Annotated in this window: 126 protein-coding genes and 2 tRNA genes (1 of these 128 running past the window's edge); 51 read left to right on the top strand and 77 right to left on the bottom strand. The window is 58.5% G+C overall.

Features of this window, described 5'->3' with window-relative positions:
- From ATO10_RS04500 to ATO10_RS04490, 3 genes are all read right to left on the bottom strand, one after another.
- A protein-coding gene (locus ATO10_RS04500) for a DUF2849 domain-containing protein (protein WP_035248673.1) crosses the window boundary here: on the bottom strand, positions 1–289 show its 5' portion. It extends 20 nt beyond the left edge of the window; 289 of the gene's 309 nt are visible here — the first part of the coding sequence; the start codon lies at positions 287–289; its stop codon lies beyond the left edge, outside the window.
- Positions 289–1,683, bottom strand: coding sequence for a siroheme synthase CysG (cysG, locus tag ATO10_RS04495; protein ID WP_035248671.1), 1,395 nt, complete (start codon positions 1,681–1,683; stop codon positions 289–291). The genes ATO10_RS04500 and cysG overlap by 1 nt, the downstream gene beginning before the upstream one ends.
- A gap of 207 nt (positions 1,684–1,890) precedes the next feature.
- The gene (locus ATO10_RS04490; protein WP_035248670.1) at positions 1,891–2,661 is read right to left on the bottom strand and encodes a metallophosphoesterase family protein; all 771 of its coding nucleotides are present in this window, start codon (positions 2,659–2,661) and stop codon (positions 1,891–1,893) included.
- Between ATO10_RS04490 and ATO10_RS16465 the strand changes: the two genes are divergently transcribed.
- The 5 genes from ATO10_RS16465 (at position 2,660) to ATO10_RS04470 (ending at position 6,422) form a co-directional block, all read left to right on the top strand.
- The gene (locus tag ATO10_RS16465) at positions 2,660–2,797 is read left to right on the top strand and encodes a hypothetical protein (protein ID WP_162174078.1); all 138 of its coding nucleotides are present in this window, start codon (positions 2,660–2,662) and stop codon (positions 2,795–2,797) included. The genes ATO10_RS04490 and ATO10_RS16465 overlap by 2 nt on opposite strands.
- Before the next feature lie 319 nt (positions 2,798–3,116).
- A complete protein-coding gene (locus ATO10_RS04485; protein ID WP_238323390.1) occupies positions 3,117–3,800 on the top strand; it encodes a sugar transferase in 684 nt (227 codons plus the stop codon).
- Positions 3,801–3,960: 160 nt separating this feature from the next.
- Positions 3,961–4,788, top strand: a complete 828-nt coding sequence (locus tag ATO10_RS04480) for an HAD-IIB family hydrolase (protein ID WP_051597970.1) — start codon at positions 3,961–3,963, stop codon at positions 4,786–4,788.
- Positions 4,781–6,001, top strand: a complete 1,221-nt coding sequence (locus ATO10_RS04475; RefSeq protein ID WP_035248665.1) for a glycosyltransferase family protein — start codon at positions 4,781–4,783, stop codon at positions 5,999–6,001. The genes ATO10_RS04480 and ATO10_RS04475 overlap by 8 nt, the downstream gene beginning before the upstream one ends.
- Before the next feature lie 100 nt (positions 6,002–6,101).
- Entirely contained in the window at positions 6,102–6,422 is a 321-nt protein-coding gene (locus tag ATO10_RS04470) for a MafI2 family immunity protein (RefSeq protein WP_051597947.1), read from the top strand.
- 41 nt (positions 6,423–6,463) lie between these two features.
- Here the strand turns inward: ATO10_RS04470 and ATO10_RS04465 are convergent, their stop codons facing one another.
- The 3 genes from ATO10_RS04465 to ATO10_RS04455 all read right to left on the bottom strand — a co-directional run bounded on the left by ATO10_RS04465 (position 6,464) and on the right by ATO10_RS04455 (position 10,075).
- Positions 6,464–8,209: a sugar phosphorylase gene (locus tag ATO10_RS04465; protein ID WP_035248662.1), complete on the bottom strand. Its 1,746-nt coding sequence runs from the start codon at positions 8,207–8,209 to the stop codon at positions 6,464–6,466.
- Between the two features lie 109 nt (positions 8,210–8,318).
- Positions 8,319–9,587: a glycerate kinase type-2 family protein gene (locus ATO10_RS04460; RefSeq protein WP_035248659.1), complete on the bottom strand. Its 1,269-nt coding sequence runs from the start codon at positions 9,585–9,587 to the stop codon at positions 8,319–8,321.
- Between the two features lie 53 nt (positions 9,588–9,640).
- Positions 9,641–10,075 carry an RrF2 family transcriptional regulator gene (locus tag ATO10_RS04455; protein WP_035248655.1) on the bottom strand — a complete coding sequence of 145 codons (435 nt, stop codon included), beginning with the start codon at positions 10,073–10,075 and terminating at the stop codon, positions 9,641–9,643.
- 120 nt (positions 10,076–10,195) lie between these two features.
- Here ATO10_RS04455 and cydD point away from each other — a divergent pair, with 120 nt between their 5' ends.
- The 7 genes from cydD to ATO10_RS04425 all read left to right on the top strand — a co-directional run bounded on the left by cydD (position 10,196) and on the right by ATO10_RS04425 (position 18,400).
- The gene (gene cydD / locus ATO10_RS04450; protein WP_238323388.1) at positions 10,196–11,905 is read left to right on the top strand and encodes a thiol reductant ABC exporter subunit CydD; all 1,710 of its coding nucleotides are present in this window, start codon (positions 10,196–10,198) and stop codon (positions 11,903–11,905) included.
- On the top strand, positions 11,902–13,557 hold the full coding sequence (cydC, locus tag ATO10_RS04445) for a thiol reductant ABC exporter subunit CydC (RefSeq protein WP_035248653.1): 1,656 nt from the start codon (positions 11,902–11,904) through the stop codon (positions 13,555–13,557). Before cydD ends, cydC begins: the two co-directional genes overlap by 4 nt.
- A 126-nt stretch (positions 13,558–13,683) precedes the next feature.
- Entirely contained in the window at positions 13,684–15,285 is a 1,602-nt protein-coding gene (locus ATO10_RS04440) for a cytochrome ubiquinol oxidase subunit I (RefSeq protein ID WP_035248650.1), read from the top strand.
- 5 nt (positions 15,286–15,290) lie between these two features.
- Positions 15,291–16,442, top strand: coding sequence for a cytochrome d ubiquinol oxidase subunit II (cydB, locus tag ATO10_RS04435; protein WP_035248645.1), 1,152 nt, complete (start codon positions 15,291–15,293; stop codon positions 16,440–16,442).
- Between the two features lie 15 nt (positions 16,443–16,457).
- Entirely contained in the window at positions 16,458–16,571 is a 114-nt protein-coding gene (cydX, locus tag ATO10_RS15895) for a cytochrome bd-I oxidase subunit CydX (protein ID WP_051597946.1), read from the top strand.
- A 143-nt stretch (positions 16,572–16,714) separates the two neighbouring features.
- The gene (locus ATO10_RS04430; protein ID WP_035248641.1) at positions 16,715–18,031 is read left to right on the top strand and encodes an NAD(P)/FAD-dependent oxidoreductase; all 1,317 of its coding nucleotides are present in this window, start codon (positions 16,715–16,717) and stop codon (positions 18,029–18,031) included.
- A gap of 15 nt (positions 18,032–18,046) precedes the next feature.
- Positions 18,047–18,400 (top strand): DUF5368 domain-containing protein, encoded by a 354-nt coding sequence (locus ATO10_RS04425; protein ID WP_035248638.1) that lies wholly within the window; start codon positions 18,047–18,049, stop codon positions 18,398–18,400.
- Between the two features lie 13 nt (positions 18,401–18,413).
- Here ATO10_RS04425 and ATO10_RS04420 read toward each other — a convergent pair whose 3' ends face one another.
- From ATO10_RS04420 to ATO10_RS04410, 3 genes are read right to left on the bottom strand one after another with little or no spacing between them, the layout of a single operon-like run.
- Positions 18,414–19,199 (bottom strand): metal ABC transporter permease, encoded by a 786-nt coding sequence (locus ATO10_RS04420; RefSeq protein WP_081806426.1) that lies wholly within the window; start codon positions 19,197–19,199, stop codon positions 18,414–18,416.
- On the bottom strand, positions 19,192–19,923 hold the full coding sequence (locus ATO10_RS04415; protein WP_035248632.1) for a metal ABC transporter ATP-binding protein: 732 nt from the start codon (positions 19,921–19,923) through the stop codon (positions 19,192–19,194). Before ATO10_RS04415 ends, ATO10_RS04420 begins: the two co-directional genes overlap by 8 nt.
- On the bottom strand, positions 19,920–20,405 hold the full coding sequence (locus tag ATO10_RS04410) for a Fur family transcriptional regulator (protein ID WP_035248629.1): 486 nt from the start codon (positions 20,403–20,405) through the stop codon (positions 19,920–19,922). The genes ATO10_RS04415 and ATO10_RS04410 overlap by 4 nt, the downstream gene beginning before the upstream one ends.
- Before the next feature lie 77 nt (positions 20,406–20,482).
- On the opposite strand from ATO10_RS04410, the gene ATO10_RS04405 reads away from it, so the two are divergent.
- Both ATO10_RS04405 and ATO10_RS04400 read left to right on the top strand, forming a co-directional pair.
- Positions 20,483–21,517, top strand: a complete 1,035-nt coding sequence (locus tag ATO10_RS04405; protein WP_035248626.1) for a zinc ABC transporter substrate-binding protein — start codon at positions 20,483–20,485, stop codon at positions 21,515–21,517.
- 36 nt (positions 21,518–21,553) lie between these two features.
- On the top strand, positions 21,554–22,300 hold the full coding sequence (locus ATO10_RS04400) for a 2-dehydro-3-deoxygalactonokinase (RefSeq protein WP_051597945.1): 747 nt from the start codon (positions 21,554–21,556) through the stop codon (positions 22,298–22,300).
- Here ATO10_RS04400 and uraH read toward each other — a convergent pair.
- The 3 genes from uraH to ATO10_RS04385 form a co-directional block, all read right to left on the bottom strand.
- A complete protein-coding gene (gene uraH, locus ATO10_RS04395) occupies positions 22,297–22,656 on the bottom strand; it encodes a hydroxyisourate hydrolase (RefSeq protein WP_035248623.1) in 360 nt (119 codons plus the stop codon). The two genes, ATO10_RS04400 and uraH, sit on opposite strands and share 4 nt — an antisense overlap.
- Before the next feature lie 57 nt (positions 22,657–22,713).
- On the bottom strand, positions 22,714–23,826 hold the full coding sequence (locus ATO10_RS04390) for an S-(hydroxymethyl)glutathione dehydrogenase/class III alcohol dehydrogenase (RefSeq protein WP_035248622.1): 1,113 nt from the start codon (positions 23,824–23,826) through the stop codon (positions 22,714–22,716).
- Between the two features lie 78 nt (positions 23,827–23,904).
- The gene (locus tag ATO10_RS04385) at positions 23,905–24,576 is read right to left on the bottom strand and encodes a GntR family transcriptional regulator (protein ID WP_051597944.1); all 672 of its coding nucleotides are present in this window, start codon (positions 24,574–24,576) and stop codon (positions 23,905–23,907) included.
- A 168-nt stretch (positions 24,577–24,744) separates the two neighbouring features.
- On the opposite strand from ATO10_RS04385, the gene ATO10_RS04380 reads away from it, so the two are divergent.
- From ATO10_RS04380 to ATO10_RS04355, 6 genes are all read left to right on the top strand, one after another.
- Positions 24,745–25,815 carry an ABC transporter substrate-binding protein gene (locus ATO10_RS04380; RefSeq protein WP_035248620.1) on the top strand — a complete coding sequence of 357 codons (1,071 nt, stop codon included), beginning with the start codon at positions 24,745–24,747 and terminating at the stop codon, positions 25,813–25,815.
- Positions 25,816–25,892: 77 nt separating this feature from the next.
- Positions 25,893–26,813: an ABC transporter permease gene (locus ATO10_RS04375; protein WP_035248619.1), complete on the top strand. Its 921-nt coding sequence runs from the start codon at positions 25,893–25,895 to the stop codon at positions 26,811–26,813.
- Positions 26,806–27,645, top strand: coding sequence for an ABC transporter permease (locus ATO10_RS04370; RefSeq protein ID WP_035248617.1), 840 nt, complete (start codon positions 26,806–26,808; stop codon positions 27,643–27,645). Before ATO10_RS04375 ends, ATO10_RS04370 begins: the two co-directional genes overlap by 8 nt.
- A complete protein-coding gene (locus ATO10_RS04365) occupies positions 27,642–28,715 on the top strand; it encodes an ABC transporter ATP-binding protein (protein ID WP_035248616.1) in 1,074 nt (357 codons plus the stop codon). Before ATO10_RS04370 ends, ATO10_RS04365 begins: the two co-directional genes overlap by 4 nt.
- A gap of 48 nt (positions 28,716–28,763) precedes the next feature.
- The gene (locus ATO10_RS04360; RefSeq protein ID WP_035248614.1) at positions 28,764–30,158 is read left to right on the top strand and encodes an aspartate aminotransferase family protein; all 1,395 of its coding nucleotides are present in this window, start codon (positions 28,764–28,766) and stop codon (positions 30,156–30,158) included.
- Between the two features lie 79 nt (positions 30,159–30,237).
- Positions 30,238–30,314 (top strand) — tRNA-Met (locus tag ATO10_RS04355).
- Between the two features lie 52 nt (positions 30,315–30,366).
- On the opposite strand, the gene ATO10_RS04350 is transcribed toward ATO10_RS04355, so the two are convergent.
- Positions 30,367–31,278: a LysR family transcriptional regulator gene (locus ATO10_RS04350; protein ID WP_051597943.1), complete on the bottom strand. Its 912-nt coding sequence runs from the start codon at positions 31,276–31,278 to the stop codon at positions 30,367–30,369.
- Between the two features lie 78 nt (positions 31,279–31,356).
- On the opposite strand from ATO10_RS04350, the gene tcuA reads away from it, so the two are divergent.
- The 3 genes from tcuA (at position 31,357) to ATO10_RS04335 (ending at position 34,951) form a co-directional block, all read left to right on the top strand.
- On the top strand, positions 31,357–32,742 hold the full coding sequence (gene tcuA, locus ATO10_RS04345) for an FAD-dependent tricarballylate dehydrogenase TcuA (RefSeq protein ID WP_035248613.1): 1,386 nt from the start codon (positions 31,357–31,359) through the stop codon (positions 32,740–32,742).
- Positions 32,732–33,826 (top strand): tricarballylate utilization 4Fe-4S protein TcuB, encoded by a 1,095-nt coding sequence (gene tcuB / locus ATO10_RS04340; RefSeq protein WP_051597942.1) that lies wholly within the window; start codon positions 32,732–32,734, stop codon positions 33,824–33,826. The genes tcuA and tcuB overlap by 11 nt, the downstream gene beginning before the upstream one ends.
- A 78-nt stretch (positions 33,827–33,904) precedes the next feature.
- Entirely contained in the window at positions 33,905–34,951 is a 1,047-nt protein-coding gene (locus ATO10_RS04335) for an AbrB family transcriptional regulator (protein WP_035248611.1), read from the top strand.
- Here the strand turns inward: ATO10_RS04335 and ATO10_RS04330 are convergent.
- From ATO10_RS04330 to ATO10_RS04305, 6 genes are all read right to left on the bottom strand, one after another.
- Positions 34,923–35,900: a D-2-hydroxyacid dehydrogenase family protein gene (locus ATO10_RS04330; RefSeq protein ID WP_035248609.1), complete on the bottom strand. Its 978-nt coding sequence runs from the start codon at positions 35,898–35,900 to the stop codon at positions 34,923–34,925. The two genes, ATO10_RS04335 and ATO10_RS04330, sit on opposite strands and share 29 nt — an antisense overlap.
- Before the next feature lie 14 nt (positions 35,901–35,914).
- The gene (locus ATO10_RS04325; protein WP_035248607.1) at positions 35,915–36,097 is read right to left on the bottom strand and encodes a hypothetical protein; all 183 of its coding nucleotides are present in this window, start codon (positions 36,095–36,097) and stop codon (positions 35,915–35,917) included.
- A gap of 12 nt (positions 36,098–36,109) precedes the next feature.
- Entirely contained in the window at positions 36,110–36,931 is an 822-nt protein-coding gene (locus ATO10_RS04320) for a universal stress protein (protein WP_035248605.1), read from the bottom strand.
- A 3-nt stretch (positions 36,932–36,934) separates the two neighbouring features.
- Positions 36,935–38,029 (bottom strand): 4-oxalomesaconate tautomerase, encoded by a 1,095-nt coding sequence (locus tag ATO10_RS04315; RefSeq protein ID WP_035248603.1) that lies wholly within the window; start codon positions 38,027–38,029, stop codon positions 36,935–36,937.
- Positions 38,026–40,056 carry a tripartite tricarboxylate transporter permease gene (locus ATO10_RS04310; protein ID WP_035248602.1) on the bottom strand — a complete coding sequence of 677 codons (2,031 nt, stop codon included), beginning with the start codon at positions 40,054–40,056 and terminating at the stop codon, positions 38,026–38,028. Before ATO10_RS04310 ends, ATO10_RS04315 begins: the two co-directional genes overlap by 4 nt.
- Before the next feature lie 82 nt (positions 40,057–40,138).
- Positions 40,139–41,230, bottom strand: a complete 1,092-nt coding sequence (locus tag ATO10_RS04305) for a type 2 periplasmic-binding domain-containing protein (protein ID WP_035248600.1) — start codon at positions 41,228–41,230, stop codon at positions 40,139–40,141.
- A 137-nt stretch (positions 41,231–41,367) separates the two neighbouring features.
- On the opposite strand from ATO10_RS04305, the gene ATO10_RS04300 reads away from it, so the two are divergent.
- The 4 genes from ATO10_RS04300 (at position 41,368) to acmB (ending at position 45,856) form a co-directional block, all read left to right on the top strand.
- Complete coding sequence (locus ATO10_RS04300) at positions 41,368–42,039, top strand: response regulator transcription factor (RefSeq protein ID WP_035248597.1); 672 nt, start codon at positions 41,368–41,370, stop codon at positions 42,037–42,039.
- A complete protein-coding gene (locus ATO10_RS04295) occupies positions 42,036–43,403 on the top strand; it encodes a sensor histidine kinase (protein WP_035248596.1) in 1,368 nt (455 codons plus the stop codon). The genes ATO10_RS04300 and ATO10_RS04295 overlap by 4 nt, the downstream gene beginning before the upstream one ends.
- Positions 43,404–43,530: 127 nt before the next feature.
- Positions 43,531–44,547 carry an AraC family transcriptional regulator gene (locus ATO10_RS04290; RefSeq protein ID WP_051597941.1) on the top strand — a complete coding sequence of 339 codons (1,017 nt, stop codon included), beginning with the start codon at positions 43,531–43,533 and terminating at the stop codon, positions 44,545–44,547.
- Between the two features lie 100 nt (positions 44,548–44,647).
- Entirely contained in the window at positions 44,648–45,856 is a 1,209-nt protein-coding gene (acmB, locus tag ATO10_RS04285) for a methyl acetate hydrolase AcmB (RefSeq protein WP_035248594.1), read from the top strand.
- Between the two features lie 74 nt (positions 45,857–45,930).
- Here the strand turns inward: acmB and ATO10_RS04280 are convergent, their stop codons facing one another.
- Complete coding sequence (locus tag ATO10_RS04280; protein ID WP_051597940.1) at positions 45,931–46,965, bottom strand: LacI family DNA-binding transcriptional regulator; 1,035 nt, start codon at positions 46,963–46,965, stop codon at positions 45,931–45,933.
- Between the two features lie 154 nt (positions 46,966–47,119).
- Between ATO10_RS04280 and iolG the strand changes: the two genes are divergently transcribed.
- The 9 genes from iolG (at position 47,120) to ATO10_RS04235 (ending at position 57,850) form a co-directional block, all read left to right on the top strand.
- Positions 47,120–48,118, top strand: coding sequence for an inositol 2-dehydrogenase (gene iolG / locus ATO10_RS04275; protein WP_035248592.1), 999 nt, complete (start codon positions 47,120–47,122; stop codon positions 48,116–48,118).
- A 164-nt stretch (positions 48,119–48,282) separates the two neighbouring features.
- Entirely contained in the window at positions 48,283–49,203 is a 921-nt protein-coding gene (locus ATO10_RS04270) for a sugar ABC transporter substrate-binding protein (protein ID WP_035248588.1), read from the top strand.
- A 72-nt stretch (positions 49,204–49,275) separates the two neighbouring features.
- Positions 49,276–50,382, top strand: coding sequence for an ABC transporter permease (locus ATO10_RS04265; protein ID WP_035248586.1), 1,107 nt, complete (start codon positions 49,276–49,278; stop codon positions 50,380–50,382).
- A 1-nt stretch (position 50,383) separates the two neighbouring features.
- Positions 50,384–51,205 (top strand): ATP-binding cassette domain-containing protein, encoded by an 822-nt coding sequence (locus ATO10_RS04260; RefSeq protein ID WP_051597939.1) that lies wholly within the window; start codon positions 50,384–50,386, stop codon positions 51,203–51,205.
- 281 nt (positions 51,206–51,486) lie between these two features.
- On the top strand, positions 51,487–53,430 hold the full coding sequence (locus tag ATO10_RS04255; RefSeq protein ID WP_035248584.1) for a bifunctional 5-dehydro-2-deoxygluconokinase/5-dehydro-2-deoxyphosphogluconate aldolase: 1,944 nt from the start codon (positions 51,487–51,489) through the stop codon (positions 53,428–53,430).
- 12 nt (positions 53,431–53,442) lie between these two features.
- The gene (iolD, locus tag ATO10_RS04250) at positions 53,443–55,290 is read left to right on the top strand and encodes a 3D-(3,5/4)-trihydroxycyclohexane-1,2-dione acylhydrolase (decyclizing) (RefSeq protein WP_035248581.1); all 1,848 of its coding nucleotides are present in this window, start codon (positions 53,443–53,445) and stop codon (positions 55,288–55,290) included.
- 34 nt (positions 55,291–55,324) lie between these two features.
- On the top strand, positions 55,325–56,221 hold the full coding sequence (gene iolE / locus ATO10_RS04245; RefSeq protein ID WP_035248579.1) for a myo-inosose-2 dehydratase: 897 nt from the start codon (positions 55,325–55,327) through the stop codon (positions 56,219–56,221).
- An 11-nt stretch (positions 56,222–56,232) separates the two neighbouring features.
- The gene (gene iolB / locus ATO10_RS04240; protein ID WP_035248577.1) at positions 56,233–57,027 is read left to right on the top strand and encodes a 5-deoxy-glucuronate isomerase; all 795 of its coding nucleotides are present in this window, start codon (positions 56,233–56,235) and stop codon (positions 57,025–57,027) included.
- 79 nt (positions 57,028–57,106) lie between these two features.
- On the top strand, positions 57,107–57,850 hold the full coding sequence (locus tag ATO10_RS04235) for a TIM barrel protein (protein ID WP_238323386.1): 744 nt from the start codon (positions 57,107–57,109) through the stop codon (positions 57,848–57,850).
- A 336-nt stretch (positions 57,851–58,186) separates the two neighbouring features.
- Here the strand turns inward: ATO10_RS04235 and ATO10_RS04230 are convergent.
- The 4 genes from ATO10_RS04230 to ATO10_RS04215 all read right to left on the bottom strand — a co-directional run bounded on the left by ATO10_RS04230 (position 58,187) and on the right by ATO10_RS04215 (position 61,883).
- Positions 58,187–58,263, bottom strand: a tRNA-Arg gene (locus ATO10_RS04230).
- Between the two features lie 56 nt (positions 58,264–58,319).
- Positions 58,320–59,723 carry an ATP-binding protein gene (locus tag ATO10_RS04225; RefSeq protein WP_035248573.1) on the bottom strand — a complete coding sequence of 468 codons (1,404 nt, stop codon included), beginning with the start codon at positions 59,721–59,723 and terminating at the stop codon, positions 58,320–58,322.
- 13 nt (positions 59,724–59,736) lie between these two features.
- The gene (locus ATO10_RS04220) at positions 59,737–61,152 is read right to left on the bottom strand and encodes a dihydrolipoyl dehydrogenase family protein (RefSeq protein ID WP_035248571.1); all 1,416 of its coding nucleotides are present in this window, start codon (positions 61,150–61,152) and stop codon (positions 59,737–59,739) included.
- A gap of 2 nt (positions 61,153–61,154) precedes the next feature.
- On the bottom strand, positions 61,155–61,883 hold the full coding sequence (locus ATO10_RS04215) for a TVP38/TMEM64 family protein (protein ID WP_035248569.1): 729 nt from the start codon (positions 61,881–61,883) through the stop codon (positions 61,155–61,157).
- Between the two features lie 290 nt (positions 61,884–62,173).
- Here ATO10_RS04215 and rpmH point away from each other — a divergent pair, with 290 nt between their 5' ends.
- From rpmH to yidD, 3 genes are read left to right on the top strand one after another with little or no spacing between them, the layout of a single operon-like run.
- On the top strand, positions 62,174–62,308 hold the full coding sequence (gene rpmH / locus ATO10_RS04210; protein ID WP_008331438.1) for a 50S ribosomal protein L34: 135 nt from the start codon (positions 62,174–62,176) through the stop codon (positions 62,306–62,308).
- Positions 62,309–62,333: 25 nt separating this feature from the next.
- Complete coding sequence (gene rnpA / locus ATO10_RS04205) at positions 62,334–62,735, top strand: ribonuclease P protein component (RefSeq protein ID WP_035248565.1); 402 nt, start codon at positions 62,334–62,336, stop codon at positions 62,733–62,735.
- On the top strand, positions 62,732–62,965 hold the full coding sequence (gene yidD / locus ATO10_RS04200; protein WP_035248562.1) for a membrane protein insertion efficiency factor YidD: 234 nt from the start codon (positions 62,732–62,734) through the stop codon (positions 62,963–62,965). The genes rnpA and yidD overlap by 4 nt, the downstream gene beginning before the upstream one ends.
- Here the strand turns inward: yidD and ATO10_RS04195 are convergent.
- The 6 genes from ATO10_RS04195 to pqqA form a co-directional block, all read right to left on the bottom strand.
- Complete coding sequence (locus ATO10_RS04195) at positions 62,962–64,065, bottom strand: hypothetical protein (protein WP_035248560.1); 1,104 nt, start codon at positions 64,063–64,065, stop codon at positions 62,962–62,964. The genes yidD and ATO10_RS04195 overlap by 4 nt on opposite strands.
- Positions 64,066–64,137: 72 nt before the next feature.
- Positions 64,138–65,217 (bottom strand): pyrroloquinoline quinone biosynthesis protein PqqE, encoded by a 1,080-nt coding sequence (pqqE, locus tag ATO10_RS04190; RefSeq protein WP_035248557.1) that lies wholly within the window; start codon positions 65,215–65,217, stop codon positions 64,138–64,140.
- Entirely contained in the window at positions 65,210–65,491 is a 282-nt protein-coding gene (gene pqqD, locus ATO10_RS04185; RefSeq protein ID WP_035248555.1) for a pyrroloquinoline quinone biosynthesis peptide chaperone PqqD, read from the bottom strand. Before pqqD ends, pqqE begins: the two co-directional genes overlap by 8 nt.
- The gene (gene pqqC, locus ATO10_RS04180) at positions 65,488–66,231 is read right to left on the bottom strand and encodes a pyrroloquinoline-quinone synthase PqqC (protein WP_035248553.1); all 744 of its coding nucleotides are present in this window, start codon (positions 66,229–66,231) and stop codon (positions 65,488–65,490) included. Before pqqC ends, pqqD begins: the two co-directional genes overlap by 4 nt.
- Positions 66,228–67,115: a pyrroloquinoline quinone biosynthesis protein PqqB gene (gene pqqB, locus ATO10_RS04175; RefSeq protein ID WP_035248551.1), complete on the bottom strand. Its 888-nt coding sequence runs from the start codon at positions 67,113–67,115 to the stop codon at positions 66,228–66,230. The genes pqqC and pqqB overlap by 4 nt, the downstream gene beginning before the upstream one ends.
- Before the next feature lie 12 nt (positions 67,116–67,127).
- Positions 67,128–67,235, bottom strand: a complete 108-nt coding sequence (gene pqqA / locus ATO10_RS04170; RefSeq protein ID WP_035248549.1) for a pyrroloquinoline quinone precursor peptide PqqA — start codon at positions 67,233–67,235, stop codon at positions 67,128–67,130.
- A 235-nt stretch (positions 67,236–67,470) separates the two neighbouring features.
- Between pqqA and ttcA the strand changes: the two genes are divergently transcribed.
- The 7 genes from ttcA (at position 67,471) to ATO10_RS04135 (ending at position 74,762) form a co-directional block, all read left to right on the top strand.
- Positions 67,471–68,343: a tRNA 2-thiocytidine(32) synthetase TtcA gene (gene ttcA / locus ATO10_RS04165; RefSeq protein WP_035248547.1), complete on the top strand. Its 873-nt coding sequence runs from the start codon at positions 67,471–67,473 to the stop codon at positions 68,341–68,343.
- A gap of 77 nt (positions 68,344–68,420) precedes the next feature.
- Positions 68,421–69,968 (top strand): putative bifunctional diguanylate cyclase/phosphodiesterase, encoded by a 1,548-nt coding sequence (locus ATO10_RS04160; protein WP_035248545.1) that lies wholly within the window; start codon positions 68,421–68,423, stop codon positions 69,966–69,968.
- A gap of 97 nt (positions 69,969–70,065) precedes the next feature.
- Positions 70,066–71,868: a membrane protein insertase YidC gene (gene yidC / locus ATO10_RS04155; protein WP_035248543.1), complete on the top strand. Its 1,803-nt coding sequence runs from the start codon at positions 70,066–70,068 to the stop codon at positions 71,866–71,868.
- Positions 71,868–72,602, top strand: coding sequence for an MOSC domain-containing protein (locus ATO10_RS04150; RefSeq protein ID WP_035248542.1), 735 nt, complete (start codon positions 71,868–71,870; stop codon positions 72,600–72,602). The genes yidC and ATO10_RS04150 overlap by 1 nt, the downstream gene beginning before the upstream one ends.
- The gene (yihA, locus tag ATO10_RS04145; protein ID WP_035248540.1) at positions 72,602–73,255 is read left to right on the top strand and encodes a ribosome biogenesis GTP-binding protein YihA/YsxC; all 654 of its coding nucleotides are present in this window, start codon (positions 72,602–72,604) and stop codon (positions 73,253–73,255) included. Before ATO10_RS04150 ends, yihA begins: the two co-directional genes overlap by 1 nt.
- A gap of 66 nt (positions 73,256–73,321) precedes the next feature.
- Positions 73,322–74,188 carry an acetylglutamate kinase gene (gene argB / locus ATO10_RS04140; RefSeq protein WP_081806424.1) on the top strand — a complete coding sequence of 289 codons (867 nt, stop codon included), beginning with the start codon at positions 73,322–73,324 and terminating at the stop codon, positions 74,186–74,188.
- Between the two features lie 70 nt (positions 74,189–74,258).
- Positions 74,259–74,762 (top strand): SixA phosphatase family protein, encoded by a 504-nt coding sequence (locus tag ATO10_RS04135; protein ID WP_035248537.1) that lies wholly within the window; start codon positions 74,259–74,261, stop codon positions 74,760–74,762.
- A 46-nt stretch (positions 74,763–74,808) separates the two neighbouring features.
- Here ATO10_RS04135 and ATO10_RS04130 read toward each other — a convergent pair whose 3' ends face one another.
- The 14 genes from ATO10_RS04130 to ATO10_RS04065 all read right to left on the bottom strand — a co-directional run bounded on the left by ATO10_RS04130 (position 74,809) and on the right by ATO10_RS04065 (position 87,657).
- Complete coding sequence (locus tag ATO10_RS04130) at positions 74,809–75,600, bottom strand: amino acid ABC transporter ATP-binding protein (RefSeq protein ID WP_035248535.1); 792 nt, start codon at positions 75,598–75,600, stop codon at positions 74,809–74,811.
- Positions 75,601–75,612: 12 nt separating this feature from the next.
- Positions 75,613–76,929, bottom strand: coding sequence for an amino acid ABC transporter permease (locus ATO10_RS04125; RefSeq protein ID WP_035248533.1), 1,317 nt, complete (start codon positions 76,927–76,929; stop codon positions 75,613–75,615).
- Between the two features lie 2 nt (positions 76,930–76,931).
- Positions 76,932–78,185: an amino acid ABC transporter permease gene (locus ATO10_RS04120; protein ID WP_035248532.1), complete on the bottom strand. Its 1,254-nt coding sequence runs from the start codon at positions 78,183–78,185 to the stop codon at positions 76,932–76,934.
- A 119-nt stretch (positions 78,186–78,304) separates the two neighbouring features.
- Positions 78,305–79,321: an amino acid ABC transporter substrate-binding protein gene (locus ATO10_RS04115; protein WP_035248531.1), complete on the bottom strand. Its 1,017-nt coding sequence runs from the start codon at positions 79,319–79,321 to the stop codon at positions 78,305–78,307.
- Between the two features lie 216 nt (positions 79,322–79,537).
- On the bottom strand, positions 79,538–80,263 hold the full coding sequence (locus tag ATO10_RS04110; protein WP_035248530.1) for an ATP12 family chaperone protein: 726 nt from the start codon (positions 80,261–80,263) through the stop codon (positions 79,538–79,540).
- On the bottom strand, positions 80,260–80,922 hold the full coding sequence (locus ATO10_RS04105; RefSeq protein ID WP_035248529.1) for an HAD-IA family hydrolase: 663 nt from the start codon (positions 80,920–80,922) through the stop codon (positions 80,260–80,262). Before ATO10_RS04105 ends, ATO10_RS04110 begins: the two co-directional genes overlap by 4 nt.
- Entirely contained in the window at positions 80,919–81,962 is a 1,044-nt protein-coding gene (locus ATO10_RS04100) for an RluA family pseudouridine synthase (protein WP_035248528.1), read from the bottom strand. The genes ATO10_RS04105 and ATO10_RS04100 overlap by 4 nt, the downstream gene beginning before the upstream one ends.
- Positions 81,959–82,336: a fluoride efflux transporter CrcB gene (gene crcB / locus ATO10_RS04095; protein WP_035248527.1), complete on the bottom strand. Its 378-nt coding sequence runs from the start codon at positions 82,334–82,336 to the stop codon at positions 81,959–81,961. Before crcB ends, ATO10_RS04100 begins: the two co-directional genes overlap by 4 nt.
- Before the next feature lie 50 nt (positions 82,337–82,386).
- Entirely contained in the window at positions 82,387–82,989 is a 603-nt protein-coding gene (locus tag ATO10_RS04090; protein ID WP_035248525.1) for a cytochrome b/b6 domain-containing protein, read from the bottom strand.
- A 6-nt stretch (positions 82,990–82,995) separates the two neighbouring features.
- Complete coding sequence (locus tag ATO10_RS04085) at positions 82,996–83,451, bottom strand: c-type cytochrome (protein WP_035248523.1); 456 nt, start codon at positions 83,449–83,451, stop codon at positions 82,996–82,998.
- Positions 83,452–83,570: 119 nt separating this feature from the next.
- Positions 83,571–84,872 (bottom strand): replication-associated recombination protein A, encoded by a 1,302-nt coding sequence (locus ATO10_RS04080; RefSeq protein WP_035248521.1) that lies wholly within the window; start codon positions 84,870–84,872, stop codon positions 83,571–83,573.
- A 45-nt stretch (positions 84,873–84,917) separates the two neighbouring features.
- The gene (locus tag ATO10_RS04075; protein ID WP_035248519.1) at positions 84,918–86,294 is read right to left on the bottom strand and encodes a trypsin-like peptidase domain-containing protein; all 1,377 of its coding nucleotides are present in this window, start codon (positions 86,292–86,294) and stop codon (positions 84,918–84,920) included.
- Positions 86,295–86,397: 103 nt separating this feature from the next.
- The gene (locus ATO10_RS04070) at positions 86,398–86,988 is read right to left on the bottom strand and encodes an acyl-homoserine-lactone synthase (RefSeq protein WP_035248516.1); all 591 of its coding nucleotides are present in this window, start codon (positions 86,986–86,988) and stop codon (positions 86,398–86,400) included.
- 57 nt (positions 86,989–87,045) lie between these two features.
- Positions 87,046–87,657 carry a helix-turn-helix transcriptional regulator gene (locus tag ATO10_RS04065; RefSeq protein WP_035248514.1) on the bottom strand — a complete coding sequence of 204 codons (612 nt, stop codon included), beginning with the start codon at positions 87,655–87,657 and terminating at the stop codon, positions 87,046–87,048.
- Between the two features lie 83 nt (positions 87,658–87,740).
- Here ATO10_RS04065 and ATO10_RS04060 point away from each other — a divergent pair, with 83 nt between their 5' ends.
- A complete protein-coding gene (locus ATO10_RS04060; RefSeq protein ID WP_035248512.1) occupies positions 87,741–87,923 on the top strand; it encodes a hypothetical protein in 183 nt (60 codons plus the stop codon).
- A gap of 75 nt (positions 87,924–87,998) precedes the next feature.
- Here the strand turns inward: ATO10_RS04060 and rplQ are convergent, their stop codons facing one another.
- From rplQ to ATO10_RS04010, 10 genes are all read right to left on the bottom strand, one after another.
- Complete coding sequence (gene rplQ / locus ATO10_RS04055) at positions 87,999–88,418, bottom strand: 50S ribosomal protein L17 (protein WP_035248511.1); 420 nt, start codon at positions 88,416–88,418, stop codon at positions 87,999–88,001.
- Between the two features lie 186 nt (positions 88,419–88,604).
- Entirely contained in the window at positions 88,605–89,321 is a 717-nt protein-coding gene (arsH, locus tag ATO10_RS04050) for an arsenical resistance protein ArsH (RefSeq protein WP_035248509.1), read from the bottom strand.
- A 210-nt stretch (positions 89,322–89,531) separates the two neighbouring features.
- Positions 89,532–90,548, bottom strand: coding sequence for a DNA-directed RNA polymerase subunit alpha (locus ATO10_RS04045; protein WP_035248506.1), 1,017 nt, complete (start codon positions 90,546–90,548; stop codon positions 89,532–89,534).
- 113 nt (positions 90,549–90,661) lie between these two features.
- Positions 90,662–91,051: a 30S ribosomal protein S11 gene (rpsK, locus tag ATO10_RS04040; protein WP_035248504.1), complete on the bottom strand. Its 390-nt coding sequence runs from the start codon at positions 91,049–91,051 to the stop codon at positions 90,662–90,664.
- Between the two features lie 15 nt (positions 91,052–91,066).
- The gene (gene rpsM / locus ATO10_RS04035) at positions 91,067–91,435 is read right to left on the bottom strand and encodes a 30S ribosomal protein S13 (RefSeq protein ID WP_035248501.1); all 369 of its coding nucleotides are present in this window, start codon (positions 91,433–91,435) and stop codon (positions 91,067–91,069) included.
- Between the two features lie 189 nt (positions 91,436–91,624).
- Positions 91,625–92,206, bottom strand: coding sequence for an adenylate kinase (locus tag ATO10_RS04030; RefSeq protein ID WP_035248496.1), 582 nt, complete (start codon positions 92,204–92,206; stop codon positions 91,625–91,627).
- Positions 92,203–93,558, bottom strand: coding sequence for a preprotein translocase subunit SecY (gene secY / locus ATO10_RS04025; protein WP_035249189.1), 1,356 nt, complete (start codon positions 93,556–93,558; stop codon positions 92,203–92,205). The genes ATO10_RS04030 and secY overlap by 4 nt, the downstream gene beginning before the upstream one ends.
- Before the next feature lie 106 nt (positions 93,559–93,664).
- Entirely contained in the window at positions 93,665–94,138 is a 474-nt protein-coding gene (gene rplO, locus ATO10_RS04020; protein WP_035248494.1) for a 50S ribosomal protein L15, read from the bottom strand.
- Positions 94,139–94,306: 168 nt separating this feature from the next.
- Entirely contained in the window at positions 94,307–95,047 is a 741-nt protein-coding gene (locus tag ATO10_RS16365) for a hypothetical protein (protein ID WP_162174077.1), read from the bottom strand.
- Between the two features lie 265 nt (positions 95,048–95,312).
- A complete protein-coding gene (locus ATO10_RS04010; protein WP_035248489.1) occupies positions 95,313–95,528 on the bottom strand; it encodes a DUF1127 domain-containing protein in 216 nt (71 codons plus the stop codon).
- A gap of 286 nt (positions 95,529–95,814) precedes the next feature.
- Between ATO10_RS04010 and ATO10_RS04005 the strand changes: the two genes are divergently transcribed.
- Positions 95,815–96,675: a hypothetical protein gene (locus ATO10_RS04005; RefSeq protein WP_035248487.1), complete on the top strand. Its 861-nt coding sequence runs from the start codon at positions 95,815–95,817 to the stop codon at positions 96,673–96,675.
- A 79-nt stretch (positions 96,676–96,754) separates the two neighbouring features.
- Here ATO10_RS04005 and rpmD read toward each other — a convergent pair whose 3' ends face one another.
- From rpmD to rpmC, 11 genes are all read right to left on the bottom strand, one after another.
- A complete protein-coding gene (gene rpmD, locus ATO10_RS04000) occupies positions 96,755–96,940 on the bottom strand; it encodes a 50S ribosomal protein L30 (RefSeq protein ID WP_035248484.1) in 186 nt (61 codons plus the stop codon).
- Between the two features lie 12 nt (positions 96,941–96,952).
- A complete protein-coding gene (rpsE, locus tag ATO10_RS03995) occupies positions 96,953–97,531 on the bottom strand; it encodes a 30S ribosomal protein S5 (protein ID WP_035248481.1) in 579 nt (192 codons plus the stop codon).
- A 107-nt stretch (positions 97,532–97,638) separates the two neighbouring features.
- Positions 97,639–97,998, bottom strand: a complete 360-nt coding sequence (gene rplR, locus ATO10_RS03990; protein WP_035248478.1) for a 50S ribosomal protein L18 — start codon at positions 97,996–97,998, stop codon at positions 97,639–97,641.
- Positions 97,999–98,009: 11 nt separating this feature from the next.
- A complete protein-coding gene (gene rplF, locus ATO10_RS03985; protein WP_035248476.1) occupies positions 98,010–98,543 on the bottom strand; it encodes a 50S ribosomal protein L6 in 534 nt (177 codons plus the stop codon).
- Between the two features lie 12 nt (positions 98,544–98,555).
- Positions 98,556–98,954, bottom strand: a complete 399-nt coding sequence (rpsH, locus tag ATO10_RS03980) for a 30S ribosomal protein S8 (protein ID WP_155886685.1) — start codon at positions 98,952–98,954, stop codon at positions 98,556–98,558.
- Between the two features lie 12 nt (positions 98,955–98,966).
- On the bottom strand, positions 98,967–99,272 hold the full coding sequence (gene rpsN, locus ATO10_RS03975; protein ID WP_035248474.1) for a 30S ribosomal protein S14: 306 nt from the start codon (positions 99,270–99,272) through the stop codon (positions 98,967–98,969).
- A 19-nt stretch (positions 99,273–99,291) separates the two neighbouring features.
- Positions 99,292–99,852 carry a 50S ribosomal protein L5 gene (gene rplE / locus ATO10_RS03970; protein WP_035248472.1) on the bottom strand — a complete coding sequence of 187 codons (561 nt, stop codon included), beginning with the start codon at positions 99,850–99,852 and terminating at the stop codon, positions 99,292–99,294.
- On the bottom strand, positions 99,852–100,157 hold the full coding sequence (gene rplX, locus ATO10_RS03965) for a 50S ribosomal protein L24 (protein ID WP_035248469.1): 306 nt from the start codon (positions 100,155–100,157) through the stop codon (positions 99,852–99,854). The genes rplE and rplX overlap by 1 nt, the downstream gene beginning before the upstream one ends.
- Position 100,158: 1 nt before the next feature.
- On the bottom strand, positions 100,159–100,527 hold the full coding sequence (rplN, locus tag ATO10_RS03960; protein ID WP_035248467.1) for a 50S ribosomal protein L14: 369 nt from the start codon (positions 100,525–100,527) through the stop codon (positions 100,159–100,161).
- Between the two features lie 74 nt (positions 100,528–100,601).
- On the bottom strand, positions 100,602–100,829 hold the full coding sequence (gene rpsQ, locus ATO10_RS03955; protein ID WP_035248465.1) for a 30S ribosomal protein S17: 228 nt from the start codon (positions 100,827–100,829) through the stop codon (positions 100,602–100,604).
- Between the two features lie 15 nt (positions 100,830–100,844).
- Positions 100,845–101,045 carry a 50S ribosomal protein L29 gene (rpmC, locus tag ATO10_RS03950; RefSeq protein WP_035248464.1) on the bottom strand — a complete coding sequence of 67 codons (201 nt, stop codon included), beginning with the start codon at positions 101,043–101,045 and terminating at the stop codon, positions 100,845–100,847.
- A gap of 232 nt (positions 101,046–101,277) precedes the next feature.
- On the opposite strand from rpmC, the gene ATO10_RS03945 reads away from it, so the two are divergent.
- On the top strand, positions 101,278–101,898 hold the full coding sequence (locus ATO10_RS03945) for a 2OG-Fe(II) oxygenase family protein (protein ID WP_035248462.1): 621 nt from the start codon (positions 101,278–101,280) through the stop codon (positions 101,896–101,898).
- 1 nt (position 101,899) lies between these two features.
- Positions 101,900–102,355 carry a YaiI/YqxD family protein gene (locus tag ATO10_RS03940; RefSeq protein ID WP_035248460.1) on the top strand — a complete coding sequence of 152 codons (456 nt, stop codon included), beginning with the start codon at positions 101,900–101,902 and terminating at the stop codon, positions 102,353–102,355.
- Between the two features lie 3 nt (positions 102,356–102,358).
- Here ATO10_RS03940 and ATO10_RS15890 read toward each other — a convergent pair whose 3' ends face one another.
- The 7 genes from ATO10_RS15890 to ATO10_RS03905 all read right to left on the bottom strand — a co-directional run bounded on the left by ATO10_RS15890 (position 102,359) and on the right by ATO10_RS03905 (position 106,652).
- Positions 102,359–102,856 (bottom strand): methyltransferase family protein, encoded by a 498-nt coding sequence (locus ATO10_RS15890; protein WP_051597937.1) that lies wholly within the window; start codon positions 102,854–102,856, stop codon positions 102,359–102,361.
- 538 nt (positions 102,857–103,394) lie between these two features.
- The gene (rplP, locus tag ATO10_RS03930; RefSeq protein WP_035248458.1) at positions 103,395–103,808 is read right to left on the bottom strand and encodes a 50S ribosomal protein L16; all 414 of its coding nucleotides are present in this window, start codon (positions 103,806–103,808) and stop codon (positions 103,395–103,397) included.
- A 12-nt stretch (positions 103,809–103,820) separates the two neighbouring features.
- Positions 103,821–104,528 (bottom strand): 30S ribosomal protein S3, encoded by a 708-nt coding sequence (gene rpsC, locus ATO10_RS03925; RefSeq protein WP_035248455.1) that lies wholly within the window; start codon positions 104,526–104,528, stop codon positions 103,821–103,823.
- Positions 104,528–104,908, bottom strand: a complete 381-nt coding sequence (rplV, locus tag ATO10_RS03920) for a 50S ribosomal protein L22 (protein WP_035248453.1) — start codon at positions 104,906–104,908, stop codon at positions 104,528–104,530. Before rplV ends, rpsC begins: the two co-directional genes overlap by 1 nt.
- Before the next feature lie 6 nt (positions 104,909–104,914).
- Entirely contained in the window at positions 104,915–105,193 is a 279-nt protein-coding gene (gene rpsS, locus ATO10_RS03915) for a 30S ribosomal protein S19 (protein WP_035248451.1), read from the bottom strand.
- A 3-nt stretch (positions 105,194–105,196) separates the two neighbouring features.
- The gene (rplB, locus tag ATO10_RS03910) at positions 105,197–106,039 is read right to left on the bottom strand and encodes a 50S ribosomal protein L2 (RefSeq protein WP_035248449.1); all 843 of its coding nucleotides are present in this window, start codon (positions 106,037–106,039) and stop codon (positions 105,197–105,199) included.
- A gap of 232 nt (positions 106,040–106,271) precedes the next feature.
- Positions 106,272–106,652 (bottom strand): hypothetical protein, encoded by a 381-nt coding sequence (locus tag ATO10_RS03905; RefSeq protein WP_035248446.1) that lies wholly within the window; start codon positions 106,650–106,652, stop codon positions 106,272–106,274.
- A gap of 95 nt (positions 106,653–106,747) precedes the next feature.
- Between ATO10_RS03905 and ATO10_RS03900 the strand changes: the two genes are divergently transcribed.
- Positions 106,748–107,344 (top strand): TetR/AcrR family transcriptional regulator, encoded by a 597-nt coding sequence (locus ATO10_RS03900; RefSeq protein ID WP_035248444.1) that lies wholly within the window; start codon positions 106,748–106,750, stop codon positions 107,342–107,344.
- 170 nt (positions 107,345–107,514) lie between these two features.
- Here ATO10_RS03900 and ATO10_RS16155 read toward each other — a convergent pair whose 3' ends face one another.
- From ATO10_RS16155 to rpsJ, 5 genes are all read right to left on the bottom strand, one after another.
- A complete protein-coding gene (locus tag ATO10_RS16155) occupies positions 107,515–108,006 on the bottom strand; it encodes an SMI1/KNR4 family protein (RefSeq protein ID WP_081806422.1) in 492 nt (163 codons plus the stop codon).
- A 139-nt stretch (positions 108,007–108,145) separates the two neighbouring features.
- Positions 108,146–108,442 carry a 50S ribosomal protein L23 gene (locus ATO10_RS03895; RefSeq protein WP_035248441.1) on the bottom strand — a complete coding sequence of 99 codons (297 nt, stop codon included), beginning with the start codon at positions 108,440–108,442 and terminating at the stop codon, positions 108,146–108,148.
- Complete coding sequence (gene rplD, locus ATO10_RS03890) at positions 108,439–109,056, bottom strand: 50S ribosomal protein L4 (protein ID WP_035248439.1); 618 nt, start codon at positions 109,054–109,056, stop codon at positions 108,439–108,441. Before rplD ends, ATO10_RS03895 begins: the two co-directional genes overlap by 4 nt.
- A complete protein-coding gene (rplC, locus tag ATO10_RS03885) occupies positions 109,053–109,781 on the bottom strand; it encodes a 50S ribosomal protein L3 (RefSeq protein ID WP_035248438.1) in 729 nt (242 codons plus the stop codon). Before rplC ends, rplD begins: the two co-directional genes overlap by 4 nt.
- 14 nt (positions 109,782–109,795) lie before the next feature.
- Positions 109,796–110,104: a 30S ribosomal protein S10 gene (gene rpsJ / locus ATO10_RS03880; RefSeq protein ID WP_035248435.1), complete on the bottom strand. Its 309-nt coding sequence runs from the start codon at positions 110,102–110,104 to the stop codon at positions 109,796–109,798.
- Positions 110,105–110,252: the final 148 nt, after the last annotated feature.

Genomic DNA, 110,252 nt, shown 5'->3' with positions numbered 1-110,252 from the left:
CTTGCTGTGCATTGGCATAGGTCGAAGGGCCGCTGACGCGGAACTCTTCGCGGAAATGGGTCGGCTCGGGGCCGTTGTCGCCCAACTTGGCATCGGCCAGATAGGCGCCCACAATCACGCTCTGCTGGCTTTCGGCCTGCGACAGGCGGGCGTTGGCGGTGTCTTCGTCGTCCAGATACTCGGCCTCGCTGATGTTGCGGGTCCAGCTGTTGTCGGCGGTCTGCCAGACAACATCGCCCAGCAAAAGATCATTCGCGGTCACGACTTTGGGGGTAAAACGGCGCGGCATTAGACCTGCTCCCTCAATTGCGGATTATATTCGATAAATTCGGCGGCGGCGCGGGGCGCAAGGCCCAGCAAGATTACGGCGGGGCCTTCGATGCCCTGCAAAACATCAGGCAAGTCGGCCAGAGTGGCAGAGCGCACGCATGTATCAGACCGCGAGACGTTTTCAACCACACTCACAGGCATCGCAGCATCAGCCCCGTGCATCAGCAAACGCCCCTGCACAAAACGCGCACTGCGCTTGCCCATATAGATTGCAGCGACCTGACCGGCCTGCGCCAAAGCGCGCCAATCATGATCGGCGAATCCCTTTACGTCATGCCCCGTCAGCAGGCGCGCCGAGGCATTTCGCCCGCGTTTGGTGAGCGACTGGCCTATCTGGGCGACAGCAGCAGAGGCAGCCGTGATCCCGGGCACAACCCGCCAGTCGATTCCGGCAGCGGTCAGTGCGTCCAGCTCCTCATCCAGACGACCGAAAATCCCGGGATCCCCGCCCTTCAGGCGCACCACATGGGCGCCAGCGCGCGCGTGTTCGATCATCAGATCGTGGATCTTTTCCTGCGGGGTCGAGGGGCCAAAACCGGTTTTACCAACATTGATGATATGGGCCTCACGCCGGGCCAGCTCCATGATCTGCGGGCTGACCAGACGGTCATGAATCACCACATCGGCTTCGTCCAGCAGACGTCGGGCCTTCATGGTCAGCAGATCAGGATCGCCCGGCCCTGCGCCCACGACGTCAACGCGACCCGCAGCTTCACCTTTGGCAAGGTGATCTTGCAAAAGCGTTTCCAAGGCTGGGGGGACAGCGGTATTTCCGCCCTTTTCCAAAGCTGCCGGACCGGACTGGAAATAGTAGTCAGCCCAGAAATCGCGACGCGCGCGGCCAAAGGGCAGTTTTTCGGCCAGCGGACGGAAGGCTTTGCCAAGACGGGCCAAAACCCCGGTCGATTGCGGAAGCTGCTCTTCCAGCCGCGCCTTGATTGCGCGGGCCAGAACCGGCGCCGCCCCTTCGGTGCCAATCGCCACCGTCACCGGATCACGGTCGACAATCGCAGGGGTGATAAAAGCACTGTCTTCCAGATTATCGACCACATTCACCAGATGACCACCCTCGGTCGCCAGCGCAACAATCTGGGCATCCCTGATCGGGTCTTCATCCGCTGCATAGATCAGTGCAGCGCCGTCCAGATCAAACCGTGTCAACGCGCGACGATACAACGTCAGCCGACTTTCTTGCGCCCATTCCTTAATCTCTGCGGCGGGATCAGCGGCGAACACAACAAGTTTCGCCTCGGTCTTCAGCAACAGACGCAATTTCGCAAGCGCAGCATCACCGCCGCCCGAGACGACGATCTTCCGGTCCTCAACGGCCAGATATATGGGAAAATGTTTCATCCAGTGCGCTCCTAGCTGCACGCTAGATAGACGAATTTCCCACAAAGTGGAGGGTTCAGGGATGACTATAGGAACGAATACAAAAGAAACCGCCCATGGTGGAAAAATTTCTCCCGTCTAGCTCTAAAACCGAAACTTTAGGCCTGCAAGGTCGGATCATGGTTGGGTCTGCAGGTGGCGTGGGCCAAAACAGATTCGCTGTTTGGTTCAAGCGTTTAGGAATTCAACCTTGCCCGCTTCGATCTTCGCGGCCGTCAACTGGCCCGTGGCATAGGCCCCAGTATCAATGGAAATCCGACCATTGCGGATCTGCGGTTCTGGCATGATTGTGTGGCCATGCACGACCCACATGCCGTCCGTCCGGTTTTGGCGCATAAAGTCCGGATGGCCCCATGTCAGCACTTCGTCGGCCTGATTCTCTATTGGCACTGCCGGGTCTGCCCCCGCGTGCACCACAGCAACATTGCCGCTGACCCATTTGCGCGGCAACGAACGCAGCCAGTGTTCCTGCTCAGCGCCCAATTGCTCGCGCAATGCATCCCGGGCATCGATTAATTGCGCCTCTTCCGCGCGCTGATGGACCCCGCGCACCCCAAAACTGGCAAGCGTTTGCAGCCCCCCGTGACGCAGCCAGCGCGCACCGTTCCGCGCCGGATCATCCAGAAAGTTCAGCATCATTTCCTCATGATTTCCCATAAGGAAGGTAAACCCATGCGTGTTTTCTTTGTTTGCGTTGTGAACCCCGTGAAGCAGCGATAGCACCTGCGCGCTTTGCTCGCCTCGGTCCACGTAGTCCCCCACACAGACAACCTGATATTCTGACAAAGCCGCAATCTGCGTGAACAGGCGCTCGGCCAACAGCAGTTGCCCATGGATATCGCCAATCGCAACAAACGCTTTTTCAGGCGCTATCGGCGGCGCACGAAAAGGCGCTGGTTCAGGGGTATTTTTGCGGCCGATCCGCCTTAGAAACTTCATGGGTCTTATTATCCACCGCAACGCAGAAAAATCCAGCACCGACGAGGGCCTGATCTCACGCGCCCTTTCTAAAAAAACCGGAGTTTTCCTACAGGGGAAAAAACCGAAACTTGCAGCCCTCGCTGGTGCAGCATGAAAATTTCGTTAATAAACAGCTTAGTTCACCCCGCCGATTCTGCATCTGCAAAAGCTTTGGCTGACAGATTAGCGCCCAATTTTTAATCTTTTTCGCTGTTTCGCGTTCTGAAACATTAACGTTTCGTGAAATTTTAGGTGCTGAGATTTGGGCCGCTCGGAGTCCACTCGACAAAGCTAAACGCGGCACGTAAGTAGTAGGCAATGTCAGAGCCGATGAGACGCCTTTCGCGTCTTTGAGGAGTGAACTTTGGCAACGTGTTCGTGAACTTGTTTCAGGGCATTCCCCCGGAACTCCTAATTGATAGGTGGGTATCGGTTTGAAAAACGCTGTATTTGATTTTTTTACTAATACGACAGAAATCCATGCGCCTCAGGTCGCCAAGACCAACCTATACACTCGGTTTGGGAAACGTGCCTTTGATCTTGCTTTCGCAATCGCAATTCTTCCTTTGGTTGCACCGCTCGTTCTGATTCTATGGGCTCTGGTACGACTTGATGGCGGCCCCGGTCTTTACTCGCAAAAACGCGTAGGGCTGGATCGCAAACAGTTTGACTGCTGGAAATTGCGCACAATGGTCGTCGACGCCGAAGCGGTGCTCACTGAACTTTGTGAAAAAGACCCGGAAATCGCGCGCGAGTGGCATCAAAACCAGAAGCTCGCAAAAGACCCACGCATCACCAAAGTCGGTCGCTTCCTTCGCGCAACCAGCTTGGACGAGTTGCCTCAAATCCTGAACATCCTGACCGGCGACATGAGCTTTGTCGGCCCCCGCCCCTTTATGTCTCAGCAAATGCAGATGTATGAGGCCGCGGGTGGGCGCAGCTACTTCGACATGCGCCCCGGGATCACCGGCTGCTGGCAGGTTGTCGGACGCGGGAAAACTCAGTTCTCGGATCGCGTACATTTCGACGACATGTACCACAGCAAACTCAGCTTTAAGTATGATCTGACTTTGATCCTTAAAACCGTCGGCGTGGTCGTTAAGGGTACAGGCACCTGAACCCTGCTTCCTGACGTTCTTAAAACTGAACACGACACAACATCCGCCCCTTAAACTTACGCATATTTTTTAGGCGCTGAGATTTGGGGCGGTGATACATTTTTGACATTCTCTCTTTGCTCTCTGGTTATCCCGGATCAATCAGTCGATGATCCCCCTGATGAATACTGCAGCGCCAAAGACGGTTCCGCCCCCTTCCATGATCGTGTTTACCGATCTGGACGGAACCCTGTTAGACCACGATAGCTATAGCCACGCGGCAGCCTTACCCGCACTAAACAAATTGCGCGCGTTGCAGGTTCCTGTGGTTCTGGCGAGTTCGAAAACAGCCGCTGAAATCGCAGTGCTGCGCCACGAACTGGATTTCGACCATGTTCCAGCGATCGTCGAGAACGGCGCAGGGGTTTTGCCCGCTGGGACGGAAGCACCGCAACAAAGCACAGACTATACGAAGTTGCGCACTGCATTGGCGCGCCTCCCGATCGATCTGCGGTCTGGATATCAAGGCTTTGGCGATTGGGGGGACGAGGGCGTGGCACACCACACCGGCTTACCGATGGAGCAGGCCAAGCTTGCAACCCAGCGCCAATTTTCAGAACCGGGGTTATGGACAGGCCCTGAGCACCTGAAACAAGAGTTCCTCGACGCTTTGGCACAATCGGGAATCGCGGCGCGCGAAGGCGGGCGTTTTTTGACACTGTCCTTTGGCGGCACGAAAGCTGCACAGATGGGCGCAATCCTAGCGCAATATGAAACTCCATTTAGTGTCGCCCTTGGCGATGCCCCGAACGACGTTGAAATGCTGGAAACTGCCGATCTGGGTGTGGTGATCGCCAACCCACATCGCGCGCCCCTGCCCCAACTGGCGCAAGAAACCCAAGGTAAGATACTGCGTACCGAACTTGCTGGCCCTTCGGGCTGGAATCAGGCGATGTTAGAGATCATCGCGCAAAGACATCTGGAAGAAAGAATACCCACCAATGGCTGATTTTCATCAAAACGGGAACCTGGCGACGCTGCACAATCTGCGCACCACCACGCCCGAGGCTCTCTCGCGCGAGCTGGAGAGCTTTGCTCAGAACCGCAAGATCAGCCTGATCCTGCCGTCGCTGTTTTCAGAACTCGAAGGCGAAGCATTGCCCAAAATCCTGGACGAGCTGGCGACGGTGCCCTACCTGCACCGGATCGTCATCGGGCTGGACCGTGCTGACGAGGATCAATACCGCCATGCGATGAAGTTCTTCAGCCGCCTGCCGCAAGAGCATGTGGTGATCTGGAATGACAGCCCGCGTATGAAAGCGATCCACCAGCGGCTGGGAGATCAAGGGCTGGACCCGGGCGAACCGGGCAAGGGCCGCAACGTATGGTTCTGCATCGGCTATACACTGGCCTGCAAAGACAGTTCCGTTATCGCGCTGCATGATTGTGACATCATTACCTATAAGGCCGAAATGCTGACCCGGCTGGTGTACCCGCTGGCCAATCCGAACTTTCCCTACCAACTGTCCAAAGGCTTTTATGCCCGCGTTGGCGATGGCAAGCTCAACGGCCGCGTCAGCCGCCTTCTGGTCAGCCCGCTTTTGATTGCGATGCAAAAAGTCATCGGCCCGCGCGATTACCTCGATTTCCTGCGCGCCTTCCGCTATCCGCTGTCGGGCGAGTTTGCCATGCGCGTGGCACCGGTGCCCGATCTGCGTATCCCGTCGGATTGGGGGCTTGAGGTCGGCGTGCTGTCCGAAGCCTGGCGCAACCTGGCGCCCAAGTCTGTCTGCCAGGTCGAGATTTCTGACAATTACGACCACAAGCACCAGCCGGTGTCCGAAGAGGACGCCACCACCGGCCTTTCGCGCATGTCGATCGACATCGCCAAGTCGATCTACCGCAAGCTGGCCGCCGACGGCACGGTGTTTTCCGAGGAAATCTTCCGCTCGCTCAAGGCGACTTACTATCGCTCGGCACTAGATCTGCTGGAATGCTACACCTCGGACGCCCGCATGAACGGGCTGCAGATCGACCGCCACAAAGAAGAGAAAATGATCGAGCTGTTCGCACAGAACTTGACCAAGGCCGGCCAGATCTTCCTCGACAATCCGGCCGAGCAACCCTTCATCCCGACATGGAGCCGTGTCCACGCCGCCGACCCCGCGCTAATGACCGACATGCTGCGCGCGGTGGCGGATGATTATGATGAGTATGGGTGAGAGCTAAGGTTGGCAACGATCTAGGTAGAGTTGCCGTTTAATTGCTGTGCGAAAGTGAGGGTGTTTACTTCCATCTCGGCATTCTCACAGAGGAGGAGCGATGACAATAGATTCAGACCTATTTGTTTGGGCAGTCAAGAGCCTCAACGGTGAGATAACACGAGAGATGAGATTGGTTGCGCTTCGCGCAGTTGGTCGAAAGTACACGTTTCGATATTACCTAGACCGTGAACCTACTGATTTTGTTAGGGAACAGGCCGAAATCGTTGCGGTCAACTTTGATGCAGGCCTTCTTAATATCGAAGAGCTGAACATAGAGTTTGTGAAAACCTCCGAGCCTTTAGGAAAACTTGACAATCTAGACGCGGCGCTTTTTCGAAGATGGGAGAACGACAAGGGTGGCGTAATCCCTAATCCCTGACATCTAAACCTGACCGCTTTGACCTCAAAGCTGCCAACCCATCAAACCCGGTTCGTAATCCACCGGCACTGATACGGCGCCAGTTCGATGTCTTCGCCGCCGTGGGCGATTTCCTCGCCGGTCAGCAGGTCGATCCAAGTCTCGCCACTGATCAGGTTGATCGACAAAGGCGAAACAGACAGCGTATCTTTTGACACGTTATGCAGCGCAAAGACCGATTGATCGCGCTCCAGGCTTTGGCGCCAGATGCCAAAGATACGTTCATCCAGATGCAGCGTGAACTGCGTGGCGTTCGGGTGGAAGGCGGGTTGTTGGCAGCGGATGTCGATGCGTTCTTTCAACCCGTTCAGCACCCGCGCGTGAACAGTGTTCAAATCATCCAATTTTTCACGCAATTGCGTGTAATCCCACCGGTGTCGGTTGATCGCGCGGTTGACGCCGGTCTTTTCAACGCCTTCCTGATCGTTCGGCGTGGCCAGCAGCGAATGGATGTAGAACGCAGGGATACCCTCCAGCGCCATGGCGATGGTCTGGCTGCACAAGAAGCGGTCCACCTGCCACTCGTCCTCCCCCTCAAACGTGCCTTTGAGCGCGTCGAAATAGGTGATGTTCAGCTCATAGGGGGCCTCGCCGCCATCCGGCAGCGCCCGCATTGATACGCGCCCGCCGAAGTCTCGGACGGCTTGGATGATCTGTTGGCGCTCTTCTTCGGGCAGAATGCCCTCGGACGGGCGCATACCGATCCCGTCATGCGACGCGGTGAAATTCAGATATGCACAACCCAGCTGCGCCGGCGGCATGGAAACCTGCCACGCTTTCAAATGCTTCGCCGTCCCGCTAAGCAACGCATGCAGCAGCAAAGGCGGCAGGGTGAAGTTATAGATCGCATGGGCTTCGTTGCGGTTGCCGAAATAGGATAGGTTTTCGACATTGGGCACATTGGTTTCGGTCAGCAAAACCAAAGGTTCGATCGCGAAGTCGCACAAGGTGCGCATCAGTTGCACGATGGCATGAGTCTGCGGCAGGTGAATACAGCTGGTGCCGATTTCCTTCCAGATGAAGGCGACAGCGTCCAGACGGATGATCTGAACCCCATTGTCGATATGCAGCCGCATGATCCGCAGGAATTCCAGCAGAACCTCGGGGTTGCGGAAATCTACATCGACCTGATCGTGGCTGAAGGTACACCAGACATGCTTGTCGCCATTCGCCGTTGCTACCTCGCGCAACAGCGGATTGGTGCGCGGACGAACGACCTTGCTCAGGTCATCCTCGGGCAAGGCTTCAAAGAAGAATTTGTCAAAGGGTTCGTGGCCCTGACGATATTCATTGAACCACGTGCCCTGACTGGAAACATGGTTCAGCACCAGATCAGACATCAACTTGAAATCATCCGAAATCCGCCGGATGTCGGCCCAATCTCCCAGATGCCGGTTCACCGCGCGGTAGTCCGTCACCGCGAAACCATCATCCGAAGTGAAAGGGAAGAACGGCAGGATGTGAACCGAGCCAATTGAACCCTTCAAATAACGGTTCAAAAAGTCATGCAACAAATCCAGCGGCTTATGCTGACCGTCAACGAAACTGTTGCCATAGGTGATGACCATCGCATCAGACGAGGACCAGAGCTTGTTGCCCGGCGCGCGCGCGCGTTTACGGCGCGGCGTCTCATCGGGCCAAAAGGCTTCGATCACTTTTGAGGCCATAATGTTGGGTTCAACATCGGGATAAATCCGGCCGATCAAGTCGGCCACCCGAACGGAGAGGGTCGGCGGTGTGCTGGTCATAGGCTCTGGCTTCGAGATCTTTCGATCAGATAGGACTGTTTCAGGTGCGAAGACAAGTGATTAACGGCACTTGCCCGAAAGCCGGGCATTGGCCCGCGATTTAAGCAACTTATGCAGGTGGCAGCACCAGAATTGCCCGGAAATCATTCACATTGGTCAAAGTTGGGCCGGGCACCACCTGATCCCCCATCTTGGCAAAGAATGTATGGCTGTCATTGCGGCGAAGCGCGTCCGTGGCATCCACCCCTTTGGCTGCGGCGCGCGCCAGAGTATCAGGACCGATGATCGCCCCGGCCACCTCGGCCGCGCCATCCACACCATCCGTGTCGCAGGCAATCGCGTGGATACCCGCCGCCCCATTCAAGGCCAGTGCTAAAGCCAGACTGAACTCGGCATTTGGCCCCCCCACACCATCCCCGTTCCGGGTCACGGTGAACTCTCCTCCTGACAACAGTACAACCGGCTGGTCGCCCGGTTTCAGGGCATCCCGGACCTGCATCGCCAAAGTCGCCTGTTCTGCCGCGGCGTCCCGGGCCTCGCCCTCTAACGCATCGCCAAGAATACGCACGCTACACCCTGCGGCCTCGGCCTGATCTCTTGCAGCGGCCAGCGATTGGGACGGGGCTGCGACAACCACATTTTCGACGCGGCTCAGCCTGACATCCCCTGGCGCTACAGGGTCGCCGCCGGCCTCCAGATAGGCGCGAATACGGTCCGAAGGCGTTACTTTCCAATGCTTCAGGCAATCCAGCGCGCGCTGCGCATCGCCCGCATGGGCCACCGTTGGGCCGCTGGCAATGTCTGACGGATCATCGCCCGGCACATCCGAAATCATCAGCGTCAGCATGCGCGCCGGATAGGCCGTCGCCGCCAGACGCCCGCCCTTTACGGCGGACAGTTCTTTGCGGATTCCGTTGATGTCACCAATCGGCGCCCCCGAGGCCAAAAGGTCCTGCGTCAGCGCTTGCTTTTCGTCCAGCGTAATGTCGGCTGCGGGTTGCACCAACAAAGCTGATCCCCCGCCTGAAATCAGAGCCAGAACAAAGTCATCCTCGCCCAATTCGGACACCAAACGCGAAAGGTGTTTTGTGGCCTTGGCGCCCGCAGCATCGGGCACGGGATGGGCGGCTTCGACGATTTCGATCTGCTGCGTCGGACGGGCGTAACCATATCGCGTGATCACGAAGCCGTCTTGCGGCCCCCAAGCGGCCTCAACCGCTTCGGCCATCCGGGCCGAGGCCTTCCCCGCACCGATCACCACAACACGCCCCGCGGGACGTTCGGGCAAAGCGTCTGGCACACAATTCATCGGGTCCGCGACGTCCACGGCAGTGTCAAATAGGCCGCGCAGGAATACGGAAGGGGCATCAAGTGTCATGGAAAAATCCGGAAAGCTGTTTGGTAAAGCTTAGCCCGGAGTTTCCGGCAGGCTCAACGCAAAAGCAGCGCGTCTTCCAAAGGAAGGTTATCTGCCACCAAATCTTTCAGGTTGATCTTATCAAGTGCCTTGTAAAACTCGGCCAGAGCACCTGACAAAGCACCGCGCAACTTGCAGCAGTCCGCGATCGGGCAGGTGTTCTCTTCGCGGGCAAAGCATTCGGCAAAGGGCACGCCGGATTCCAGGATCCGAAACACTGTGCCCACCGAAATGTCTTCTGGTTCACGTTCCAGGGTGACTCCGCCGTTGCGTCCACGCGTGGTGCGCATCAAGCCATGATGGCTTAGCGCGTTGATCACCTGCGCCATATGGTTTTCCGAGGTGTTGCAGGCCTCGGCGATGTCGGTCTTGCGAACCACACGGCCCGCATTTACGGCGCAATACATCAAAGCGCGCATGGCAATATTGGTGCGTGTGGTCAATCGCATGGGTGATACTTTCCGTCGCAGGCAGATTAAAGTTTCATTCCTGATATAGCATTGACCCGCGCCAGAACTTGATCAAGATCATACACCGCGCGCGGGAAAGTCGTATTTGCGGCTCCTATTTTGTCCAAATTGGCGGGAATCAGGTCCATTTCAGCTGAATCAGCAAAAGACTCTCGACTGACCCGGCTGATTGCTCCCGGACAGAAGCAGGTACGCTGGGCAGGCCGGATCGCAGCGACCAGCAGCCTGCTGTGGTTGGCCCAAGCCGCTTTGGTCGCGTTGGCGATAAACGGGTTGGTGCAGCCCGAAACAGCGACCCTTCCCATCTGGATTGCAGTTATCGGGTTTGTCGTGCTGGGCGGTGCGCGCGCATTTGGCGTCGCATGGTCGGGCCAGTTGGCCTTTGACGGGGCTCAATCGTGTCTGCACACCGAACGCACACGGTTGATCGCCCGGGAAAGCGGCCGCACCGCCGAAGACAGCGCCCGCCAGCCTGCAGCGGCCATCGCCACCTTAGCGGCCGAGAAACTGGCCCATCTTACGCCCTATTTAACCCGCTACGCCCCGGCGCGGGCGCGCGTCATGGTGGTGCCTTTGGTGATCCTTGTTGTCGCGCTGTCCATGTCCTGGGCCGTGGCTTTGGTTCTATTGATTGCCGGTCCATTGATCCCGGTTTTTATGGCGCTGATCGGCATCGCCGCCAAATCCGCAAGTGAGCGCCAAATGGCTGAGCTTTCGGATATGAACGTGCTGCTTCTGGAACGCCTAAGCGCCTTGGTCGACATTCGTTTGCTGGCCGCGCAGGACCGTACAATCGCACAGTTTGAACTGTCGGCCGAAACGTTGCGCCGCCGCACGATGGAAGTTCTGCGGATCGCCTTTTTATCGTCCACGGTCCTGGAACTGTTCGCCGCCATCGGCGTCGCGATGGTAGCGGTGTATGTTGGCTTGTCGCTGTTGGGCGAGGTCAGTTTCGGCAGCTATGGAACGCCGCTCAGCGTGTTTCAGGGCGTGTTCCTGTTGCTACTTGCGCCGGACTATTTTCAGCCGCTGCGTGATTTGGCGGCAGCATGGCACGACAAGGCCGATGCCGAGGCTGTCGCGAAGGAACTTGCCAAGCTTGAAGAAGCTGAACAAACGCATTTCATCGGCACAGGATTGCCCGCGCCCGCTCTGCAATCAGGGCAGTTGTCCACCCATACGCTCAGTCACCAGATCAGTTCCGCACGCAGCATTGTCTTCCCCGACTTCAAGGTCGCGCCGGGGCAGATACTGGCGATCACCGGTCCAAGCGGCGCTGGAAAAACCACTCTGTTGCGGTTGCTGGCCGGGCTAAGCACACCAAGGACCGGCGAGATCAGAATTGATGGCTACCCCCTGACACAGGATAGCGCCGACGCTTGGCGAAAGTCTCTGGGTTGGATGCCACAGACGCCGCATTTCCTGTCGGGCAGTCTGCGGGCCAATTTGACACTGTCGCACCCGGCTTCCCAATCCCAGATTGAGTCTGCGCTTCAGTTGGCCCATGCAACACAGGTGGTGCGCCGTCTGCCCAAGGGGTTGCAAACCCGCTTGGGGGAAAACGGCGCCGGCCTGTCGGGGGGCGAGGCCCGGCGCATCATGTTGGCGCGCGCGGCCTTGGGGCAACCCGCCTATGTACTGGCGGATGAGCCCACCGCAGATCTGGACGATGCGACGGCTCAACACGTGATCAGCGGCCTAGAGCAGCTGCGCCAAACAGGCAGCGGCTTGATCATGGCAACCCATGATCCCGTTTTGATCGACTGGGCCGATCAGGTGGTGCAGATCCCATCCGGAGGCCACTCATGAGCGCGCTCTTGCGGATTTTTGCGCTGATCTGGCGCAGCGAGCGGGCCTCGATGGCACGTGGCAGCCTGATGGCCGTCATCGTTCTGGTGGCAGGCGTCGCCTTGTTGGGGTTATCAGGATGGTTCATTACGGCGGCGGCCGCGGCAGGGCTGGCCGGAATGGGCATCTTGTTCAATATCTTTGCGCCCAGCGCCGGGGTGCGCCTTTTGGCCTTGGGCCGGACGGGCGCCCGTTATGCTGAACGGCTTTGGACCCATGACGCGGTGCTTAAAAGCCTGACGCATCTGCGGGTACGCCTGCTGGGGGCTTTGCTGCGTCTGCCCTACCCGCGTCTTGCGCGGCTGCGCGGCGCCGAAGCGTTGAACCGGCTGGTTGCCGACGTCAACGCCTTGGACGGCATCGCGCTGCGTCTATTCATCCCAGCCATCGCGCTGTTCGTGGTGTTGGCGGTCGGCTTCACCACCTTGTGGATACTGGTCGACGTGGCGGTCGCAGCTTGGGTCATAGGCAGTTTTTCCGTCGGCGCAGGCAGCGCCTATATCTGGGTGATGCAGCGCGCTGACAGGCCATCACGTCTGGCAGAGAAGGCGCAACAAGCGTTTCGGATACGCTTGATTGATACGTTGCGCGCCCGCGATGACCTGCTGGTCTATGGCCGCTTCAGCGATCAGAAAGATGCCATTCACGCCGCCGAAACCCGCATGGTCACGCAACTAAGACAATCCGACCGGATCGAACGGCGCGCCGGGTTCATCCTGTCTTTGTGCGCAACGCTGGCTGCAGCCGGTGCGCTTTGGATCGGGGCGAAGTTGGTGCACCAAAATCTGGTTAGCCCGGCTCAGGCGGCGCTTGGGTTCTTTGCCGCGCTTGCCTTGGCCGAGACCACCGGCGCATTGCAACGCGGCTTGGCCGATTTTGGGCGGATGCGGCATGCGGCGCGTAATGTGACCCGTTTGATGTCTACGCCGGCGCAGGCCATCCCCTCTGCCGCCCAGCCCGACCGCACGCGAACCACGGATGCCCTGCGCCTGAGCAACGTAAGCTACACCCATCCGGGCGCACAACGCGCCGTCATACAGGGGTTTGACCTGACCTTGCAGGCCGGACAGATCATCGCGTTAACCGGCCCCAGCGGGTCCGGTAAAAGCACGATCCTGTCTTTGTCCGCCGGGCTAGAGAACCCTAACGCCGGGCAAATATCCCTGTTTGGTCAAGACATCGCGAAGTTGTCTGAATCGGAGCTGCGCAAGAGCATCGCGTTCTTGCCCCAGCGCAGCGTGCTGCTTGGAGCATCGTTCTTTGAGGCGCTCGCCCTTGCCGACCCCGACGTGACGGAAAACACCGCATGGGAGGTTTTAGCCGCGGTATCCCTTACGCAAACAGTCGCGGAACGCGGCGGTCTGCACGCCCCTTTGCTGGAAAACGGTGCCGGGCTTTCAGGCGGCGAACGTCGGCGCCTTGCCCTAGCGCGCACCCTTCTACGCAAACCAAAACTGCTTCTGCTGGACGAACCGACCGAGGGGCTTGATTCTACCACCGCGCGGGAGGTTTTGGCCGGAATTCGCGCGTTCTTGCCGCACAGCAGCATTCTTGCTGCGTCGCATCGTCACGCCGAACGATCATGGGCCGACCACGAAACCCCTGTTTCTTAAAGAAACATTTCATATTCATATTTGTTTGATCGAAGTCAAAGCGCATTTGTCGCGTTCTCTTTACCGACAGCATTAATATGCATTCAAGATGCGCAATATTAATTCCGGCAACTGGAGATCCGCACAATGGAACTCGGCATCGTAGAGCTGTCACGGCTGCAATTCGCCACGACGGCCATGTACCACTTCTTGTTTGTCCCACTTACCTTGGGGCTTTCGATCATCGTCGCCATCATGGAAACCGTTTACGTGATGACGAACCGCCCCATCTGGCGGCAGATGACAAAATTCTGGGCCACCCTGTTTGGTATTAACTTCGTGCTGGGTGTGGCCACCGGCATCACGATGGAATTTCAGTTCGGCATGAACTGGTCTTACTACTCGCACTATGTGGGGGATGTCTTCGGCGCGCCTTTGGCGATTGAAGGTTTGATGGCCTTCTTTCTTGAAGCCACATTTGTCGGGCTGATGTTCTTTGGCTGGGACAAGATGTCGAAAGTCAGCCACGCGATTGTCACATGGCTTGTCGCCATCGGGTCGAACTTTTCGGCGCTGTGGATTTTGATCGCCAATGGCTGGATGCAAAACCCTGTCGGCGCAGAGTTCAACCCGATCACCATGCGGATGGAAATGACCAGCTTCTTTGACGTGATGTTCAACGAAGTTGCGCAGGCCAAATTCGTGCATACGGTTTCGGCGGGCTATGTCACCGCCTCGATATTCGTGCTCGGTGTGTCCAGCTGGTACATGTTGAAAGGCCGCCACCTTGATCTGGCGCGACGCTCGATTGCGGTCGCCGCCAGCTTTGGCTTGGCTTCGGCTTTTTCCGTCGTGCTGCTGGGCGATGAATCCGGATATGCCGCGACCCACACGCAGAAGATGAAACTGGCCGCGATTGAGGCCATGTGGCACACCGAAGAGGCCCCTGCCGCCTTCACGCTGGTCGGACTTCCCGATCAAGAGGCCCGTGAAACCCACTATGCGGTACATATCCCATTTGCGATGGGGCTTATCGGCACGCGGTCGTTGACCCAGGAAATGCCCGGAATCACCGAACTGGTTGAAGAGGCCGAAGGCCGCGTGCGCAACGGTATTCTGGCCTATGACGCGCTGATGGATATCCGGGCGGCCAAGACCGAAGCCACCCCGGCCATGATCACCAAATTCGAGGAACACTCGGCCGATCTGGGCTTTGCCATGCTGTTGAAACGCTATGTCGAAGATCCACGCGACGCAACCGAGGCACAGATCAAAATGGCGGCGGATGACACGGTTCCGGGTGTGTTCCCGCTGTTCTGGTCGTTCCGCCTGATGGTGGCGCTTGGTTTCACCTTCATCGGGGTGATGATCTATTTCTTCGTGCGCACATCGTTTTACGGCATGCGCTATCCTCGCTGGGCCCTGCGCGGCGCGGTGCTGATTATCCCAACGCCGTGGATCGCTGCTGAACTGGGCTGGTTCGTGGCTGAATTCGGCCGCCAACCCTGGACAGTAGACGGGGTGCTGCCCACGGCCATGTCGGTTTCGAACCTTTCGGTGGGGCAGCTGCTCTTCACGCTGGCGGGCTTTGTTGTGTTCTACAGTGTGCTCTTCGTCATCGAAATGGGGCTGATGCTGAAATACATCCGCAAAGGCCCGGTCCAGGATGTTGCAGAAACTGAAGCCTGGAACGCCAACCGTGACCGGAAACTCAATCGCAACGGGGCTGCGGCCCAACCGGCGGAGTAACAACAATGATCCTGCATGAATTGATCGACTTTGAAATCCTTCGCGTGATCTGGTGGGCGCTTCTGGGCGTGTTGCTGATCGGCTTTGCCGTCACTGATGGCTTTGATCTGGGGATCGGGGCGATGCTGCCCTTCGTCGCCCGTACCGATGTGGAACGCCGCGTGGCGATCAACACCATCGGCCCGATATGGGAGGGCAACCAAGTGTGGTTCATCCTGGGGGGGGGCGCGATTTTTGCGGCATGGCCCCCGCTATATGCCGTCAGCTTTTCGGGGTTCTACTTCGCGATGTTCCTGATCCTTGCGGCGCTGATCCTGCGGCCGGTTGGGTTCAAGTATCGCTCCAAACGCGCCGACAAACGCTGGCGCACGACATGGGACTGGGCGCTGTTTGTCGGCGGCTTTGTTCCTGCATTGGTGTTCGGGGTCGCCGTTGGCAACGTGTTGCAAGGCGTGCCGTTTCGCCTGACCGAAGATCTGATGACGGTTTATGAGGGCGGCTTTTTTGGCCTGCTGAACCCGTTCGCGCTGCTGGCCGGGTTGGTATCGCTGTCAATGCTAATCATGCATGGGGGCGCATGGCTTTCGCTGAAAACCACCGGCCCCGTGCAAGACCGCGCCCGCGCCTATGGGTCCAAGGCGGCGCTCGCGACAATCGCACTGTTTGCCTTGGCCGGTCTGTGGCTTGCCTTTGGCATCGAAGGATATCGCTTCACCCACGCCATCGACACGTCCGGCCCCTCCAACCCACTGTTGAACGGTGTGGCCCGGCAAGGGTCGTGGATGGGGGCCTATGCTGAACGGCCATGGATCGCCATCGCCCCGGCGTTGGGCTTTGCCGGTGCCGCGATGGCCCATGTGCTGATGCGCAAGGGCTATGAGGTGGGCACCCTGCTGGCGTCGAAGCTGTCGATCTTCGGAATCATCTCGACCGTCGGGCTGACGATGTTCCCGTTCATCCTGCCCTCCAGCATCGACCCGACCTCGTCGTTGACCGTCTGGGACAGTTCGTCGTCCCACCTGACCCTGTTCGTGATGCTGGTCTCGGCCGTGATCTTCATGCCGCTGATCCTTGCCTATACCTCGTGGGTCTACAAAATCCTGTGGGGTAAAGTGACCGAGGAAGACATCACCGCCCATGGCGACACCCTGTACTAAGAAGGAGCAAAGAACATGTGGTATTTCGCTTGGATGCTTGGCCTGCCGCTGGCGGCTCTTCTGGCTGTTGTGAACGCAATGTGGCTGGAGCTGAACGAAGACAATCGCGCCTTTGACGAGGCCGACTAAGCACGCATCAATCAGAACCGGGGCCACGTTGCCCCGGTTTTCTTTCGATAAAGACGTATCTTCAATATGCGTTTTTGATTTGAGTCAAAGTCGCGGCACACTTTCGTATGCAATATTTCGAATGTTAAATTCGGAGTGGATGCATGACCAATCTCAAATCTGTCCACACCACCCGCCGTGCCCTGTTGGGCATGGCTGCGGGGGGTGTGGCTTTGGCTGCTGTCGGGGCGCCAGCACAAGCCGCGAAAACCAAGACCTCGGCTAAAATCGTGATCCTTGGGGCTGGTGCGGCGGGCACGGCCTTGGCGAACCGGCTGGTGGACCGTCTGGACGGGGCGCAAATCACCATCGTGGATGGCCGCAAGAAGCACCTCTATCAGCCGGGCCTGTCATTGGTCGCCGCAGGGCTGAAACCCGCCAACTATACCGAGTCTACGACCAAACAGTGGTTGCCCAACAGCATCAACTGGGTCCAAGAGGCCGCCGCAGAAATCGACCCCGAGGCCAACAAAATAACCACCACAGGTGGGACTAAACTGGACTATGACTATCTGATCGTCGCAACCGGCCTGACGCTGGATTACGATTCGATCGAAGGGTTCGACATGAGCCTGATCGGCAAGGATGGTGTTGGCTCGCTTTATGCGGGCCCCGAATACGCCGCCAAAACCTGGGACGCCGCTGGCAAATTCGCCGAAGAAGGCGGTGTGGGCCTGTTCACCCGCCCGGGCACCGAGATGAAATGCGCCGGAGCCCCGATCAAGCATACCTTTCTGATTGACGACATCGCCCGCCGGGGTGGCAATCGTGGCAAGGCGGATATTACTTACTTCGCCAACAACAATTCTTTGTTCGGCGTGCCCATCGTGGCCGAGAAGATCCGCATGGTCTTTGGCGACCGGGGCATCAATCACGAATACGGGCATGTGGTGCAGGCCATTGATCCGGGGGCCAAGAAAGTCACCTTTGCCACCCCGGATGGCGATTACGAGCGTGACTATGACTATGTGCATATCATCCCTCCCCAGCGCGCGCCCGATGTCGTGCGCAACGCGGGCCTGTCCTGGGCCAACAAATGGGAGGATCAGGGTTGGGTTGAATGCCACAAAGAAACCCTGCGCCACCTGCGCTATGACAATATCTTTGCCGTCGGCGACGTGGCCGGTGTGCCCAAAGGCAAGACCGCCGCATCGGTCAAATGGCAGGTACCGGTGGTCGAGGAACACCTGATCGCCGATTTCGAAGGCAAAACCTCAGACGCTGCCTACAATGGCTATACATCCTGCCCGTTGATCACCCAGATCGGCCGCGCGATGCTGATCGAGTTTGACTACAACAACGACCTGACGCCCTCGTTCCCCGGCGTGATCGCCCCGCTGGAAGAACTGTGGATCTCGTGGTTGATGAAAGAGGTCGCCCTGAAGGCCACCTATAACGCCATGCTGCGCGGCAAGGCCTAAGGAAGGAACCTGAAGATGAAAGAACTCACGCTTGAAACACTATTCGCCGTGTTCGAAGAAATCTTTGGCCGGGGTCTATTCTGGGGCATGGTCGCGGCGGCGGTGATCGTAACGCTGGCCTATGTTTATGTGCTGGTGCGCGACCGCTCTATGTCGATGCAGAAGTTCCTGCTGGCGCAGCTGTCGATGCCGTTTGGTGCGGTGCTTGCCGTCTGGTTTGTCATGTTCATGACCAACTCGGCGCTTTCCGACATCGGAGGCCCGGTTGATGTGATCGTGCTGCTGGGCGTTGCCGGGATGGGGGCGGTGGGCATCGCCATCCTTGTTTACACGGCGCAATCCCTGATGCGCGGCAGTTCGGAAACCTGAGTTACGGGCCTGCCTACCGGGGCCGCCCAAACACAAGGCTCAACGCGAACACCGTGGCAGCGCAAGCAACGATCGATGGACCGGCGGGCGTGTCCATCCAATAGGACGCGCCCAAGCCGCCCAGCGCCGCAACCACGCCCATCACCACGGCCAATACCGCCATCAGCTCGGGACCACGCGCCCATTGGCGCGCCGTGGCGGCCGGGATGATCAGCATTGCGACGATCAACAGGGCACCGACCACCTTGATCGACACCGCAACCACGATTGCCAGCGCAAGCGTCAGGATCAGCTGCTCTCGTTTCGGGTTGATGCCTGACGCCTGCGCCAGTTCAGCGTTCAGCGTCGCGGTCAGCAATGCGGACCACCGCCAAACGATCAGCCCCAAGAGCAAACCTGCGCCCCCCCAAATCAGGGCAAGGTCGATGCGGGTCACTGCCAAAATATCGCCAAACAAATAGGCCGTCAGGTCCACCCGGACTGAGGGCAAAAACGACACGCCGACCAAGCCAAAGGCAAGGGCTGAATGGGCGAGCACCCCCAAAGAAGTATCCGCCGCCAACCCACGATTGGTCAGAAGATGAACGGCAAAGGCCATCACCACCGCAGCAAACAAGGTGCCAACCATGATATGCGTTGAAAAGGCCAGAGCCAGAGCGACACCCAATATCGCCGCGTGGCTGGTGGCGTCGCCAAAATAAGCCATACGCCGCCACACGACAAAGCACCCCAATGGCCCGGCTGCCAAAGCCACACCAATGCCCGCCAGCACCGCGCGGATCAGAAAGTCGTCAAGCATGGTCGTGGTCGCATTCGTCGTGGTTGTGATCATGGCTGTGCTGATACAGCGCCATTGCGCCGCCCGTTCCGTGGCCAAAGAGGGCGCGGTATTCGGGCGCATTCGAAACAATCTGCGGCTTGCCCTGACAGCACACATGCCCGTTCAGGCAAATCACCCGGTCGGAATCGCTCATCACCACATGCAGGTCATGGCTGACCATCAACACCGCGCAACCGGTTTCTTCCCTGACGTCTGCGATCAGTTTGTAAAATGCTGCTGTGCCGGGTTGATCCAACCCTTGCGTGGGCTCATCCATGATCAGGATTTGCGGTTTCCCCAACAGGGCACGCGCCAAAAGCACGCGCTGAAACTGCCCGCCAGACAGCGTATCCAACTGTTGGTTCAGCACATCTGATACCCCGACATGTGTCAGCATCAGTTCAATCTGCTTGCGGCTGTGACGATGCGGCAGGCACAGGAATCGTTGCACCGTGATCGGCATCCGCCCGTCCAAAGCCAACCGTTGCGGCATATAGCCAATGCCCAAGCCGCGTTGATGCTGAACCTTGCCCGCGGTGGGCGGCAGCTCTTTCAACAGCGCCTTCAGCAATGTCGACTTCCCCGAGCCATTGGGCCCGACGATGGTCACGATCTCACCAAGGTCTATGTTGAAGTTGACGCCATGCAACGCCGTACGGCCACCATAATTGACCCCCAGATCGGTAGCCGTGATCAGGCTCATACCGCCTCCGCGCATTTGGCACACAGGCCCGAGGCTTCGACGTTGAACCGCTCGATCTGAAAGCCATCCAGATGCGCCGCCTCTTGGATGGCTTCGGCAACGACGGTGCCTTTGGCCTCGGCAACCCGGTCACATCCGGTGCAAATCAGAAAAACGGGGCGGTGGGGTTGTCCGGGGCTCATGCAGGCAGCAAATGCATTCAGACGGCGAATACGATGCGCGAGCCCATGCTCTACCAAAAACTCTAATGCGCGATAGGCAACCGGGGGCTGCTTGGCGAACCCGTCTTCGGACAGGCGCTCCAATACGTCATATGCGCCCAGCGCTTTATGGCTTTCCAACAGAATCTCGAGCGTGCGCCGGCGCACCGGGGTCAGGCGAAGACCGCCCTCTTCGGCCATCTTTTCGGCGCGCGCAAGAACGTCACCACTGCACTCCGAGTGATCATGATCGGCAAAAGCCAGTGATTTTTCTGCTGTCACGATTTTAGCCCTTGACTTGTTACGTTATAACATAACACCTACTGACGCATACACAAGACCTTCCTGCGGAGAGACCCATGCGACTTCCTATTTGCCTCACAACGGCCCTGCTTGCCACGCCTGTTTTGGCTGATGCTCCAAAAATCGTGACAGATATCCCGGCCGTGCACTCTTTGACGGCGATGGTCATGGGCGATCTGGGGAATCCAACACTGCTGTTGGATAAGGGCGCGGACCCGCACCATTTCCAGCTTCGCCCGTCGCAGGCACGCGCCTTGTCAAACGCCGATCTCGTGATTTGGATGGGGCCCGAAATGACCCCGTGGCTGGAGCGTGCGCTGAAAGGGGCCGAGACAGCACAGCTTGCACTGCTTGACCTGCCGCAGACCATGACCCTTGAATTTGGTGAGGGGCACGAGGACCACGACGAGCACGGCGATGAAGAACATGATGAGCATGACGAGCACGATCACGAAGAGCATGCGGACCACGACGATCATGACGATCATGATCACGAGGAGCATGCCGGTCACGATGACCATGACGAGCACGAAGAGCATGCAGATCATCATGATCATGATCACGAGGGCCTTGACCCGCATGCATGGCTTTCCCCGAAAAATGCTCTGATCTGGATCGAAGAGATCGAACACAACCTTTCGGAAGCTGATCCCGAGCACGCTGCGACCTATGCCGCGAATGCCGCGGCCGCGCACGAGGCGGTGACCACAGCCAAAGCTCAAGCCGAAGCAGCACTGGAAGTTGCCCATGACGTGCCGTTGATGGTGTTCCACGATGCCTATGGCTATTTTGCGGCTGCCTTTGACCTGACCATCGTCGAGTCGATCAGCGCAGGCGACGCGGCCAAACCCGGCGCGGGTCATCTGGCCGAGCTGCGCGAAGAGCTGGAACACGACAAAGTCGCCTGCATCTTCCCCGAAGCACAGCACGATCCGGCCTATGTCACTACGTTGACCGATGGGCTGGACACCAAGATTGGTGCCATCCTTGATCCGTCGGGCAGCTCGTTGGAGCCAGGCGCGGATCTGTATCCGACCCTTCTGACAACGCTGGCATCAAACATTGCCGATTGCGTCAGCACTGCGAAATAAGGCAGGTTGCGGCCAAACCCGATGGGAGAGGCCGCAATGACCCTTGATCACTCAGATTGGATCGCCCTGTTTGGCGCGGGCGCGCAATTGTCCATGTGGCATATGCGGGGCGATCAACTGGTCTCGAAAGAGCACGCTGCTGAGTTGCCGTCTGACACGCCCGTCATCGGATGCGGCATTGGCAAGACCGAGCCGCGCGCGGTGCCTTGTGCCCCCCTGCCTGATCGCCTGTCGCCTCAGATAATTGAGGGGCGAAAGATGCATCTGGTTGCCCCGCTGCGCAATGCATCCCCCCTGCACCTGACCAAAGGGGCCGAGCTTGAAATCGCCGGATTTGTTGCATTGAACCCGGACTTTGATGGCGTGCTGTGCATTCCGGGGCCAAGCACCATATGGGCCCATATCAGCGCACAGGAGGTTGTCAGTTTTCAAAGTTTCGCCACCCCAAAGCTCGCCGCAGCGCTTAAGGCAACCGATGTTGAAACGCTGGATGAAACGACCCTGTCAGATGTCATGACCCGACCTGAACGGCTGGCCGGACGGCTTGATTCGGCGCAGGTGTCAGGCGATGCGGCGATGATGGCCTCGGCGCTGATTGGTGCCGAGCTGGCGGCGACGCGCCCTTACTGGCTGGGCCAACAGGTGGCGTTGATCACAGGAGGCGCGCTGACATCGCTCTATGAGGCAGCAATCAGCGCTCAGGGCATGCCCCCGTTGCGAAAAGACGGCGCCGAAATGCAGATCGCGGGCCTGTGCGAAGCCCGCAAACGCCTGACCGTTTAACTGCCGCGATAGGTGGAATACCCATAGGGCGAGAGCAAAAGCGGCACATGATAGTGCAGGCTTTCGTCGCAGACCCCAAAGCGGATCGGGATCTGGCCAAGAAACAGCACCTCGTCTTCGACCTGCCCCGAGTTTCGCAGATAGTCTTCGACCTGAAAGATCAGCTCATAGTCTCCGGCCTTCATTTCGCCTGCGGGCAGAAGGGGCATATCCGTGCGACCATCGTCATTTGTCACGGCCTCAGCGATCTTGCGGTGACTGTTGCCCGACACCCGATAAAGCAAAATCGTGATGCCTTGGGCGGGCACGCCGCATGCGGTGTCCAGAACGTGAGTGGTCAGATAGCCTTCGGCCATTCGCTTTTTCCTTTGTCACGCGCGCCCCGCGTATGGGGCGCGCTTTGGGTCACATCTTCAGAATTCCACCACCGCGCGGATGGATTTGCCTTCATGCATCAGCTCAAACCCTTCGTTGATCTGATCCAGTGACAGCTTGTGGGTGATCATGGGATCAATCTCAATCTTGCCGTCCATATACCAATCGACGATCTTGGGCACATCAGAGCGCCCCTTGGCGCCCCCAAAGGCAGTCCCACGCCACACGCGCCCGGTGACCAGCTGGAAAGGCCGGGTCGAGATTTCAGCCCCCGCAGGCGCCACCCCGATGATGATGCTTTCGCCCCACCCCTTGTGGGCGCATTCAAGCGCGGTGCGCATCACGTTCACATTGCCCGTGGCATCAAACGTGTAATCAGCGCCACCTTTGGTCAGATCGACCAGATGGGCGACCACGTCACCATCCACCTTCGAAGGGTTCACAAAGTCGGTCAGCCCGAACTGGCGGGCCATATCCTCTTTGCTGTCGTTCAGGTCAACGCCAACAATCTGATCCGCACCCGCCATACGCAGGCCCTGAATGACATTCAGACCAATGCCTCCCAGCCCGAACACCACACAGCGAGAGCCAATCTCGACCTTGGCGGTGTTGATCACCGCACCTATGCCCGTGGTGACGCCGCAGCCGATATAGCAAACCTTGTCAAAGGGGGCGTCCTTGCGAATCTTGGCCAGCGCGATCTCAGGCACCACCGTATGATTGGCAAAGGTCGAACAGCCCATGTAATGGTGAATCGGCGTGCCATCCAGCATCGAAAACCGGGTCGAGCCATCGGGCAGCAGCCCCTGCCCCTGTGTGGACCGAATCGACTGGCACAGGTTGGTCTTGGGGTTCAGGCAGTATTCGCATTCGCGACATTCCGGCGTGTACAGCGGGATGACGTGATCCCCAACCTCAAGGCTGGTGACACCTTCACCGACCTCAATCACCACGCCTGCGCCTTCGTGGCCCAGAATCGCGGGAAATATACCTTCAGGGTCATCACCCGAGCGGGTAAATTCATCGGTGTGACACAGGCCGGTCGCTTTGATCTCTATCAGCACCTCTCCGGCCTTGGGGCCCTCAAGGTTCACGTCCATCACTTCCAGGGGTAGGCCCGGGCCCATGGCCACAGCTGCACGTGTTCTCATCCTATTCCTCCCAGCCGCCAAACAGCGCGGCAATGTAAAACTACTGGAATGCTAGCGCCTAAACTGGCTGCGGCACAATCAATTCTGGTGGCCGCCTGCTTCAATAAAATCCATACCCTGCGCGATGTCATTGGCGATGGCATCGACAAATGCGTCTTCGTCACCTTGATCCAAAGCTGTCATCGCCGCCCGATGATAGTCATGCGCAATGTTGGTTGCGCCATACATCGTACAGACTTCACGCATGCTGGGCGCATAAAGCATCCACAAGGTTTCAACCAAATTCAGCATCACCGAAGCTTCGGCCCGCTTATAGATGTAAAAGTGGAAATCGAAGTTCCCCTGCGCATAGGCCCGGATATCGTTGTCTTCAATCGCCTGGTCCAATGCATGATCAATGCTGCGCAGCGCCGCCCGTTCTGTGGCCGAGAAACGGGGAAAGGCGCGCCGGGCCAGCTCGCACTCCAAACTGGTACGTGCAAAGCGGATGTCGCTCAGGCGTTGGGCATCTGGCACCGGGACTGCGATGGTGCGGCTATCAGTAAACGCCAGCACACCTTCGGCAACCAGCGCCCGCAGGGCATCGCGCGCGGGGATAACAGACACGTCGTGTTCCTCGGCCAATTTGCGGATCGAGATTTTCTGCCCCGGGGCATACCCCCCGGAAAACAATGATACCCGCAGCGTATGCTGCAGGTCATCTGCGATCGTGTTGGGTCGGAATGAAGTTGATGTCGTGTCTGCTGGCAAATGCTTTCCCCTGTCCGTGGTAAACTCTTAGGCAATTTGAGACGTTTGTGCTTGTAAGCGCAAGGATCACGAGGTTCTTCTTGAGAAGTTTCGAAACGCAGTGTAGCGTTTCAGTGTTATAACACATCAACCCTCGCCTGACGAGGGGCCCGACAGGAGTATGAAGCCATGCGCAAATCCCGCCTTCCCATTTCCCGCCGAAACCTGCTGCAAGGCGCAGCAGCAGTTGGCCTGACCCTGAACCTGCCCAAAGGCGCGCGCGCCGAAGGTGGTCAGGTGAACTTCTACAACTGGGACACCTATATCGGTGAAACCACACTGGATGATTTCACCGGTGCAACCGGCATTGATGTGCAATACGACCTGTTCGCCGACAATGACGAACTGTTCGCCAAAATGCGCAACGGCAATCCGGGCTATGATCTGATCGTGCCAACAAATGACTATGTTGAACGTATGATCCAGGCTGACATGCTGGTGCCGCTGGATCACTCGAAAATCCCGAACATGAAGAATCTGGATCCCGGCTTTGCAAACCCGGCGCACGACCCGGGTCGCAAATACACCATGCCGTATATGTGGGGCACCATCGGCATCGGCTATCGCAAGTCTGCCGTCTCCAAAACGCCTGACAGCTGGGCTGACCTGCTGACCTCGGATGAATACGCCGGCCGCATCGCCACCCTCAGCGAAGCCCAGACCGTCATGCAGATGGCGATGAAGCTGATGGGCAAGTCGCTCAACGATTGGACCGATGAAAACATCGCCGCGGCTGAGGCCATGATTATCGCGCAAAAGTCGCGCATCACCGCCTTTGCACCAGACAATGGTCAGGACCTGCTGCTGGCGGGTGAGGTCGATCTGGCCATGGAATGGAACGGCGACATCCTGCAAGCCATGGATGAGGATGACGACATCGGCTACGTCGTGCCCAAAGAAGGCGGCCTGTTGTGGGAAGATGACCTGTGCATCCCAGCCGGCGGCCCCAATCCCGAAGGTGCGCATGCACTGATCAACTACATTCTGGGTGCCGAGGCCGGTGCGGCCATCGCCGATTTCATCTACTACGCCACCCCCAACACAGCCGCGCGCGCGCTGCTGGGGCCCGAGTATAATGAGAACCCGGCAATCTTCCCCTCGGGCGAGGCCATGGCCAACTCCGAAGTGTCGATCTTCCCCGGTCAGGACGTCATCGCCAAAATCGATGCCGCCTGGACCCGCGTGAAAGCGGCGGGCTGATAAGCCAGCCGGGCGCGGGGCGGGGGTCGATCCCCCGCCCCGCGCCTCCCTCCTTTTCCCAACCCCATTGATGCCCCATGGAAAGCTTCCGCAAGAACATCCGCGTCTTCTTCGCCTTCTTCGGCCCCACCGCCGGATGGCTGATGCTGTTCTTCTTTGTGCCGCTGGCAATCATCTGGGTTTACAGCTTTGGCGAAAACGTCTCCCTCACGGAAATCAAGACCACCTGGACGCTCGAAAACTACAAACGCCTGTTTGAATCCGAGATTCTGGTGCTCTTCTGGCGCTCGCTGCTGCTGTCGGTGACCTCCACCGCGATCTGCCTGCTGATCGGCTATCCGCTTGCGCTGGTCATCGCCACCGCTTCACGCGGGGCAAAACCTTGGCTTTTGCTGATCATCATTCTGCCCTTCTGGACCAACCTTCTGATCCGCACCTATGCGCTGCTGAACATTCTGGGCACCCGCGGGCGCCTGAATGATCTGCTCGAATGGTTCTGGAATCTCGGCGATGGCGCGTTGGATCTGATTGGGCTGGGCGCGCTGAACCTGCTGGGCGAAAGCTTCGTCCCGATCAAGTTCCTTGGAACGCCATTGGGTGTGGTGATCGGCTTGGTCTATGTGCACCTGCCCTTTACCGTTTTGCCGATCTACTCCGCGCTGGAACGCCTTGATCGCAACTATCTTGAGGCCAGCCTTGATCTGGGCGCCAGCCAATGGCGCACCTTCCGCTCGATCCTATTGCCACTCACCATGGTCGGTGTCGCCACCGCCGCGATCATCACCTTCATCCCAATGCTTGGGTCGTTCCTGACGCCCGACATGCTGGGGCGCGGGCAGGTCGACATGATCGCCAATGTGATCTCGCGCCAGTTCAAATCGGCCAATGACTGGCCCTTTGGCGCGGCGCTGTCGCTGTTCCTGCTCTACATCACCTTCATCCTTCTGGCTCTGCAGGCCATTTACGAGATGCGCAAAGGGGGGCAACGCGATGGTTAAACAGCGCCGCAACCCGTTCGACTATGCCGGTAAGCCCTCGATGCGGCTGATCTTCCTGCTGGGCACGATCTTCCTTTATGCCCCGATCATTGTGATGATCATCTTCTCGTTCAACAACTCGCGTCGCGGCGGGAATGTGATCTGGAAGGGCTTCACCACCAAGTATTACGAAAAGGCCTTCAACAACGACAGTCTGGTTGAAGCCTTCGTGAACTCCTTGACCATCGCTGTGGTGTCGACGGTTTTCGCCGTTATCCTGGGGGCGATGACCGCTGTCGTGCTGTGGCGTTTCCGCTTTCCGCTAAAACCCGTGTTTAGTGGCATGGTGGCCCTGCCCATCGTGATCCCGGAAATCTGTATGGGTGTCAGCCTTGCGGTGTTCTTTTCCGCCATAGGCTTCCAGATGCCACAGGGCACGCCCTATCCCTTCAACCTGACCAACATCATCATCGCGCATATCACCTTTTCCTTCCCCTTCGCGGCCATGGTGATCCGAACGCGCCTGTCCAGCTTCAACCGCGAGATGGAAGAGGCCGCCAAAGACCTCGGCGCATCCGAATTCCAAGTGTTCCGCGACATCCTGCTGCCGCATATGCGCCCCGGCCTGATCGCGGGCGCGTTGCTGGCCTTCACGCTGTCCTTGGATGATTTCGTCATCACCTTCTTCACCTCAGGCCCCAATACCGTGACCTTCCCGGTCAAGGTTTACTCGATGGTGCGGTTTTCCGTGACGCCCGAGATCAACGCCGCCTCGACCATCCTGATCCTTGTCACGCTGGTCGTGACCGCCCTTGCCATGCGCTTCCAGAACATCGGAGACACCGAGAAATGAGCGACGCCCCGATCATCTCCATCCACGACGTGTCCAAGTATTTCGGTAATTTCACCGCGCTGGAAGGCATCAATATCGACATCATGCCGGGCGAGATTTTCGCGCTGCTTGGCCCCTCGGGCTGCGGCAAATCCACGTTGCTGCGGATCATCGCCGGGCTGGAAACCGCATCCTCGGGCGTGGTGCAGATCGGCGGCGAGGATATGACCGACATCCCCGCCAACAAGCGCCCGGTGAACATGGTGTTCCAAAGCTATGCGGTGTTCCCGCATATGACTGTGGCCGAAAACGTCGCCTACGGCCTAAAGCTTGAGAAACTGCCCAAATCCGAGATTGGCCCGAAGGTGCAAGAGGCCTTGGAACAGGTCCATCTGGCCCCTTTCGCCAACCGCAAACCCGACCAGCTGTCAGGGGGGCAACGCCAGCGGGTGGCGCTGGCCCGTGCGTTGGTGAAACGCCCGCGCGTGCTGTTGCTGGATGAACCGCTGTCGGCGCTGGACGCCAAGCTGCGCGACGCCATGCGCCTTGAGCTGGTTAAGCTGCAAGAAACCGTCGGCGTGTCCTTCGTGATGGTCACCCACGACCAGTCCGAGGCTTTGGCCATGGCCGACCGCGTCGCTGTGCTTGACGCCGGACGCCTGCGCCAGTTGGGCACCCCGGCCGAGCTGTACAAAGCCCCGGTGGATCGTTTCGTCGCGGATTTCATCGGCTCGATCAACATGTTCGACGTGACCGGCGTAGAGGACGGCGCGCTGCTGAGCGATGTATTGCCTCCCGTTGCCCTGCCCCCGGCCCAAGGCGAAAAACAAACCCTTGCTGTGCGCCCCGAACGGGTGCGCGTTGGCCCTGACGCGCCTGAAGGTGCCATTGCGGTGAACGGCCGGCTGGGTGATGTGGCCTTTCAGGGCATGAACTCGATCGTCGAAGTCCGGGTCGAGGGCCACCCGTCAATCACCGCTCTGGTCACCGAGGCCGATGCCGACCAGCTGATGAAAACCGCGTTCGGATCAGACATCTGCGCCTGGTGGCGCCCCGAAGACATGCTGGTGCTGCCCGACAGCGCGCTTTGAACATGCGGGCCCCGCGCCCGCCAATACGATCAATAAGTGAGGTTTCCCATGACCATTCTGCATAACTTGCCCACGCAGGATCTTCAGGCGCTTGATGCGGCCCATCACATGCACCCGTTCACCGACGGGGCGGAACTTGCGGCCAAAGGCGCGCGGGTGATCACCCGCGCCAAGGGCGTCATGCTGCAAGACAGTGAAGGCGTGGATATTCTGGATGGCATGGCCGGGCTGTGGTGCGTCAACATCGGCTATGGGCGCGAAGAACTGGCCAATGCCGCCCACGCCCAGATGCAGCAGCTGCCTTACTACAACACGTTCTTTCAGACATCGCACCCGCCGGTGATTGCCCTGTCGCAGAAGCTGGCAGAGCTGGCGCCCGGCGATCTGAATCATGTGTTCTATGCCTCAGGCGGGTCAGAAGCCAATGACACCAACCTGCGTCTGGTGCGCCACTACTGGGCCACCAAAGGCAAGCCTGACAAGAAGGTGATCATCGCCCGCAAGAACGGCTATCACGGTTCAACCGTTGGCGCGGCGTCGCTTGGTGGCATGTCGGGGATGCACGCGCAGGGCGGCCTGCCGATCCCGGATATCGTCCATATCGACCAGCCTTATTGGTGGGGCGAAGGCGGCGACATGTCGCCCGAGGAGTTCGGCCTGGCCCGTGCCCGCCAGCTGGAAGCAATGATCCATGAAGTTGGCCCCGATAACGTCGCCGCCTTCATCGCCGAGCCGGTGCAAGGCGCCGGTGGCGTGATCGTCGCGCCCGATACCTATTGGCCTGAAATCCAGCGCATCTGCGACGACTATGACATCCTGCTGATCGCAGATGAGGTCATCACCGGATTTGGCCGCACGGGTAACTGGTTTGGCAGTCAGACCTATGACATTCGCCCTGATATCATTACCACCGCCAAAGGCCTGTCATCGGGCTATATGCCCATCGGCGCGTCGATCCTGTCGGACGAGGTCGCGCAGGTGATAGACCACGGCGGCGACTTCAACCACGGCTATACCTATTCAGGTCATCCGGTGGCCTGCGCTGTGGCTTTGGAAAACCTGCGCATCCTGCAGGAAGAACAGATCATCGAGAAGGCCGCCGCCGACACAATACCCTACCTGACCGAGAAATGGGCGCAGTTGGCCGATCATCCGCTGGTCGGCGAAACCGTCAACAAAGGGCTGATGGCCGGGCTGGCGCTGACGCCCGACAAAGCCGCGCGGGCCAAGTTTGCATCTGACCCGGGCACCGTGGGCTTTCGGTGTCGCGAACGGTGCTTTGCCAATGGTCTGATCATGCGCCACGTGGGCGACCGGATGATCATCGCCCCGCCTCTGATCATCTCGCGCGATGAAATCGACACGCTGTTCGAACGCGCGGTTCAATCGCTGGACGAGACCCTCTCGGGCCTTAAAACAGACGGTATGATGGTGGCGGCCTAAGCCAGTCGGGGAAATGTCTAAATTCGCGAATTTCCCCATTGACGCCCCCGCGTCGTTCGCTTAATCAGCCGCTCACCGTGGCGGAGTAGCTCAGGTGGTTAGAGCAGCGGAATCATAATCCGCGTGTCGGGGGTTCAAGTCCCTCCTCCGCTACCAATTTTCCCAGAACATCATATATCGCAGCCGCGAAACGCTGGTTCGTGGCCGCTTAAAGCGTCGCGCAGACGGTGCGAATGATGTCTTTGAATGCGCCCTCAGATGCCGTCTGCTTTTGTTCGATCCGGCTCAACATCCCCACGGGCCGCAGAATGGTCGGGTTGTCGATGGGTTTGAAAACCACGCCGCGATCCGGGTACGAGGCCAGCGCAGAACGCGGCAACAGGGCCAGGCCCATTCCCTCGGACACAAAGTCCAAGGCAGTTGTCGAACGACGGATTTCATAGGCCCACAAAAGCGGCAAGCCCGCCCGCGCCATTGCCTCGTCTATCAAAAGCCTGTTGCCGGTGCCCCGCGCAGGCACAATCAGATCTTCATTGGCGATGTCGGTCCAGTTCAAACGGCGTTGCGCGACCAGCGGATGGTCCTTTGGCAGAACCAGCACAATCTGGTCGTTGAACAGGGATTCAAACCGGGTGTTTGGCTCCAGTTCCGGGATCGAACAAATGCCGAAATCCGCCTCGGCCCTCGCAACCGACTCTGCGACAGCGTTGGCGGATTGGTCGAAAAATCGAAACCGCGCGCCGTGGCCTTGGCTGCGGAACCTACGGATTGCTTCCGGAATTATCAGCTTTGCCACGGTTGGAATAACCGCCACCGTCACCACCGCATTGCGTTGGTAGGCATAAGCGACGCTTTCATCGCGCATGGCCGATGCGGTTTCCCGCGCATCGTCCAGTATCGCCTCGGCCCGTGACTGTAACCGCTTGGCGGCAAGCGTGGGTTTGACCGCACGCGTGGTGCGTTCAAACAGCACCGAATCCAAGGCCGTCTCTAACTTTTGCACCCGACGTGTGACCGCAGATTGCGAAAGGTTCAGCCGCTCGGCGGCAAGATGAAATGACCCGGTTTCCTTGACTGCAAGGAAGGCTTCAAGATCGGCGAAGTCATAATTGATGCGCATTACGCATTAATTGCGAAAAATCCAACATTGGTCAATTTATTATCCCGTTGGTATCCCGGTTTCAAAGGAAGCCAGAACATGACCAGCCCATATGACATTGCAATAATCGGTGGTGGAAACGCTGCACTTTGCGCCGCTATGACGGCCGCTGAGGCTGGCGCCAAAGTGTTGATTCTGGAAACCGCGCCCAAGGCCTATCGGGGCGGTAATTCGCGCCACACCCGCAACTTTCGCTGCATGCATTCAGGGCCGCTTGGCCCGTTGGTCGAAAGTTACAGCGAAGAGGAATACTTCGCCGATCTGATGAAGGTGACCGCAGGCAAAACCGACGAACATCTGGCGCGTCTGGCCATTCGCACCTCGGAGGAGTGTTTGCCATGGATGCAAGAACATGGCGTTCGGTTTCAGCCATCGCTGTCGGGCACACTGTCGCTGGCGCGCACCAACGCCTTCTTCATGGGGGGCGGAAAATCCCTGGTGAACGCCTATTATCGCACCGCTGAAAAGCTGGGTGTGGACGTGCTTTATGAAGCCGCCGTGACCCATCTGCAGCTAGACAGCGATCGTATCGCATGGGTCGACTATACCCACGCGGGCCAAAGCCACCGCATCAGCCCCAAGGCCGTTGTTGTCGCCTCGGGCGGGTTTCAGGCCGACACCGATTGGCTGACCCGTGCCTGGGGGGAACCTGCCAAGAACTTCCTGATCCGTGGCACACCTTACAACCGCGGTGTGGTCCTTGCTGATCTGCTGGAGCAGGGCGTGCAATCCGTGGGCGACCCCACCCAGTGCCACGCCGTCGCCATTGACGGGCGCGCGCCGAAGTATGATGGCGGCATCGTCACCCGTCTGGACTGTGTGCCATTTTCCATCGTCGTCAATAAAAACGCAGAACGCTTCTATGACGAGGGCGAAGACACATGGCCCAAACGCTATGCGATCTGGGGGCGGTTGGTCGCCGCACAGCCTGATCAGGTGGGGTATGTGGTCATCGACGCCAAGTCGCTAAACCTGTTCATGCCCTCGGTCTTTCCGCCGCTTAAGGCCGACACGATCGAGGAACTGGCCGTCATGATGGGCCTACCTGCCGATAAGCTGCGCGCAACCGTAGAGGACTTCAATGCCGCCTGTGGGGATACCTCCAACTTCCACCCGACCGAGCTGGACGGCGTGACCACCACCGGGATCACGCCCGCAAAAACCAACTGGGCCCGCCCGATCACCGAGCCGCCGTTCTATGGCTATTCGCTGCGGACCGGGGTGACCTTCACCTATCTGGGGCTCAAGGTCGATGACACCGCGCAGTGTTCAACCAAGGATGGCCCGATCAAGAACCTTTGGGCCGCGGGTGAGACAATGGCAGGCTCAATTCTGGGCCAAGGCTATCTGGCCGGATACGGCATGACCATCGGAACCGTCTTTGGACGCATCGCAGGACGAGAGGCCGCTGCCTATGCAAACTGATCTGCTTCAAGAAGCCCGGCGACAGGCCGAGATTTGCAACGCCTGCCGCTATTGCGAAGGCTACTGTTCAGTCTTTCCCGCCCTGCACCGCGAACGCGCCTTTGCGGATGGCGATCTGACCCAGCTGGCCAACCTGTGCCACAACTGCCGGGGCTGCTATTACGCCTGCCAATACACCGCCCCGCACGAGTTTGACCTGAACCTGCCCAAAGCCTTGGCCGAGGTCCGTCGTGACAGCTGGGAAAGCTTTGCCTGGCCCGGCCCTTTTGCCCGATTGTTCCAGACCCACGGGTTGCGTATCGCCGTGGTCACCGTTCTTGGCTTCGCCCTGCTGTTCTGGGCGATCCGCGCGATAGGGTCCGCCGGGGGCGATGGCTTTTATGCCGCGCTGTCCCACAATGCGATGGTGGCGATCTTTGCCCCGGCTTTCCTGTTCCCGCTGTTCAGCCTTGCGCTTAGCTTGCGCGCCTATTGGAAGTCGGTTGGCGGCCAGCCCCTGCGCCTGTCGCATATCACCGGCGCTTTTGGTGCCGTTGCCAAGATGAAAGACCTTGCCGCAGGGCATGGTGATGGCTGCAATTTTGAAGACGAAGACCGCTTTTCCCACGCTCGGCGTCATGTGCATCAGGCTGTGATGTATGGGTTCCTGTTGTGCTTTGCGTCGACCTCGGCGGGCACGGTCATGCACTATGTATTCGACATGCACGCGCCTTACGGGCTTTTCTCTCTGCCCAAGCTGCTGGGTGTACCGGGGGGTATTTTGCTGACGGTTGGCACCACGGGCATGGCAATGCTGAAACTCAAGGCCGACCGCAATCTGGCAGATGCCAAAGCATGGGGCGGCGAGATGGCCTTTATCGCGCTGCTTGGTTTCGTCGGCCTCAGTGGGTTGATGCTCTATGCCCTTGGCAGCACGGCCCTTATGCCCGTCCTGCTGGCGTTGCATTTGGGGGCGGTACTTAGTTTCTTCCTGCTGACGCCATACTCGAAGATGGCACACGGGTTCTATCGCCTGACGGCGCTGATCAGGGAGGAGCAAAACAAAAGCCCCACCCCCAATCCCAAACCCGCAGCTGCCGCTTGAGCGGCCAACACACATACCCAAGGAACTTCCGGCCCCAGCGGCCGGTTTTTCCGTTTTCAAAGCCCAAGGAGTTTCCCAATGTCTGAGATACTCAAAGGTCGGCTACTGACCGCGGTTTCCGCTCTTGCCGGGCTTGCGGTGTTTTACTTCACGGGCCTGCCGCTGCCCTTTCTGTTTGGCCCGATGGCGGGCTGTCTGGTGGTCGCGTTGGCGGGGGGCAAGCTGCAAGGGTTCGGGCAGGTCTCGGTCGGCGCGCGCACCATATTGGGCGTGGCCGTCGGCGCAACCATCACCCCCGCCGTTTTGGCGCAACTGCCGCAGATGGCCGGGTCAGTCGCCCTGATCCCGATCTATATCGCCTTGATCGGATTGGTCGGCGTGCCCTTCTTTCGCAAAGTCTGCGGCTTTGACACGGTCACCGCCTATTACGCCGCCATGCCCGGCGGTTTGCAGGACATGATCATTTTCGGACAAGAGGCCGGAGGCAACCCGCGCATCCTGTCCCTGATCCATGCCACCCGGGTTCTGATAATCGTGACCGTCGCACCGATCCTTCTGACAAGCCTTTACGGTGCGGGCTTGACCAACCCCATCGGTCAACCCGCCGCGGATCTGCCAATCCACGAACTGCTGCTGATGGCCGCTGCCGCCTTGATCGGCTGGAAAGGCGGTGTGCGCGTTGGCCTGTTCGGGGCCTCGATCCTTGGCCCGATGATTGCGGCTGCGGCCCTGTCCCTGACTGGCCTTCTGCACAGTCGCCCCCCGGCCGAAGCCATTCTTGCCGCGCAGTTCTTCATCGGCATCGGAGTCGGGGTGCATTATGTCGGGGTCACATTGGCCGAGCTGCGCAAGATCATCGCGGCTGGGGTGGCCTTTGTGCTGATCCTTGCGGTGCTTGCGGCCTTCTTTGCACAGCTGGCGAACCTGCTGGGGTTGGCCCCGGCAATTGAGGCCTTCTTGGCCTTTGCGCCCGGCGGTCAGGCCGAAATGACGGTACTGGCGATTGTTGCAGGTGCGGATCTGGGCTTTGTGATCGCCCACCATCTGGTGCGGATCGTTCTGGTGATCACCGGTGCCCCAATCGTGGCGCGTTGGGTTACGACGCGCTCCAAACCTCGGGATTGATCATGTGGGTCGGTGCGCCGCTGGCATAGGCATTGATCTGATCGAAGATATCGCCGAACTGCAAATCAAACTCGTCCTCGGTGACAAAGCCGATATGAGGGGTGCAAATCAGGTTTGGATGCGCCAACAGCGGGTCCGTTGGGTCGCGCATCGGCTCGGTGTCGAACACGTCGATCGCGGCTGTGCCGGGGCGCCCCGCGTTCAGCGCATCCAACAAAGCCCCCGGCTCGATCAAACCGGCACGAGAGGTGTTCACAAACAGCGCGTCCTCGCGCATCAGCGCCAGGTCGCCTGCAGTGATGATGCCTTTGGTGGCCGGTTTCAAACGCAGATGCACCGATACCACGTCGCTCTCAGCGAAAAAGACCGCTCGTCTTTTGGCCACCGTTTCGCCGTCTGCTTCAGCCCGCGCGCGACCCGCGTCAGACGCCCACCAGACCACCTCCATGCCAAAGGCCTTGGCATAGCCTGCCACCGCTTTGGCAATTCGGCCATAGCCATACAGGCCCAGACGGCGCCCATGCAGTGTCTTGCCAACCCCCATCTGCCAAGTGCCCGCCTTGGTCGAAGCCATTTGCGCCGGGATCTGGCGCATTGCCGCTAAGACCAACCCCCAGGTCAGTTCCGCCGCCGCATAGTTGGTGGACCCAGCCGGCATCTTCGAACTCAACACCACGTTATTGGCAGTGCAGGCAGGTACGTCGATATGCGGGTAAACGCTGCGCTGACTGATCAGTTTCAGGTTCGGCAGGCGCGCCAAAAGCTGCCCGGTGATCTTGGTGCGCTCACGGAACAACACCAACGCCTCGGCCTCGGCCAGACGGGTCGCCAAAAGGTCAATATCCTCGACGTGATCGGTCCAGACGGTCACCTCATGGCCATCCAGTTTGGCAAAACACGGCAATCCACGCAGTGTATCAAACCAGTCGTCAAGGATATGGACTTTCATAACCGCCCTTTCGGTCAGTAATAGGCTTGTATGGCGCGGGCCAGTCGGTCGTGCAAATCCGACAGGCGGTGCGTTTCACCATCGCACGAGGCCATATCGACCCCCGGCTTGGCGAGCTGTGCGCCGATGGCGTCACGCAGCGCTTTCAGCTGCTCCATCGCTGCGCTGATCTGATCTTGTGCTTCGTGTGAGGTCATTTTCAGGCTTCCTTAATGTGCCAGCAGAACCGGAATGTCGATTGCACGAAGTATCTTGGCCGTTAAGCCGCCAAGGAAGTCTTCGCGGAACTTAGAGTGCTCGTAAGCGCCCATCACAAGCAGGCAGGGGTCGTGATCGCGGGTGAACCGCAGCAATGTCTGAGCAACGTCGCCCTGCAGGGGCAGATCATTGTGCTGGGCATCAATGCCGTGGCGCGACAGGTGGGTAAGAACATCGTTCATCGGACGCGGCAACGGGTCGTCACCAACAGTGAGTACCGAAACCTTACCCTGATCCTCAAGCAGCCCCAAACTGTCCGACAAGGCCCGCGCCGAGGCCCGACTGCCATCCCAGGCCACAGCCGCATGCGAATGCTGCGCGGTGGCGTCATAGCCCATTGGCACCACGACAAGCGGGCGCCCGCTAAGCAGCGCGATGCGATCCGGGTGAATGGTGACATGTTCATCAACGGATTCAGTCTGATCCTGCCCAACGACGATCATGTCAAATCCGCGTGCGCATTCCGACAAGATCGCATCGACACGGCCCGCAGCCCGCATGAAATGAAGCCTGTCCCCCAGGTCCAACTGGGTGCGATAGCTTTCAAAACGGGCCTCGATCTGCTCGATGATTTCAGCGTTCGCGTCCTGAATAATCTGCTGTGCTTTAGCCGGAACCCAGGCTGCGCGGCTGTTGACGGCCTCGTGGGTGCTGTGGGCCAGCACCGCCGTGACATGACCCCCGTTAGCGCGCACGAGGTTGGCGGCATAAAGCAACGCCGACGCGGCGCTTTCCGTGCCATTAAAAGCAACGAGGATATTCGTCATGCTCATGGGTCAGTCCTCTTTTTCGGCCCAGACGGAACTGGGTACATAGACATGGCCATCGGCCAGCTTGCGTGCCGTGCGCAGCAACCCGGCCGAGTTCAGCGCGAAACCATTGTTGGCAGTAAAATCGACCAGCACGCTGATCGTGCCTGACGCATGCTCCAAAACCACATCGCAGGGACTGTCTGAACTGCGTTCCAGCATGCCATCTGCAATGGTGCCCGGTGTCAGCGCGCATGAGGCAAGGCATTGGGCGCCGGTGACGGCCATCGTTGGGTGGGTCTTCCACGGCATGAAGTATCGTGCGGCGATGGTGCCGCCGTTTTCGGCGGGGGCAAGCAGGCCGAACTTGGGTGTGACGGACTTGGACACATCGCCCATGCCCATCAGCTCGCCTGCCTTTCGGCGGATCGCCTCCATGCGGTCAAAGAACGCTTTGTTGGCGTCCAGCTCGGCGGCGCTTTCGTGGCCCGACAGCCCGAAGTCCGTCGCCCGTGCGATGACCACGGGCATCGCCACGTCCATGCAGGTGACCTCGATGCCGTCGATCACATCGCGCAGTTGACCGGTGGGCAGGAACGCGCCCGTGGCCGAACCGACCACGCCCATGAACTTGAGCAAAACCGGGGCCGCGGTGCCGGGGGCGCCGGCGATTGCCGTGTCGCCCTCATAGGTCAGCTCTCCGCCGGGCGTTTCGACCTGTGCCACAACCTGGGCGCCGGTGTTGACGGCGCGGATTTTGATCTCGGTGATGTCCCCGGTGGGGTCAATCAGGCCCATCTCAAGCGCGGCGGGGCCGACACCGGACATGATATTGCCGCAGGTGGGTTTGAAATCGACCAGCTTTTCTTCGACAGAAACCTGCGCGAAGAAATAGTCGATATCGGCCCAGTCGTCATCGCTTTTGGAGAGCATGGCGACTTTGGTGGTGACGGCGGCGCCGCCGCCGATCCCGTCGATATTAAGCGGGTGACCTGAGCCGACGGCGCTGATCAGCACCTGTGCCAGCGTGTCCAGATCCTCGGGCAGGTCCGCGCGCAGGAAGTAGGGCCCGCGCGAGGTCCCGCCCCGCATGAAGGTATAGGGGATGCCTGTCTGGGTCATTTCAGCGGCCACGGCAAGTCTACCGCCCCCTGCAACAGACCCGGCGGGAAGTCGCGGTTCAGCGCGCCTGCCATCAGGCACATGAAGCCGATGCCGCAGGCGGTCAACAGCAAGGTCTTGCCCCAGCCCGCCCCTGCGCGCACCCGGAAGAAGGCGACAAGGAAGCCGATCAGCGCCAGAATGAAGCCCACGAACCAGGTCGCCGCGATCAGACCGGCGAACCAGGCCAGCGTTGACCAAAGCCCATAGGGCGCATCGGCGTCCTCACCTGCGATCTCTTTGTCGGCGAAGATGCTATCGCCCTCAGGGCGGCGCATCATCTGGAACAACAGGATCAGACAGCACGCCAACGAGAACCCACCCACGACCAACGGGATCACCTTGTCGGTCATGTTGTAGTCAGGGATCATATTGGCATTGATCAATGCGAAGGTCAGGTACCCCGCAATCACCAGCAAGAACACCAGCGGCGCGCGTTTCGAACCAGATTGCACATCCCCTTCGGCCATAATGGCTTTGGCCTGACGAATGCCCAGCACCACTGAAACCAGCGTGATGATGATCAGCACGATCACGATCGGGCTGAAGATATAGTCGATCCCTTCCTCAAAGCTTTTGCGAAAGCGAAAGCTGGCAATCTGGAACGCTTGGTTGGTGAATTTTTCAACCGGGTTGGACAACACGAACCCGATCAGGAAAGCCGGGCGCGACCAGTCAAAGCGGCGCAGGAAAATCCCGATCAGACCAATGACAAACAGCGCCAGAAGGTCTTCGAAGTTCTGCCCGGACTGGAAAGCCGCAAAGCTGATCAGCATGAACAGGAAAGGTGCCAGATAGGTGAATTTGATGGTCGTCAGCTTGGCGATACCGCCCGAAGCGCCGATGCAGATGATCGTACCCACCACGTTCGCCAGGGCCAGCAACCAAACGATCGAATAGGTGATGTCCAGATTGTTCTTGAGCATGCCGGGGCCAACTTCGATGTCGCCCGAGCCCAGCAGGGCCACAGCCCCGATGAAGATCGCCATGGAGCCAGATCCGGGGATGCCGAACAGCAATGTGGGCACCAGCCCGCCGCCCTCTTTGGCGTTGTTACTGCTTTCCGGCCCGATCACGCCGCGCACTTCGCCTTTGCCAAAGTTCGATTTGTCTTTGGTGGTCTGAACCGAATGGCCATAGGCAATCCAGTCCACGACCGAGCCACCAAGGCCGGGGATCACGCCCACGACAACACCGATGATCGAACAGCGGATCGACAGCCAGATATTGGCGAACCAGTCTTTTACGCCATCAAACCAACCGGCACCAAGGCTGGCGCCTTTGGCGATAGAACGGTCCTGACGCAGCAGCGAAACAATTTCAGGCACGGCAAAGATACCCAGACCAACGATAACCAGCTTCAGCCCGTCGGTCAGGTAGGGAATATCATAGGTGGCCATGCGCAGGCTGCCGCCCGCGTCGGCCTCGCCGATGGTGCCGATCATCAGGCCAAGCCCGGCCGCCGCCAGCCCCTTCAGCGCGATGCGACCGGCCAGAATGGCGACCATCGACAGGCCAAGGATGGTAATCATCAACATCTCGGGCAAGCCAAAGGCCAGCACGATGGGGCGCGCCACCAGAATGAAGATGGTCAGGAAACTGGCACCGACCAGCCCGCCAAACAACGACGAGGCAAAAGCGGCGGACAAGGCCCGCGCGGCCTCGCCTTTCTTGGCCATTGGGAAGCCATCCAGCACCGTTGCCTGTGATGCCGAACTGCCGGGGATGCCCATTAAAACCGATGCGAACGTGTCTGAGGTTGGCACCACGGCCACCATGCCGATCATCAGCGCCAGCCCAAGGATTGGGTCCATGCCGAACATGAAAGGCAGCAGCAGGGAAAGGCCTGCGATGCCTCCCAAACCGGGGAAAACGCCAACGGCAAGCCCCATCACAACGCCCAGAACAAGATAGCCAAGAACGACAGGTTGCAGGATCAATGCCCACGCGTCACCAAGCGCAGGAAGTGCGGTAGCGAACATCTCCATAGGACTCGCTTTCAGTTAGATTTTTAAGTTGGAAAGTGGCGCGCCTCTGGGAGAGCAAAGGCGCGCCGAGTTAGAACTGGTGTTACTTCAGTTCAACGCCGTAGGCTTCTTTGAGCCAGGTCACGACGAATGCTTTTGCTTCGTCAGGTACGTTGGTCGCGGTGCCCAAAGCAGTCTGGGCGCCTTCACCGACAAAGACATCGTATTTGCCAACGCGCTTCGAAGAGATTTCGGGGAAATCCGGACGGCTGCGCACAGCTTCAAACGCGGCGGTGTAGGTATCGATTACGTCCTGCGGTGTACCTGCGGGCAGGAAGGCCAGTTTCTGCACCGGGAAACCCGAGATGAAGAAGGCTTTCCAGGCATCCCATGCTTCACCCGAGGTTTCGCAACCATCCGTCGCTTCGCAGACCTCTTTGAAGGTCGCAATTTCGGGGAAAGTCGGGTCGCGCACGATGTTGCCATCGGCGTCCAGCGCACCCCAGGTCATCATAGGAACAGCGGTGCCAGCTTCGACCATGTCGGCCGAACCCTTCAGGTAGCCCGACGAGGTCTGATAATCGATGTTGGCTTCGCCGCGCTCAAACATCAGGCGGCCATCGCCACGGCCTTTGATGCCAAACACCGGCTCGACATTCATGCCCAGCATTTCCCAGGCCAGCAGCGGCACCAGATCAAGACGGGTCGCGCCCTGCGAGCCATAGATAAAGTCGGTGTCTTTCAGCGCATTGGCCGAGCCATCAAACTTCGCGCCGTCTTCGGCGTTCAGATAGGCCACACCACCGGTGCCCGACGCCATCACAGCGTTCCAGTCATTGTACTCATAGCGTACGCGCGGATCGCCCAGCAGATACGGGAACTGGGTGGACCCCGACGAGCCAAACAGCAAGGTGCCATCTTCGTGCTCTTGTTCCTGGAACCAGTTGGCGCCCTTGGTCGACCCTGCACCGGGCATGAACTTTACAACAACAGTGGGGTTGCCGGGCAGCTCTTCGGATAGCAGCGGTGCGAAGAAGTTGGCCCATTTGGCCGAACCACCGGTTTCCGAGAACGGGATCACCCATTCAATGGTCTTGCCCGAGAAATCAACCTCGGCAGCGGCGGCGGGCGCGGCAATACCGGCAGCGGCAATCAGGCCAACAACAGCACGGCGCGTGAATTTGGAAATGGTCATGTATTCCTCCCTAATGACCAGTCAAACACAGCATCTCCTCCAAGGCGACAGTGTCTGACCAAATACGGGGATTGATTCCCCTTAAGATCTGCGGATCATGAGAGGCCAACCTTGCGTGAACCTTGCGGAACCAAAAAATGCGTATCGTCATCGTCGAAGACAATGAAACGCTCGCTAAAGCGATTTCCTATCGTCTGCGTGACCGTGGCCATGCAGCAGATGTGCTGACCAGCGGCGACGAAGCCGATGCATTTTTGGCTCAGGAAGGTGGCGATCTTGTTGTGTTGGATATCAATCTGCCCGGAAAAAGCGGCCTTGAAATTCTGCAAAATCTGCGGGCGCGAGGCGACAATTGCCCCGTCATTCTGCTGACAGCACGCAGCGAAACCAGCGACCGAGTCGCCGGGCTTGATCTGGGCGCCGACGACTATTTGGTCAAACCTTTCGAGATGGATGAACTGGAGGCCCGAATCCGCGCGCTGTCGCGCCGCAAGAACCTGGAATTCGGGGCAAAGGAAACCATCGGCGTTGTCACGTTTGACCGCACCGCCCGACAGGTCACCGCCTGTGGAGAGCGGCTGGACATTCCCCGCAAAGAGCTGGCCGTGCTGGAATGCCTGTTGGATCGACGCGGTCGGCTGGTGTCAAAACCGGCGTTGACAGATCACGTCTACGGGATTGGCGCAGATGTTGATGACACGGCGGTCGAACCCTTGGTGTCGCGCCTGCGCCGCCGCCTGGCCGAACATGGGGTGGTCATCAAAACCGCGCGCGGGCTTGGGTATATGCTGGAAGAAACCCCGGCATGAACAATGTTTACTCGCTGCGGCAAAGATTGTTCGTCCTGATCCTGACCCCTTTGCTATTGATGGCGCTGCTGCTTGGATACTGGCGCTTTACCGTGGCGCAGACGACCGCAGAAGAGCTGTTCGACCGCTCGCTTTTGTCCGCCGCGCTTGCCATTTCCCGTGATGTGGCGATTTCGGGCGGGGATGCGCTTTCGCCCACGACCAGTGACCTGATCAGCGACGCCACCGGCGGCGAGGTTTTCTATCATGCGACCGGTCCGGGCGGGATCTATGTGACAGGCTATGCCTATCCGCCTGCCGGGACCGTCACCAACCGCGCAGATATTCACGCACCGGTCTATTTCGAAGCACAGTACCGGGGCGAAACGGTGCGCGTGTTGCGAATTGTCGAACGCGTGGCCATCGACGGCGTGACGGGCAATGCCACGGTAACAGTGTGGCAACGCATTTCTGATCGAAGCCGGTTCGCCGCCGAGCTTGCCTTGCGCGCTGCCGGTTTGATCGGTGTTCTGCTTTTCACGCTGGCGCTTGTGGTGTGGTTCGGGGTTGCATTGGGGCTGCGCCCCTTGCTTGATCTGCAACAGGCCATCGCGATCCGGTCACCGAACGATCTAAGCCAAATCAAACGCGCCATTCCGATCGAAGCACAGGGGATCGTGGAAACACTGAACCGGCTGTTCGCCAAGGTCGAAGACAGTATTGCCGCGCATCAGGTGTTCATTTCGAACGCCGCGCATCAGTTGCGCAATCCGGCCGCTGCGGTCCAATCCATGGCCGAAGCCCTGCAGGACTCGCCGACCCCGGCCCAGCGCGATCAGCGGATCGACGAATTGGTCGCCGCCGCGCGGAACTCCGCCCGCGTCGCCGATCAGTTGCTGTCAATGGACCGGCTGCGCCAACCCATGCCAGACGGTCACACCGAAACCTTTGACCTGACGCAAGAGCTTCGGACCATCTGCGCCGAGGCCGGGCCAAGCGTGCTGCGACACAACATCGACTTCGAACTGATTGCCCCGGAGCATCCCGTCGATATCCACGGGGACCGGCTGTTCATCGCTGAAGCGATCAAGAATCTGATCGACAATGCGCTTAAACATGGCGGCCCGGACTTGACCTCCATAACCGTCGACCTGCACCCGGATGACACAACCGCAATGGTCACAGTCATGGATGATGGGAAGGGACTATCGCCCGAAGACAGCGCGCTGGCTCTGGGCCGCTTTTCACAGGTCGAACCGTCAGAAGGCAGCGGCCTTGGTCTGGCGATTGTCGTCTCTGTTGCGGAACGCCACGATGGCTCTTTGGTCATCAACCGGGTCGACAAAGGCGCCAGCGTGACACTGCGCCTGCCCCGCGCCAAATAGGCTACCCAGCGAATGGACCACCGGCCGCTGCCAGCCGGGCACGTCATCGCAACCGCAAAAACTTGCTGCAAACGTTCAAATCAGGTTATCCTCAGGGCTGGCGCTGTCTACTGGGAGGAGGTGCGCCGTGCTTGAACAGGCCTTACTGCGAGACATGCAGGGCCGTGCCATTGAACAGGCCGGCCCCACTGCGTCCGATGACTGGGACGAAGTTCAGGAATTTTGCAGCCAGGTTTATATGCCCTATCGGGTGCGACCGATTGGAAAGCTGCTGAAACCTGATGCGACCATGCGACAAGCGCAGGTAGGGCGCGTGACCCTATCGCGGTTCTCTTACGGGGTTCCGATCCGCCTGACTGAATTTGACCCCGAAGCGGGGAATGTTCTGGTGCTAAATACCCTGCGCGGGGCCTTGCGACACAAACAAAACGCGCAAAGCGATGCGGTGACCGCCGCCGGCGACAGTTTCGTCGTGGATTGCAGCCGAACAGATTACTGGCTTGAGGGCGACGCGCAGCATCTTCAGCTAAACTGCACCATCCCGCACGATGTCCTTGCTGAAATCGCGCAACGCTGGTTTGGCTTTGTTCCCGATGACGGGCTGTGGACTAAACGTATTGCCTTTGGCGGCGGCGGATCGCGCTGGCAAGCGCTGCTGGCCTATGTGGCGCAATGCATTGATCAAAGCGCCCAAGTTGCAGGCGACACAGCGATGGCACGCCATCTGGAAGAGCTGCTGTGCGTTGATCTTCTGCAGGCCTGGGCGCAAGGCGCGGGGATATCACTCACCGATGGCGCACGCGGCGCGGCCCCCTATTACGTGCGCCGTGCCGAAGAAATCATGGCGAATGACGCCCAGAACGCCCCCACCATCGGTGAGGTGGCTCAAGGGGTCGGCGTATCGGCGCGGACCCTTTCAGGCGGATTTCGCAAATATCGCGGGATTTCACCACGCGAGTTTCTGCGCGACCGCAGGCTCGACGGCTTGCACGCGGAGTTGCTGAACGCCCCTGAAAACGCCACCGTGACGCAGATCGCCGCCGAATGGAACTATGTGAACTTCGGCGCCATGTCCCGGATTTATCGCCAGCGGTTCGGGGAAAACCCATCACAGACCCTGCGTCGCAGACGCCGGTTGAGCTAGTTTTCTTCCGGTTTCGAACAAAGACTTCCGTGATCGAATAGCGCAGGCGGGCGTCATCCCCCACCTTGCCAAACCAATCTGTTTGGCAAGGGAGGAAACCATGACAGATCTCAATTCAACGCTCGATGCGGTACTTGGCAGGGTTGCAAGCGGCAATGACGAAGGCTCAGACCGGGTGCCCGGCGTGGTGGCCATGGTCACTGATCGTGACGGCGATATCTATTCAGGCGCCGCAGGTCAGCGCCGGTTTGGTGGCGATACCCCGATGTCCGAAGACACCGTCTTCGCAATCTTTTCCACCACGAAAGCAATCACTGGCACCACCGCTTTGCAATGTGTCGAGGAGGGCCTGCTGGATCTGGATGCCCCGGCCAAAACCTATGCGCCCGCGATCGGCGAATTGCAGGTGATCGACGGGTTTGATGACGCGGGCCAGCCGATCCTGCGCGCGCCCAAATCCGATGTCACGACCCGGCAACTCATGCTGCACACGGGCGGCTTTGGCTATGACTTTTTCAGCGAAACCTACAAACGTCTGGCCGAAGATTTTGAACAACCCAGCGTGCTGACCAGTTCGCGGGCCGCGCTGGAAACACCGCTGCTGTTCGATCCGGGTGCCAAATGGGAATATGGCACCAATGTGGATTGGGTTGGCCAGGTGGTCGAAGGCATTCGCGGCAAAAGACTGGGCGCGGTGATGCGCGAACGGATATTCGATCCGCTTGGCATGGACGAGATAGGTTTTACCCGCACCCAAGCGATGAAAACCCGCACCGCCACCATGCATGCGCGCGACACATCGGGCGCTTTGGCACCGATGGATGACTTTGCCTTGCCTGACGACCCCGAGGTCGATTTTGGCGGCCATGGGCTTTATGCAACGATCCCCGAATATATGAAGTTTATTCGCATGTGGCTCAATGACGGGGCCGGGCTTCACGGGCAGGTGCTGAAACCGGAAACCGTGGCCTGGGCTGTTCAGGACGGGCTGGAGGCGCATCAGAAGGTCGGCATGCTAACCGGTGTGATCCCCGAGCTATCACATGACGCTGAATTCTTCCCCGGGGATCCAAAGGGCTGGAGTTACACGTTCATGGTCAACCATGAACAAGCCCCAACAGGACGCCCGGCGGGGGCCATCGGCTGGGCCGGGCTTGCCAATTCATTCTATTGGATTGATCGCAAGAACGGGGTTGGTGGCTATTGGGCGACCCAGATCGTGCCCTTTGGCGATCCGGTGTCTTTCCCCGGATACATGGATTTTGAAACCGCGCTCTACAATGCCGCCGTTCAGGGCAAGGCCGCCTGAACACCGTCCACCATCATCCAATTCAGCAGGCGGGGGCACAAGATTCCCGCCTGTTTTCGCACGAAAGCCGCGCTTCAGGCGCTTTCCCTGACCACAAGCTGGCCCCGAAAATGGTTAAGCGCGCTGTTGTCGGCAGTCCCCCTGAGAATCTCTACCAGCCCTTCGGCCATCGCCGTCAGAGGTTGGCGGTAGGTGGTGATCTTATAATTCGGGCTGTCGACCTGCGGGATGTCATCAAACCCGGTAACCGCGATATCCTCGGGCACACGCAGGCCAAGTCCGTACCGTAGGGCATCCACAGCCCCCATGGCGAGCGCATCATTTTCGCATACAATGATATCGGGCAGGTCTTGAACAGAGCGATCCACAAAGGTGCCGTGGATAAGGTCATAGGCCAAACGCGCATCGTATCTATCCGCGACAAGAAAATCCGGCGTTTGACCGAACTCGTTGCTCCAACGGCGAAGGAAAGTCTCTTTGCGCCCCAGATGCGCCGACGAGGTTTGCGGGCCAGCAAGAAACAGGGGTTTCCGATACCCCCTCTCGATGACGTAGTCGGTGATCGTGTCCATCGCCGCCACATCATCACAACAGACCGAGATAGTATCCGGGTTTTCGGATGAACGCGCAAAGACGATCAACTTGCGCACACGACGCGCGCCCTGGGCCGTTGCCAGATTAGAGTCGTTGAACTGAATGCCGATAACCACAGCCGCATCAACACGCCTCTGGCTCGCACTCATAAGGGCCGCAGAGGTTTCGGTGTCGTTCGCCGTGTTCACAAGCAAACTGTCCCAGCCGTGTTTCCGCAGGATTCGTGTCAAACGTTCAAGCATCACCAGCTTGTGCGGGTTGGCGAAGTCGTCAACCATGAGGCACACGAGGTTGCTGCGATCCGACGCCAGGCTGGCGGCCAGCAAGTCAGGAAGGTAGCCAAGCGTATCGGCCGCCTGCATTACTTTTTCGCGGGTTTTGGCCGAAATGGACGCTTCCTTTTTAAAGGCGCGATTCACCGTCCAACGTGACACACCCGCAAGTTTTGCCACATCATCGGCAGTCACCTGATAGGTGGCTTTGTCACTGCTGGCCTTGTCTGTTCGATCTTCCATATCCCGAACCGTAGTCGAAAAACACCGTGAATCCAATCTCTCTGCACGCGCGTGCGCCAACCTTTTTGCACGCGCGTGCAGAAAGTGATTGCACGCGCGTGCAAAAAGGCGGTAATAGTTTGGAAAAGCCACAGAATCGGGCAAGGGAGGATTCATGTTGAAGGTAGGGCTTCTCGGCGCTGGCCGTATTGCAATTGTACACGCCAAGGCAATCACGGCACATCCCGATAGTGAACTCGTTGCGGTGTCGGATGTGTTCCCGGAAAACGCAGAGAAGCTGGCACAGACCTTTGGCTGTGCGGTGCGCGCGACCGAAGATATCATCGCAGACCCGGAAATCGGCGCAGTTCTGATTGCAACATCCACGGACACGCATTCAAATCTGATCGAACAAGCCGCCGCAGCCGGTAAAGCCGTATTGTGCGAAAAGCCTGTTGACCTGAGCCTTGAGCGCGCCCGCGCCTGCCAAGCTAACGTTGAAGACAGTGGCAAGCCGGTAATGATCGGGTTCAACCGCCGATTTGACCCCAACTTTGGCGCGCTGAAAGACGCACTGAATGCGGGCGATGTCGGCAAGGCAGAGCTTTTGTCAATTACGTCCTTCGACCCAGCGCCGCCGCCCGTAAGCTATATTAAGGTCTCTGGCGGATTGTTCCGTGATATGATGATCCATGACTTTGACATGGCGAACTTCATCATGGGGGCTCCTCCGGTGACGATCTCTGCGGTCGGCAGCTCGATCGTTGATCCGGAAATCGGAGCAGCAGGCGATGTGGACACCGCCGTGGTGACCATGACCTATGCGGATGGCAAAGTTGCGGTCATCAAGAACTCGCGCCGGGCCGTGTACGGGTACGACCAACGGGTTGAATTGTTGGGGTCTGAAGGGCTCTTGCAGGCGCAGAACATGCTCGAGAACACCTTGGTGAAGTCAACCATCGCGGGCGTCACTGGTGCCAAGCCTACGTATTTTTTCCTTGAGCGCTACATGCCGTCTTATGCGGCAGAGTGGAGCGCATTCGTCGACGCCGTAAACGGGGGCAAAGCGCTGCCCGTAACCCTTGACGATGGTGTCGCTGCACTGGCCATGGCCGAAGCCGCAACCCGTTCGGTCGCCGAGGGTAAACCGATCAACCTGGCAGATGTCGGGTAATATGAACTTCCTGCGCGGGCAACGGCCCACGCGTCTAGGAAAGTGGAGGAGAATTTCGCGCGCCGCCAGTCGGCTCTGCGATACGAAATTCGGCGCAAGCCGGATAGTTCTGGCCAAAAATGGCCAATCATATGAGTCACTCATACCAATTGGGAGGAATTGAAATGAAGAACCTCATCAAAGGCATCGTTGCCGCGTCGGCAATCGCTGTCGCCGCACCGGTGGCAGCACAGGACATCATCGTCGTGGCCCACGGTCAGGCGAACGACCCGTTCTGGTCGGTTGTCAAAAACGGTGTCGAGGAAGCGGGCCGCGATACCGGCGTGAACGTCGACTATCGGTCCCCGGAAACGTTCGACATGGTTGCCATGTCGCAGCTGATCGATGCTGCGGTAAACCAAGAGCCTGACGGGCTCATCGTTTCGATTCCTGATGCTGATGCGCTTGGGCCGTCAATTGAACGCGCCGTGGCCGCCGGTATCCCGGTGATTTCGATCAACTCGGGGTCGGATGTTTCAAAAGGCCTGGGTGCCCTGCTGCACGTCGGTCAGGACGAATTCGACGCGGGCAAAGCCGCTGGTGAAAAACTGGCTTCGATGGGTGGCACCAGCGCCATCTGTGTGAACCAGGAAGTCGGCAATGTGGCGCTTGATCTGCGCTGTGCTGGTTTTGCCGAAGGCTTCGGCGGTGCGTCAAAAGTTCTGCCCACCACCAACGACCCGACCGAGATCGAGTCGAAAGTGGCCGCTGCACTGGCGTCGGATGAAAGCATCGACACTGTGATGGCTCTGGGCGCCTCGACCGCTGGTGAACCTTCGGTTGCCGCTGCGAAAGCGTCGGGCCGCGACGTGAAAGTTGCTTCGTTCGACCTGTCGGCAAGCTTCCTGCAGTCCGTTGTTGCCGGTGACGCCGCCTTCGCCATCGACCAGCAGCAGTTCCTGCAAGGCTACCTGTCGGTGAATTTTCTGGGCCTGCACGCCAAATACGGCCTGATGCCCGGCGGTAATGTGCCTTCGGGTCCGAACCTGATCACCGCTGACAAAGCCGGTCAGGTTGTGGATCTGTCCGCCAAAGGCATCCGCTGATCCGGCTCTGCTTGGATCACTAAACATCGGAACGGCACTGCGGTGCCGTTCCATCTAATCCGGGAGGGAAAAATGAGCGAAACGACCCCAGAGGCAGTGGATGAACGGCTAAAGTCCGAACCATTCTTTGCCAAAATGATGAAACGTCCAGAGCTTGGCGCGATTGCAGGTGTAATCCTGGTTATCATCTTCTTTGCTCTGACAGCAGACAGCGCGATGTTCAGCCTGTCGGGCGTCATAAACTTCATGACACCTGCTGCCCAACTGGGAATTCTGGCGATCGGGGCCGCATTGTTGATGATCGGCGGCGAGTTCGATCTGTCCATCGGTTCAATGGTCGCCTTCGCGGGTTTGTTCTTTGGGGTCTGCGTTGTGACCTGGGGCCTGCCCCTGATCATTTCGATCCCCCTTACCTTTGTATTTGCCGCCTGTGTCGGCGCGGTCAACGGCAACATCGTAATCCGCTCGGGGTTGCCATCCTTTATCGTAACGCTGGCGTTCTTGTTTATCCTTCGCGGCCTGTCTCTGGTTGGCCTGAAAATGGCAACCGGTGGCTCGACCCAGCTGCGCGGAGTGCGTGACACCATCGAGGGCGATTGGCTGGCGCCATTCTTCTCGGGCGATGCTTTCCCTGGCCTGTTCCTCTGGCTTGCCGACAACGGCTTTGTCGCCACTTTCAAAAGCGGCGCCCCCAAAGTGCCCGGCATTCCGGTGGAAATCCTTTGGTTCATCGCGATTGCACTGGCTGCAACCTACATTCTGCTGCGCACGCCTGCGGGCAACTGGATTTTTGCTTCCGGCGGGGACACCACCGCAGCGTCTAACTCGGGCGTTCCGGTGAACCGCGTGAAAATCTCTTTGTTCATGCTGACCGCTTGTTGTGCCGCACTGGTTGCCATCATCACTGTGATGGATGCCGGTTCGACGGACGCCCGCCGCGGTTTCCAGAAAGAGTTCGAAGCCATCATCGCGGCCGTGATCGGGGGCTGCCTTTTGACCGGCGGCTATGGGTCGGCCATCGGTGCCTTCTTCGGCTCCATCATCTTCGGCATGGTGGTGATTGGCCTGACCTACACCGACTTCGATCAGGACTGGTTCCAGGTCTTCCTGGGCGGCATGCTGCTGATCGCTGTTCTTTTCAACAATGCGATCCGCAAACGCGTCACAGGGGAGCGCTGATATGACTGACGACAGCAAATTCCATCACGGCGACCCGACAGCCCATATTCATCCCGTCGTCGAGATGAAGAATATCGAAAAGCACTTCGGCAACATTATCGCGCTTGCCGGCGTAAGCTTCGATGTGAAACCGGGCGAATGCCATTGCCTTCTGGGCGATAACGGCGCCGGCAAATCGACATTCATCAAGACCATGTCGGGCGTGCACAAGCCAACCAAAGGAGAGATCTTCTTTGAAGGCAAGCCGATGAACTTCAACACGCCACGTGATGCGATGGAGGCCGGGATCGCCACCGTGTTTCAGGATCTGGCCATGATCCCATTGATGTCGGTGACCCGTAACTTCTTCATGGGGCGCGAACCGACCAAGGGCAAAGGGCTTGGCAAACGTTTCGACACAAAGTTTGCCAACGAAGTCTGCGTGGAAGAAATGCGCAAGATGGGCATTAACCTGCGTGGCCCGGATCAGGCCGTCGGCACCCTTTCGGGGGGGGAGCGCCAGACAGTTGCCATTGCTCGCGCGGTCTACTTCGGAGCCAAAATCCTGATTCTGGACGAACCGACATCGGCCCTCGGGGTGCGTCAAACCTCGAACGTTCTGGCGACCATCGACAAGGTCCGCCGTCAGGGGATCGGCGTGGTCTTCATCAGCCACAACGTGCGTCATGCCTTGGCGGTGGGGGATCGTTTCACGGTACTCAATCGCGGCAAGACCCTTGGCACGGCGGTACGGGGTGAAATCACCCCAGAACAGCTGCAGGACCTTATGGCCGGCGGTCAGGAATTGGCTTCGCTCGAAGGCTCACTTGGCGGAACGGTCTAAAAATTCCTCCCCTGGGTGGGCAGCATCCGCGTTGCCCACCCCTTGAACACTGTTCCGCATGCCCGGGACTCCTCTTGAAATTCGCTGTCTCGGAGACCGTCTGCTTATGCAGAAACTGCTCGACACACCTTTTGGCGCTGCTTTGATCGGCACGGGAACTGCTCTCAGACTCCGCGAGGGGTCCCAGGTCCACCCCGACTTAAAACATCAGCTCGTACGCGAGCGCATCCTTCATGCAAAGGCCTTTTCGGATGACCGGCCTGTGACAGTGGACACCTAAGATGACGACCAAAACTCTCGACGTAATCACCATCGGCCGCGCGGGCGTTGACCTCTATGGCGCCCAAATCGGCGGGCGGCTCGAAGATATGAGCTCTTTTCGCAAATACATTGGCGGAAGCCCGACAAACATTGCCTGCGGCACCTCCCGTCTGGGTCTGAAAACCGGACTGATCTCGCGGGTGGGCAACGAACACATGGGCCGCTTCATTCTTGAACAACTGGCCCGTGAAGGTGTCTCTACTCAAGGCGTGAAAACCGACCCCGACCGTCTGACAGCGCTGGTAATCCTTGGAATTCGTGATGAAGAACAGTTCCCGTTGATCTTTTACCGGGAAGACTGCGCCGACATGGCACTGTGTGAAGATGACATCGACGAGGCCTTCATCGCCAGTGCTCGGGCCGTCGTTGTCACCGGAACGCATTTGTCCAACCCCAAGACCGAAGCCGCCGTCACCAAGGCGCTTGATCTGGCGCGCAAGCACGGGTTGCGCACGGCGCTGGACATTGATTACCGGCCCAATCTGTGGGGCGTGCTTGGCCACGGCGACGGCGAAAGCCGTTTTGCCGAAAGCGCGGAAGTGACGCAAAAACTTCTGTCGACCCTGCACTACTTCGATCTGATTGTGGGCACCGAAGAAGAATTCCACATCGCAGGCGGATCGACCGATACCTTGGCGGCTTTGCGCGCCGTGCGCGAGAAATCTCAGGCGGTGCTGGTGTGCAAACGCGGCGCGCTGGGGGCCTCGGCCTTCCAGGGCGCGGTTCCAGCCAGCCTTGACGATGGCCAGACAGGGGAAGGTTTCCCCATCGAAGTGTTCAACGTGCTGGGCGCAGGCGACGGGTTCTTCTCGGGTTTGCTCAAAGGTTGGATGGCGTCGGACGGGCTTGATGACGTCGATTGGCCCATGGCGCTTAAATACGCCAATGCCTGTGGGGCCTTCGCCGTATCCCGCCACGGGTGTACACCCGCCTACCCCTCTGAAATCGAGCTGGCGTATTTCCTTGGCCGTGGCGTGGTGCAGAAAGATTTGCGCAATGATCCCGCGCTCGAACAAATTCACTGGTCCACCACGCGCCATACACGCAATTCTGGGGATTGGTCCAACATGCGTGTCTTTGCTTTCGATCACCGGCTGCAGCTGGAAGAGATGGAAGGTTATGACCTTAAGAAAGGCGCGGCATTCAAAGAGCTGTGCCTGGATGCGGCGTTGCGTGTTCAGGGAAGCGAAACCGGTTACGGAATCCTGTGCGACAACCGGATCGGACGCAGTGCGTTGCATCGGGCCTCAGGTTCGGGCCTGTGGGTCGGCCGTCCAACAGAATGGCCCGGCTCAAGGCCGCTGGAACTGGAACCTGAACTTGGTTCAGACTGTGGCACTCTGGTCGAATGGGCCGCCGAAAACGTCATCAAATGCCTGTGTTTCTGTCACCCGGACGATGCACCGGAAACGCGCGCCGCACAGGAAGAAACCGTCAAGCGCCTCTTTACCGCGGGTCGCCGCCATGACCTTGAGTTTCTGCTAGAGGTCATTCCATCGAAAGTGGGTCCCGTTGATGACGACACCACCCCCACCTTGATCCGGCAGTTTTACCAAGCGGGCGTCTATCCCGATTGGTGGAAACTGGAACCGCTGAAAACGCACGAAGCGTGGGGCAAAGCGGTCAGTGCCATTGAAGACTACGACAAATACACCCGCGGCATTGTGGTTCTGGGGCTCGACGCACCAGAAGAAGAACTTGCCGCATCCTTTGAAGTCGCCGCCGCTTTCGATCTGGTCAAGGGGTTCGCAGTGGGGCGCACGATTTTCGGTGATGCCGCGCGCGCATGGATGAAAGGCCAGATGGACGATGCCACAGCCGTGGATCAGATGTCTGCCCGCTATGCCCGCCTATGCAAGGTGTGGGACACCGCCCGCGCCAAAGCCCGCCGCAACGCGGAGTAAAGGAGAAATCTCATGAGCAAGACAATCCGTTTAACCGCTGCGCAAGCCATGGTGAAATGGCTCTCGGTGCAAATGACCGAAGAGGGCGAACGTTTCATCGAAGGCATCTGGGGCATTTTCGGTCACGGCAACGTGGCTGGTCTGGGTGAGGCGCTGCAACAGGCGGGCGAAAGCTTCCCAACGTGGCGTGGCCAGAACGAACAGACGATGGCCCATACCGCCATCGCCTTTGCCAAGGGGATGAAACGCACGCGGGCGCAGGCCGTGACCTCGTCTATCGGGCCGGGTGCGACCAATATGCTGACCGCAGCCGCACTTGCGCATGTAAACCGTCTGCCCGTGCTGTTTATCCCCGGGGATGTCTTTGCCAACCGCCGCCCGGATCCGGTGCTCCAACAGATCGAGAATTTCGAAGATGGCACACTGTCTGCCAACGATATGTTCCGCAGTGTCAGCCGCTATTTCGACCGTATTTCGCGGCCCGAGCACCTGCTCACCTGCCTGCCGCGCGCGATGGCCACAATGACCGATCCCGCAAGCTGCGGCCCGGTCACGCTTGCTTTCTGTCAGGACGTGCAGGCAGAAGCCTTCGATTATCCCGCAGAGTTCTTTACCCCCAAGGTCTGGCGCATCCGCCGCCCGGCCCCTGACCCGCGCGAGATTGAAGATGTCGTCACCCTTATCAAGGCTGCCAAGACTCCTGTGATCGTCGCAGGTGGGGGCGTGATCTACGCGCAAGCCGAAGACACATTGGGCGCTTTTGCAGCGGCACATAACATTCCCGTCGTAGAGACACAGGCAGGCAAGTCTGCGCTGGCACAAAGCCACCCGATGAACTTTGGCGCCTCTGGGGTTGATGGCTCGGCAGCGGCAAACAAGATTGCAGCCGAGGCAGATCTGGTGATTGGTGTCGGCACCCGGTTTCAGGATTTCACAACCGGTTCCTGGGCGTTGTTCAAGCAGGCAAACCGAAAGCTGGTTTCGATCAATGTCGCGGCTTACGACGCCGAAAAGCATGGCGCGCTCCCGGTTATGGGCGATGCGAAAACCGCGCTGGAAGCCATTGGCGCGGCGCTTGGGGATCACAAAGCAGCCCCCGTGGATCAATCCGCACGCCAAGCTTGGCTTGACGCTGTGACCGCCCATTGCGCACCGCGCCAGAACACCCCAACCGACTATCGCCCGCTGGACGCCGAAGTGATTGGCGCCGTCCAGCGCGCAACCGATGACACAGCCATCGCCATGTGCGCAGCAGGCACAATGCCGGGCGCATTAAAGCTCTTATGGCAACCCGCGCAGGGCGGCTACCACATGGAATACGGTTTTTCGTGCATGGGCTATGAAATCGCCGGGGCCATGGGGCTAAAGCTCGCCCGCCCCGAGCGTGAGGTCATCTGCTTTGTCGGGGACGGCTCTTATATGATGGCCAACTCCGAACTGGCGACTGCAGTGATGCGGCGGGTGCCGTTCACCGTTGTTCTGACCGACAACCGCGGATACGGCTGCATCAATCGCCTGCAAACTTTGGTTTGTGGCGGGCAGGCTTTCAACAACATGTATGTGGATTGCAACGTCGAAACCCAACCTGAAATCGACTATGTGGCCCATGCCGCGTCCATGGGCGCGCACGCCGTGAAAGCCACCGACATCGCAGACCTTGAGTCGCAAATCGCCGCCGCGCGCGGTCGGGACATTCCCACAGCAATCGTAATCGAGACCAGCGCCAAAGAGGGCCCCGGATTCGAGGGCGTCGGCCACTGGTGGGACGTTGCGGTGCCCGAAGTCTCTACGCAGGAGGGCGTGCAGGCCTCCTTTGAATCCTACCTAAAGGACCGCCAGCGTCAGCGCCTGGTCAACTAGTCGACAACACTCTTTCCCGCATGGAGCGACCCCCATGATTCAATTCGGCACAAACCCCATCGCCTGGGCCAATGACGACGATCAAACCCTTGGTGCTGATATCCCGACAGAACGCATTCTGGCCGAGGCCGGTCACCTGATCGGTTTTGACGGGATCGAGAACGGTCACCGCTGGCCGCAAGACGATCCTGCCGCCCTTAAGCAGTTGTTGGCCGGGTATGGGTTGCAGTTCATCTCGGGGTGGCACTCGCTTAACCTTCTGGCCCATTCCGTCGAAGACGAGAAAAAAGCGATTCAGCCGCATCTCGACAAACTCAAGCACAATGGCTGTAAGGTCTGCATCGTCTGCGAGACGTCCAACTCGGTTCAGGGGCTCTCCAAACCCCTGACAGAACGCCCCACGCTTGACGCGGCGGGCATGCAGGACTTTGCCAGCAAGGTCGAAGAAATCGCGCAGTACTGCGCTGATCAGGGCATTGATCTGGTCTATCACCACCACATGGGAACCGTCGTCCAAAGCCCCGAAGACATCGACGCTTTCATGGCGGCGGTCGGGCCTGCGACCAAGCTTCTGTTCGACGCGGGCCATTGCTATTTCGGCGGCGGCGACCCGGCCGAGGTGCTGTCCAAATACGCCTCTCGTGTCGCGCATTTCCATGCCAAAAATGTGCGCCCTGCCGTCCGCGCAAAAGTGGAAGCCGAAGGGTTGTCCTTTATGGACGGGGTCCGCAGCAGCGTCTTCACCGTACCCGGAGATCAAGAAGGAGGCATCGACTTCGAGCCGCTTCTGAAAATCCTGAAGGAGGCCGATTATGACGGCTGGATTGTCATCGAAGCCGAACAAGACCCCGATCTGCGCAATCCGCTCATGTATCAAACACTTGGCCTGCATACGCTCAAGCGCATCGCTTGCGATGCCGGTCTTATCTGAGGAACACCCCCATGCCCGATCTTTTGAAGCACCCCTTCGGCACCCATGGCAAGGTGCATCAAATCACGCCCGAGAGCGCGGGGTGGCGCTATGTCGGCTTTGATCTGATCCGTTTGCATGCGGGCGAAACCTGGTCTGAAAAGACCGGTGACAATGAGGTGATCCTCGTGATGGTCGAAGGCAAGGCCAAGATCAAAGCAGCGGGTAAGGATTGGGGCGAGTTGGGGGATCGGATGAATGTCTTCGAAAAGACCCCGCCTCACTGTCTCTATGTTCCCAACGATAGCGATTGGTCACTGGAAACCACAACCGAGGCCACCATCGCCCTGTGCAAGGCGCCCGGCATTGGCGGCCACCAAGCGCGGCGGATTGGCCCCGACGGGATCACGCTGACACAGCGTGGTGAAGGCTCAAACGCGCGCTTTATCAACAACATCGCGATGGAGAACGAAGACTATTGTGACAGTCTGCTGGTGACCGAAGTTTTCACCCCTGCGGGCAACTGGTCTTCCTATCCCAGCCACCGCCACGACGAAGATGACTTCCCCCGCATCACCTATCTTGAAGAGACCTACTATCATCGCCTCAACCCCGCTGACGGCTTTGGCATTCAGCGCGTTTATACCGATGACCTAAGTCTCAACGAAACCATGGCTGTTCATGATGGCGACGTGGTGTGCGTGCCCAAAGGTCACCATCCCTGCGGTGCGCCCCACGGCTTCGAAATGTATTATCTCAATGTGATGGCTGGACCCAAGCGCAAGTGGCGCTTTGTCGCCGCGCCCCCTGTTGCGCACCTGATGTAACGGCGCCCCATGGCGCTTTTCCTGGATCAAAACGGATACTGAAATGACCTCACCTTTTGCTTTGGCCGCGTGTGCGGAAATGCTGTGGCAGGACAAACCCATCGATTGGCGCGTTTCGCGGCTCAAGGAAATGGGGTTTGGTGTCGGCCTGTGGAACTGGCCCGATCATGATTTGGACAAGCTCGAAGCGACGGGCGCCAACTTCACGATCATGAACGGGTATCTGCAAGGGCGGCTCTGCGACTCCGAGGGGGCGGATATGCTTATGGCATCGGCGCGGGAAACGGCGCAAGTTGGCAAGCGGCTTGGTGTCGACCGGCTGAACCTGCATGGCACAGGGCTTGGTGACGGCGGCATCCCAATCCCGCAGCATGGTGCTTTTGCGCCGGGTATGTTCGGGCGGGCCATCGATACGCTCAATGGTATTTGCGATATGGCCGAGGAAGAAGGGGTGACCTTCACGCTCGAAAACCTCAACCTGCTCGACCATCCGGGCTGCCCATTTGGCAGCACCGAGCAGGTGCTCGCGCTGGTCTCAACGGTCAACCGTCCGCAATTGCGGATCAATCTGGACCTTTATCACACCCAGATCGGCGAAGGTGACCTGATCCGATGGTGCGAGGCCTGCCTGCCGTGGATCGGTGAGGTGCAAGTGGCCGACAACCCCGGACGTTGCGAACCCGGCACAGGCGAGATCAACTATGCCGGCGTTGCCAAGGCGTTGCTCGACATGGGCTACAACGGCCCCGTGGGAATGGAAGCATTCGCGGCCAACGATCCCGAAGACGCACTGAACGCTTTCCGCGACGCTTTCACGATCTGAATGTCGTAGAAAACGCCGAAAACACCGGCGCGCCCGCCCTTTTTGCAAACTGGATTGCCGCAAAACCACCCGGTTTTGCGGCCCAAAGGCGTGTGTTTCACTGATCGCCCCACGCGATGGCTCTCAGCCACCTTCAAACACATGGCGGAACGCGCCCTCATGCGCCGCGCAAACCCTTGGTAAATATGGATAAATTTGGCTTCACCTGAAAGCGCACAGTCCTTGGACGGGTTTTCACCAACCTGATTGGTCAGCCCACGAAAACAGACGATCGCAACCCGAAAACAGCCTGAATAATCAAAGCCTTAACGGACATCTCAGTTGGACATTTGGGAATGGCGCGCTGGGGAGGATTCGAACCCCCGACCCCTTGATTCGTAGTCAAGTACTCTATCCAACTGAGCTACCAGCGCGTGGAGGCGTGATTTAGACCTGCAGCCCGGGCTTTGCAAGAGCTATTCGAAAGAAATCACAGACTTTCTTCAAGTTCGTTTGCCCCCTTGGGCAAGCGGATGGTGAAGGCAGTGCCGGTTTCGTCAGAATGCTCCAATTCCAGACGCCCACCGTGGCCGCGGATCAGCTCGGCCGAAATCGCAAGTCCCAGCCCGGTGCCGCCTTTGCGGATACCGCCCTGAAACGGCTGGAACAGAAATTCGCGCGCTTTGGGCGGCAGGCCGGGGCCGGTATCGCGGATGCGGATGATCCATTCATTGTCATCTTCGGCGGCCCCGATACAGATTTCGCCCGGCGCCCGGCTGGCGACAATCGCCTGTCGCGCATTGCGGATCAGGTTGGAAATCACCCGGAACAGTTGCTCAGGATCGGCCCGCAGCGTAAGCCCCGCAGGCACGTCTTCCGAAAAGCTGATGTCATGATCGCCCGCGGCCAGACGTTCGCTATCGACCACGTCATTGACCAGCAGCGACAGTTGCACGCGATCCAATGCTGGCGCGGGCTCTTCGGCCTTGCCAAAGGCCAGCGTGGTTTCGCACAGGTTCACCGCACGGCTGACCGACCGCACAATCTTGGGCGCGGCGCGCTGCACGGCCGGATCGTCTGACAGTTCCATGCGGTCGGCAAACAACTGTGCCGTGGTCAGGATATTACGCAGATCATGGCTGATCTTGGCCACCGCCCCGCCCAGCTGCGCCAGACGCTCCTTTTGCTTCAGCGCCCCGGTCAACTGGGTTTCCATGGATTTCAGGGCGACTTCGGCCTCGCGCAGTTCAACCAGCGTCGCCGAAGGCACGATGATCCTGCGCGCATCCTCGGGCGCCTGAGCATAGGCCTGCATGGCGCCGACAACGCCCCTGATCGGCTGCACCAGCAAGCGCCGCACGGCAAAGAACAGCAAACCCGCCGTGATGATCGAAATCACCAGCGACAACACCAAAATCCGCAAGCCATAGTCAATCATCGCCGCGCGCAGCGGCTGGCTCTGCATCGTGACCTCGATCAGCTGGCCGCCATCGCGTACCGGCTGGCCCAGCACCCGGATCACCCGTTCTTCTGTGTCCAGCAGGCAGGCCAATGCATCGCGCATCAACTGCCAGGCGGTCACATCACGCAGATCATAGCTTTGATAGATCGGTTGCGGCACGGGCGACGACAAGATCAGCTGACGCATTTCATCGCGCCTCAGAACAACGTTCAATACGCCGGCATTGCTCAACAGCTCGGCCTCCAGTTCGTCGTCGATCATGTCCTCGGCGGCCGAAGACGCCAACGAGGCAATCTGCGCCCGTTCCAGACGCAACAGCAGGTAATCTTCGCGGAACCGCGCAATAGAAGGCACAAAGATCAGCACTTCGGCCAGCATGACGAAAGCCACCGTCAGCATCAGGAACCGGCCGGAAAGAGAATTTAGTACCATAATGCCCGCGCGTTTAAGGGATCAGCTTCTGGACGGTGCGCACCACCCGCTTCACCCAAGGGTTTTCAAACAGCTTAGGGGAAAAATAGGCACCCGCGGCACGTTTGTTAAGCTCTTGTAAGGTCGGATAAGGCGCAACCATGTTGGCGACGGCGGTCATCTTTAGACCATTGGCAATGGCCATGGCCCAGGGCGCGATCAGTTCACCTGCTTGGGCACCTGCAATTCCGGCCCCTACCGGCTTGCCTTTGACCACCATCACCTTGATCAATCCGGCTGTTTTGCCCGTGGCAATCGCGCGGTCATTACCTGCGTAATCAAACCGCGCCACGGTCAGCTTGTCGCCATAAGTCGCGCGCGCCTCGGCCTCGGTCAGGCCGATCTGGGCGATCTCGGGGTCGGTATAGGTGGTGCGGGGGATGTGATCCTCGCGGGCTTTGCCGGGCAGGCCCATCAGAATGGATCGGATCACCACCCCGGCGTGATAGCCCGCCACATGGGTAAATTGCATCCCGCCCGCCGCATCGCCAATCGCATAAATGCGTTTGTTGCTGCTGCGCAGGTCAGCCCCCACCTTGACCCCGGCGCGCGTGGTTTCCACCCCTGCGGCCTTAAGGTTCAGTTTTTCCAACGCCGGTTTGCGGCCCACGGCCACCAACAGGTTGGAGCCCTGCACGTTGCGGCCATCGGCCAATTCAACCGTGATATCACCCGGCGCGCCTGACACCGACTGGGCGCCCTGCCCTTCGATGATCTCAACACCCTCGGCGCGCAGCTTGTCCAGCACCACGGCGGCCAGTTCCGAGTCATCGCGACCCAGCGCCTTGGCGGCCTCGATCACCGTAACCTTGCTGCCCAGCCGCACATGGGCCTGCGCCATCTCCAAACCAATCGGCCCGCCCCCGATGATAATCAGATGTTCCGGTGCCTCGCGCAGATCAAACAGGGTCTCGTTAGTTTCAAACGGCACCGTGTCCAGCCCCGGAATGGGCGGCACAAAGGGCGTTGACCCCGTTGAGATCACAAACCGGCGCGCCGTAATCACCGTATCGCCAGCCTCAAGTTCCGTTTCCGAAATGAACGTGCCATAGGCCTGAATGACCTTCACGCCCAAGCCTTCGAACCGCTCGACACTGTCATGGGGTTCAATGGTGGCAATGGTGGCACGGACATGATCCTTGGCGGCGGCATAATCCACCTTCGGCTCAACGCCAGCCACGCCAAAGGCATCGCCGCGCATCGCCTGCGCCTTGGCCCCGGCCGCCAGCAGCGCCTTAGAGGGCACACAGCCATAGTTCAGGCAATCGCCGCCCATCTTGTGGCCTTCGACCAACACGACGTCAGCGCCCATCTGTACGGCCCCTGCGGCCAGGGACAACCCGCCCGAACCCCCGCCGATGATGCACAAATCCGTTTTGATACGTTTCATGATTACAGCTCTTTCTTGCGGATGGCTTTGATCAGGATCGGCAGCGCCGCCAAAACCGCCAGCCCAAGGATCGGTCCAATGATATGAGGCTCGAATATAATGCCCAGATCAGGTGTTTCACCGCGGGCGAACACCTCGGACAAACCGGCCCCCACCGATGTATAAACAACCGTGCCCGGAATGATGCCCAGAAAGGTCGAGATCACGAACCGATGCAAAGGCACTTCAAGAAACGCCGGGATCAGGTTGGCCAGAAAGAAGGGCACCGCCGGCACCAGACGGATCAGAAACAACATAGACCACTGGTTCTCATCAATCCCGTCCTTGATGCGTTTCACCGCACCATCAGCGTTTTCAAGCTTGGCGCCCAGCTTGGCCCCCAGCCCCCAGCGCGCCGCCAGAAAGATCGCCGTCGCCCCCAACGTGGCACCAACCACATTGAACATCGCCCCCGGGAAGGTGGCAAACAGGAAACCTCCTGCCAATGTCACAATCGTCGCCCCCGGCAACGAAAACGCCACCACCAGCGTATAAATGGCCACAAAGCCCAGCACGCTCAGCACATAATTGGCATCGCGAAAGGCGATCAAAGCCTCTCGGTTATCTGCCAATGCCTGAAACGACAGATAGTCGCGTAACGTAAAGGCGCCAATCACCGCCACAACGCCGATGGCGATCAATGGCAGGACATGCGTCCCTCGGCTGCCCTGTGATGGCTGTGTCTGCGACATTTGCGCTCCTTTGCGTGGTTGTTGCAGCACAACATGCGCTACCCAAGCGCGCTGCAACAGGCCGATCACGGGCGCTTGATCCGGGGTGATCCAATATTGCAGTTTTCGACCGGGTCAGGGGGGTAATGTTACAGGAAGCCCAAGTTTTTTGCCGCATATGACGGAAATGTTGCGAGAATTACCCTCAGGCGAATTGACTTGGCGCTTTTGCGGCTCTAAAGACCGGGCTTCGAATAGCACACGCGCACGAATCCACCGGGGTTCAGGCGCATCATGACGGAGCCCGCGCGATGAAACGCACTTACCAACCTTCGAACCTGGTTCGCAAGCGCCGCCACGGCTTCCGTGCGCGCATGGCCACCAAGGCCGGCCGCAAGATCCTGAACGCACGTCGTGCCAAGGGTCGGAAGTCGCTCAGCGCTTAAGATCTCGCCGAAAGGCAATCGGACTATGACACCGCCGGAGGCTCATGTGACCGACCCAGACCGGGAAGGCGCGGAACAGCCCCCGGCGGTTTCCGTCTGTCTGAAGACCCTGCAAAAGCGGGCCGATTTCCTGCTGGCCGCCCGCGCGCGCCGTCAGGCCACCCCCGGCTTTGTGATACAGGCCCGCAAACGGGCCGAGGGCACGCAAACCCGTGTGGGGTTCACCTGTTCCAAGAAAGTCGGCAATGCCGTCGCCCGCAACCGCGCCAAACGCCGCCTGCGCGCGCTGGCACGCGAGGTGCTGGCCCAGCAAGGGAAACCGGGCTGGGACTATGTGCTGATCGGCCGCAAGGACGTCACCGCAACCCGCGACTATATGCAGATGGTGAAGGACCTGACCCGCGCCCTGCAAAAGCTGCACCCATGAGCCCCCTTGCCCATATCGTCGCCCTGCCCGTTCGCGCCTATCGGCTGCTATTTTCGCCCTGGGTCGGGCACGGATGCCGGTTCCAACCCACCTGCAGCGCCTATGCGCTGGAAGCGCTGGAAAAGCACGGCGCGTTCAAGGGGGCGTATCTGACGATCAAACGCATCGGCCGCTGCCACCCCTTGGGCGGCGATGGCTATGACCCGGTGCCCGATAAAGACACAGATTAACGCAGCAAACAGCTGGCCGGCCCCGTCGACAGCCCGACATAGCCGCCACCGCGATAGCCCGCACTGCGCTTGCGCAGGGTCGCTGTGTTCGGATCAGATGGGTAGTTCACCGTGAAATACTCGGTCCAGCCCCAGCTCGCTTCGCCGCCATGCGGCCGCAGGAAGGACTTGTCCTGACCACGCGACGCTGCCCCGCCATTGGCAAACAACGTGCCCTGCCAATTCACCACTACCTGATACAGGCTGGTACCCTTGCCGGCCTTATAGTCAAACAGATTCCCCCCGATCCGCCGGATCGCATGGGCCGTCATCACCAGATCTCCGATGGTTTTGTCTTCGATCCGCACGCCCCAGTCATCTGGCAACTTGCCACGGTAAGGACCGGTCAGGGACTGCCCGTCATAATATTCGCTGAACGTGCCGTTGGACTTAAAGCGCTTGGCCACCTTGTCATAATCGCGCATCCCTTCATCAAAGGCTTTCTTATTGTGGCTGGCGATGCCCCAATAGACGTAAGCCGTGGCCGCTGCGGCCACCGTGTCAGGCCAGCGGTCACTTTGCTTGGCCCCCCATTTCGTGAAATGCGAGGTTTTCCATAACGTATCCCCCCATTTCACCACCGCCTCGCGTTGGCCGGGCGCCCAGCCGCCCCGGTGGTCGACCACATTGACCGCAAGGGCGACGTTCTTCAGCAGAACCGAGGCCCAATGCGCCGGATTCGACCCAGACCCGTTCCAATCCTGCTTGGTATAGGCCTTGGCCTGCGCCAGAGCGGTCATTTCTTTGGCCAGGTTGCGCGCCTGAGTCGGGCTGGCCATGGCACTGGAAATGGCGCGGTTGAACCACTCCAACGTGTCATTCAGCTTACGTGTATGGCTGCCGCTGTGGCTGGTGCGGGTGATCACAAGCGCACTGGGCGCTTTTCCCACGGTCGAGCTACGGCAGTACCGGGTGCTGTTGTAGTTGAACAAAACCGCCGGTTTTCCGGTTTTCGTCAGCGCCTTAAATGCGCCGCTTGCGCCCGACCCATTCAGCGCAGCCGCATCTATCGGCGCCGAGAACCCTAGAACCGCGATCAATACTGCAATCAGTAAACGCATCTCTCCCCCTCCTAATATCTTTGTCGAATGGGGAAAGCTTAGCTCAGGTCGTTAAATTCACCTAATCCAGCCCTATAAGCGGCGATAAACGAACTCGGGCACGTCCAGCGGGTTGGTGTCCTGCACCAGCATCGCATCCAGCGCCGCGCGCCCGGGCGATTTGCGGCACACCGGATCGGTGGCGCTGGCGTCGCCCAGCACAGCCATGGCCTGACAGCGACAGCCGCCAAAGTCGATCTCTACCCGCTCGCAGCTTTGGCACAGGTCGGGCAGCCAATCGGTGCCGCGATAGGCATTAAACGCATCACTGCCGTACCAAATCTCTTTCAGCGGCTGCCTGGTGACGTTCGCAAACTCCAGATGCGGAATGGTTTCCGCTGCGTGGCACGGCAGCACCGTGCCATCGGGCGTCACATTCAACCCGGTCGAACCCCAGCCGTTCATGCAGGCCTTGGGAAAGTCCGAATAGTAATCAGGCGGCACAAAGTCGATCACCAGCTGGCCGCGCAGACGCTCAATCGCCTCGGCCACGGTGCCCTTGGCCGCGTTGACCTGCTCCAGCGACGGCTGCAACGCCGCGCGGTTCTCCAAAGCCCAGCCCTGAAACTGCACACAGGCGACCTCAATGCGGCGCGCACCAAGGCGCAGGGCCATGTCTAACGTCGCCTCCAGATCATCAAGGTTCTCGCGATGCATCACCGCGTTCAGCGTCAGCGGAAAGCCGATCCGCGCGATGTGTTCGGCCACATGCATCTTGCGGTCATAGCCGCCCTTATAGCCGCCAATCCGATCCGCGATCTGGGCCGTCACCCCTTGCAACGACAACTGAATATGATCCAACCCGGCGGCGTCCAGCGCCTCAAGCCGTTTCGGCGTCAACCCGATGCCCGAGGTGATCAGGTTGGTGTACAAACCCGCCTCCCGCGCGGCAATGACCAGATCAATCAGATCCGTGCGCGCCGCAGGCTCGCCCCCCGACAGGTGCAACTGCAACACGCCCATGTCGGCGGCTTGCCTGAACACATCGGCCCACTGGTCCGTCGTCAACTCGGCATCCTTGCCGATCAATTCCGTGGGGTTCGAACAATAGGGGCAGGCCAACGGGCAACGATGCGTCAGCTCGGCCAGCATGGCGATGGGAGGGTTAACCATGGGCGCACTCCACCAATCGCTTGTCAAACAGATCACCCAGATAGGCCAACACATCCTCAAGGATCATTGCCTTGGGCGCGTCGTAATCCTTGGCCAGACCTTCGGCGATCATATCGACCGAGGCCTGCCCATCCACGCGCCCCAACACCGCCTTGCCGATGTCATCCAACATCAACACCCGTTCAGGGCCCAACAAGACCTCAACCCCGCGCACGCGGTCGAACTGACAGCGCACCCCGCGCGGCAAAAACGGGATGTCCGAGGCCTTGATCACAGCAGCCCCTCACCGGGTTGCCACGCGCCGGGCGGAATGCGCCCCGGATCGACATAGGCCGAATGCAGCGCATCCAGCTGCGCCCACAAGACCTCGGTCTTGAAGGTCAGCGCCGCAGCGGCGGCATCCTGATCGCGTTTTTCAACCGCATGATCCAACACCCAGGCCAAACCAAAGGCCACATCCTTGGGGGCCTCTGTCAACCGATGCTGGAAATAGGACATGGTGGTGGGGTTGGCGAAATCATAATGCTCAAGCAACCCTGCGATGCGGTTCTTGTGAATGCCCGGCGCGAACAGTTCGGTCAGAGACGACGCCACCGCAGGCAACAAAGGCTGTTCGCGCACATAGCGCACATAGGCGTCCACCGCGAACCGGGTCGCCGGCAGCACCCCGCGCGCCGAAGACACATAGTCCGGGTCCAGCCCCACCCCTTCGGCCAGCTTCAGCCAACGCACGATCCCGCCGGTGCCTTCCTCGGTGCCGTCATGGTCCTCGATCCGGCTGCGCCAGATGCGACGCAGGTTCGAATCCTCGACCCGCGACAAAAACGCCGCATCCTTCATCGGGATACGCGACTGGTAATAATAGCGGTTGATCACCCAGGCGCGCACCTGATCCGGCGTGCAGCCGCCCGAATGTAGCAAATGGTGAAACGGGTGCTTGTCATGATACCGCTCGGCGCCGATCTGGCGCAGGCGGGCCTCAAAATCTTCGCGGCTCTGGGCGCCGTCACTCATGGGGTGATCTCCATCCCGTCAAAGGCAATCTGCCAACCGGCCTCCAGCACCTGCGCGCGCTCGGCGCTGTCTGGCTGCCAGACCGGGTTGGTGTTGTTGATATGAACATAGATCTTGCGGCATTGCAGCCCGGAAAGACGCTCTAGCGACCCACCGTCACCGTTCATCGCCACGTGCCCCATCCGCGCGCCGGTCTTTTTGCCGGTGCCGGTTTGCTGCATCTCGTCGTTGTTCCAGACCGTGCCGTCAAACAGAAGCGCATCCAGATCGGTAAACACATCCAGCAACCAGTCCGGCAGATCGGCACAGCCGGGCACATAGGCCACACGCTTGTCTGCGGTCTCCAGCATCAGCCCCACGGTCTGCTCGCCCACCGCTTTCAGATCCAGATCGTCGCCTTCCAGAAACAGCGCCACTTTGCCGGGCACCGAAAACGGCGTGATCGTCAGACCGGGCGCCGCTTCGAACGGCGTATCCAGCGCGATCCGGGTGCGATCAACAATCTGGCGATCCAGCACCTCAAACACCGAGTTGCTTTCCAGAATGTCCTGCCCGGATTGCGTGGCAAACACGGTAAAGGCGGTTTTTTCGCGCAGGGTCAGCAGGCCAACAATGTGATCAATATCACCATTGGTCAGCACCACCGATGAAATCGGCGTGTCGCGCAATGTTTTCGGATGAAGCTGCGGGATACGTTGCAGCTGACTGCCAATATCGGGCGAGGCATTCAGAACCGACCAGTTCTGGCCATCAGCGGATACAGCAATCGACGATTGGGTTGAAACCGGAATCAGGCCCGCACGGGCATCTGAGCAGTTTTGGCATCCGCAGTTCCATTGGGGCAGCCCCCCACCGGCGGCCGCCCCAAGGACAACAATGTGCATGTTGATCAGACGTTAGATTACGTCGCGATCCGCGCCACGGTCGTCATCTTCACCGGGGCCGTACATGTTGATTTCCATTCCGCACTTGATCTCGCGGGCGATAGGTTTGTTCCAGGACATGATGTTCCTCCCTCATGCTAACCTCAAAAGACTGACCGCACGGCGGGTTTGAAACAACATAGACTTTGGTCGGGGCGCTGGCGGGTGCATTTCGCATATGCATGGAATGTGCATCGGATGTGTATGGGTTGTGCATGCGCCCTTTTTGCGCTGCTGGCCCGGCGTGGGGCGCCACAGGCCTTAATCCGCCGCGCGGCCCTTGCCCGCTTGGCGCAACAGCAGTAAAGCCCCTTTCATGCTTGATGATTCTGATGATATCCACCCGCTGTTTCACGGCGCACCCTCGACCACCGAGTTTAAAAAGCTGCGCAAGCGAATCGTGCGCCACACCCGCGAAGCCATCGAGCAATACGGCATGATTGAACGGGGTGCGCGCTGGCTGGTCTGCCTGTCGGGCGGCAAAGACAGCTATACCCTGCTGGCGATTCTCTATGAGCTGAAGTGGCGCGGCTTGTTGCCCGTCGATCTGCTGGCCTGCAACCTTGATCAGGGCCAGCCGGGTTTTCCAGCAACCGTTCTGCCCGCGTTTCTGGAAAAAATGCAGGTGCCGCATCGGATCGAATACCAAGACACCTATTCAATCGTGATGGATAAAGTCCCCGAAGGCCGCACTTTTTGTGCACTCTGCTCTCGGCTAAGGCGCGGAAACCTTTACCGTATTGCGCGAGAAGAGGGCTGTTCGGCCGTGGTACTGGGCCATCATCGCGACGACATTCTGGAAACCTTCTTCATGAACCTCTTTCATGGGTCTCGTCTGGCCACCATGCCGCCCAAGCTGGTCAACGAAGAGGGTGATTTGTTTGTCTATCGTCCGCTGGCGCATGTGGCCGAAGCCGATTGCGAAAAATTCGCCACCGCGATGAACTATCCGATCATTCCCTGCGATCTTTGTGGTTCGCAGGACGGCTTGCAGCGGCAACAGGTGAAGATGCTGCTGGACCAGTGGGAGTCCAACCACCCCGGACGGCGTCAAAAGATGTTCCGCGCGCTGATGAACACGCGCCCGTCGCATCTGCTGGACCCCAAGATTTTCGATTTTGCCGGTCTGATGCGCAGCGACCCGGACGAAATTATCGAAAAATCTAATGAAATTCCGTCCTTGCGTTAACTCGCCAAACAGAACCTTTCCATAGCGTTCGCTGCAGTAGGCAATCTTGCCAAGAACTGACTAAGGACGCTTTGCCGATGCCCCGTGCCGCCGGCCAGAACCTCGCCCGCATTCGTGCGGCTATGAAAACCGCCTTGGGGCTGCCGCAAGGTCTGGCTTTTCTGCCAGCCCTGACTCTGGCGGCATTTTGGCTGGGCGGGGAACACGCGCTGCTTGTAACAGCGTTAATTTTTCCGTTGCTTGTAACGGTCTTGAGCCACCACTCCTCAGCGTCAACAGCGCCTGAAATTGAACGGGACCCGCTGACCGGGCTTGCCAACCGTGAAACGGTCGTTGCTTCTCTGGGCCGTTCTTTCAGAAATAAGGAACCTGCCAAACGCAAGACCGCCGCAATTGTGCTTTCGCTTCAAGGCATTGACGATCTGGGGGATCGCTTCGGCTCTGCCGCCGTAGAGCTTGCCCTTGAACGTGTGTCTGAACGGCTGTCGACCATCTTGCGCGACGAAGATGTCCTGGCCCGCATTCAAAGCCGCTACTTTGCAATCGCCCTTTCTGCTGCGCGGCGCACCGATCTGGAAGCCGTGCTGCAAATCACCGGACGCCTGCAAGAAGCCGTGCGCGAACCCATCTCGCTGGAAACAGCGACGGCATATTTGTCATCCTCCGCCGGGTTTTGCCTGCAGGATCGCGCCCCTGCTCCGGATGGTGAAGAAATGCTGAAAGCCGCCGAAGTTGCCATGCGCGAGGCCGTGCATTGCGGCCCTGGAGCGATTCGCGCCTTCTCCGCCGAAATGCAGGAGGCCACAGCACTGCGTCGTGATCTTGCCGAAGAAATCACCCATGCCCTGAACGCTGGCCAGATCGTGCCTTGGTTCCAGCCGCAAATCTCGACCGACACCGGTGAAGTGACCGGGTTTGAGGCCCTTGCCCGCTGGGTCCACCCTGCGCGTGGCGTGATATCCCCCGGCACTTTCCTTGCTGCGATTGAACAGGCCGGGCTCAGCGAACAGTTAAGCGAGCAAATGCTGTTCCATTCCCTTTCCGGCTTACGCGCCTGGGACAATGCCGGAATCCGCGTGCCTTCGGTTGGGGTGAATTTCTCGGGCGCGGAACTGCGCAATCCCAAACTGATCGACAAAATCAAATGGGAGCTTGACCGCTTTGACCTGACGCCAGATCGCCTGACGGTCGAAGTTCTGGAAACCGTTGTGTCACACAGCCGGGATGACATTATTTCGCACAATATCGCTGGCTTGGCGAAACTTGGTTGCGGTGTGGATCTTGATGACTTTGGCACCGGGCACGCTTCGATCTCGTCGATCCGCGGCTTTACCATCCGGCGGCTCAAGATCGACCGTTCCTTCGTCACCGATCTGGATCAGGACCGAGAACAACAAGATATGATCGCAGCCATTCTGACCATTGCTGAGCGCTTGCATCTGGAAACGCTGGCTGAAGGCGTGGAAACTGTGGGAGAGCACGCGATGCTGTCACAACTGGGATGCGGCCACGTTCAGGGCTATGGCATTGCGCGTCCGATGCCATTTGAAGACACGATTGCGTGGATGCGCCAGCACGCCGCCAAGTTGGAAAAGGCGGCCGAGTTGGGCCGGAAGGCAGGATAACCCGGCCCGGGCGGGCGAAACGGGGTAAAATGGCTTGACCTTCGCCTCTAGCTTCTGTTGAACCACCCTCACCTTTCCAAGGAGATGGCGGCCTCAGATGGACGATCAGAATAAGAACCTAATCCTCGCTTCCGTGCTCAGCTTTGTGGTGATCCTCGTGTGGTTCCTGCTGTTCCCCCCCGAGGAGCCCCAGCAACTGACTCCCGAGCAAGCTGCCGCCGAAGGCAACCTGCTGCCCCCGGCCGCCGACGCGCCCGTGGCGCAAGCCGCCACCACGGCAGAACCGGCGCCCCAACCGGCGCAGACTGCCGCACGCATTGATATTGATACACCGCGACTTGCTGGCTCCATCTCGACCATGGGTGGGCGCATCGACACGCTGTCGCTGAAGGACTATCGCCAGACCCTGGCTGAGGACAGCGACACCGTTCAGGTTCTCAAGCCTCAAAGCGCCGACTATGCCTATTTCGCCCTTTATGGCTGGGCGCCGGGTGGCGATCTGGGCTTCGAAGACGTCCCGGGGGCCAATACCATCTGGACCGTGGAAAGCGGCGCCAGCCTGACCACCTCGACCCCGGTCATCCTACGTTGGGACAATGACAAAGGCCTGACCTTCCGCCGCACGATCAGCGTGGACGAAAACTTCATGCTGTCGGTCACCCAGTCTGTACGGAACAACAGCGCCGCAGGCGCCCGTCTGGCCCCGTATGGCCGGATCGAACGCCATGGCGAACCCGATGACTTGAAAGGGTTCTTCATCATCCATGAAGGTGCCATTCGCCAAACCGGCGAAGAGCTGACCGAGCTGAACTATAAGAAGCTGCGCAAACTGGATAATGACGCCCGCTGGGGCGCCAATGCCGACGTCGAGGAAGTCGCCGGAAACGGTTGGATCGGCTTCACTGACCACTATTGGATGACCACGCTGATCCCGCAAAACGATCAGCCGTTTACCTCGGTGATGAAATACAATTCGGCGCAGGACATCTATCTGACCGAAGCTCGTATGCCGACTGTTGATCTGGCCGCTGGCGCCAGTGCCGAAGTCACCACCCGCCTGTTCGCCGGTGCGAAAGAATGGGAAACCATCAAATCGTATGAGGCGGAAGACGGGATTTACAACTTCGTCAACTCGATTGACTGGGGCTGGTTCAGCTTCCTGACCAAACCGATTTTCCGCCTGTTGCACATGCTGAATGGCATGATCGGCAACATGGGCTGGGCGATCATCGCCCTAACGCTGATCATCAAGGCCGTGCTGTTCCCGCTGGCGTACAAATCCTATGTCTCGATGGCGAAGATGAAAGAACTTCAGCCCGAGATGGAGAAAATCAAAGAGCGCACCGGCGACGACCGCCAGAAGCTGCAACAGGAAATGATGCAGCTGTATAAGAAGGAAAAGGTCAACCCGGCGTCGGGCTGTCTGCCGATTCTGTTGCAGATTCCGATCTTCTTCTCGCTCTACAAGGTGATCTTCGTCACCATCGAACTGCGCCATGCCGAATGGATCGGCTGGATCAAAGACCTTTCGTCGCCTGACCCCAGCTCTATCCTGAACCTGTTTGGCCTGCTGCCCTTCGCCACCCCCGGGCCCGAATCGATCTTTGCGATCGTATCGCTGGGCGTGCTGCCGATCCTGCTGGGCATCTCGATGTACCTGCAACAAAAACTGAACCCGGCCCCCACCGATCCAACGCAAAAAATGATCTTTGCCTGGATGCCCTGGGTGTTCATGTTCATGCTGGGCAGCTTTGCCTCGGGTCTGGTGGTCTACTGGATTGCGAACAACACAATCACCTTTATCCAGCAGTACACGATCATGCGCAGCCAGGGTTATAAGCCTGACGTGCTGGGTAACATCACTTCGGGCTTGAAGCGTTCGTCCAAGGAAGACAAGTAATGCCAGCTCTGGCCCAAATCTGGCGCCACCCCATCAAAGGGGTGGGTGCCGAGGAATTGGGCCAGATCACCTTGTCTGAAAACCGCCCCTTACCGTTGGATCGTGCTTGGGCGATCTTGGCGTCAGGAACCGAGGACACCGGGGAATGGCAACGGTGCGGCAACTTTGCGCGCGGCTGTTTGGGCCCGTCCCTGATGGCCGTAACCGCGGTTGTCGATGGTGATCTGATCACCCTCAGCCACCCGGATCAGTCCGACATCACCGTGAACCCCGAAACCGATGCGCAGGCTTTGGTCGATTGGGTCGCGGCGATCTATGACCCCGAACGCCCTGCGCCACATACTTTGGTGAAGGCTCCTGAAACCGGGATGGCAGATGCGGCGTTTCCCTCCGTGTCGATCCTGGGCCGGGCCTCGCTGGACGCTTTGTCGGAAAAGGCGGGCCATGCAATGGATCCGCGCCGGTTCCGGGGCAACCTGTGGCTTGATGGGCTGGCCCCGTTCGAAGAACTGGGCTGGGTTGGCCGCACCCTGCGCATCGGCGATACCGAACTGCGTGTCGACGAAAAGATAGACCGCTGTCGCGCGACCGAAGTTGACCCCAACACCGGTCTCCGCGACACCAACACGCTGCAACTGCTGCGCCAGCACTGGGGCCATATTGATTTCGGCGTCAAAGCCGTCGTCACCAAAGGCGGCGACATCGCCACCGGTGACAAGGTCGAGGTAATCTGATGAAACCGCTCCCCTTTCCCATCGTTGAACAGCCGGACGCCGCAAGCCTAGAACGCGGCCGCAAGCTTTTTGCTGGTGAAACCGACTTCCTGAAAGGTGTGGTGGCCATGGATGGCCTGCCCCCTGCAGACCGGCTTGAAGTGTGCTTTGCCGGGCGTTCGAACGTCGGCAAATCCAGCCTGATCAACGCCCTGACAGGGCGCAAAGGATTGGCGCGCGCCTCGAACACGCCGGGGCGCACGCAAGAAATCAACTATTTCACCACACTGGGTGGCCCTTTTCTGGTCGACCTGCCCGGCTATGGTTATGCCGAAGCCCCCTTGCCCGTGGTCGAAAAGTGGCAACGTCTGCTGAAGGCCTATCTTTCTGGCCGCCAGACCCTAAGACGGGCCTTTGTTCTGATTGACGCACGCCACGGGGTAAAAGCCGTGGACGAGGAAATCATGGCGCTTCTGGACAGCGCGGCGGTGACGTTTCAGGTGGTTCTGACCAAGGCCGACAAGGTCAAAGCCAAGGATCGCGACAAGGTTTTGAACCAGGTTCGTGCAGCGCTTTCAAACCATCCTGCCGCTTATCCGGAACTTGTGGTGACCAGTTCGGAAAAAGGCGACGGCATCGCAACCCTGCGCGCGATCATTGCCGGGATCGAATAGCCCACAGCAAATGCCCTTGGCACAAGCCGCCAGCTGTTTTACCACTCCTCAACCCGAGGACCAAAAATGAAGACACAAAGCATGCACCGCGATTGGATCGCCACCGCCCAGACCCTGTCCAAAGCCCTGCCCTTTATGCAGCGCTATGAAGACGCGACCGTCGTAGTAAAGTTCGGCGGCCACGCGATGGGTGATGACGAGCAGATGGCCAGTTTCGCCCGCGATATCGTGCTGATGCGTCAGGTCGGGATCAACCCCGTGGTCGTGCATGGCGGCGGGCCGATGATCAACGAAATGCTGGACAAGCTTGAGATCAAATCCGAGTTCGTGAACGGCAAACGCGTGACGGATGCCGCCACCGTGAAAGTGGTGGAAATGGTTCTGTCGGGCCTTGTAAACAAGCGGATTGTGCAAGCTATCAGCAGTCAGGGAGGCAAGGCCGTGGGCCTGTCGGGCAAAGACGGCAACCTGATGTTCTGCGAACAAACCAACCCCGATCTGGGCTTTGTCGGCACCCCGACGGAGATGAACACCGATGTGCTGCGCAAGCTGTTTGAGGCCGAGATCATCCCCGTGATCGCCCCCTTGGGCATGGGCCGCGACGGTGAAACCTTCAACGTCAACGGCGACACCGCAGCCGGTGCCGTGGCCGCCGCGCTTGAGGCCGATCGCCTGTTGTTGCTGACGGATGTGGCTGGCGTGAAAGACGCGCAGGGCGAAGTTCTGACCGAAATCACACCCGAGCAAATCCGCGCGCTGACCGAAAGCGGCGTAATCGCTGGCGGCATGATACCCAAGACTGAAACCGCGCTGAATGCAATAGAGGGCGGCGTGCGCGCCGTGGTGATTCTGGACGGGCGCGCACCGAATGCCTGCCTGCTTGAGCTATTCACAGAGCATGGCGCAGGGTCGTTGATCCGTCCGCAACGCTGAAAGATTGTGTCGGCGCGCTAAGCTGTGCAAAGATGACCGGGAACACGGAAGTCCTTGGTAAAACCGCATCATGAGCCTGCGCCTGATACTTGTCCGACATGCCAAGTCCAGCTGGGACGACCCTGCGCAGACGGATCATGATCGCCCGTTGAACCGACGTGGTCAAAAATCCGCGCCCTTGGTTGGAAAATGGCTGGCAAGCAATGCCCACATTCCGGCCGAGGTGGTCAGCTCTACGGCGCGCCGCACTCTGGAAACATGGGAGCGCATCGCCCCTGCCTTTCCCGACACAACCCTGATGCGACGCGACCCGCGGCTCTATCATGCGCATGTTGCGACGATGCTATCGGTTTTGCACGGCTGTGCCGCGTCACCCGTTATGATGTTGGGCCACAATCCGGGTATTGGAGAATTTGCCGAACGTCTGCTGGCCAATGCCCCCAAACACCCCCGTTTTCGGGATTATCCGACCTGCGCCACGCTGATCGCCGAGTTCGACATCGCCGATTGGGCCGAGCTAAAGCTGGGCACGGGGCGCGCATTGGACTTTGCGGTTCCTGCCGATCTGGCATGAAAAAACCCGGCGCAAGGGCCGGGTTTTTCAGCTTCTTGAACTTAGTTCAGTGACCCAAAATCTGGCTTAGGAACAGCTTGGTACGTTCCGATTTCGGGTTGTTGAAGAACTCTTCCGGTTCGTTCTGTTCCACGATCTGGCCCTGATCCATAAAGATCACGCGGTTGGCCACCTGACGGGCAAAGCCCATCTCGTGCGTCACGCAAAGCATGGTCATACCCTCTTCGGCCAGTTCGATCATGGTGTCGAGCACCTCTTTGATCATCTCTGGATCAAGCGCAGAGGTCGGTTCGTCAAACAGCATGATGCGCGGCTTCATGCACAGCGAACGCGCGATGGCCACACGCTGCTGCTGACCGCCCGAAAGCTGGCCGGGGAACTTGTTGGCCTGATCCGGGATCTTGACCTTTTCCAGGAAGTGCATCGCCGTTTCCTCGGCTTCCTTCTTGGGCACTTTACGCACCCAGATCGGCGCTAGCGTGCAGTTCTCAAGGATCGTCAGATGCGGGAACAGGTTGAAGTGCTGGAAGCACATACCAACTTCTGACCGGATCTTGTCGATGTTCTTAAGATCCGAGGTCAGCTCGGTTCCGTCCACGATGATGCTGCCCTGTTGGTGCTCTTCCAGACGGTTGATACAGCGGATCATGGTGGACTTACCCGACCCCGACGGCCCGGCGATCACGATGCGTTCGCCTTTGTGGACGGTCAGGTTGATATCGCGCAGCACGTGAAACTGCCCATACCATTTGTTCATATTGACGATTTCAATCGCGACCTCTTTCGAGACTTGCATCTTGGAGCGGTCGATTTGACGTTCTACGGCTACATCAGACATGAAAGCCTCCTTTTAGCGGTGTCCGGTCTGAAGCTTACGCTCCAGCGACATGGAATAACGGGACATGGAGAAACAGAAGATCCAGAAGACAATCGCGATGAAGCCGTAAAGCTCCCATACGATGCCGTTCCAGTCACTGTTGGATCGAATTGCGTTCGAAATCCCAAGCGGGTCGTTCAACGCCACGATGGAAACCAGCGTGGTGTCTTTGAACACCGAGATGAAGTTCGACACGATGCCGGGGATCGAGATCTTCAGAGCCTGCGGCAGGATGATCTGCCGCTGCGCCTGCCAATAGGTCAGTCCCAGCGCATCCGCAGCCTCGTACTGGCCCTTGGGCAGGGCCGCCAGACCACCCCGGATCACCTCGGCGATATAGGCTGCGGTGAACAAGGTCACCAGAACCATCACCGCGACCACCGGGTCAAGGTTGACCGAACTGGGCAGGAAATACTTCAGCAGGATCGTCGCCACAAAAATCAAGGTGATCAGCGGCACACCGCGAATGATCTCGATAAAGCCGGTCGACAACTTGTTAACGATAAACAGGTTCGACTGACGCCCCAGCGCGAGGAAAACCGCGATCGGAAGAGAAGCCACAATGGCCACGATCCCGATGGTGATCGACAACACAAAGCCCGAGATTTCACGTGAGGGCACTGGTTGCAATTCAATCGGGGCAACAGCGTTCAAACCGCTTGAAACCGGTGACATGGCAAAGAACACCAGCACACCTAAAACCAGCAACGACGCGGGTATCGCGATCAGGCTTGAGACTTCTTTTGCGACGGCGCGATAGGCGAAAACCGCCGCAATGATGCAAAGCGCCAATGTCAGCGGCCCCCAGATCGACCCGCCCCAGATCAGCCAAGGATACAGGAAGATCGACGCGGCTGTTGCGATATACAGCCCGCGCGGCAGGTTGGGATAGAGGATCGGCGACAGCGCCAACAGGATCAGGGCGAGGCCCACTATCGGGCGCCAATAAAGACCTTCATGCAGGTTCCCGAAAGAATACCCAAAGATCAATTGATCCCAACGGTCCGTAACCACCGCCCAACAGGCGTACTCGCGACCATCCGCATAGCGTTCGGCGAACATGGCGCGACATTCTGTCAGCGACCCTGCATCCCAGATGCCAAACAGGACCCATGGCAGAATATTTGACAGGATAAGCGCCAGAAAGCCCAGGGTGAGGAGTGTCAGGATCGAATTGCCAACCGACGAGAACAGGTTCTCACGCAGCCAACCCTGCAAGCCGACACTTGACGCAGGTGGCGTCTTTTGTGGCAGCATTTCGGTGCGAACAAAGGAAAGTGTATTAGACATTCTTACCGCTCCACCAATTTGACGCGCGTGTTGTACCAGTTCATCCCAGCCGAGATCAGAAGTGAAATGGTCAGGTAGATCGCCATCAGCATCAAGATTGCCTCCATTTCGCGACCGGTCTGGTTCAGCGTGATACCGCCCAGGGTAGACACCAGATCCATGTAGCCGATGGCGACAGCCAGCGAACTGTTCTTGGTCAGGTTCAGGTACTGCGAGATCAGCTGCGGGATAATCACCCGCAATGCCTGTGGCAGGATCACAAGGCTCATGGTGCGGCCCGGACGCAGGCCCAGCGCGAACGCCGCCTCGGATTGCCCCTTGCTGACGGACTGGATGCCCGAACGCACGGCTTCAATGATGTAGGTCGTCGTATAGAGCGTCAGACCCAGCCAAAGACCGATCAAGGGGGCGCTCATATTGACGCCACCTTTGAAGTTAAAGCCTTTCAGCTCGGGTTTGCCGATGTGAAAGCCCATGGCAAGCAGCGCGGCCAACAACGGCACAACGATGATCGCAACGTTCGCCCAAGTTGTATCGGGGCGATCCCCGGTTTCCACCTGAATGCGGTTCGCGCGGGCGTTGTTCCATCGCGCAGCATAAACACCACCGAACAGGACAACGAGCAGGACCAGCAGCTCGATGCTCATGTTAAAGATGCCAAGGTTCAGGTCGCCCAGCGGGCGGCTAAACAGAGGTTCGGGCAGGTAAATCCCGCGATTGGTCACCGCAACCGAGTCATTCAGCAACATCGACGCCGTGGCGTTGTCACCCCGGAAGTCACGCGGTTGTGGGGCGATGGCCGTGATGGTGAACATGCAGACGAAAATCCACAGCAACACGGGGATGTTGCGGAAAATTTCGACGTAGACGGCAACAAGCCGCGATACCAACCAGTTGTTGGACAGGCGCAACACGCCGCCAATAACACCCAGAATGGTCGCGGCAACGCAGCCCATGAAGGCCACCAGCAAGGTATTCAACAGACCAACCAGAACGGCGCGTCCGTGACTGTCTGTGGATTTATAGTCAATCAGTCGCTGGCTGATGTCATAACTGGCAGTGTCGCCAAGAAAATCAAACCGCAACGGCTTGCCCAGGGCGGCCAGGTTGGTGGCGGCGTTGCCTGCCAGCCAACCCAATGAACCCAGCACCATAACAAGCACAAAAATCTGGATCGTGATTCCGCGATATCGGGAATCGTAGAGCAACATGGAGAACTTGAAGCTCTGCTTGGGGGGGGAAGTCATATCAGACATAGATCACCTTTGCGTCCTGACGAAGACGTCGGACCCCTTTCGTCACATCGGCATTCAAAGAGAATAATCGCAAGGGTAAAGGACAAGGGGCGCCCAAGTGGCGCCCCTTACCCATGTTCTTACCGGAACGGCGGCGAGTATTGCAGGCCACCTTCGGTCCACAGCGCGTTCAGGCCGCGCGGCAGGCCGATCGGAGTGCTTTCACCGATGGTTTTCTCGAAGATCTCACCGTAGTTGCCAACGGCTGCGATCGCACGAGCGGCGTAGTCATTGTCCAGACCCAGCATCTCGCCCAGGCTGCCTTCGGCACCCAGCAGACGGTTGATCGACGGGTTCTCGGTGCCTTTCGACAGTTCGGCAACATTGGCCGAGGTCACACCGTGCTCTTCAGCAGCGACCAGAGCGTTCTGGACCCAGCGCACGATGTCTGCCCACTGGTCATCACCGTGACGCACAGTCGGGCCCAGCGGCTCTTTCGAGACGATTTCGGGAAGGATGATATAGCTGTCCGGCGCTTTCAGCGAAGCACGTACACCGGCAAGCGCCGAGGCATCCGTGGTGTAAACGTCGCAAGCCCCTTCTTCAAAGAAGGCTTTTGCTTCGGTGGTGCCGCCTACGGGCAGGGGCTCGTAGGTCATGCCGTTGGCACGGAAAAAGTCAGCCAGGTTCAGCTCGGTGGTGGTGCCGGTCTCGATGCAGACAGTTGCACCTTCCAGTTCCTTTGCAGACGCAACGCCCAGATCTTTGGGCACCATGAAGCCCTGACCATCGTAGTAGTTGATGCCTACGAAGGTGGTTTTCAGGTCGACATCGCGCGAGAAAGTCCAGGTGGTGGTACGATACAGCAAATCAACCTGACCAGCGCTCAGCGCGGTGAAACGGTTTTTCGACGACAGTTCCACATATTCGACAGCTTCGGTGTCATTGAAGATTGCAGCGCCCAGAGCGCGGCAGAACTCAACGTCGAAACCGCCATGCTTGCCTTCGGCGTCGCGCGACGAGAAACCGAGGGTCCCTTCAGTCACACCGCAGTTGATCTTGCCGCGCGCTTTGATGTCATCAAGCGTCGAAGCTGATGCACCAACTGCGGCAAGGCCCGCAACGGTTAGCGCGCCAAGAAATACGGATTTGTTCATGTTAACCTCTTCCTGATGGACCACTCTATTGAGCGGATTTATCGCCCGTTTCGGGCTTGGATAGCATCTGCCGGAATTTTAATCCCGTCCAGTGCTATAACATTGGGCGAATTTCGGGGAATGCGTCAACCCCGAGATTCAGCTTCACAAGCCGACTCTCGTCCTTACGGAGCGTCGTTGACCAATTGATTAAATTTCAGGCGGATTTTCGCGGCTTTATGCTGCACCTGCATTCGGATTAGCAAGTTCATAGAAACTTGCGGCATGCAGGAACTCGAGTCGCTTCGACTCGGCCAGAGCAGTGGCTTCTTCGTCCTCTCCCCACTGCTCTTCCTGCCATGTCTCATCAATGCGGGACAGGCCCCAGAGTTCATCCAGATCCGCCCAGCCGCGCGTGGCCGCCAGTCCCAGAATCAAAGACCCCGAGATCGAAACCAGATCATGCAGCCCTGCCAGTTGGAACGGGGTTTGCGCATGCACCTGCTTGGACAGGTTCGCCAGACTGTCTTCGGGTTGCGCCACGGGAATCACGCCACTGGTCACGTTCAGCGGCGCCTCAAATTCCTGTTTGGCACGCTCCAACAGCGGATCCCAGCGATCTTTCTGGCGTTTGACCAGCGTGTCGGGGCCGTCAGCGCGGTAACACAACAAATCCGAGCCACCATAGGCTGCGATAAGATCAGCGACTTCCGCAAACTGAGGCGTCACTTTGTCGATTGCGGCATTGGCGGATCGTGTCACCGGCATGGTGCGCGGGTCTATCTGATCTTCCTGTGCGCCCCATTCCTTTGCCACGGCAAGCGCCATGGCCATGCTGGGCATCACCAACGGAGATTTGGCCGGTGTCTTGATCGCACGCCCGTCCAAGGTGACGGAAAATCCGCCTTCAACCTGTGTGGCGTCGGCCTTTTCCCAGAACCGTTTTGCTTTCCAGTCGCTCATGGGTTTCTCCAGATTTGGTCCAGCGCCGGGATCAACTCGGCGAAATCGTGCAGCACATGCCGTGCTGGGGTCAGATTTGCAACCCCGTGATACCCCCAGCTGACACCAACCCCGGCCACGCGCGCGGCTTGGGCCATCTGCATATCAAAGCTGGTGTCACCGATCATCACCGCATCGCAAGCCTCTACCCCGGTTTCCGCAAGTGCCGTCAGAACCATCGACGGGTGCGGCTTAGAGGGATGATGGTCGGCCACCTGAGTGGTTACAAAGTATCGGTCTAACCCGTGCGCGGCCAACAAATGCCGCAGCCCCTTTTGCGACTTGCCCGTGGCGATGCCCAACAGCACGTCATCGCGGGCATGCAACTGTTTGATAGCCTCCATAGCACCGGGATAAAGCGGCACCGGCGACGTTCCTGCCCGATGCGCCGAATAAGTGGCTTTATAGCCATCGACCAACGTTTCAATCTGGGCCTCGCTTGCGTCAGGCACCAGATGGCGCATGGCTTGGGGCAGCGAAAGGCCGACGATGCTCAGCACATCGCTGGGCACGGGCAGGCCAGCAAGGTCAAACGCCCCTTCCATTGCGATGCGGATATGGCCCTGACTGTCTGCCAGCGTGCCATCCACATCAAAGATTGCAAGTTTCAGGCGGGTCATTCCAGATCTTCGAACGGATCCGCAGGCACATCATTTTCGTGCCACTCAAGTGACTTCCATGTGCGGATCATGTGCTCGGGCATTTTGGCGGTGATGTTCAGCCGCGCGCCGGTTATCGGATGCTCAAGCGAGATCGAGCGCGCATGCAAATGTAGTTTGCGGCTGATCTCGCCGCCCAGCTGTGCGCCCCAGCCATCGCCCAGATTTTCCTGACCCGAGCCGCCGTACTTGCCGTCGCCAATGATTGGATGGCCCATCTCGGCAATATGCGCACGCAACTGATGGGTGCGCCCGGTGATCGGCACCATGGCAACCCAGCTTACCCGCCCCCCCAGCGCAGACAGCACGGCATAGTCAGTGACCGCGCGCTTTGCGTCGGGTGTTGTATCCACCTGTGCGGGGTGGATGCAGTGCATTTTCTCACCCTCGCCCTTGGCACCATGCCCGGGGGCTTTGACCAGCCCATAACGGATGGTCCCCATCGAGGGGCGCGGCTGCCCGGCCACGGCAGCCCAGTAAATTTTACGCGTGTCGCGCGCACGAAAGGCGCTGGTCAACTTGGCCGCAACGGCGCGTGTGCGCGCAAGCAGCAGAACACCCGAAGTGTCCTTGTCCAACCGGTGCACAAGGCGGGGTTTTTCATCAAACCCGAATTTCAGCGCCTCGGCCATGCCATCCACGTGGCGTATCTGTTTGCTACCGCCTTGTGTGGGCAGGCCGGGCGGTTTGTTCAGGGCAATTATGTGGTCGTCGCGATACAACACACAGGATTGGATCAGCTTGGTATCGGCATCCGAAACCGGCGGCTTGGCCGCCGCGGTGATCTGCCCGGGTTCGGGCAAGGGCGGCACGCGCACCGTCTGCCCGGTCTCGACCCGGCTGGCCGGTTTGACCCGCCCGCCATCAACGCGAATTTCACCCTTGCGGCACATCTTTTCGATGCGGCCCTGACTGATATGGGGAAAGCGGCGGCGAAACCAGCGATCAAGGCGCTGATCATCTTCGTCAGCGGTGACTTGCAAGGTTTGAACACGGCTCATGAGAGCACCCCGCGTGCCAGGGCCAGCCCGGCGATCAGCGCCAGAACCGACAAGGTAACCGAGGTGATGACATACAGCGCTGCTGTCGCGACCTGACCGCGTTCAAACAACGTGACCGCATCCAGTGAAAAGGCTGAAAAGGTGGTGAATCCGCCCAGCACTCCGGTCATCAAAAAGGGCGCGAAACGATTGTCAAACTTCAACGCCAAAACCACCGCCAGAGCGCCCATCACGAAAGAGCCAACGACGTTCACCGTCAGCGTCCCCCATGGAAAACCATGCCCCATTATCCGGGTCGCCAAAACGCCCGTCATATACCGCCCGCTTGCGCCGATTGCGCCGCCAAGGGCCACTTGTGCCAATACTGCCATCATGGGGCCTTACCTCTGCGCCAAGGCCCTTAATGTCAAGCAAATCAAGGGGGTCAGTTCGACTTGCGGACCCATTTCCAACCGGTGATCATCGGTTTGATAAGGTCCTCGCCCTTGTAGCGCTTGTAGAAGATGATCGCGAACAGGTGCAGCACAACCAACAGCAAGATCAGTTTCGACGCGATCTCATGTATTTGCGAGGCGCGCCGGTTGGCTTGCGCACTGACCTGATCAGCCAGCGGGCCGACATTGATGAAATCATCAGGGTCGGCGAACAAACCAGATCCGGTCTGGGCAATCAAAACCGCCAGAATGGCAAAAACCGACAGCGCACCAATGGGGTTGTGACCGGGCCAATAGCTGGGTTCGGGCTTGCGCAGCCCCGCAAGGTATCCAAACGTGGTTTTCGGCCCATAGATGAAATGGCTGAAACGGGCGGGGGCCGGCCCGGCCAGCCCCCAGATCAGCCGAAATACCAATAACGCGATCACGCAATACCCGGCGTAGAAATGCAGGGTCATGATATTGGGGCCAAACTGTCCCAGATACCACGCGGCACCAACGCAGATCACCAAAGACCAATGGAACAGGCGCAACGCCGGATCCCACAGTTTCACGCGGGTAAGGTCTTTGGCGGACTGGTCGGCCATCTTCATCCCCTCTTACTTGGCGCGATAATCGGTGTGGCACCCCTTACAGGTACCGCCCAACGTGCCCAAGGCACCCGCCATTTCGCCCTGCCCTGCACCGGCAACCGCCTGCATGGCCATGGCGGCTTCTTTAAAGGCTTTGCCCTTGGCGGCTACACCTGGGAAATCCTCCCAGATCGCAGGCAGGGCACGGGTGCCTTCTGCATCCGCGTTGGATGTGCCGGGAATGAACAGGTGGCCCAGATTGTAGGTGGTCAGTGTAACAATGTTGTCAGCAGCAACCTGAGCCGCATCAGAGTCATAGTCGACCTCGCCTTTGGCCATCCCTGCCAGAATGCCCATATTGGCACCGATCAGCTTGTAATAGCCCTGACGCGCCTTGATGGTGTCCTGAATGGGGTCAGCCGCAAAAGCAACGGTCGGAATGGAAACGGCCGCGGCCATAGCCGCGATAACGATTCTTCGCATGGGGGGACTCCTAGCTACCTAAATATTGTGGCCCAGATAAAACGGGGCTGATGTAACAATCCGTCGAAGAATTCACTAAAGACAATATATTTTCGAAACAGTTCACACAGATGTGCGATCTATTGCCGTTTGGCACGCAATTTGGCGAAATAATCGACACGGCGTTTCAGTTCACGTTCGTACCCGCGCTCTACAGGGGTGTAATAAACACCGTGCTTCATCCCTTCGGGAAAGTAGTCCTGACCTGAAAACCCGTCCTCGGCGTCGTGATCATACTTATAGCCATCGCCATAGCCTTGATCCTCCATCAGTTTGGTCGGCGCGTTCAGGATATGCTTGGGAGGGGGCAGAGAACCGGTTTTAGCCGCTGCGGCCCGCGCGGCCTTATATGCCTTGTAGCCAGCGTTGGTCTTGGGCGCCAAGGCCAGATAGATGACCGCCTGAGCCAAAGCCAGTTCCCCTTCGGGGGATCCAAGCCTTTCATATGTTTCCCAAGCGTGCAGGCACACGCTTTGCGCTTGCGGGTCTGCAAGCGCGATATCCTCGACCGACATACGAGTCAGGCGCCGCGCCAGAAAACGCGGATCCTCGCCGCCTTCCAGCATCCGGGAAAACCAATACAGGGCCGCATCCGGGTCCGAACCGCGCACGGACTTGTGCAGCGCAGAAATCAGATTGTAATGTTCGTCGCCCGATTTGTCGTACACTGCGGCGCGTTTCATCAGCCGCGTCGCCAGCTGATCCGCCCGCAAAGGCGTGTCTACCTTCCACGCGACGACCTGCTCAATCAGGTTCAGCAACGCCCGCCCGTCGCCATCGGCCATCTCCAGAAGCGCTTCGCGAGCATGGCCATCCAAGGGAAGTTTGACCCCCAACTCCCCCTCGGCCCGCTGCGCCAAAAGCTCAAGATCGGCCAGCGACAAACGTTCCAGCACCAGAACCTGTGCCCGGCTTAGCAACGCAGCGTTCAGTTCGAAACTGGGGTTTTCGGTTGTGGCGCCAACCAACAAGATCGTGCCGTCTTCCATATGGGGCAGGAAGCCATCTTGTTGCGCTTTGTTGAAGCGATGGATTTCATCGACAAACAAAAGCGTGCCCCGGCCGTTCTGGCGGCGCAATTTGGCGGCCTCGAACACTTTGCGCAATTCGGGAACGCCGGTGAAGATCGCGCTAATCTGCACGAAATGCAGATCGGTTTCATCTGCCAAAAGACGCGCAATTGTGGTTTTCCCCACGCCCGGCGGCCCCCAAAAGACCAACGATGACAGGCTGTTTGCCCCCAGCATCACGCCCAAAGGCGCGTCCGGCGCAAGGATGTGATCCTGTCCGATCACCTCGGCCAGCGCACGTGGGCGCAATCGATCCGCTAAGGGGCGTGGCGCGGTGTCGGGTGTGCCCGGAGTGTCAAACAGATCAGCCATAGGCCACCCTAAAGCGCGACATGCGGCAAGTTCAATGCCCGCCGCTTAGATACGGAACCGCAACAACCCACGTTGACCGTTGCGCAGATACTCCACCGACCAACTACGGCCATCCTTACGCAGTGCGCGTTCGGCGTCTTTGGTGCTTTCGATTGTGGTTTTGTTGATCCGCAACAGCACATCACCGCGTCGCAGGCCAACCCGCCCGACGACCGCTCCGGGGTCCAACACCAGCACCCCCTTGGTGTCCGGGTTCAGACCAAGCTCATCGGCGACTGCCGGGTTCACGTTGACGAGCGTCAGACCGGCCAGCGTGTGACCTTGGGAGACGCGGAAAGGTTCGCGCGGCGGAAGATCAGGGGCGGTCATCATCGCGACTTCTGTCGCGCGTATGTGGCCCTTGCGCAGGTACTCGATTGCAAGTGCACCGCCGATGCCTTCAGCGGACATACGGAAGTTCATTTCTTGGGGCGTGTTTACCGGCGTGTTGCCGATGGTCAGAATCACATCGCCTGTGCGCAGCCCGGCCTTGCGAAACGGGCTTGCCGGGTGAAGCTGCGTGATGACCACGCCTTCTGGCAGGGTCATGCCCAGAGCCTCTGCCAAGGACGCGTCCACGGGTTGCGCCGATATCCCGGCCCATGGGCGCGCAAAGCTGGTATTGCCGGCCTCGGCCTGCTCTACGAACCGCGCGACCAGATTGGCCGGGATGGCAAAGCCGATGCCGTTAGACCCGCCCGAACGCGTCAGAATAGCGGTGTTCACCCCCACCAGTCGCCCTTGCATGTCCACCAACGCCCCACCAGAGTTGCCGGGGTTGATCGCCGCGTCGGTCTGGATGAACAGCCCCCGGCCACTGCCTACCGACACGTTGGACCGGGCCAGACCAGAAACAATGCCACCCGACACGGTCTGGCCAATGCCAAACGGGTTGCCGATGGCCAACACCAGATCACCAACCTCCATCGTGTCAGAATCGCGCAACTTCAGCGCAGGCAATCCCTGCGCACCTTCTAGCGCCAGTATGGCCAGGTCAGACTCTTCATCCGCCAGCAGAACTTTCGCGGCAAACTCGCGCCGGTCATTCAACACGACCCTGATCTGGTCTGAATCGCCAGCCACGTGGAAATTCGTGACCACGATCCCATCGGGCGACAAAATCACCCCCGACCCAAGCGAGTTCTTCATTCGTGGTGCGGTCTGCCCGCGAAACAGCTGACCAAAGAACGGGTCATTGGCAAAAGGGCTGCGTTGAGCGGCGACCAGTTTCTTAGCGTAAATGCTGACAACCGCAGGCGCAGCCTGTCGAACCACCGGCGCATAGCTTAGCGTCACCTGCGCCTGACTGTCGGGCACAGATTGTTGGGCGGGCGCAGATTGCGCCATCATGATCGCGATCACAAAGACAAGTAGCTGGCGCATCGGAACCTCCGCAGTAATGGTGGGTTCGATATGCGCCTGCCAGCCTATTTATTCAACAGGGTGCTCCCCCCGGGACAGGCCCGGAGGGACGCAAGGTCGGTTGTTAATGCAGGTTCGCAGCAAAGTTCATTGATACGACCTGGTTCTTGATCCCATCAATTTCCATTACTGGCCCCATCGCTGTCATATCCACGCCAACGCGCTTGGCCCACAAGGGCCAGTTTGCGTTCAGCAAAGTCAGGCAGCTGGTGGCCCCAAGGCTTCGCGCTGCTTTTGTCAGTTCCAGCACCAGCTTAAAGTAGATCGGTCGACGCTGCGCCAAAGGCACTGCCTGCGACACAAACAACCGCGAGCTTTCCCAGATCATGTCCGACACTGGGGCCTCGTCATACAGAAGGTTCGAAGGAATGGTATCCAACAGCCCGTTCTGTGCATCGCGGATCATATAGGAATAGATGCCACATTTCGCCGTGGTCGGGGTCAGACGGTTGCCTGCCAGAACCTGACCAAGTTCGTCATGTACAACCACCCAGCGGCTGGCTGGGGTATCGTATTGGTCATATTCCATGCCCAGAGCCTCGGGCAAATCCCATTTGTTCTGCTCAATGAACAATTCACGCCTTGCGCGAAGCATATTCGCGAAAAGCTCGCCATGGTTGTGTAGATTTTCGAAAGAGAGAGTCGTGGTAAGCATGATAGCCTCCTGCAAAGTTTGGTTAGGGTTGATTACCTTGCGGAGGGCGAAACACGCTTAGAGGAGCCTGTATTCCTTTGCTCTCTGGATAGCCTCGGCTGTGGTCCGCGCCATGAGACGCTGACGAGCCGAATTTAACCGAGCTTTTAAAGCGCTTTCCGATATGCCTAGCTTTGCGGCCGCAGCCGCGTGTCGGTCGCCACCCGCAATGCACTTTAGCGCCTCGACCTGAGCTTTTGTAAGCTCTTGCGGTGGCTCGGTCATATCATGAAGACGACGAACGACTTGTTCGATCTCTTTGATCTCTTCGTCCTGAAATTCCCGATCTGCTCGCGCCACGCTTGCAATCGTCCTGGAGCTTATTGGGCCACAGGAGACCGTTGCGCCATATAATAGCCCGAACCTTTCAGCTTCTTTCATGATGCCGAACGGATCGGGTAGTCTTTTGTTACTCCACCGCGTCGCCCCGGTGGTTGCAAACCCCCACGCGACCACAGGATCGCGCAGGACATACCCATTGTCGGTATAGTAGTTCAGCCATTCCGTATCATAGGTCTGGAACGTCATAAGCGGCGAAGTGAACCGAATATGCAGACCGATGTTGTATCCCTTGGGCGCCAGGGAATCCAACAAACGAAGCTCACGATCAAACACGGACTTTTCGAACATGTCTTTTTAGACAAGTTGCGTCAAATGCAGTCAACCTTAAATTGATGTATGTGAGTCGCTGTTTCAATTCTCTGGAGTAATCCGTGAAGGCCATACATCCAACACTCTTTATGCAGCTTATGAGCCTGCCCAGTTCCGTGCGTACGGACCTGCTAGAGTTGCTTGGTGCGACACCTGTCGAAGACGCGCAGCTGCGCGAAATGCTGGCCGAAGCCACGGCAAGTTTGGCTGATTCAGATATAAACGAGCCCGTTCCGGCCATATGATTTGTCTTTCTTATCTCTAAAACGCAAAAACCCCGCCAGACTGGCGGGGTTTGCGTTTGATCGCACTGGGCGGCCTTATGCGTCTGCAGCTTCTTCAGCTTCAACGCGGGCACGGTCAGCAGCACCTTTGGCGTCAACATCACGGTCAACAAACTCGATGATCGCCATCGGAGCCATGTCACCATAACGGAAGCCAGCTTTCAGGATACGCACGTATCCGCCCTGACGCTCAGCGTAGCGCGGGCCCAGAACGTCGAACAGTTTCTCGACATACTGGTCTTGTTTCAGCTGCGCGGCGGCCTGACGGCGCGCGTGCAGGTCACCACGTTTGCCCAGAGTCACCAGTTTCTCTACGACGCGGCGCAGTTCTTTGGCTTTGGGCAGGGTGGTTTTGATCTGTTCATGTTCGATCAGAGAACCGGCCATGTTGGCCCAAAGGGCCTTACGGTGTTCGTGGGTGCGGTTCAGGCGACGATAGCCTTTTGCGTGACGCATATCTTTGTTCCTTTGGTCTCGTTTTGCTTTGTCTGGCCAGCGATGCGTGTCACCGACTCTCCTTGGGGCAGATGCCCGGAACTACAAAGAGGCCCGAAGGCCTCTATGCCCCGCAAAACCAAGCGGAATCGCGGATGCGCGTTGGTATCTTAAAGAACAGACCGAAGCAAGCCCCTGCCGACCCGTCTAAATATCCTTTTGCGCCATGCGTTTCGAAAGCTCTTCTGCGCTTTCAACCCGTTCGCTGTAGCGGTCGGTCAGGTGCTCTTTGATGTCACGTGTCAGAAGGGTGAATTTCACCAGTTCCTCCATCACGTCGACGATACGCCGATAATAGGGGGACGGCTTCATGCGGCCGGCGTCATCGAACTCGGTAAACGCCCGCGCGACCGAACTTTGGTTCGGGATCGTCAGACAGCGCATCCAACGGCCCAATATTCGCATCTGGTTCACCGCGTTGAAACTCTGAGAGCCCCCTTCCACCTGCATCAATGCCAACGTCTTGCCCTGCGTTGGCCGCACCGATCCGATCGACAGAGGAATCCAATCAATCTGCAGCTTCATGACTGCAGACATGGAACCATGGCGTTCAGGCGAACTCCAGACCATCCCCTCTGCCCATGTAACCAGATCGCGTAACTCCTGCACCTTGGGGTGGGAAGCATCTGCATCATCCGGCAACGGCAGCCCCGACGGGTTGTAGACACGTGTTTCACAGCCGAGTTTTTGTAGAATGCGCGCGGCCTCTTCGTTTACCCGACGCGAGTATGACTGTTCGCGCAACGATCCGTGCAATAGCAAAATGCGCGGTGGATGTGTCGACGCCAGCGGCGCACCCAAAGCCCCAAGGTCGGGCTGATGAAGTTGGTCCTCTACAAGGTTCGGCGTTTCCAAGTCAGGCATTCTCTTGCAGTCCCACGTCAATCATTTGGCCAACTCACCCTGGTGTCATGGCACATTTTCCCGGCCTTGGCCGATTCTACTTTCGGCGAACTTAGGTGGGGTGACGCGGGCGCACAACAATTATTTCAACTATTGTTGAGATATCTTGTCACGGCACAAAAAAGGGCAGCGCTTGCACGCTGCCCTGAATTCTTAGCCGGGTTCTTTTGATCAGAACTGATCTTCGAACTTTTTGGCCAGATCTTCGATGTTCTCGGGCGGCCATTCCTCGACATCCATGCCAAGGTGCAGACCCATGCCCGAAAGCACTTCTTTGATCTCGTTCAGCGATTTGCGGCCGAAGTTCGGAGTGCGCAGCATCTCGGCTTCGGTTTTCTGGATCAGATCGCCGATGTAAACGATGTTGTCGTTCTTCAGGCAGTTCGCCGAACGGACCGACAGTTCCAGCTCGTCTACCTTCTTCAGCAGCAGCGGGTTGAACTCCAGACCATCGTCTTCGTCCTGGCGGCCAGCGGCTTCCGGCTCGTCGAAGTTGACGAAGATGGTCAGCTGGTCCTGCAGGATGCGCGCCGCAAAGGCGATTGCATCTTCGGGCGAGACCGAACCGTCGGTTTCGACCTTCAGGGTCAGCTTGTCATAGTCCAGAACCTGACCTTCACGGGTCGGCTGCACGTCGTAGGCAACTTTCTTGACCGGCGAGTAGATCGCATCGATCGGGATCAGGCCGATGGGGGCATCTTCGGGCTTGTTCTTGTCAGCCGAAACATAGCCTTTGCCGGTATTCACGGTCAGTTCCATGAACAGATCGGCGCCGTCATCCAGGTGGCAGATCACGTGGTCTTTGTTCAGAACTTCGATGCCAGCGGTCTCCGAGATCTCACCAGCGGTGACAACGGCGGGGCCTTTGGCAGCAATCGAAACGCGCTTGGGGCCTTCGGCATCCATGCGCAGGGCAACGCCCTTGAGGTTCAGAACGACATCAGTGACATCTTCACGCACGCCCGAAATCGACGAGAATTCATGCAGCACGTTGTCGATTTGCACCGAGGTGATCGCCGCACCTTGCAGCGACGACATCAGCACGCGACGCAGCGCATTGCCCAGCGTCAGACCAAAGCCACGCTCCAGCGGTTCAGCCACTGCGGTGGCCTGACGCGCAGGGTCGTTGCCCGGCTTCACTTCCAGTTGGGTCGGCTTGATAAGTTCTTGCCAGTTCTTGTGGATCATGCCTGTCTCCTCAATTCTTGTTGTGCGCCCATGTCCAAAACCACACAACGCCCGAGGTAAAAAATGACGTACCGGGCAGCGGGAAACCCCCACCGCCCGGCAAAATACTCAGATCAGACGCGGCGGCGCTTCGGCGGGCGGCAGCCGTTGTGTGCAATCGGGGTCACGTCGCGGATCGAGGTGATGTTGAACCCAATCGCTGCCAGAGCGCGCAGCGCCGATTCACGACCCGAACCGGGGCCCTGAACTTCGACTTCCAGCGTCTTCACACCGTGGTCCTGTGCTTTCTTGCCTGCATCTTCAGCAGCCATCTGAGCAGCATAGGGGGTGGATTTCCGCGAGCCTTTGAAGCCCATGGTGCCAGCCGACGACCACGAGATCGCGTTGCCTTGCACATCCGAGATCAGGATCTTGGTGTTGTTGAACGAGCTGTTCACATGCGCCACGCCAGCGGCAATGTTCTTACGCTCTTTTTTCTTCGTACGAATCTTTTCGCGTGCCATTGATCAGACCCTCCCTTACTTCTTCTTGCCGGCAATGGCCTTTGCGGGGCCTTTGCGGGTACGAGCATTGGTGTGGGTACGCTGACCGCGTACGGGCAGGTTACGACGATGGCGCAGACCGCGGTAGCAGCCCAGATCCATCAAACGTTTGATGTTCATCTGCACTTCACGGCGCAGGTCACCTTCAACGGTGAAGTTTGCGTCGATGTGCTCGCGGATGGACAGAACTTCGGCATCCGAAAGTTCGTTAACGCGGCGGGTGCGGTCAATGCCTACTGCCTCGCAGATCAGTTCTGCGGAGTGGTGACCAATACCAGTGATATATGTCAGTGCGATCGGGACGCGTTTCCCGGTCGGAATGTTGACGCCTGCAATACGTGCCAAGACGATCTTTCCTTTGGTTGCGGTTCCGTGTTTCCAGAACCTTTTTTCACAACTCAAGCCCGAAAGCGGTAAACCTTCGGGCCTGGACGAATCTTGTTTGGATATCCCCGCTTTGCGCAGACCCTAACAAGACGATTCTCTTCGAGAGGGTCTGCGTAGGGCCTTTTGCGCGAGCGGTCAAGTGGCGATTTACGCCTTGTCAAGAACTTCCTGAATCGACGCCGAGACGGCATCAATTTCAGCCAAGCCATCGACCGAGGTCAGCTGACCTTTGGCGTGGTAATAACCGATCAGCGGCGAGGTCTGCTTGTAGTAAGCCATCAGGCGCACTTTCAGGCTTTCCTCATTGTCATCGGCGCGGGCAGTACCGCCAGCGGCAACGGCTTCTTTGGCGCGGTTGACGATGCGATCAACCAAAACCTCGTCATTGACCTCAAGCTCAATAACCGAATCCAGCGACTGGTTCACTTCTTCCATCAGCTCGCCCAATGCATCGGCCTGAGCCAAAGTGCGGGGGAAACCGTCGAAGATGAAGCCGCCCTCGGCGCCCTCTTCCAGCTTTTCGCGGATCAGGCCAATCACGATCTCATCGGTGACCAGATTGCCAGCGTCCATCACGGCCGCAACGCGCTTGCCCATTTCGGTGCCGCTTGTGCGTGCCGCACGCAGCATGTCACCGGTGGACAGCTGAACCATGTTGCGGGTGTCAACCAAGCGCTGAGCCTGTGTCCCTTTGCCGGCACCCGGCGGTCCAATAAGGATAATGTTCATCGACGAGCGGGCCTCTTTTTACGCTTGCTCTTGCCGCGCAGTTGCGACTTTTCGATCAAGCCTTCGTATTGATGCGCCAGAAGATGCGACTGCACCTGCTGAATAGTGTCCATGGTTACCGACACGACAATCAGCACGGAAGTCCCACCAAAGTAGAACGGGATCGCCGCCTGCGAGCGCAGGATCTCCGGCAGCAGACAGACCAGAGCCAAATAGCCCGAGCCAAGCACCAGAATACGCGCGACCACATAGTCCAGATATTCGGCGGTGCGCTGACCGGGGCGAATGCCTGGAATAAAACCGTTCTGGTTTTTCAGGTTGTCGGCCACATCGTCGGTCTTGAAGGCGACGTTGTAGGTATAGAAATACGCAAAGAACACGATCATGGATGTGAAGAACAGCAGATAGAGCGGCTGACCGGGGCCAAAGTAGGCCAGAATGGTCGACATGACCGGCCCGGCGTTCGAGCCTGAGAAGGTGCTGATCGTGGTCGGCAACAGCAGCAAAGAGCTGGCAAAGATCGCCGGGATCACGCCTGCGGGGTTTACCTTGACCGGCAGGTGCGAAGAGCCACCGTCGTAAACTTTCATCCCAACCTGGCGGCGCGGATACTGAATGTGGATTTTGCGCAGGGCGCGCTCCATGAACACCACAAAGGCCAGAACCACCAGAACCATCAGGATCACCCCGATGATCAGCGCCGGTGACACAGCGCCCGAACGGCCCTGCGACAGGAATTGCGCCAGTGCGGCGGGAATTTCAGCGATGATACCCACAAAGATGATCAACGAAATACCGTTGCCGACGCCGCGCGCGGTGATCTGCTCTCCCAGCCACATCAGGAACATTGTGCCGCCGACCAGCGTAATCACGGTGGCCGCGATGAAATAGAAACCAGGATTGGTCACCAGTTCACCCGATTGCAGGCTGACAGCCAGACCATAGGCTTGGAAGGTCGCAAGCAGGACGGTGCCATAGCGGGTGTACTGGTTGATCTTTTTGCGGCCCTGCTCGCCCTCTTTCTTCAGCTGTTCAAGCTGAGGCACCATCGCTGTCATCAGCTGTACGATGATCGAGGCCGAGATATACGGCATAATGCCCAGAGCAAAGATGCCCATCCGCCCAAGCGCGCCGCCCGTGAACATCGACAGCACGCCGCCGATGCCTTGGCTGGCTTGCTCCATAAACTCGCGAAGCGCGTTGCCGTCGATGCCCGGTACCGGGATATAGGTGCCCAGACGGTAGACGATCAAAAGACCAATGGTGAAAAAGATCCGCTGACGCAGCTCGGTTGCCTTACCAAAGGCGCCCCAGCTCATGTTTGCGGCCATTTGCTCTGCTGCAGATGCCATATTGCCCTGTCTTTCAAACTGAAACGCCGCCAAACCGTTTTCCGGTCAGGCGGCGCTTGGAAAACTTGAAACCGATGTAAGCGGCCTTGGCGCCGCTCACAAGGTCTTATTCAGCCGCTGCCGCAGCCGTGACCGAAAGCGAACCGCCAGCTTTTTCGACAGCTTCAACAGCCGACTTCGAAGCGCCGGTGACCTGTAGGGTCACCTTGGCGGTGATCTCACCCTTGGCCAGAACGCGCACACCGTCCAGTTTGCGGCGCACCAAGCCCGAAGCGACCAGAGCGTCTTCGGTGATGTCCGAACCGGCGTCCAGCTTGCCAGCGTCGATGAATTTCTGGATCAGGCCCAGGTTCACAACAGCGAACTTCTTGCGGTTGGGCTTGTTGAAGCCACGCTTAGGAAGACGCTGGTAGAGCGGCATCTGGCCGCCTTCAAAGCCTTTGATGGCCACACCCGAACGCGACTTTTGACCTTTGATACCACGGCCACCGGTTTTACCAGTGCCCGAACCGGGACCACGACCAATGCGTTTGCGGGGTTTGGTTGCGCCAGGATTGTCGCGCAGTTCATGCAATTTCATATCGCTTCTCCTTGCCGGATGTGGCCCACGAAGCGTAACGGGCCAGCCACGGCTTTTCTGATTGTTGATTCTGCGACCTGTTCAGATCACCGGGTGCGTATAAACGACACCACCCAACCATGCAAGCACCCCGACGCGCAACGTGATGGCACCCCTCTGCGGTGCCCCCTAGCCCGTCAGCAGCGGCTCTTCTTCGATCACAAACCTCTCACGTCCCAGCACGCCTTTGGCTTGATGCCTGAGTTCAGAAAACGTCCTGAAGTCAGTTTTGACATCCCCCAGTGACGGCCCGAGTTGCAGGATATACCCTTCGGCGAAGGGCTCAACGGTCACACCGATCGCTTCCAGTTCCTCAGGCATTCCATTTTGAACAAACTCTTTCGGGAAGTAGTTCACCCACCCAAGGTTGAGGGTCTTCTGCCTCCGAAGCGGTCCGAAAGTGCCCCGAATAAAACTGCTCCATGCATCTTTTTGGACCATTTCCGGAGAGCGATATCCACTTTTAATCTGCTCTGGGGTAATGGTGTAGCTGTAGTCTGGTTCCAACTCTGGCGCGCCAACGTAGTGGAGGTAAGCTTGGGTCGGTTTATAAAGGCGACACCAGGCCTTGAATGGCTGCAACAGGTCAACATCCGGTCGATAATTACAGGTCAATCTAACAAATGCTGGAAGTAGATTGCCCTTAAGAGTCTTCCCTAAATGACCAAATGCACCCCTTGCCTGCAACGGCTTAGCACGACGCCAATGCAAGTCAGAAGCAACGCTTTCTGGTTGCTCTCCCCAATCTTCGGCACCGACGGCCCATAGGGGTTTAACATCCTCAACTGTGTCACAAGGCAGCTTTTTGCGCAGGTCCGTGTCATTCAGGCCTACGCGTTCAGGGTGCAGTCGTGGATCGGCATCGTACAAAACCTGCAGTGCAAGCCGCCCAAACTCCCAACTATGCGTTGCAAGCGGAGACGTCAGGGCAAGTTGTACGCGGGGCTTAGGTGGCATGGTGGGGTGTATAGTGGGCCCAAAGGGCAAAGGGCACAACCCTGAGAAAGCGCTGCCAACACCTCAGACACCTTCCGGGAGACTTCTTAAGGGATGAAAGGCGACGGGTGTTGCGATGATCCACAAACACAAAACGCCCCGCATCGGCGGGGCGTTGAACTCGGATCGTAATAAGCGCTTAGGCGCCGTAGGCGTGCTCGTGCGCGATGTTCGGGATTTCAGTGCGACGTACGCCCAGATCATCCAGTTCACGATCGCTGAGGCTATTCAGCTCGTGTACGATGTTTGCATAGGTCTTGCGCGCCTCAATGGCGGCTTTCAGATCTTCCACAGTTTTGCGGACGTTGGCAGTGATGAACTGGCCCAGACCGGCGGATTGGATTGCATGTGCCATAGTAAGTACCTTTCAGAGGAGCGGGCGGTAAGTCCCAGCGTTGATCTAATTTCCTCTCCCTGCCTCATAGATAGACCGACAGGTCAGCGCTAACAAATGCCGTTTCGGTCTGCCCGCCATGCATTTTCTGCAATGCAGCATTCAGCGTATTTCCGAAGTGAAACAAAAATGTCATTCGACTGAGCAGCGCAATCAGTGCGACATCGGTAGGTGTTGCGACACACTCGTATTAGTGCAATCACAGGTTTCAAACATTCGTCAAAGCTATAACTATTGGAGAGTTGAAATGGGTTTGGTAAATTACGTCGGTGACGACTCCACCTATTACGGAAACGGGTGGTTCAATTTCTTCATAAAAAGCTCCGGCGACGCGCGGTATGAAGGTGCCGGGATTTTCAACTTTTATTCCGGCGGATCTGGCAATGACGTTTTCATGGTGACCGGAGGACTCAATTACTTTTTTTCTAGCTCCGGCAATCCAGATATCCTCGAACTTGCCGCGGACCAAAGCCACACAGTGTTTCTCGATTGGGATGGGGGTTCGTATGATAAAATTGATCTTTCCCGGATTGGCGTAAGCGATTTAAGCGATCTCGACTTTTCGTTGACGGCCGAAGGCGTCTTGATCGAAGCTGGTGACAACTCGGTTCTTTTGAAGAATTACTACAACATTCTCCAAATCGGTGCCGACGACTTCTATTTTGAAGAAGACCGGCTGGACTTCGAAACCTTGTCTTCACCTGACAGCGATACCGACTGGATGCCCGATGGTTACGGTGGGCTAAGCTGGTCTAACTTTGCATTTCTTGAAACGGATGAGGCACAATCCGAGTCTGGTTTTCTGACGGAAAGCGGATCTGTTGCCATTTATAACAGTGCTGGAGAAGCAGCTTACTTCTGGACCGAAGATGGCACGAACTTTGATTTCGAGTCTTTTCACATGTCAGCCGCATGGGAAGAAGAGCTCTATGTAACAGTTGTCGGGTACGATGACGGAGTTGAAGTAGGCCGAGCATACTTTTCCGCCCACAACAGCGAATCCCAGTATTACGAACTCGGCTACCAGTTCGATTCGGTAGATGCCGTTGAATTTGTGTTTGCCCCGACCTCTCAAGCCTCGATCGACGATCTGCTTATCCTTTTCTGATGGGCCTTGCGCCGCACAGGCTCAAACAAAAACGCCCCGCAGTTTCCTGCGGGGCGTAAAATATAATCTCGAAAATCGCTTAGTCGCGCTCTTCGATGATCTCTACCATGTGGGGGATCTTGGCGATCATGCCACGCACGGCCGGGGTGTCTTCCAGCTCGCGGGTTTTGTTCATTTTGTTCAGGCCAAGGCCAATCAGGGTTTGACGCTGTTTGGCGGGGCGGCGGATCGGCGAGCCGATCTGTTTTACGACGATGGTACCCATAAATCCGTCTCCTTATGCGTCTGCGGTTTCTTCAGCCGCAGCAGCCGGTGCTTCACCCTTGTTCAGGATGTCAGCAACCTTTTTACCACGACGCTGTGCAACCTGGCGCGGCGAGCTTTCTTTGGTCAGGCCGTTCAGGGTCGCGCGGATCATGTTGTAGGGGTTCTGCGAGCCGATCGACTTGGAAACCACGTCTTTCACGCCCAGCATTTCGAACACGGCACGCATCGGACCACCGGCGATGATCCCGGTACCTTCAGGTGCGGTACGCATGATCACTTTACCAGCGCCATGACGACCTTCGATGTCGTGGTGCAGGGTGCGGCCTTCGCGCAGCGGCACGCGGATCAGCTGACGCTTGGCTTGTTCGGTTGCCTTGCGGATCGCCTCGGGTACCTCTTTGGCTTTACCTTTGCCAAAGCCCACGCGACCTTTTTGGTCACCAACAACAACCAGAGCAGCAAAGCCAAAGCGCTTACCACCTTTTACGGTTTTCGAAACACGGTTGATCGCAACCAGACGATCGGCGAATTCCGGGTTTTCTTCTTCGCGGTTGCGACCGCGGCCCCGGCGATTTTCACGTTCTGCCATTTGGACAGTCCTTTTTAAGGTGGCGCTTTGGCGCCGTTAAATTCGATCCCAGTGACGCAAGCGCCCCGGATCATCGGGGCGGCGCGTGAACGCCGCCCTCAAGATGTTTAGAACTTCAGACCGCCTTCACGCGCAGCGTCGGCCAGAGCCTTCACCTTGCCGTGAAACAGAAAGCCGCCACGGTCGAAGTAACATTCTTCGACACCGGCTTTCTTGGCGCGCTCGGCGATTGCCGCACCCACCTTGGCTGCTGCTTCGACGTTGTTCGTGCCAACCACGCCCAGATCCTTCTCGGTCGAGGAGGCCGAAGCCAGGGTCACGCCCTGAACATCGTCGATCAGCTGCACGCTGATGTTCTTGTTCGAACGGTGCACCGACAGGCGCAAGCCGCCGACGTTCCGCTTTTTCAGTTTGTTCCGAACGCGCAGGCGGCGCTTGAGGAACAGTTCCCGTTTGCTGTTTGCCATTTTCTGCGTCCTTACTTCTTCTTGCCTTCCTTACGGAAGATGAACTCGCCCTTATAGCGGATACCTTTGCCCTTATAGGGCTCGGGCTTACGCCATTCGCGGATGTTCGCGGCAACCTGGCCAACCAGCTGCGAGTCATCACCTTCGATGATGATTTCGGTCTGCTTGGGGCAGGTGACAGTGACACCAGCGGGCACTTCGAAGTTAACTTCGTGCGACAGGCCAAGAGAAAGCTTCAGGGTGTTGCCCTGCATCTGGGCGCGATAACCAACACCCTGGATTTCCAGCTCTTTCTTGAAACCGCCTGTGACACCCTGAACCATATTGGCGACCATGGTGCGCGACATACCCCACTGCTGGCGAGCGCGCTTGGAGCTGCCACGAGGAGTGATGGTCACAACATTGTCGTCAACGGACAGGGTCACGTCGTCGGTTGCGGTGAAGCTTTGGGTCGCTTTGGGACCTTTAACTTCGATGGTCTGACCCGACACAGTAGCGGAAACGCCACTGGGCAGCTCGACCGGTTTCTTACCAATACGAGACATTGCCAGACCTCCTTAGAAGACAGTGCAGAGCACTTCGCCGCCAACATTGGCAGAGCGTGCAGATGCATCCGACATCACGCCTTTCGACGTGGAGACAATCGACACGCCCAGGCCCTGACGGACCGACGGGATGTCACTGGTACCCATGTACACACGACGGCCAGGCTTAGATACGCGCTTGAGTTCGCGGATCACCGGGATACCTTCGTAATACTTCAGGCTGATTTCGATTTCGGGCAGACCACGGTTGCCTTCCACCTTCTCGTAACCACGGATGTAGCCTTCGTCCTGGAGTACATCCAGAACCCAAGCACGCAGTTTCGAAGCCGGGGTACGCACGGTGGACTTGCCACGTAGTTGTGCGTTGCGGATACGGGTCAGCATATCGCCGAGAGGATCATTCATAGACATCAGTAACCCTCCTTACCAGCTCGACTTAACCATACCGGGGATCTGGCCATTGGAGCCCAGTTCCCGCAGCATGATACGGCTGACCTTCAGCTTACGATAGTAAGCGTGGGGACGACCGGTCAGCTGACAACGGTTGTGCAGTCGGGTTGCCGAGCTGTTGCGCGGCAGTTTCGCCAGTTTCAGACGCGCTTTGAAACGCTCTTCCATCGGCAGATCTTCGTTGTTCGCGATCTCTTTCAGCGCAGCACGCTTGGTAGCGTATTTGTCCACCAGCTTCTGACGCTTCTTTTCGCGTTCGACCATTGCTTTCTTAGCCATGTTCTCTCTCTCCCGCGGCTTAAGCGTTGAAGGGCATGTTGAAATGCTTCAACAGGCTCTTTGCTTCCGCGTCAGTTTTCGCGGTGGTTGCGATGACGATATCCATGCCCCAAGGCTCATCAACTTTATCAAAGTCGATTTCGGGGAACACGATGTGCTCTTTCAGACCGGTGGCAAAGTTGCCACGACCATCAAAGCTGGGCTTCACACCACGGAAGTCGCGGATACGCGGCATCGCGATGGTGATCAGACGATCCAGGAATTCGAACATACGGTCACCGCGCAGGGTCACCTTGGCGCCCATCGGCATGCCTTCACGCACGCGGAAGCCAGCGATCGAGTTCTTGGCGGTTGTCATCAAAGCCTGCTGACCAGCAATCGCGGTCAGATCAGCCACAGCGGATTTGGCTTTTTTGGTATCTTTAACAGCGGCACGACCACACCCGATGTTCAGCACGATCTTGTCGAGCTTCGGGATCATCATGTCGTTCTTGTAACCAAACTCTTCCTTCAGCTCAGCGCGGATCGATTCCGCATACAGAGCCTTCAGGCGCGGGGTATAAGTTGCAGCATCCAACATCAGACGGCCTCCCCAGTGGTTTTTGCAAAACGCACCTTCTTGCCGTCTTCCTCGCGGAAGCCAACGCGGGTTGCTTTGCCGTTGCTGTCAAGCAGAGCCAGGTTGCTCAGGTCGATCGGCACCGCGGTGGGGATGCGGCCGCCCTGGCTGTTCTGGGACTGGCGGGTGTGACGTACGGCGATGTTGATGCCATCAACCACGGCCTTGCCGGACTTCGGGTTTACCGACGAAATCTCGCCTTCTTTACCCTTGTCCTTACCGGCCAGTACGACGACCTTGTCGCCTTTTTTCAGTTTAGCAGCCATCTTACAGCACCTCCGGGGCGAGCGAGATGATCTTCATGAAGTTCTTGGCGCGCAGCTCACGAACAACCGGCCCGAAGATACGGGTGCCGACGGGCTCGCCAGCGTTGTTCAGGATAACGGCTGCGTTGCGATCAAAGCGGATCGCGGTGCCATCTTCACGACGGACTTCTTTGGCAGTGCGTACGACGACGGCCTTACGGACGTCCCCTTTTTTAACGCGACCACGCGGGATGGCTTCTTTAACCGAGACGACAATAACGTCACCTACGGAAGCGTACTTACGCTTGGAGCCACCCAGAACCTTGATGCACTGAACTCGGCGAGCGCCAGAGTTATCAGCGACATCCAGATTGGTCTGCATCTGGATCATGTGGTTTCTCCCGACCTTTGGGGACTTAAGTTATGCCCCAGGGTTTCGATCATACTGATCAGTAAGCGCCTGACTTAGGCGATCACTTCCCAGCGTTTGGTCTTCGAAATCGGTGCACATTCCTGGATACGGACGGTGTCACCAACTTTGAATTGGTTGTTCGCATCGTGAGCCCGGTACTTTTTGGACTTACGGATGGTTTTCTTCAGAACAGGGTGTGTGAAGCGACGCTCAACCGAAACAGTTACGGTTTGTGCGTTCTGGTCGCTGGTCACGGTGCCTTGCAGGATACGTTTGGGCATTTGTCAGTGCTCCTCTTACTCTGCTGCTTCAGCAGCTTTTTGGTTCAACACGGTCAGTACGCGGGCAGCGTCACGACGGACGACACGCATACGAGCAGTGTTTTCAAGGGCACCGGTCGCCTGCTGAAAACGCAGGTTGAAGGATTCTTTCTTAAGAGCCGCCAGTTCCTCACGGAGCTGTTCGGGCGTCTTGTCACGCAGTTCTTGGGCGTTCATCGCCTTTTCCTTTTCTCAAACACCGGCCAGCCCCTGATTTGACAGGGTGACATAAGACCCGGTGGTTCAATGACAAACACGCGATTCCCTTGGCAGGGTTTCGCGAGATGCCGCTCTATAAGGGGGATAGGGGGCCGGGGCAAGGAAAACTTTGCAATTCCGGGGCAAAGAGCCGCGCCCTCGCCTGTAATATAATCTCGCCTCACTCGCCGCGCTAGGCTAAGACAGCCCCATGGCCGATATCAAATCTCTCTTCGTGACCCGCCTTTATCACGCCAAGCTGTCCGAGCATGGCCCCAAGATCGACGCTGAGGAACTGGATGCCTCGTGCATCACCATCGCCGAGGATGACGAGGCCGGGCAGATTTGGTGCGAAGAGAACGCCTATCCCGGCTATACCTCTTATGCCTCGCTGACCGACCTGCCCTGGCGCTTTCCGATCTTCGCCGATCTGGTCAAGGCCCTGGACCTGCACGTTGCCGAGTTCGCCAAGGACCTTGAGTTCGATCTGGATGGCCGCGAATTGCAGCTGGAAGACCTGTGGATCAACATCCTGCCCGAGGGCGGCACGCATTCCTCGCACCTGCACCCCCATTCGGTCATCAGTGGCACCACCTATGTGGCGATGCCCGACGGGGCCAGCGCGCTGAAGCTGGAAGACCCGCGTTCGGCCCGGATGATGGCCGCCCCCGCCCGCCGCAAAGACGCGCGCGAGGATTTCCGCACCTTCATCTATGTCAAACCGCAGGTCGGCGACGTGCTGCTTTGGGAAAGCTGGCTGCGCCATGAGGTGCCGATGAACATGGCCGAGGCAGAGCGGATCAGCGTCAGCTTCAACTACAGCTGGGCGTGACATGACCACGCTCTACATTGACGCCGATGCCTGCCCGGTAAAGGCCGAGGCCGAGCGCGTGACAACCCGCCTGCGCGTGCCGATGATTCTGGTCTGCAACGGCGGGCTGCGCCCGTCGCAAAACCCGTTGGTGACTCTGAAGGTCGTCGAGGCTGGTCCGGACGAGGCCGACAAATGGATCGCCGACAATTGCGGCGCGGGTGATGTGGTGGTGACGTCTGACATCCCGCTGGCGGATCGCTGCCTGAAAGCCGGCGCGCAGGTGATCCAACCCAATGGCGAGGTGTTCACGCTGGCCAACATCGGCCCTCGCCTGGCGACCCGCGACCTGATGCAAGACATCCGCGCGTCTGACCCGTTCCACCAAGGCGGCGGCAAGGCGTTCTCCAAGGCAGATCGGTCGCGGTTTTTGCAGGCGCTGGACGTGGCACTGGGTAAGGCAATGCGCACATCCTGAAGGCTAGAACCATCGGCGGGTTCGTTCGCGATAGGCCGTGTAGCCATCTGGAAACTTCTGGGCGAGGTAACGTTCTTCTGGGCGGATCATCCAGAAGTCCAGCACAAGGCATGAAAGCAACGTCGTCGTGATCAGCCAGCCTGAATCCACCGCCAAGGCCCCACCCATTCCAGCAATAGCAGCGCCAAGATAGTTGGGGTTGCGCGACCGCGCAAAGGGGCCGGTTGTGATCAGCTGCGTGGTTTCTTCGCCCGGAAGAGAGGGCTGCTCAGCGTTATCCAGCTCCCGTTTCGCGCGGTTGATCAACCAGAAACCAAAGACAAACAGCCCCAACCCAACCACCAGCCCGACAGGGCGCCAAACGTAAAGCGTGGTCGGCCAAAGCCATTCCGCAACAAGGCCAAGCGCCAACAGCGGAAAGATCACAACATCCGAGATTTTCCACGGGTGTTCATGCGCTGCGTGGGGTGCAGTGGCTGAACTTTGCGCATCGTCGTTCATGGAAGACCTGCCAAAATGAAAGTGCCCCCGCTGTATACCAGCAGGGGCACTCTAATTACAGCACAGGTAGGCAAGCCTACTGGTGACAGCAGTAAACGGGAGCCAAGGCATCGATATAATTTGTTTACCCTTTGTTCTTGAAATTGCGCAACCCGCGCCCACCTAGGGTTGAGCGATAAACAGAAGGACAGTTGAAAATGGCAAAGAACACCAAACAAACCTCGAAAAAGATTGCTTCCCGCGCATCCAAGACACTTCGAAACCCGCGGGCTTCAGCCACGGCCAAAAGCCTCGCCGGATCGGCACTTGCGCAATCGAGAACCGGGAAGCAAACTGGTAAAAGAATGGAAACCAAAGCCTCCAAGGTGGTGACCGGGAAAGGGTATGGAAGCAATACTCGAAAGCTTGCTGGCTCAGTCTTATCCCAATCAAATAAGAAGCGATGATAGTCTGGAAGGCAGGCCGCTTCAGAGGCCCTAAACAATGAAACCCCCGCCGGTGTCCCGGCGGGGTCAATTCTTTCAGCTTTAGGCTTGGCTTACCAGTCTTCGCGAACCACCACGCGGCATTTCACCGGCAGTTTCATCGCGGCCAGGCGCAGGGCTTCGCGGGCGGTTTCTTCATCGACACCGTCGATTTCGAACATCACGCGACCCGGCTTTACCTTACATGCCCAGAAGTCGACCGAACCTTTACCTTTACCCATACGAACTTCGGTAGGTTTCGAAGTTACGGGGGTGTCGGGGAAGATACGGATCCACACACGGCCCTGACGTTTCATGTGACGCGTCATGGCACGACGGGCGGCTTCGATCTGGCGGGCGGTTACGCGCTCGGGCGTGGTTGCCTTCAGACCAAAGGTACCGAAGTTTAGGTCAGAACCGCCTTTTGCCAGACCGTGGATACGGCCCTTGTGCATTTTGCGGAATTTTGTGCGCTTTGGTTGCAGCATTCACTTCACTCCTTAGCGACGGCCGCCAGCGCCACGGGGCGCGGGACCTTCCTGGAGAGCTTGCTGGCGACGATCACGAGCAGCGGGATCGTGCTCCATGATTTCACCTTTGAAGATCCAGACTTTGATGCCGATAATCCCGTAAGGAGTCATTGCCTCCTCGTGGGAATAGTCGATGTCAGCACGCAGTGTGTGCAGGGGCACGCGACCTTCGCGGTACCATTCGGTACGTGCGATTTCAGCGCCACCCAGACGACCAGCAACGTTCACGCGGATACCTTCGGCACCCATACGCATGGCGTTCTGAACCGCACGCTTCATCGCGCGACGGAACGAAACACGACGCTCAAGCTGCTGAGCAATCGATTCAGCAACCAGCTGAGCGTCCAGCTCGGGCTTGCGTACTTCGACGATGTTCAGGTGCAACTCGCTGTCGGTGATGTTCGCCAGCTTCTTGCGCAGACCTTCGATATCGGCGCCTTTTTTGCCGATGATCACGCCAGGACGTGCAGTGTGCACGGTGACGCGGCATTTCTTGTGCGGGCGCTCAATGATGACGCGCGACACACCGGCCTGTTTGCACTCGGTCTTGATGAAGTCGCGGATCGCGATGTCTTCCAGCAGAAGATCACCGTAATCCTTGGTATCTGCGTACCAACGGCTGTCCCAGGTGCGGTTGACCTGAAGACGCATGCCGATCGGGTTTACCTTATGTCCCATTAGGCTTGCTCCTCAACTTGACGCACCTTGATGGTGATTTCCGCGAACGGTTTCAGGATCTTGCCGAAACGACCACGGGCGCGCGGACGACCGCGTTTCATGGTCAGGTTCTTGCCAACCCAAGCTTCAGCGACGATCAGTTCATCGACGTCCAGGTTGTGGTTGTTTTCAGCGTTGGCAATAGCCGACTGAAGACATTTCTTCACATCCACAGCGATACGCTTTTTCGAGAAGGTCAGATCAGACAGTGCCTGTTCAACCTTCTTGCCACGGATCATCTGTGCAACCAGGTTCAGTTTTTGCGGCGAGGTACGGAGCATGCGAGTTTTCGCCATTGCTTCGTTCTCGGCCACGCGACGGGGGTTCTTATCCTTACCCATGACCAGTTACCTCTTCTTCGCTTTTTTATCCGCAGCGTGACCATAGTAGGTACGCGTTGGCGAATATTCACCGAACTTCTGGCCGATCATGTCTTCCGACACGTTGACCGGGATGTGCTTCTGGCCGTTGTAAACGCCAAAAGTCAGACCCACGAATTGCGGCAGGATGGTCGAACGACGCGACCAGATTTTGATGACTTCATTGCGCCCGGATTCCCGTGCCTTCTCAGCTTTCTTGAGAACGTAGGAATCGACAAAGGGGCCTTTCCAAACAGAACGTGCCATGTGTTAACGGCCCTTCTTCTTGGCGTGACGCGAGCGGATGATAAGCTTCTGCGACGCCTTGTTCTTGTTACGGGTGCGGGCACCCTTGGTCGGCTTACCCCAGGGGGTAACCGGGTGACGACCACCCGAGGTCCGACCCTCACCACCACCATGGGGGTGATCGATCGGGTTCATCACGACACCACGCACCGAGGGGCGGATACCTTTGTGACGGTTACGACCGGCTTTACCCATGTTCTGGTTGCTGTTGTCGGGGTTCGACACGGCACCAACGGTGGCCATGCATTCCTGACGCACCATGCGCAGCTCGCCCGAGGACAGGCGGATCTGAGCGTAGCCACCATCACGACCAACGAACTGAGCATAAGTACCAGCAGCACGAGCGATCTGGCCGCCTTTGCCCGGTTTCAGTTCGATGTTGTGGATGATGGTACCGATCGGCATGCCCGAGAACGGCATTGCGTTACCCGGTTTGATGTCGGCCTTGGCCGAGGCGATCACAGTGTCGCCAACGCCCAAACGCTGCGGGGCCAGGATATAGGCCTGCTCGCCGTCTTCGTATTTCACGAGGGCGATGAACGCAGTACGGTTGGGGTCATATTCGATACGTTCGACCGTGGCTGCAACGTCGAATTTGTTGCGCTTGAAATCCACGATACGATAGAGACGCTTCGCGCCACCGCCGCGGCGGCGTTGCGTAATCCGTCCGGTGTTGTTCCGGCCGCCCTTTTTGGTCAAACCCTCAGTGAGAGATTTAACCGGACGCCCTTTCCAAAGCTCCGAACGGTCGATCAGCACCAGCCCACGCTGGCCCGGCGTCGTCGGCTTATACGACTTGAGTGCCATGCTTTCTGTCTTCCGTTTAGCAACTGCGGGGGTGACCCGCAGGGCGGTTCCCCGCCTATGTTAGCCCCCCGAAGGTGGCCGATGTATAGGGCCCCAAAGGTCCCAATTTCCAAAATCAACGGGCCCCGGAACGAATCCGAGGCCACGCGATGGGCGGGGTATAGGGGGAATCATGGGCCGTGTCTATAGGTTCACTATTAAAAACAAGGCCCATCAGGCACCGGCTACATGGTTATGCCGGGGCCGTAATCTCTTCGCTGGCTGGGCTGAATGTCGCGACGATGGTCGAGATGATTGCGACTTGACCACAGATCACCGCAGGCCAGATCAATGGGAACTCGGGCACAAAGTACTTTTGCGGCCCAAAGGAGGCAGCGGCCATCAACGCCGCCAGCACCGCCAGCCCCTTTCCTGCCCGTGTCTGTGGCGTCAACAGCATAGCCCCCAGCGCCGTTGCCACGCTGGCCCCGATGAAGGGCGCGATCCCAAACAACGGGGTCGCGACGGGCGGGTGGGGTTTGATGCCCGCGTAAAGTGCGCTGAGCATGATCAGTTGCAAAACAATCAAAGCAGACAAGGCCGCAACGCTGATGGGGTGTTTGATGGGGGTCATTTTCGGTTCCTTCACTAGACCGTACACATGTGTACTGTTGCACCCATCCGTATTGATGTGTACGGTTTGCGTCAAGCAAAACTTAAAAGGCCACGATGACAAAGACCCTCCGCCAGGACCGCGAAGACCGCATAGAACAGGCCACCTATGAGCTGCTGGCCGAGAAAGGCTATGGTTCCACCTCGATGCTCAGCATTGCCAAACGCGCGAAATGCTCGAACGAGACGCTCTATAACTGGTACGGCGATAAGGTCGGCCTGATCCGAGCACTGGTCTCACGCAACGCCGAGCAAGCCCGCACCCTTTTGGAGCAAGCGCTTGAGACGGAAGGGAGCGCACTGGAGGTACTGGATCAGTTCGGCCCGGTTTTGCTGGGTATCCTGCTGGGCGACAAAGCCGTCGCTCTGAACCGCGCCGCCGCGGCGGACGCCAGCGGAGAGCTGGGGGCCGAGCTTGCCGCCTCGGGCCGGGGCGTGATCGCACCCCGCCTTGGGGCGTTGCTGGAACGCGCGATCGCATCCGGTGAAATCCCCACCTCGGACGTTCAGGCGGCGGTGGAGCTATACCTTGGCGTGCTGATCGGAGACCTCCAAATCCGCCGCGTCATCGGCGCCCTGCCCCACCCCAACGACGCCGAGATCACCCGCCGCAACCAACGGGCAATCCGCGCGCTGAAAACCCTTACGCGCTGATTACACGAAGCCGCGCATCGACGACGCGCGCGGTGGCGATCTACCAGATGTGCGGGGCAGTTTATCCCGCCACGCCTTTAAGACCCTTCAATCGTATCGCTACAAATCAAAATCGCCGCCGCGTCGGGGCGCGTCGTCGATGCGCGGCGGCCTGCGGCCTTGATTCCGCCCTAAACGTCTTTCCAATTTCTCCCGACGCTCCAAATGCCGACATACTTGGACACCCAGCGCGTGAAAGACTTGGCTATCTCAGATATTTCACCGGTTTCATGATCCCAGAGGTACACACTCCCTGACACGACGCCGTGAGACCCCACTCTTCGTCGATCAAAACAAAATTGGTTTCCGTTGCTGTCGCCCGCGATACATATCAGCGTTTCAGGCAGACCAGCTTCTTTCCATCCCTCGGACTGTTCCATTACGCCGTCAGGTGAGTACAGTTCAGACAAGTCCGCCAGAGACCTTCGTCTGTCGACCAAAGCTGTTATCAATGCGAGCGTTGGAGAAAGGCATCCAACCTGCGTTAGTGCAGACTTATAGTCTGCTGGTAAGCTCACACCCAAAGAATACTCCTGGCGCTCAACGTCTGCTTGCACCACGCGTTGAGGCGGATGGTCTGGGTGGCACCACTTTCGAGCAAATTTTTCAAATACTTCGGTCACGGCGGCTTCCGTTAGCTAGTAACAGCCTCTTCGCTTCACAGTACCTCACACCAGGCAAATCTACTCAAGCTGCTTTCTATATAGAAAAAGCCCCCACCTTTCGGCGGGGGCTTTCTAACTTTCAAAAGGCGTTCGACTTTTACAGACCGGTGGTCACGTCGATGGTGTTGCCCTCTTCCAGGGTAACATAGGCCTTTTTGACGTCTTTGCGCTTACCAGCCATGCCGCGGAACCGTTTGGTTTTACCCTTGGTGATGGTGGTGTTTACCGCTTTGACCTTAACACCAAAGAGGGTCTCTACGGCCTCTTTGATCTGGGGTTTGTTGGCGTCGATTGCCACTTCGAACACAACTGCGCCGTTTTCGGACGCCATGGTTGCTTTCTCGGTGATGATCGGCTTGCGGATCACGTCGTAGTGTTCAGCTTTTGCGGTCATTTCAGGCGAGCCTCCAGAGCTTCGACACCTGCTTTGGTGATCACCAGGGTGTCACGTTTCAGGATGTCATACACGTTCGCACCCATCGAAGGCAGGATATCCAGACCGGTGATGTTGCCAGCAGCCTTCGCGAAACCTTCGTTCACGTCAGCACCGTCGATCACCAGCGCACGCTTCCAGCCCAGGTCTTTGACCTGTTTGGCCAGAGCGGCGGTCTTGCCTTCGGTTTCAGCAGCTTCGATCACGACCAGTTCACCGGCTTTCGCCTTGGCGGACAGAGCGTGCTTCAGACCCAGCTTGCGGAATTTCTTCGGCAGGTCGTGGGCGTGGCTGCGTGGGGTCGGGCCTTTGTAGATACCACCTTTGCGGAAGATCGGCGCGTTGCGGTCACCGTGGCGAGCGCCGCCGGTGCCTTTTTGGCGATAGATCTTCTTGGTGGAGTACGAGGTTTCCGACCGGGTTTTCACCTTGTGGGTGCCCTGCTGCGCTTTGTTGCGCTGCCAGCGAACCACGCGGTGCAGGATGTCAGCACGGGGCTCCAGACCGAACAGGTCTTCGGACAGTTCCACGGAACCGGCTTTGCCGCCGTCCAGCTTGATCACATCAAGTTTCATGCTTCGCCTCCTTCTTCAGCAGGAGCTTCTACAGCTTCAGCTTCGGTTGCGGCTGCTTTGATGGCAGCGGGGAAGGCCAGACCGTCAGGCGCGGCTTTCTTGACCGCATCCTTGATGGTGACCCAGCCACCTTTCGACCCCGGAACGGCGCCTTTGATGAACACCAGGCCACGATCGGCATCGGTTTTCACCACTTGCAGGTTCTGGGTGGTAACACGGGCAGCACCCATGTGACCGGCCATCTTCTTGCCTTTGAACACGCGGCCCGGGTCCTGACACTGACCGGTCGAACCGTGCGAACGGTGCGAGATCGAAACACCGTGCGTGGCGCGCAGGCCACCAAAGTTGTGGCGTTTCATTGCACCGGCAAAGCCTTTACCGATCGAGGTGCCCGAAACGTCAACGTACTGACCTTCGAGATAGTGGTCAGCCGAGATTTCAGCACCCACTTCGATCAGGTTTTCGGGGGCAACGCGGAATTCAGCAACCTTGCGCTTGGGCGCCACGCTCGCTTTCGCGAAGTGACCACGCATCGCAGCCGAAGTGCGTTTTGCCTTGGCCGAACCAGCACCCAGCTGAACCGCGGTATACCCATCGGTTTCAACGGTGCGCTGTGCGACCACTTGCAGGTTGTCCAGTTGAAGAACGGTCACAGGAATCTGCTTGCCGTCTTCCATGAAAAGCCGGGTCATGCCGACTTTCTTTGCGATTACACCAGAGCGCATCTGTTATGCCCTCCTTAAACCGAAATCTGGACGTCAACGCCAGCAGCCAGGTCGAGCTTCATCAGCGCGTCCACGGTCTGCGGGGTCGGGTCAACAATGTCCAGAAGACGCTTGTGGGTACGGATTTCCCACTGATCGCGCGACTTCTTATCTACGTGGGGGCCACGCAGAACGGTGAATTTTTCGATCTTGTTCGGCAGGGGAATCGGGCCACGGACCTGAGCGCCGGTGCGCTTGGCGGTGTTTACGATTTCCTGTGTGCTGGCGTCCAGAACACGGTAATCGAATGCCTTGAGCCGAATGCGAATGTTTTGCGACTGCATTGTCGTTAGCCTTTCGCGGCTTGGAGTTGATAGGAGGACCGCCGGCTCATTCCGGCGGCCCTCTTCGAACCCAGAGGGTTTTCTTTAATCGACTGGCTTAGTCGATGATTTTCGAGACGACGCCCGAACCGACGGTGCGGCCGCCTTC

This window comes from Actibacterium atlanticum, assembly GCF_000671395.1.
GTDB classification, from domain to species: Bacteria; Pseudomonadota; Alphaproteobacteria; order Rhodobacterales; family Rhodobacteraceae; genus Actibacterium_D; species Actibacterium_D atlanticum.
The sequence above is the reverse complement of the archived record's forward strand: the minus strand, read 5'-3'. Positions and strand labels throughout refer to the sequence as shown.

Coding starts and splice junctions, on each gene's coding strand:
- cysG (WP_035248671.1), bottom strand. CDS start 1,683: ATGAAACATTTTCCCATATATCTGGCCGTTGAGGACCGGAAGATCGTC.
- ATO10_RS16465 (WP_162174078.1), top strand. CDS start 2,660: ATGGGTCTTATTATCCACCGCAACGCAGAAAAATCCAGCACCGACGAG.
- ATO10_RS04490 (WP_035248670.1), bottom strand. CDS start 2,661: ATGAAGTTTCTAAGGCGGATCGGCCGCAAAAATACCCCTGAACCAGCG.
- ATO10_RS04480 (WP_051597970.1), top strand. CDS start 3,961: ATGAATACTGCAGCGCCAAAGACGGTTCCGCCCCCTTCCATGATCGTG.
- ATO10_RS04475 (WP_035248665.1), top strand. CDS start 4,781: ATGGCTGATTTTCATCAAAACGGGAACCTGGCGACGCTGCACAATCTG.
- ATO10_RS04470 (WP_051597947.1), top strand. CDS start 6,102: ATGACAATAGATTCAGACCTATTTGTTTGGGCAGTCAAGAGCCTCAAC.
- ATO10_RS04465 (WP_035248662.1), bottom strand. CDS start 8,209: ATGACCAGCACACCGCCGACCCTCTCCGTTCGGGTGGCCGACTTGATC.
- ATO10_RS04460 (WP_035248659.1), bottom strand. CDS start 9,587: ATGACACTTGATGCCCCTTCCGTATTCCTGCGCGGCCTATTTGACACT.
- ATO10_RS04455 (WP_035248655.1), bottom strand. CDS start 10,075: ATGCGATTGACCACACGCACCAATATTGCCATGCGCGCTTTGATGTAT.
- cydC (WP_035248653.1), top strand. CDS start 11,902: ATGAGCGCGCTCTTGCGGATTTTTGCGCTGATCTGGCGCAGCGAGCGG.
- ATO10_RS04440 (WP_035248650.1), top strand. CDS start 13,684: ATGGAACTCGGCATCGTAGAGCTGTCACGGCTGCAATTCGCCACGACG.
- cydB (WP_035248645.1), top strand. CDS start 15,291: ATGATCCTGCATGAATTGATCGACTTTGAAATCCTTCGCGTGATCTGG.
- cydX (WP_051597946.1), top strand. CDS start 16,458: ATGTGGTATTTCGCTTGGATGCTTGGCCTGCCGCTGGCGGCTCTTCTG.
- ATO10_RS04430 (WP_035248641.1), top strand. CDS start 16,715: ATGACCAATCTCAAATCTGTCCACACCACCCGCCGTGCCCTGTTGGGC.
- ATO10_RS04425 (WP_035248638.1), top strand. CDS start 18,047: ATGAAAGAACTCACGCTTGAAACACTATTCGCCGTGTTCGAAGAAATC.
- ATO10_RS04420 (WP_081806426.1), bottom strand. CDS start 19,199: ATGCTTGACGACTTTCTGATCCGCGCGGTGCTGGCGGGCATTGGTGTG.
- ATO10_RS04415 (WP_035248632.1), bottom strand. CDS start 19,923: ATGAGCCTGATCACGGCTACCGATCTGGGGGTCAATTATGGTGGCCGT.
- ATO10_RS04405 (WP_035248626.1), top strand. CDS start 20,483: ATGCGACTTCCTATTTGCCTCACAACGGCCCTGCTTGCCACGCCTGTT.
- ATO10_RS04400 (WP_051597945.1), top strand. CDS start 21,554: ATGACCCTTGATCACTCAGATTGGATCGCCCTGTTTGGCGCGGGCGCG.
- uraH (WP_035248623.1), bottom strand. CDS start 22,656: ATGGCCGAAGGCTATCTGACCACTCACGTTCTGGACACCGCATGCGGC.
- ATO10_RS04390 (WP_035248622.1), bottom strand. CDS start 23,826: ATGAGAACACGTGCAGCTGTGGCCATGGGCCCGGGCCTACCCCTGGAA.
- ATO10_RS04380 (WP_035248620.1), top strand. CDS start 24,745: ATGCGCAAATCCCGCCTTCCCATTTCCCGCCGAAACCTGCTGCAAGGC.
- ATO10_RS04375 (WP_035248619.1), top strand. CDS start 25,893: ATGGAAAGCTTCCGCAAGAACATCCGCGTCTTCTTCGCCTTCTTCGGC.
- ATO10_RS04370 (WP_035248617.1), top strand. CDS start 26,806: ATGGTTAAACAGCGCCGCAACCCGTTCGACTATGCCGGTAAGCCCTCG.
- ATO10_RS04365 (WP_035248616.1), top strand. CDS start 27,642: ATGAGCGACGCCCCGATCATCTCCATCCACGACGTGTCCAAGTATTTC.
- ATO10_RS04360 (WP_035248614.1), top strand. CDS start 28,764: ATGACCATTCTGCATAACTTGCCCACGCAGGATCTTCAGGCGCTTGAT.
- ATO10_RS04350 (WP_051597943.1), bottom strand. CDS start 31,278: ATGCGCATCAATTATGACTTCGCCGATCTTGAAGCCTTCCTTGCAGTC.
- tcuA (WP_035248613.1), top strand. CDS start 31,357: ATGACCAGCCCATATGACATTGCAATAATCGGTGGTGGAAACGCTGCA.
- tcuB (WP_051597942.1), top strand. CDS start 32,732: ATGCAAACTGATCTGCTTCAAGAAGCCCGGCGACAGGCCGAGATTTGC.
- ATO10_RS04335 (WP_035248611.1), top strand. CDS start 33,905: ATGTCTGAGATACTCAAAGGTCGGCTACTGACCGCGGTTTCCGCTCTT.
- ATO10_RS04330 (WP_035248609.1), bottom strand. CDS start 35,900: ATGAAAGTCCATATCCTTGACGACTGGTTTGATACACTGCGTGGATTG.
- ATO10_RS04325 (WP_035248607.1), bottom strand. CDS start 36,097: ATGACCTCACACGAAGCACAAGATCAGATCAGCGCAGCGATGGAGCAG.
- ATO10_RS04320 (WP_035248605.1), bottom strand. CDS start 36,931: ATGAGCATGACGAATATCCTCGTTGCTTTTAATGGCACGGAAAGCGCC.
- ATO10_RS04315 (WP_035248603.1), bottom strand. CDS start 38,029: ATGACCCAGACAGGCATCCCCTATACCTTCATGCGGGGCGGGACCTCG.
- ATO10_RS04310 (WP_035248602.1), bottom strand. CDS start 40,056: ATGGAGATGTTCGCTACCGCACTTCCTGCGCTTGGTGACGCGTGGGCA.
- ATO10_RS04305 (WP_035248600.1), bottom strand. CDS start 41,230: ATGACCATTTCCAAATTCACGCGCCGTGCTGTTGTTGGCCTGATTGCC.
- ATO10_RS04300 (WP_035248597.1), top strand. CDS start 41,368: ATGCGTATCGTCATCGTCGAAGACAATGAAACGCTCGCTAAAGCGATT.
- ATO10_RS04295 (WP_035248596.1), top strand. CDS start 42,036: ATGAACAATGTTTACTCGCTGCGGCAAAGATTGTTCGTCCTGATCCTG.
- acmB (WP_035248594.1), top strand. CDS start 44,648: ATGACAGATCTCAATTCAACGCTCGATGCGGTACTTGGCAGGGTTGCA.
- ATO10_RS04280 (WP_051597940.1), bottom strand. CDS start 46,965: ATGGAAGATCGAACAGACAAGGCCAGCAGTGACAAAGCCACCTATCAG.
- iolG (WP_035248592.1), top strand. CDS start 47,120: ATGTTGAAGGTAGGGCTTCTCGGCGCTGGCCGTATTGCAATTGTACAC.
- ATO10_RS04270 (WP_035248588.1), top strand. CDS start 48,283: ATGAAGAACCTCATCAAAGGCATCGTTGCCGCGTCGGCAATCGCTGTC.
- ATO10_RS04265 (WP_035248586.1), top strand. CDS start 49,276: ATGAGCGAAACGACCCCAGAGGCAGTGGATGAACGGCTAAAGTCCGAA.
- ATO10_RS04260 (WP_051597939.1), top strand. CDS start 50,384: ATGACTGACGACAGCAAATTCCATCACGGCGACCCGACAGCCCATATT.
- ATO10_RS04255 (WP_035248584.1), top strand. CDS start 51,487: ATGACGACCAAAACTCTCGACGTAATCACCATCGGCCGCGCGGGCGTT.
- iolD (WP_035248581.1), top strand. CDS start 53,443: ATGAGCAAGACAATCCGTTTAACCGCTGCGCAAGCCATGGTGAAATGG.
- iolE (WP_035248579.1), top strand. CDS start 55,325: ATGATTCAATTCGGCACAAACCCCATCGCCTGGGCCAATGACGACGAT.
- iolB (WP_035248577.1), top strand. CDS start 56,233: ATGCCCGATCTTTTGAAGCACCCCTTCGGCACCCATGGCAAGGTGCAT.
- ATO10_RS04235 (WP_238323386.1), top strand. CDS start 57,107: ATGCTGTGGCAGGACAAACCCATCGATTGGCGCGTTTCGCGGCTCAAG.
- ATO10_RS04225 (WP_035248573.1), bottom strand. CDS start 59,723: ATGGTACTAAATTCTCTTTCCGGCCGGTTCCTGATGCTGACGGTGGCT.
- ATO10_RS04220 (WP_035248571.1), bottom strand. CDS start 61,152: ATGAAACGTATCAAAACGGATTTGTGCATCATCGGCGGGGGTTCGGGC.
- ATO10_RS04215 (WP_035248569.1), bottom strand. CDS start 61,883: ATGTCGCAGACACAGCCATCACAGGGCAGCCGAGGGACGCATGTCCTG.
- rpmH (WP_008331438.1), top strand. CDS start 62,174: ATGAAACGCACTTACCAACCTTCGAACCTGGTTCGCAAGCGCCGCCAC.
- rnpA (WP_035248565.1), top strand. CDS start 62,334: ATGACACCGCCGGAGGCTCATGTGACCGACCCAGACCGGGAAGGCGCG.
- yidD (WP_035248562.1), top strand. CDS start 62,732: ATGAGCCCCCTTGCCCATATCGTCGCCCTGCCCGTTCGCGCCTATCGG.
- ATO10_RS04195 (WP_035248560.1), bottom strand. CDS start 64,065: ATGCGTTTACTGATTGCAGTATTGATCGCGGTTCTAGGGTTCTCGGCG.
- pqqE (WP_035248557.1), bottom strand. CDS start 65,217: ATGGTTAACCCTCCCATCGCCATGCTGGCCGAGCTGACGCATCGTTGC.
- pqqC (WP_035248553.1), bottom strand. CDS start 66,231: ATGAGTGACGGCGCCCAGAGCCGCGAAGATTTTGAGGCCCGCCTGCGC.
- pqqB (WP_035248551.1), bottom strand. CDS start 67,115: ATGCACATTGTTGTCCTTGGGGCGGCCGCCGGTGGGGGGCTGCCCCAA.
- pqqA (WP_035248549.1), bottom strand. CDS start 67,235: ATGTCCTGGAACAAACCTATCGCCCGCGAGATCAAGTGCGGAATGGAA.
- ttcA (WP_035248547.1), top strand. CDS start 67,471: ATGCTTGATGATTCTGATGATATCCACCCGCTGTTTCACGGCGCACCC.
- ATO10_RS04160 (WP_035248545.1), top strand. CDS start 68,421: ATGCCCCGTGCCGCCGGCCAGAACCTCGCCCGCATTCGTGCGGCTATG.
- yidC (WP_035248543.1), top strand. CDS start 70,066: ATGGACGATCAGAATAAGAACCTAATCCTCGCTTCCGTGCTCAGCTTT.
- ATO10_RS04150 (WP_035248542.1), top strand. CDS start 71,868: ATGCCAGCTCTGGCCCAAATCTGGCGCCACCCCATCAAAGGGGTGGGT.
- yihA (WP_035248540.1), top strand. CDS start 72,602: ATGAAACCGCTCCCCTTTCCCATCGTTGAACAGCCGGACGCCGCAAGC.
- argB (WP_081806424.1), top strand. CDS start 73,322: ATGAAGACACAAAGCATGCACCGCGATTGGATCGCCACCGCCCAGACC.
- ATO10_RS04135 (WP_035248537.1), top strand. CDS start 74,259: ATGAGCCTGCGCCTGATACTTGTCCGACATGCCAAGTCCAGCTGGGAC.
- ATO10_RS04130 (WP_035248535.1), bottom strand. CDS start 75,600: ATGTCTGATGTAGCCGTAGAACGTCAAATCGACCGCTCCAAGATGCAA.
- ATO10_RS04125 (WP_035248533.1), bottom strand. CDS start 76,929: ATGTCTAATACACTTTCCTTTGTTCGCACCGAAATGCTGCCACAAAAG.
- ATO10_RS04120 (WP_035248532.1), bottom strand. CDS start 78,185: ATGTCTGATATGACTTCCCCCCCCAAGCAGAGCTTCAAGTTCTCCATG.
- ATO10_RS04115 (WP_035248531.1), bottom strand. CDS start 79,321: ATGAACAAATCCGTATTTCTTGGCGCGCTAACCGTTGCGGGCCTTGCC.
- ATO10_RS04110 (WP_035248530.1), bottom strand. CDS start 80,263: ATGAGCGACTGGAAAGCAAAACGGTTCTGGGAAAAGGCCGACGCCACA.
- ATO10_RS04105 (WP_035248529.1), bottom strand. CDS start 80,922: ATGACCCGCCTGAAACTTGCAATCTTTGATGTGGATGGCACGCTGGCA.
- ATO10_RS04100 (WP_035248528.1), bottom strand. CDS start 81,962: ATGAGCCGTGTTCAAACCTTGCAAGTCACCGCTGACGAAGATGATCAG.
- crcB (WP_035248527.1), bottom strand. CDS start 82,336: ATGATGGCAGTATTGGCACAAGTGGCCCTTGGCGGCGCAATCGGCGCA.
- ATO10_RS04090 (WP_035248525.1), bottom strand. CDS start 82,989: ATGAAGATGGCCGACCAGTCCGCCAAAGACCTTACCCGCGTGAAACTG.
- ATO10_RS04085 (WP_035248523.1), bottom strand. CDS start 83,451: ATGCGAAGAATCGTTATCGCGGCTATGGCCGCGGCCGTTTCCATTCCG.
- ATO10_RS04080 (WP_035248521.1), bottom strand. CDS start 84,872: ATGGCTGATCTGTTTGACACTCCGGGCACACCCGACACCGCGCCACGC.
- ATO10_RS04075 (WP_035248519.1), bottom strand. CDS start 86,294: ATGCGCCAGCTACTTGTCTTTGTGATCGCGATCATGATGGCGCAATCT.
- ATO10_RS04070 (WP_035248516.1), bottom strand. CDS start 86,988: ATGCTTACCACGACTCTCTCTTTCGAAAATCTACACAACCATGGCGAG.
- ATO10_RS04065 (WP_035248514.1), bottom strand. CDS start 87,657: ATGTTCGAAAAGTCCGTGTTTGATCGTGAGCTTCGTTTGTTGGATTCC.
- rplQ (WP_035248511.1), bottom strand. CDS start 88,418: ATGCGTCACGCAAAAGGCTATCGTCGCCTGAACCGCACCCACGAACAC.
- arsH (WP_035248509.1), bottom strand. CDS start 89,321: ATGCCTGACTTGGAAACGCCGAACCTTGTAGAGGACCAACTTCATCAG.
- ATO10_RS04045 (WP_035248506.1), bottom strand. CDS start 90,548: ATGATCCACAAGAACTGGCAAGAACTTATCAAGCCGACCCAACTGGAA.
- rpsK (WP_035248504.1), bottom strand. CDS start 91,051: ATGGCACGCGAAAAGATTCGTACGAAGAAAAAAGAGCGTAAGAACATT.
- ATO10_RS04030 (WP_035248496.1), bottom strand. CDS start 92,206: ATGAACATTATCCTTATTGGACCGCCGGGTGCCGGCAAAGGGACACAG.
- secY (WP_035249189.1), bottom strand. CDS start 93,558: ATGGCATCTGCAGCAGAGCAAATGGCCGCAAACATGAGCTGGGGCGCC.
- rplO (WP_035248494.1), bottom strand. CDS start 94,138: ATGAAATTGCATGAACTGCGCGACAATCCTGGCGCAACCAAACCCCGC.
- ATO10_RS04010 (WP_035248489.1), bottom strand. CDS start 95,528: ATGGCACATGCAATCCAATCCGCCGGTCTGGGCCAGTTCATCACTGCC.
- ATO10_RS04005 (WP_035248487.1), top strand. CDS start 95,815: ATGGGTTTGGTAAATTACGTCGGTGACGACTCCACCTATTACGGAAAC.
- rpmD (WP_035248484.1), bottom strand. CDS start 96,940: ATGGGTACCATCGTCGTAAAACAGATCGGCTCGCCGATCCGCCGCCCC.
- rpsE (WP_035248481.1), bottom strand. CDS start 97,531: ATGGCAGAACGTGAAAATCGCCGGGGCCGCGGTCGCAACCGCGAAGAA.
- rplR (WP_035248478.1), bottom strand. CDS start 97,998: ATGGCAAACAGCAAACGGGAACTGTTCCTCAAGCGCCGCCTGCGCGTT.
- rplF (WP_035248476.1), bottom strand. CDS start 98,543: ATGTCTCGTATTGGTAAGAAACCGGTCGAGCTGCCCAGTGGCGTTTCC.
- rpsH (WP_155886685.1), bottom strand. CDS start 98,954: ATGTCTATGAATGATCCTCTCGGCGATATGCTGACCCGTATCCGCAAC.
- rpsN (WP_035248474.1), bottom strand. CDS start 99,272: ATGGCTAAGAAAGCAATGGTCGAACGCGAAAAGAAGCGTCAGAAGCTG.
- rplE (WP_035248472.1), bottom strand. CDS start 99,852: ATGTTGGATGCTGCAACTTATACCCCGCGCCTGAAGGCTCTGTATGCG.
- rplX (WP_035248469.1), bottom strand. CDS start 100,157: ATGGCTGCTAAACTGAAAAAAGGCGACAAGGTCGTCGTACTGGCCGGT.
- rplN (WP_035248467.1), bottom strand. CDS start 100,527: ATGATCCAGATGCAGACCAATCTGGATGTCGCTGATAACTCTGGCGCT.
- rpsQ (WP_035248465.1), bottom strand. CDS start 100,829: ATGCCCAAACGTATCCTGCAAGGCACCGTGACCAGCGACCAGAACGCA.
- rpmC (WP_035248464.1), bottom strand. CDS start 101,045: ATGAACGCCCAAGAACTGCGTGACAAGACGCCCGAACAGCTCCGTGAG.
- ATO10_RS03945 (WP_035248462.1), top strand. CDS start 101,278: ATGGCCGATATCAAATCTCTCTTCGTGACCCGCCTTTATCACGCCAAG.
- ATO10_RS03940 (WP_035248460.1), top strand. CDS start 101,900: ATGACCACGCTCTACATTGACGCCGATGCCTGCCCGGTAAAGGCCGAG.
- ATO10_RS15890 (WP_051597937.1), bottom strand. CDS start 102,856: ATGAACGACGATGCGCAAAGTTCAGCCACTGCACCCCACGCAGCGCAT.
- rplP (WP_035248458.1), bottom strand. CDS start 103,808: ATGCTGCAACCAAAGCGCACAAAATTCCGCAAAATGCACAAGGGCCGT.
- rpsC (WP_035248455.1), bottom strand. CDS start 104,528: ATGGGACATAAGGTAAACCCGATCGGCATGCGTCTTCAGGTCAACCGC.
- rplV (WP_035248453.1), bottom strand. CDS start 104,908: ATGGGTAAGGATAAGAACCCCCGTCGCGTGGCCGAGAACGAAGCAATG.
- rpsS (WP_035248451.1), bottom strand. CDS start 105,193: ATGGCACGTTCTGTTTGGAAAGGCCCCTTTGTCGATTCCTACGTTCTC.
- rplB (WP_035248449.1), bottom strand. CDS start 106,039: ATGGCACTCAAGTCGTATAAGCCGACGACGCCGGGCCAGCGTGGGCTG.
- ATO10_RS03905 (WP_035248446.1), bottom strand. CDS start 106,652: ATGACCCCCATCAAACACCCCATCAGCGTTGCGGCCTTGTCTGCTTTG.
- ATO10_RS03900 (WP_035248444.1), top strand. CDS start 106,748: ATGACAAAGACCCTCCGCCAGGACCGCGAAGACCGCATAGAACAGGCC.
- ATO10_RS03895 (WP_035248441.1), bottom strand. CDS start 108,442: ATGACCGCAAAAGCTGAACACTACGACGTGATCCGCAAGCCGATCATC.
- rplD (WP_035248439.1), bottom strand. CDS start 109,056: ATGAAACTTGATGTGATCAAGCTGGACGGCGGCAAAGCCGGTTCCGTG.
- rplC (WP_035248438.1), bottom strand. CDS start 109,781: ATGCGCTCTGGTGTAATCGCAAAGAAAGTCGGCATGACCCGGCTTTTC.
- rpsJ (WP_035248435.1), bottom strand. CDS start 110,104: ATGCAGTCGCAAAACATTCGCATTCGGCTCAAGGCATTCGATTACCGT.